Raw genomic sequence first — 115,343 nt, 5'->3', positions numbered from 1 at the left:
AACTGCAAAGCATCAAAGAACGCCTGCACGAAGAGAATGACCGGTAAGAGAACAAGAGGCTGCCACCCCATCGAGGCGCACAGCCTCTTGTTTGTTTTTTTTCCAGCGTAATCCGCTTACCCAACCGCTGAAATTGCGCGGGCAATCGCCCGCTCTTCTTCAGCGGCTTCCGAGAACGTCAGCAGCCCCACCTGCAATTCACAGAAAAAGCTCTCGCCGCCGCCCAGCACGCGCACATTGCCCTTTTTCTCTTCCGCGCGAAAGCCTTCCACCTCGGCTGTGGCTGGCTCGAATCCTAACGCTTCCTGGTCCACCGTGCGGCAGATCCAGCGCACGCCGCGGTTCAGCTGAGCGGGCTTATGCCGCACCACATCCGCGCTGCCGTCCGCGTGGATTTGAAGAGTGCGCGCCCAGCCCTGCTCATCGGCCAGGTAGTCGAAGTAGAAAACCACCTCCGGGTCAAACTTGAGATCGGGCGTCAGCGCCAGGTGCTTCTCCGGGTGCAGCTTCAACTCCGCCAGAAACTCGCGGTAGCCTGCGGGCGTCTGCATAAACGCCGGCACGTCGGCGCGCACGCGCATCGCCTGCGGATTGGGCAGCACGCTCTGCGCCAGACGGGCATTGACTTCCGGCCGGAAGTTGACATGCGCCAGGTACATCAACGGCATGTCACTGTTTTTCAAATTCGTAACGGTCATCGAAACATCGAAAATCGCGCTGTTCGCGTAGAGCTTCACACACGGCCGCGCGGTGTAACTGGCGTTGAAGGCGACGGTGTGGCGGTTCTCGCCGGTCAGCGCGATGTATGTTCCCTTTTCATCCTCACCCAACAGGAGCTGCGCTTTCTGGTAGGGAGCATTGGGCAGCTCGCCGTGCAGGGGGTGTGAATCCTCCGCTGATGGCGACCCCATAGCCAGCACGCCGCAGTGCACCAAAAAGCCTCCAAAATTCGACAGAAAATCGCGCGTGGGGTACGGCTGGTCGAACATGGATTTCATCGCCAGCTCGCGCCCGTGGAACATGGCAGACCAGATTTGCTGCCCCTGGTAAGGAAGCAGAACCAGCTCTCCCAGCACGTTGCTCAGTCGCACCGCCTGCACGCCGCTTTCAAAGCAGAACAGGCTGGCCGCCAATTCACCGGCGGTTACCAGTCGCTGCTCTTTTTCAGAAAACCACTCTTTTCTCAACGAGATTGTTGCGTTCATTGGCCGCTCTCCCAATTATTGAAAGTTTTTCATATATGAAATTATTTTCATTATAATCCAAATATCAATCCGGCACCGTCCTTCTTGGCGGTTTTCCTGTCATCCATCTCAAGAAGATGAAGAAACAACTTAATCAGCAACTCGACGTATATTTATAATGTAACTATCCGTTTTTATGATCAGCTTATGGCAGACACTTGAATGAGGTTTGCATGCCGGGCAAGAACTCACCCACTTCGATCCTATCCATTCTACAGCGTTCAATCTTCATTATCTCGCTTCCATTTTTTCTTCTCAGCCTGATCCTGCCTGTGTACGGCAAAGAGATTGGTGCCAGCGTGGTGGAAATTGGCCTTTTCTATTCGGCTTTTTCATTTGTCACCGTGATTCTGCGCCCGCTGGTTGGGTTGGGGTTGGATCGCGCCGGCCGGCGCACCTTTTTTCTGGCTGGATTGGGCGGGTACGCGCTCACCATGCTCAGTTTCGCTCTAATCAGTCAGGTATGGGGACTGGTTCTGGCTCGTATCATTCAGGGAATAGCGTCATCGCTGATGTGGCTTTCAGCCAGCGCCATTATCTCCGATGTGGCAGGTGAAGATCAGCGCGCCAGATCGTTTGGAAAAATCACCCAATCCAGCAGCCAGGGGTCCATTCTGGGAACTTTTCTCGGCTTTTTCCTTTTAGGCACAGCCTCGAATCTGCTGCCTGATCATTCAACGATGAGCAGTTGGGCGTTGCTTTTCCTGTTCTTTTGCTTAACCAGCCTTCCGGCTTTATTTCTGGCGCTGCGCACATTACCAGAGACCAAGCCGCTCCACGAAACACAACCAAAAGACACCCCAATTCAATGGTCGCGCCCCTGGGTGCTGCTGCTGATGGTCACCTTCGTCACTGGAATGTCCGTTTCAATGATTTCTCCGGTGCTGATTATTTTTTTGCAGGAGAGACTCGGGGTGGGAATCGACACCTTATCCTGGGCCTTCTTGCCGATGGGCCTGGTGTGGGCCTTTTTACCCGCCCAATTTGGAAAATGGGCTGACCGCATTGGGCGTAAACCGATGATGCTGGCTGGGTTGGCAGCAGCCGCGCTTTCGTCTTTCATCGTGCCATATTTGGGGAGTGTTATTGCCTTATCGGTCATCTGGGCGTTTCAAGCCATGTGTTATGCCGCCGGCGACCCAGCCGAGCAGGCGCTGGTAGCCGACCTGACCGGCAGGCAGCAGCGTGGGCGCGCCTATGGTTTTTACCTGATGTGCGCCGATCTTGGCGCAACGATTGGCCCCTTAGGCGGAACCTGGTTGTATCAAACTTATGGAGAAGCAATCCCCTTTTATGTCAACGGCATTATTCTCGCTGTATGCGCTCTCGTCCTGTGGGCATTCTTGCGTATTCCATCTAGCCCAAAATCTGAACAAGAAATGGACCAACCTGTAACAGCTTGAGCGGTTTGGAAAATGAGATTTCACACAAGGAGTTAAAAATGAAAGTATTGGTTATCTATGATTCGGTGTTTGGCAATACCGAAAAAATTGCCCGGGCCATCGGCGAAGCGCTTTCTCCATTAGGGGATGTGCGGGTGATCAAAGTCGCGGACGCCGCCGCGCAGGAGATGCAAGGCCTGGATTACCTCTTTGTCGGTTCCCCTACTCGCGCTTTCAGCCCCACCCCCGCCGCCAAACAGTTTCTCAAGACCATTCCCCGTCACGCGCTGGACGGTGTTAAGGTGGCTGCTTTTGATACCCGCGCCGATTTGCAGGAGGTCAATTCTCGTTTTTTGAATATCATGGTGAAATTCTTTGGCTATGCCGCCGATCCCATTTCCAAACGGCTGGCCCAAAAAGGCGGCCGGGTAATTCACCCCCCGGAAGGTTTCTTTGTGAAAGGCACCGAAGGCCCATTAGCGGATGGCGAGCTGGAACGGGCAGCCGCCTGGGCACAGCAAGTGGTTCAGTCCTGAATCAAAATAAACACAGCCGGATTCAAGTTCGATTGAACCCGGCTGTGTGGTTAAACCTTATTCCAATAGGCCCAGTTCGCGAGCGCGCTGAATGGCCTGCACGCGGTTCTGGACGCCCAGTTTACCGTACAGGTTGTTGATATGCGTCTTGATCGTGCTGGGAGCAACCACCAGCTCGGCGGCGATCTCCGGGTTGGACAGGCCGCGGTTGATCAGCGCCAGCACTTCCAATTCGCGCGTGCTGAGCGGCTCTACCAGGTTGGCAGTGGTCTTCACCCCGCCCGCCATCACGCTGCCGCCCTCCTCCTTCTTTGAGAGGCGCAGCCAATCCGATACGGTTTCCGGCAGGATATCCTCCAACGGCAGCCAGCGCAGCGCCAGCCCGCCCAGCACCAGCAGAATAGGTGCGGATATGCGGATCACCGCCCCGCCGGCAATCGCGCCAAAGACGGCGTAAAACACAAATCCGAATACCACCAGCATCGCCCCGATGAAGAGAATATCCCGGCGCCATTCTCCATACCAACCCGCCAGCGCCAGCCCCCAGCCGCCGCCGGCCAACAGCAGCAGCCAGGCGTACGCCCACGAATTCCAGTCATTGGTGATCACATTCAGCAAAAAGATCACCCCCAGCGCCACCAGGATGGAACCGGGAATGAACAACCCGAACGCCCAGCGCCAGCGTTTCGAGAGGGCAAAGGTCAGAACAAAAACTGCCGCCCCCAGTAGAATAAACACAAACGGCAAGGAGATATTCACCTTGTCTCCCAGAATGATGTTGAGGATCAACAGCAGCACCCCACCACACATTAGCACCAGGCTGATCGCCTGTGATCGATCTGAAGAAAGCTTAATCGACAATCCAAACTCCTTGCAGCGCCGGGGGGTCATTTCTTCCCGTCCAGCCCCGACGTGTGTGATTTAGCATCAATGAATCAAAGGCCGCAGCACATCCCGGGCAATTAAGAATCCGCGATTCACCAGCTCTTCCGTCTTTTCAAAAGCGCGGTCTTCATGTTCAATGCTGATGAACGAATCGTAGCCGTTCTGGTACAGCGCGGCGATGAACTTCGGCCAGTCCATATCGCCCAGGCCCGGCAGGCGCGGAATCTGCCAGCCCATCCCCTGTGACAACGCCCCATGCTGGTAAAGCCCTTCGCGGTCGATCATCAGGTCTTTGGCATGCACATGGAAAATTTTGTCTTTGAACTCACGCACCACCCGGTACGGGTCGATCATCTGCAGAATCAGGTGAGAGGGGTCCAGGTTTAAGCCAAAATTATCATCAGGGATGATTTCCCACATCCGCTTCCAGATAGCCGGTGTGCTGGCCAGATTGTTGCCGCCCGGCCACTCGTCGTAGCTGAACAGCATCGGGCAGTTTTCAATGGCAATCTTCACGCCGTGCTCTTTCGCGAATTTGACAATCGGCGGCCAAATCCGCGCGTAATCGTCAAAATTGGCGTCCACCGTCTTATCTTTATCCTTGCCAATGAACGTGCCAACCACTTCCACCTTCAGCATTTCCGCCGCGAGAATCACCTGCTTGAGATGCCCAATCACCTGCTCGCGGTGGTCCGGGTCTGGGTGCAGGGGATTGGGGTAATATCCCAGAGAGGAAATTTGCAGGTTATGTTTGTCGAGCAAACCCAAAATCTGGCTGGCCTTGGCCGGTGTCAGATCATTCACATCGATATGGGTCACTCCTGCGTAGCGGCGGTTGGCCTTGCCTACCGGCCAGCAGGCAATCTCCAGCGTCTCAAACGCGTTGGCCGACGCCCATTCGGCAACTTCTTCCAATGAATTCTTCGCGAACGCGGCGGTGAAAAGTCCCAGTTTCATGGTTTCCTCCAATCATCTTTTCCGATTGATTCATCAAAATGGGTTGGGGTCAAACACAGCACTTTTATTTTAGCATTTTCCTGATTGAATATTTGAAAAAAAAGATCTGGACCCGGCCTCGCCCCGTATGGCTGGGAACTGGGAAACAATTGCAAATTCGTTAACAAAAGGCACAATCGCCTTGTCCACAACCTGAAAAGCCAAATTCGGAAAAGATCAGTTACTTAACTTACTTTTGCTATTGATTAAAACCTGGTTAAAATAGACTATATTGATGGGCGTTATACCTGGAGCGTATTTTCCAAATTCATCGCGTCAAACCTGCCTGTAACACAAAGGTGAAGGCATTGTCAACATGATCATTTGCATCCAACCCTGAGTGAAAAAATTAGAAGAGGAGAGAAATATGAGAAAGTCAATGCTTGTTTTCCTGATGCTGGCCATCCTTTTGGTCAGCGCGGCGGGCTGCGCCCCCAAGGCTGAAGCCCCGCAAGCCGAGAAGGTCGTGTACCTGATCAACGGCGCGCTGGGAGATAAATCCTTCTACGACTCTGGCAAAGAGGGCATCGACCAGATCGCCGCGGAATACGGCGTGGAAACTCGCACCATCGAATGTAACTTCGACGCCGGGCAGTACGAGCCTTCCCTGCAGGCGGCTGTCAACTATGCCGATGTCATCTTTGTCATCTCGTACGGCTACGAAGATCAGCTCAAAGAATATGCGGATAAATATCCCGATAAGATCTTCGTCAACCTTGATACCGTTGTGCAGAACGAAAAGAACACCATTACGTCAGTCGATTTCATCGAAGAGGAAAGTGCCTACCTGACCGGCGTGGTGGCCGCCCTGACCACCCTCGACACCTCCATCCCCAACGTCAATGCAGACAAAATCATTGGCGCGGTGGGCGGCGATGTTGACCCGGTGATTCAGGCCTTTGTGTTCGCCTATACCAACGGCGCCCAATCGATCGATCCTGACATCAAAGTGGAAACCAAGTATCTCGGCTCGTGGGACGACACAGCCAAAGGCAAGCAGGCTGCCCTGCAGCTCTATGACATGAAAGCAGACGTGGTCTTCCAGATTGCCGCCGCGGCTGGCATTGGTGTGCTGCAGGCGGCCGGCGAGCGCGGTCTGTACGCGATCGGCGTCGATACCAACCAGAATGACATTGTTCCCGGCCATGTGGTTGCTAGCGACATCAAGAACGTTGGCCAGGCAATTATCGACGTTTTCAAAACCATCAAAGACGGCACCTACCAGCCCGGACAGGTATTGGAATACGGTCTGGCCACCGGCGGCGTGGACGTAGACTTTACCGCCCAGCAGCAGGTGCTGCCGCAAGGCACCATCGACCAGGTCAATGCGATCCGCCAGCAAATCATTGACGGCACGCTGGTGGTGGAACGCTACACGGGCGAATAGTCAGCCATTTTGCACGGAAAGGGACTTTGCCGTGGTGGAAAACTTGATTGAAATGCAAAACATTGTCAAAGTGTTCCCGCCCAGTCTGGTGGCGCTGGACAATGTAACGGTGGAATTTCGCAAAGGAGAAATCCATGCCATTGTGGGTGAAAATGGCGCGGGCAAAAGCACGCTGATGAAGATCCTCTATGGCATGGAAGAGCGCGGCGCCGGAGAAATTCTCCACCACGGCAAGCCCATCCATTTCAAACAACCGGGGGACGCCATCGCCAGCGGGATTGGCATGGTGCACCAGGAGATCCTGCTGATCCCCGAATATACCGTCTGGGAGAACGTGGTCTTGGGCGTGGAGCCCCGGAACGTTTGGGGCCGTTTAGACGCGGCCAAAGCCCAGGCACAGGTTGCTCAAAAAATCCAAGAGTTTCAACTCAATTTGAATCCCACCGCGCTGGTGGAAGACATCTCGGTGGCCGCCCGCCAGAAAGTGGAGATTCTGAAACTGCTGTTTCGCAACGTCTCGGTGCTGATTCTGGATGAGCCCACCGCGGTGCTTACCCCGCAGGAGATTCCCCAACTCTTTTCAGAACTGCGCCGGTTGAAAGACAACGGCCACACCATCCTTTTCATCTCTCACCATCTGGATGAAGTCATTGAATTAAGCGACCGCACCACCGTGCTGCGCAAAGGGCAGAAAATAGCCACCGTGGATACCGCCAGCACCTCCAAGCGCGAGCTGGCGCAAATGATGGTGGGCAGAGAGGTGATCTTCTCATCCATTGCCAATCAGGGCCAGCCCGGTGAAGTCGTTTTTTCGGTAGAGAATCTCAATCACGCCCATCATAATGGCCACCAATTTTTGAAAGACATCAACTTTGCGGTGCGCGCCGGGGAGATTGTGGGCGTCGCCGGCGTGGAAGGCAACGGACAGCTGGAGCTGGTCAATGCCATCATGGGTTTGCTCGAGCACACCAGTGGAAAAATTTCTGTCAACGGCAAAGAGATCACCCACCTGCCCATTCTGGAACGGCGCAAACTCATTTCGTTTGTCTCGCAAGACCGCGGCAAAATGGGCGCCAGCATCACTGCCAGCATCCGCGAAAACAGCATGATGACCCATCACCGCCTCAATCCCCGCCTATCGCGTTGGAAAGGCCGTTTACTGGTCGGCGAAGCCACCCGTCAGTTTACCCGCGAGATTGAAAAACAGTTCTCTGTCAGCATGGGCGATATGGATAACGCCTTCCGCTCGCTTTCGGGCGGCAACCAGCAGAAAGTGATTTTGGGGCGCGAACTGCTGCTTAACAGCCCCTTTTTGCTTCTCGACCAGCCCACCCGCGGCCTGGACGTGGGCTCAATTGAGTATGTGCATCAGCAAATTCTCAACATGCGCGACAACCAGCGCGCCATCCTGTTAATTTCAGCCGACCTCGAAGAATTGTTCCGCCTTTCAGACCGCATTCTGGTGCTGCACCGCGGTCGCATTGTCGCCGACCTGGCCGCCGAACAGACCAGCCTGGAAGAAGTTGGCATTCTCATGCTGGAAGGCAAGGAAAAAGACCATGAATAAAAAGGTGATCAGCGGTGTAACCGGTATTTTCGTGGCCATGCTGCTCGGCGCGCTGATTATGCTTTTCCAGAACTACGATCCCCTGGAAACCTACGGCGCATTGTTCAGCTACTCGTTGGGAGATTTCTACTCCCTGGCCACCACCCTGCAAAACTCGGTGCCCCTCATCCTCACCGGTTTGTCGGCCTCGTTAGCCTTCGCCTCCGGGCCGGTTAACCTGGGCCAGCCGGGGCAATTCCTGATGGGCGCGCTGTTGGTGACCATCGGCGGGCTGTACGTGGATTTACCGCCCGTCCTGATGATCCCTTTTCTGATCTTGCTGGCCATGCTCGGCGGAGCGCTATGGTCGGGTGTGGCCGCCCTGCTGCGCCAGTGGTTCGGTATGAGCGAATTCATCACCACCCTGATGCTCAACATGATCGCCGATTTCTTCACCTATTGGGCCATCACTTACCCGTTTTACGATCAATCCGCCTTCTCGCCCATGACACCGCTGATCAACCGCTCGGGCTGGCTGCCGGAGTTTGGCGAATTCAACTCCAGCGTGATCGTGATGCTGCTGGCCTTCGCGGGTGTGTGGTTCATCTTCACCCGCTTCACCGCCGGCTACGAATGGCGCATCACCGGGCAAAACTCCCTGTTTGCCCGCCTGGGCGGCTGCGACATTAATAAGAATTATCTGACCGTTATGCTGGTAACCGGCGCCCTGGCCGGCCTGGCTGGCGGCCTGGTGATTATGGCTGGACCGCACCGTTTTCTGAAAGGCATTGGCGCGAATTACGCCTGGGACGGGGTGATGATCGCCATGGTGGCCAACAACGGTCTGATCGCCACCGTGTTGTACGGCCTGTTCTTTGCCACCCTGCAAACCGGCGCGCTGGGCATGGAATTGATCACCGCTGTACCCAGCGAATTCATTCAGGTGCTGCAAGCCGCGATTGTGCTGATCATCGTGGCCGGCCGCGAATACCTGGACATCTTCATGGATCGGACGGCCGCCCGCCGCAAAGCAAAGGAGCGCAGCGCATGAAGATTCTCGTTGGACTGATTAATGGCATGATCACCGGCGCGACGCCCATTCTGCTGGCTGCCCTGGGCGGCACGCTGACCTACTACGCGGGCATCTTCAACATCGCCATGGAAGGCATGATGCTCGGCGGCGCTTTTTTTGCCGTGCTGGGCTCTTACTACTTCCAATCCTGGGGCATGGGCATTGTCGCCGCTATCCTCGGCTCGCTGCTCATGGCGCTCATCTTTATCCTGTTCTCGGTGGTGCTGAAAACGGACGAGTTTGTGACCGGCATTGGGCTGAACCTGTTCGCTCTGGGCGCGACCACCTACCTGCTGCGCCAAATTTTCCAGGTAAAAGGCGCGTTCTCCGGCCCGGGGATTGTTTCCATACCGAGCGTCGACATTCCTCTCCTGAAAGACATACCATTTCTAGGAGAAATCCTCAGCGGTCAGAACCTGGTGGTGTATCTGGCGCTGCTGGCCACCGTAGTTATTTCTTATTTGGTTTTCAAAACCCCCTTTGGTTTGCGGCTGCGCGCCGCCGGTTACAACGCCGCCTGCCTGGACACCAGCGGCGTGCGCACCTCGCGCATTCGCGTCTGGAGCCTGCTGCTGTGCGGCGTCCTCTGCGGCCTGGCGGGGGCTTACCTTTCGCTTGGCTATGTTACCCTCTTCTCTGAAAACATGTCTGCCGGGCGCGGCTGGATTTCTCTGGCCGCCATCATCCTGGTGAACGGCTCGCCGTGGGGTATAGCCATCATCTCTCTGCTTTTCGGTTTTTCCGACGGCTTCGGCCTGCTGCTGCAGCAGTACATCCCCTCCCAATTCGCCTCGATGGCGCCCTATGTCGCCACCCTGGTTGCCCTGTATGTCTACTCGGTGAGAGAAAAGAAGAAAAAGGCATAGTTATTTACCCAGATAGGCCGCCCTGATCAAGAGCGGCCTTTTTTTCAAATTGGCTGATGCTTTTTACTCATACGCCAGAACCTGCGTCACCGTCAGGCTTACCGCACGCATGGCCGGGAACAGACTGGCCAGGATCGAGATGACTACCACCAGCACCGCCCAGATCGCTATCCCACCCATCGAATACGAAGCCGGCATCGGAAAATCCATAAAGGAAAGACCGATTGCGCGCGCCAGCAGCACGCTGATGGGAATGGAAAAAACAATCGCCAGCACCCAACTCATCGCGCCGATCAGCAGCCCCTCAATGATCACCACCCGAAAAACGGCTTTGCTGGACGCGCCGTAGGCGCGCATCACGCCAATTTCCCGCGTGCGCTCCAGAATGTTCAGGCTCATGGTTCCCATCAATCCCAGGCCGCCAACCGTTGCCAGTACAACGCTCATGAGCATCAACAAAGCCACGATTATGGCAAAGGCAGCGTCAATTTCTTCGCGCTCTTCTGAAATCAGAAAGTTGGAGATGACTTCGATGTTGTTGTGATCGTAGCGTTGTTCCACCGCGCTGCTCACCTCCTGCTGCGCCGTCAGATCGCTGGCTGCAATGGTAAAGATCAGCGCGTTGGCGCGGTTCCACTTGCGGACGTGCTGGCAAAAATCCTCATAATCGATCAAGGTGAAGTAACCGATGGTGCTGTTGCCCATCATATTCATCACACCCACAATGGTGTACGTCTCTTCGCGACCATCGATCTTCACGGACATTTTGCTTCCAATCCCCAGATCGGGTTCATTGGCCAGAAACCCCGGCGAGACCAGGATGGCGTTGGTATCTTCAGGCAGCAGCCCCCGCCCGGAAATAATCGGCGGATTGAGCAATTCGGTGCCCGCAGGCGGCGCCAGCAAATACAGGTTGTCGCTTTCGGTGCCATCCGCGCGCACATAGCGGCCAAGGGTAAAGCCCCAGGCTTCGGCCTGCTCCACACCCTGGACGGACAAGGCGGTGCGGATTAGCCTTTCATTGTGGACATACTCATCCACAACCAGCCAGGCATCGTATTCCCAGAAGCCGAGCATCTGGTTGAGAGTCTCGTTCAGCGATGCGCGCAAGTTGACAATGCCCATAAAAATTGCCCCAGCCAGGGTAAGCGTCAGCAGGGAAAGCAACAGGCGTTTGCGCTTGCGGAAGGGATTGCGAATCGAGAGTAACAGATCGCGGGGAAGGCGGGGGATAAGAGCCAGGAGCCTATCCAGCGTCCCAAACCCACCCCACACCTGATTTATTCCATATTCGCTTAAGACTCTTGCAGGCGAAACGTTGTTGCCACTTAGAATCGCGGGGGCAGCCGCCAAAATCGGCACAATCAGACCGACCCCCAATTGAAGCAGAATTATGGAGGGCTTCATCCCTACCTGCGGCGGATCAAAATTGATCAACTGCGCCACAAACCCGGCCAAAGCCTGCGCTCCCAGCTGGCTGGCGGGGATGGCCAGCATACAGGCTGCCAGACCCAGGAAAATCACCATACTGAAGTACATGCCGATAATCTGCCCAGACCTGCCGCCAATGGCTTTGATGATGCCGATCTGCCGTTCTTGTTGCGCCACCAGCGCCGAGACGATATTGACCACCAGCAAGCCGCTTAAGAAAAGCGACAAACCGGCCAAAAGACCCAACAGAACCAAAATCGTGCTGATGATAAAATTCATCGGGTGTTCGTGACGGTTGGGCAGTGTTTTTTGGTAAACCGGCAGGCCCAAACCTTCGATTCGATCCGCCACTTTTTCACTGATGGCGCGAACGCTGGTTGAGTCCGAGCTGGTGGTAGAAACGTACAATTCGTTATACCCCTCTGGCTGTCCCATCCAGCGCAGGGTGTCCATGCCGACATATCCATAGATCCAGCCCTCAATCACTGGCGGTATGCGGTACAGGTCATGCGCCCGCCCGGTCACCGTGAGGCGGTACTGCTTGCCACCAGCCGTCTTCACTAAAATCTGGTCGCCTGGCTGCGCGCCAATGAACTCCATCGAAGCGCGTTCCATCAGCACCTCGCCCTTGTTCGGCGGCCAGCTTCCGTCTTGCTCGCGCACCAAAAACAAGCGCTGGTTTTCATAATCGGCCAGCGAATAGAGGGTCAGGTCCCGCCAGGTTCTGCCCTCTCCATCCAGCGATATGCGCAGCGGAAGCGCCAGGCGGCCTTCCGCTTCATCCACCCCGCGCATGTGGCGGATGGAAGATACAAAATCATCATCCAGCAGCGGGGCGGTCTTAAGAATGATGTCTGCCGGGCGCATACCGGCATACTGGTTGGCCAACGAAGCGGTCAGCGCCTGGTAGGTAGCCGCGATCATACCTATCGCGAATACCCCAACGGCAATGGAGAAGATCACCAGAATCGTGCGCGATCGGTTATTCCACAAATCTCGAAACACTTTCATCCAACGGATCATCGGTGGCATCCTTCCTGGGCCAAGACCAGGGCAAGCTCTGGCTTCTTCTGATACCCATTCAGGTCATCCACAATGACCCCATCAGCAATGTGAATCTGGCGGCCCGCGCGGCGCGCCAAGTCGGGATCATGGGTAACCATCAGCACCGTTTTACCCAGACCGGTCAGGCGCTCAAACAGCGCAAAAACAGCAGCGGCGGTCTTCGAGTCCAGGTTCCCGGTCGGTTCATCAGCCGCAAGAATGGGGGGATCAGTGGCCAGGGCGCGGGCAATTGCCACACGCTGCTGCTGCCCGCCCGACAGTTTGGAGGGCAGCTTGTTCGCGTGCTGCTCAATCTCCATCAAGCTGAGCAGCTCTACCGCCCGGTCACGGCGCAAGGCAAAAGTAGGGGTGTTGCATAAATCCATCGGCAGCATCACATTTTCCAGTGCGGTCAATGTGGGCAGAAGCTGAAAGAACTGGAACACGACGCCTATTGTGACACCGCGCCAGGCTGCCAACTGGTTTTCACTCAACGTTTCCACGGCCGCCCCGCCCACATGAATCTGACCGCTGGTTGGCCGGTCCAGGCCGGTGATCATGTTAATCAGAGTGGTTTTGCCGCTGCCCGATTTGCCCACAATCGCAACAAACTCACCAGCATCAACATGCAGATTGACACTTTTTAATGCCATAAACGGTCCGGCATCGGTCTGGTAAGTTTTCGTAACGGATTCAAGCGCGATCAAAGGATGGCTGTTCATGCGTGCCTCTTGCCTGCAAGGAAAAAGGGTGATTGTGATCCGAAAAATAAACTCCCCGGCAGGTCTCTTGATATAAAGATACCTAGCGGGGAGCTGCTTGTCGGCACGCAAAAGGAGTAGAAAAGAGGTATTTTTAGTCCAGCCAGCCTCTTTCTCTGGCCAACATGACGGCCTGAGTCCGATTCGACACCCCCAACTTGCCGAGAATATTGGAAACGTGTTTCTTGACTGTGTTCACCGTCAGCACAAATTCACTGGCAATATCTTGATTGCTTTTTCCCTGCGCTAAAAGCGATAGAATATCCAACTCGCGGCGCGTGAGCGGAAGCATTTGGCCTGCCGGTTGCTGAGTTTTTTCGTCAATGGGCCTAGCGGCAGACACCTCCTGGCGAAGCAGGTGGGCGATCCTGTCGGTATAGGAGCGCGGAGCGCGAATCCGTGTTGAATATTTTTCAAACAAGCGCAGCAGCGGCGCGCCTTCATCCACAAACATGCGCACATATCCGCTTTGCGCTCCCAGGGTGAGCGCGCGCGTGAGGTTTTCGCAGACCTGGTCGGGCCGCCCAAGCGCATCCAATGCGTAGGCCAGCAAGATCAACGATTCGATCAAGGACGTCACCCGCTCGCGGCGCTCAGACTCACGCGCCAGCTCCGCCAGCTCTTCGATGACGCCGCTTATTTCAGCGCTATCCTGGGCGGATTCGAGAATCTTCAGGCGGCATGTCAGCAGCCGGCTTACTTCCCAATAAATATAATAATTCTGGTCGCCAGATTTTTCCCATTCAATGGTCTTCAACGCCTGCACAGCGCAGACCGAGTCCCCGCGCAGCAGCGCCAGGCGCGCGCGCTGGCTGGCAACCAGGCGGTCATCCACCAGAGACACACTGGTCTCAGAGACAAGCAAAGCGCGTTCCAGGTATTCGTCCGATTCCTTCCAACGCCCTTGCGCCGCTCGAATACGCGCCATGGCGATCAAACCATCCATGCTGGCAACAGGCTGCCACATCTGGCAGTAAGCGATCCCTTTTTTAGCATACTCCAGCGCTTCATCAAAGCGGTTTTGCTCGCGCAGCAAATCGGCATAACTGATGTAAGGCATGCCCAATAAGAAGGTGTTCTCGCCCAGGGTGTCCCTGGCGTACCGGAACGCCTGCTGGAACGTCCGCTCTGCCAGACCAAATGCCCCACGCACCTGGCGGGTCTCCCCCAGCTGCACATAAGCCACAATCGTTACCAGGGGATTGTTCAAAACCTTGGTCAAGCGGATGGTTTCGTTGAACGAATCGACCGCCTGAGCCGTTTCACCCAGAATAACGCTGCGCAGCCCCATGTTGAAATACAACAAACTGTGCAGAAAATCGTCTTTCTCGGAGAGAAGCACAAACGCCTCCGACAACTCCTGTTCATCCGTTACCTTGCCCGAGAAAATCTCGGTCAGAATGCGCAGCGCTTTGGCTTCTCCCAACAGCGATTCATTCTCTTTTGTGGGCGAACAGATTTGCTGCGCCCGATCAATACACCGGTATGCCTCATTGGAATCGAGGGATATGATCTGGGCCCATCCACGCGCCAGCCACAGGCGCGGATAGCGGTCCAACAACTCGATGGGCAAAGCGGCAATCCATTCCAAAATCGCCAACTGCTCGCCGCGCTGAAGCATATCCTGATAATGGCGTTCCAGCAGTTCCGCAGCACGTTCCCAGTCTTTGGCGTGGACAGCGTAATGGATGGCATCATCCAGGTAACCCGCCTGTTCAAACCAGCGGCTGGCCGCGCGATAGTACGCAGCCGCCCGCTCTGACGGTATGGTTCGGCGCAGAAAATCGGCCAACAGCGCGTGATAACGGTACCAGGTGCGCCGCGGATCCAATGGAATCAGAAAGAGATTGGCGCGCTCTACATAGCGCAGCAAACTGGTGGCCGTCTTTTTCGGTGAGATAGTGTTTCCAGACTTGCCCTTCTGCCCCGCTCCCGCTTCCATATCTGGCAGTTCAGCCGGAGGACCAGCCTCTTTGAGCAAAACCTCCGCTAGCGGCGCGCAGATCCGATCGAACAGGGCGGTAATCTGCATAAACCCCTGGACCTCCAACGGTTCGCGCCGCAGCACTTCTTCGGCCAGGTAATCAAAAATTTGTTCCTGGCCGTCCAATTGCTGCCAGTCCGAGGAGTGGCGCGCCAGCGCCAGCGCAGCCAATTGCAGCCCCACCGCCCACCCTTCGGTCAGGCGCTCAAGCTGTTCCACTTCATGCGGCGGCAGAAGTAACGCCATTCTGTTTTTCAGAAAATCAAGAACTTCCTGCCGGGTAAAGCGCAAGTCGTCCACACCCACCTGCATAACCTGGTCCAATCCGCGCAGCCGGGTCAGGTTAAGATCGGGCATCACCCGCGTTGTAAGAATCAAATGGAAATTTGCCGGGCGGTTCTCCAGCAAATACTGCAGGACCTCTCCCGCTTCCGGGCCATCCACGCAATGATAATCGTCCAAAATCAGGGCGAGGTGGGTGCGAACATCGCACAGATCATTGACCAGCGCCGCCAGCGCGCCCTCACTAAACCCGCCCTGCAAGAGCGCCAGCGTGGTTTGTCCAACCGGTGGAGATACAACTTGCAAAGCCTGGATCAGACTGGCTAAAAACCGCTCCCGCGGGCGGTCGCCGGGCTGCAGCGTCAGCCAGGCAGACGGCATCTCGCCGGTCTGCGCCCAGGTCGCCGCCAGAGTGGTCTTGCCATAGCCAGCCGGCGCAAGGATAAGGGTCAGCGCCCGCTGCGCGCCCTGCGAGACCTGCCGCAGCAGGCGCGCGCGCTGAATCTGCCGGGGGCTGACGGGTGGAATGGTGATCTTCGTGCGCAGAATGGGAAACATAATGGCGGGTAAAAATGAGTGACTTTTAACATATCATACCATCAGATGCAAACACACACGGCATTGATAGCTCTCTTTGCCCGAAAGGGGATGGTGGAAAGCGGCTTATCGTTTTAGGAGAAAGTGGGGCTAACCGGTATTAAACGTCCCCGCCCTCTCCAAAGAAAGGGCGGGGCTTGTTTCAGATTGGAATTACACGGTTATGGCGTCGTCATGATTAATGGATCACCAGACTGCCATTATTGATCGGCTGCAGTCCGCGATTATCAAAGACGATCTGGTCATTGTTCCAAATCAGGACTCGAATGGCCTCCGGCGAGCCGTCTCCAACCCACACCATGTAGTGGTAACCACCCTCATCGTTAAGGGAACCACTGCCTGTGAAGATGGCCAAAGAATGATCACCATTGATGGTCAGCCAGTCAAGCGTGTCACTGCGGAAGTCAAACCTGGCTTTTTGCAGTTTCAGCTTAAAGTTTCCTTGTGGGAGAATATTCTGATAATGGTACTTGACGGTCAAATCAAAGTGTGTTTTCGCAACCAATTCTGGCTGAGCTGTATAGGCGCCTGCTGGCGAGACAAACCATCCTCCACCCGTTACGAAACCGAGATCAGAAAGATCGGGCGCATTCTGTAAGTCAAGTCCCACAATCACCGGATCGTGATCCGAAACGCGGTATTGATCAGGATTGAAGAGGGAAACGATCTGGTCCGGGCTCTTGAAGTCGGTGTTGTAGTCCAGAACACTCGGCTCATCGGCGTTAATGTGATATTCTTCCACCCCGGTTACCTGTGAAAGCAGTGTGTCAGAACCCAAGGCGTGGTCCAGGTAACCCCACTGCCCGTCAAACACATAGGAGTAAGCGGTGTCGCCGCCGTAGGCGTGGATCAGATTCGTATACCCCGCCGATTCCAGCGCCGCGATTGGGTCTTCCTTGCTGTAAGAGTTCAGGTCTCCCAGAATCAAAATGTCGGTTTCACTTGTATTGGTTGGATCACCAGCCAGCCATGCCGCCAGTTCTTCCGCGGCTGCTTTGCGGGTCAGGTTACAGTTCCCCTGTCCATCGCCGAGATCTGGGTCCGGTCCCACCGGGCTGATATTATCATCGCAAGCCGAACCTTTGGACTTAAGGTGATTAACCACCGCCGTAAAGCGCGCGCCGTTTGAATTTTGTTGGAAGGTTTGAGCCAGCGCGGGCCGGTTACGGCTGGTAACACCATCTGTGATGATGTATTCACCAAACGCGCCAGTGTTCAGCACTGCCGTGCTGCCTACGGGGGTCACGCTGAGCGGTTTGTACACCAGTCCGACTTTGATCGCGTCTGTCCCCAGCGCGTTGATTTGCTCGGTGGCAGCATCAACGTCTATAAAGGCATAGGTGCCCGGCGCGCTAGCAGCATTTAATCGATCCACCAAATCCTGGATGGCACTATCCGGTCCATACCCATCATTTTCAACCTCAACGACGCCCAGCACATCCACATTCATGGTCAGAATTGCCTCAATTGTCTTTGCCGCCTGTCGCTCAAATTCATTGGCAGTATCTGCGCCCCGGCAATCGGTCGGTTCGCCTCCCACGCCATTGGCGCAATTGTCTACAGTGTCGGGCAAGCCGTCAAAAGTGTTGAAGTAGTTCAGCAAATTGAGGGCGCTGACTTTGAGCGTACCCCCCGGCTCTGCCGGTGTTTCTGGACGAGGATTTGCCGGCACAAAATTCAGCATACTGGCTTCCACGCTTACCGGACGAACCCGGTAAGCATTGCCGCTGGCAGAATTTCCTGACCAGGTATAGGTCATAACACCGGTGACTCCGGTTACCGTGTCGCCGCCGCGCAGGGTATTATCAGCGGAAAGCGGAAGCCCACCGCGCCCAAAGAGAATTGGATCGGGGTTCTGATTATTTAACACATCATCGAGAATAATCCGGTTGAGATTATTCGCAGCCTGCAGCGCAAGCGCCTCCGCTCCCGGCAGCGCCAGACTGGTCGGCTGCCACAAACGATCGCCAGATGAAAGCACAACCTGTCCAAAACGCCCAAGTTGATAATGCTCGGTAACATAAAGGGTCTGTGGCAACGTTACCAGCATGCCTTCATACTGCTCAAGGAACTCCGCCGTTGGCACAGGCAGAGAAACCTCTACCGGAGCAACGGCGCCCTCTCCACATTTGACAATCGAGGAAACGCTGCTAATCTGGGTCTGGCCCTGGTAATCCGCCGCCGACCCGGAGACGCGCACCACATCACCAAGGCTGACATGATCATTGTTGCCATTGAACACAAAGATGCCGTCTGAGGTAGCCGGATCACCATCACCTTCCAAGTCCTGCAGATAAAAGCCGCGCAGGTTGGGAGATGGCCCTTCATAGTCCGCAATCACAACCCCCATCGTTGTAACCGGGCCCGTCACCGCGGGGGTGGGGCCGGAGCCTTGAATAACGGAGATTTCATCGTAAGGCAGCAGGCAAACATCCACGGGTGAGAAAGTGATTGTAGTATCGCTTTCCATCTGATCGGGCGGATCATCCGTATCCTGATCGGTTACATTGGTTGCAAAAATCGTCAGCGTGCAATCTTCATTGGTGAAATTTACATCCGGGTCGAGGACATAGCTGGCCGGTCCGCCGCTCACCACAGCAGTGTGAGCGCCACTCACCGAGCAAGTTAAGTCGAACCACGCGCCACTTACGTCCACTGCTTCACTGAACACCACCTGCAGGTTGGCGTCAACGGCCACACCAGTGGCGCCGTCAGCCGGGTCAGTCGAAGCCACGATAGGCGCCAGTTCCTCACTGATGACCGAATGGCTGCCCAGCCCATCGAAGGTGTTGTTGTCATAGCCATCCCACTCCACGGACGGATCAAACACATCACTGCCGTTGGGGTCGCCCATTTCTATCGGACCTTTACGGCGCAGGGTGTTGTCTGCGGTGCTGGTCAGGTCGCTGCCCCATTGACTGCCAGGGTCAAAGCCAATTTGACCAATCACATCAATGATATCCGTGCCTTTGCGAAGCACCACCGCGTCGTCCCCATTGAACCAGCCAGATCCATTGGTGAAATCGGCCTGCGCCAGAATTTCAGGGGCGGCGCTGGAATGCGCCAACACAAAAACATCCCCATCCGCGACCACACCATTCAGGTTGAGCGTCAACCCCGCGGACGAATTGCCGTTGAAATACATTTGCACATTGTAGGCCCCGGCTGTGAGGTCAACATCTGCGCCGGTGCCGTTGAAAATCTCCAGCGCCTTGTTATTGCTTGAGCCTTCAATGTACTCAGAAAAAAACAGCTCGCTTGGAGCTGCCTGAACGGACCGCGTCCCAAAATGCAGCGGCAGTAATGCCATCATGATGACAAGGAACAAATGAATTGATTTTGGAAGTCTGGAAGAGGGTTGTCGAAACATCCTATTACTCCTTCTATAACGCATATAGATGGATACGATCATTCCGGCTTTAAGGTGTTGAGGCCGCGTGGTGTGGGCTGGATTAATGAATGCGCACTGGATTGTCCCCTGTTGTTGTTTTGCGCTATCCCCTAGAATTATTATAGCCAGATTAAAAATGTTTTACAGTGGGAATGGATAATTGGTGGTTTGCTATAGCGAACATAATGAGATCTTGGGAAACCTTGGAAACCGGTGCAGAAAATGCTGTTTTGGATTTGCGCGAAATTTGCTAGAATATATATAGTTGTTGCTTGCCTTGCAACACAAGCGCGGTAAGATCAATCATAGATCAGCGCGGTGTGAGCAGGCCCAAAATGTTGTTTTGAATAGTGGGGGCTTAATCGGACACCACCCAATACTAAAATGAATAAGGGGAGTTATGAATCCATCTGTGCGAAAAGCTGGAAGGCTTCATCAAATTGAGGCGATGCTTTTAGCTCATCCAGAAGGGCTGACACAAGCCGAAATTGCCCGGCGTCTCTCGGTCAACCGCTCAACGATCAACCGCTATGTGGCTGATTTGCCCGCTTACATCTATGTTGATGACATGGATGGCGGTAAATGGAAGTTGGATCGTTCGGCTGATTTGATTCACGTTCATCTGAATCTGCACGAAGCCACCGCCGTGCACCTGGCTTCTCGCCTGCTGGCAACCTGTATCGATCGCCAAAACCCACATGCGGCCGCTGCGTTACGCAAGATGGCTGTGGCGCTGGAACGATTGGCACCCCATATCTGCCAGCATCTCGCTCAGTCTGCAGATGCCATCGATGAAGAATCGCGTTGGAACGATCAAGGTTTTCTACGCTCGTTGGAGGTGATCACTTTAGCCTGGGCGGCGGGCAGAAAAGTGAAGCTCTGGTACCGGGCCAGGGTGAATGAACCGGTCAAAGAAACAGTATTCTCTCCTTATTTCATTGAACCTGGAGCAGTGGGGAGATCAACCTATGTAATTGGCTTCAGCGAACATCACAACGCGCTGCGCACATTAAAAATAGAACGCATCGAGCGAGTGGAAGCGCTGAGAGAGGCCTATACCATCCCCGCAGATTTTGACCCGCGCGATTTGTTGAAGTATGCCTGGGGCATTTGGTACACCGACGAAGAGCCGGTCGAGGTGGTGTTGAAGTTTTCTGCCAGGGTTGCTCAGCGGTTAGGGGAGACTCGCTGGCATTGCACAGAGCAGGTGGAGCCGTTAGCGGATGGCAGCCTGCTCTGGCATGCCAAAATCGCTGAACCGCAGGAGATGATGCCCTGGATAAGGGGCTGGGGAGCGGATGTGGAGGTGCTGGAGCCGGAGAGATTAAGAGAAAATTTATCTGATGAGGCGAAAAGATTGATGGATGTTTATAGAAGGAGCAATGAAGAATAATGGAAGATATGATCCGGAATCATTTTTACGCCCATTCAAAAAATGGTGAAGAGAAAAGAAACTGGCAACTCCTTATTGATCACCTAATCAACTCAAGCAGACTGGCTGAGAAATTTGGGCAAGATGCCGGTATTAGCCAGTTAGCCAGCACGGCTGCATTGGTACATGATCTTGGAAAATACTCCCTTGAATTCCAGCAGCGTCTGGAAGGAAGAAAGATTCGCGTTGATCATTCAACCGCGGGCGCAAAGGAGTTATGCAAGATTTTTAAAGGCACACCTTATGAGCCATTAGCCACTATATTGGCCTATTGCATTGTGGGACACCATACAGGATTGCCAGATTATGGCGATTCCTCTGATCTTCCTGGGGATGGAACATTGCTAGCCCGTTTGAAAACTGCTGTTTGTGATTACAGTCATTTTCAAGTTGAATTATCTGCTGCTCAGTTTGAATTGCCATCAAAATTAGCTATTCGGCCCATTAAGGATCATTGGGGATTTTCTTTTGCGTTTATGACGCGCATGATCTTTTCAGCAGTAGTCGATGCTGATTTTCAAGAAACGCAAACTTATATGCAAGGGGAAAAACCACGCGGGGTTTATGAGAGTATAGAAAAACTGCGGGATAGATATAACTCCTTTTTGGGTAAATTTGATGCGCCAGTACGTGAAATTGATATCAAACGAACCCAAACAATGCGTTCCTGCATAGAAAAGGCGTCTCTAAACCCCGGATTCTTCACACTAACTGTCCCAACCGGAGGAGGAAAAACGCTGTCATCCATGGCGTTTGCGCTGAATCACGCTACGCGCCATGGACTTAAGAGAATTATTTACGTAATCCCTTTTACAACTATCATCGAGCAGAACGCGAAAGTATTCAAAGATATTTTGGGTGAAGAGAACATTTTAGAACACCATTCCAATTTCGATTGGGAAGGCAAGCGTGCGGAAAATGGCGAACTTCTTGATAACCAGACCAACAACGTTTTTTCAAAGTTAAAACTCGCGGCAGAAAATTGGGATATTCCAATTGTGGTAACCACCAACGTGCAATTCTTTGAATCGCTATTTGCAAACCGGTCTTCACGCTGTCGAAAACTACATAATATTGCTAAAAGTGTAATCATCTTCGATGAAGCGCAAATGTTTCCGCGTGACTATATGTATCCGGTAATGTACGCAATTCGGGAGCTGGTAACCAATTACGGCGCGAGTGCGGTTTTCTGCACTGCCACACAACCCAATTTAGAGAAATTTCTACCGGAAGAAATCCACCCGATTGAACTGGCGCCTGATCCGCAAGAATTATATAATTTCTATCGAAGGGTGGAAGTAAAGAGCATTGGTAAAATCAGCGATCATGATTTGATTGGTAAGCTTAATTCTGAAGACCAGGTTTTATGTATTGTCAATACCCGTGCCCATGCAAAAGGGCTTTTCGATGGCCTGGATAGCAAAGGCAGCTATCACCTTTCTACGCTGATGTGCCCGGTGCACCGTCTCGAAACTATGATGGATATTCGCGATAGACTTTCAAAACAATTGCCCTGCCGGGTAGTCTCCACCACAGTCATGGAAGCGGGGGTTGATCTGGATTTTCCGGTAGGATACCGCGCATTAACCGGCTTAGATTCAATCAATCAGGCAGCCGGCCGTGTGAACCGGGAGATGAAACGCTCAGATGGAAAAATGTTCTTATTTGAGCCAGATTCGGAGTTTGTGAAAAAGGTTCCCAAATACATTGCGCAATCTGCAGAAATCACCCGTATGGTTCTTCGAGAATTTCCTGATGAACCCATTTCCATACCGGCCATCCAGACATTCTATAACTATCTTTACTCATTGAAAGATAAGCGAGACTTTGATTTTAAGAACATTCTAGGCTGTTTTGATAAAAGTCAGTCATTTATGCTGGATTTTGCTGATGCGGCACAAAAGTTTCGAGTAATCGAAGAAGCAACGCTTTCGGTAATTATTCCGTATAACCAGGAGGCTTTACTACTGATTGATGAATTAAAAAACACCCCATATCCCTTCTCAACCTTGCGAAAATTGCAGCCTTTTTCAGTGAGCATCTATGAACAGGAGTACAATGCCTTAAACCAGAAAGGGGCTATTGAAATAATCGCGGATAAATTCCCCGCATTAGTGAACGAGAAAGATTACTACCACCCAAAAACCGGGTTGATCATTCCCACCAGCGGTGGGGGGGATGCCCTGTTTTATTAATTTGGAAACTGTGAAAGGAGGCGTTTTTATGAGCTATGGAATCACCATTCGCGTAAGCGGACCTTATGCCCTGTTCACCCGGCCAGAAATGAAAGTGGAACGGGTAAGTTACGATGTGATCACGCCCTCAGCAGCGCGCGGAATCATCGAAGCAGTCTATTGGAAACCAGCCATCCGCTGGGTAATTGATAAAATTCATGTTCTTAATCCAATCCAGTTTACCAATATTCGCCGTAATGAGGTCAGTGAAAAGGCTTCCACCAGTATTGCCACGCAGATTATGAATGGCAGCGAGAAGCCGTTCTATATTTCGGCTGTGGATAATCGCCAGCAGCGGGCTTCAATGGTGTTAAGGGATGTAGATTATGTCATTGAAGCGCATTTTGAACTCACCGACAAAGCGGGAGAAGAAGATACGGAAGATAAGCATTATCCCATCGCGATGCGCCGTTTACGAGAAGGGCAGTATTTCCACACGCCTTGTTTGGGTACCCGTGAGTTCGCAGCAAAGGTACAGTTAGTCGAGGATAAACGAGATATCCCGAAAAGCGCATTAGCTGGCTCCAGAAGCCTGGGTTGGATGCTCTATGATCTCGATTTCTCAAATCCCCGCGATATTCGGCCGGTCTTTTTTAAAGCTGAAATGAACGAAGGGATCATTGATCTGACCAATGTGGAGGTGCGCCAATGATTTTAGAAGCGCTTTACCGCTACTATCAAATTTTACAAAAAGACCCGGATGTTGATATTGCCTTGCCAGGGTACAGCGCGGCGAATGTAAGTTTTGCCTTGAACCTTTCCCGCAATGGAGATTTACTGGATATTCTTCCGCTATTTGAAAAAGTTCAACGTGGCAAAAGAGTGGTTGAAGTTCCTCGTCGAATGATAGTTCCCGAACAAGTAAAACGAGCAGGAAAAAATCCATCCCCGAATTTTCTTTGCGATAATTCTGCGTTTGTTTTGGGAATATCAACAAATGATGACAACGACCCTGAATTCAGCAAAAATCGGTTTGAAGCTTTTAAACAACATAACCTTTCCATACTTTCACAAGCAGGATCACCCGAATCAAAGGCTGTAATCTCATTTCTGAAAAATCATGACCCTAATACAGCAAGGTCCCACCCAGCAATTTCTCGAAATATTGAAGGTTTATTGAAAGGTGGAAATCTGATTTTTTTTGTCTCACAAAGATCGATTTTGGATATTCCGGATGTTTGCCGTGTTTGGGAAGAATACCGACTAGGATCATCATCACTAGAAATGCAATGTCTGGTAAGCGGAATAACCGAAGCCGTTGCTCGTTTACACCCCAATATTCAGGGTGTTCGTTTTGCACAATCCTCTGGCGCCTCCTTGGTAAGCTTCAATGAGCGAGCCTATGAATCGTATAACCGAACAAAGGAACAGGGCATAAATTCTCCTGTTAGCCAACGGGTGGCTTCGGGGTATGGCGTGGCGCTGAATTACCTGCTTTCAGATCAGAATCCCAATAGAAAAATCATCCTCGGTGACACCACCATTGTGTATTGGGCTGAAAGTGAGAATAAGGCATACGCCAACGCGTTTGCGGCGTTACTCGATCCGGCAGTTGTAGAAGAACAACCAGACACTGATCAGAAGAACAGAAAAGCGGCTGACGAGAAACTAGGGAAGACAATCGAAAAAGTAACCAGAATTCAACCGCTGGACTTGCACATGTTAACTAAGGATCTGGACTTTGAGACCCGATTTTATGTCTTAGGTCTCGCTCCCAACGCAGCTCGTCTGGCGGTGCGGTTTTTCCTCACTGATTCATTCGGAAAATTCGTTGAACGAATCATGCTCCATTATGAAGACCTGAAAATCATCAAAGAGTTTCCTGATCAGTCAGATTACCTATCTATTTCAAAGATTCTTCGTGAATGTGTATCCCCTAAAGTGACTCGTCGGGAGGAGGAAATTCAAAAGACCTGGTCGCTATTAGGAGGCGCAGTTACGCGCGCGGTTTTGAGCGGCGCACCTTACCCTGAAGCGTTATATACCGCAATGATCAATCGTATTCGCGTGGACGCTGATCAAAACGGCAATAAGAAGATCAATTACACCCGCGCCGCGGTCATCAAAGCGCATCTTATCCGAAAATATCGCCGACAAGGCCAAAATCCCTACCAGGAGGTATTGCAAATGTCTCTAAATCCCCAGTATTCCCATCCAGCCTATGTTTTAGGCCGCTTATTCGCGGTACTGGAAAAAGCTCAACGAGAAGCCATAGGTGAGGTTAACGCCAGCATTAAAGACCGTTATTTTGCTTCTGCTTGCGCTACACCAGCCAGTGTCTTCCCGGTGCTTTTGCGGCTTTCACAGCATTATTTTTCCAAGGCCGAGTATGGTAAAGCCAACGACAATCGGATTCAAGATCTGTTAAATCTGCTCGATGTTGAGAAAAATCCTTTCCCGGCGCGATTAACCTTGGATGAGCAGGGCATCTTTGTGCTGGGTTATTACCATCAACGCGCTGATTTCTTCAACAAAAAACAAATGTCAGAAGAAGCACTTTCAAACCAGAACAACTAACAAATAAGGAGATACTATCATGTCTGAAGCAATCAAAAACCGCTATGAATTTGTACTATTGTACGATGTTGAAAACGGAAACCCTAATGGCGACCCGGATGCCGGCAACATGCCGCGCATTGATCCTGAAACTGGCTATGGAATTGTGACCGATGTGTGCTTAAAACGCAAGATTCGCAATTTTGTTGAGTTGGTCAAAAGCGATGCTACCGGCTACCGAATTTATATTAAAGAAGGTGTTCCGCTCAATCAGAACCATGTCGAAGCTTATGAGGCGGTTGGCTTGAAGTCGGGAGATAAAGCCAAGCCAGACAAGGTAAACGAAGCCCGGCAGTGGATGTGTAAAAACTTCTATGATATTCGCACCTTTGGAGCTGTGTTGATGGTCGGAGACAATTGCGGCCAGGTACGCGGTCCGGTGCAGATCAATTTTTCCCGCAGCCTTGATCCCATTGTGCAGCAAGAGGTTACCATCACCCGCCAGACTGTCACCCGTATCGAGGAAGCTGAGAAGGAACGCACAATGGGTCGCAAACACATTGTCCCTTACGGCTTATATCGTGTGGAAGGTTATATCTCTGCAAAACTGGCAAATGATGCTTCCAAGGGTACTGGATTTTCTGAAGATGACCTCACTCTATTTTGGGACGCCTTAATCAACATGTTTGAACACGACCGGTCTGCCGCGCGCGGCAAGATGGCTGTTCGAAAGCTGATCGTTTTCCAGCACGATTCTGATCTGGGTAATGTTCCTGCGCATAAACTCTTCGATCTGGTCAAAGTGCATCGCAACCCTGAGGTAAACCCTCCCCGGCGATTTGAGGATTATGAAGTCACTATCCACTTTGCCGATGTGCCCCCCAGCGTCAAATTGATTGAAAAAATCTAATGTAACTGGTCAGCCCATGAAACCCGAATACACCCCCGACGAACTCCTGCCCCTCTCCGGCATCCAGCACTTCCTGTTTTGCCGCCGGCAATGGGCGCTCATCCATGTAGAGCGCCAATGGCAGGAAAATGTGCTGACCGTGGAAGGTAAACTGCTGCATAAACGTGTGGATGATCCCTTCTTTACAGAAACGCGCAGCGGAACGATCATCGCGCGCTCCGTGCCGGTGGCTTCGTATATATTGGGGTTCTCGGGGGTGTGTGATGTGGTCGAGTTTACCAAATCTCCACAGGGCGTAAAACTACCGGGGCGGCAGGGCCTATACCTGCCCGTCCCGGTGGAGTACAAACGCGGCAAACCTAAATCCGACCCGGTGGATGAAGCCCAACTTTGCGCGCAAGCCATCTGCCTGGAAGAAATGCTGGCCGTCTCGATTCCACGCGGATACCTGTATTATGGCGAAACTCGTCATCGGGTAGAGGTGGAAATGACCACCGAGCTGAGAACTCTGGTCAAACAAATGGCGGTGGAAATGCATGCCTATTTTCAGCGCGGGTACACCCCGCGGGTTAAAACATCCAGAGCCTGCCAGTCTTGCTCTTTGGCCGATATTTGCCTGCCAGCGCTTCAGGAGAAAACCATGACCGCTTCACAATACATCCGCCAGCAGCTTGAAAAAGATTGAATGATGAAACAATTAGCCAACGTTTTATACATCACTTCCGCTGACGCGTACCTCTCCCTGGATGGGGAGAATATTGTCATTAAGAAAGAAGAGCATGTTTCCACCCGTCTGCCGCTTCACAATTTGGAAAATGTTGTTTGCTTTAATTACCTGGGCGTCAGCCCGGCGCTCATGGGTGCTTGCTCAGAGCGAAATATCGGCCTGTGTTTTCTAACTCCAAATGGTCGCTTCCTTGCGCGTGTATCCGGCAAAGTCAAGGGTAACGTGCTGCTGCGAAAGAAGCAGTATCAGGTTTCTGAGCGTGAAGCTGAAAGCGTGCCCATTGCCGCCTCATTTTTGTTGGGGAAAATCTATAACAGCCGAAAAGTATTGGAGCGTGCCTTGCGCGACCATGCCATGCTGGTGGATGTGGACGCGCTTACAAAGGCGTCAAGCTTTCTCAAGCAAACGCTGGCTGTGATACCTGAATGCAACACCGTCAGCGAACTGATGGCCTTTGAAGGCAGCGCGGCGAAAATCTACTTTGGCGTGTTCGACCACCTAATCCTTCAACAGCACGAAGATTTCTCTTTTCGAGAGCGCTCCCGACGACCGCCACTGGACAATATGAATTCCCTGTTGTCTTTTCTCTATACCTTGCTGACCAATGAAACCGTCTCAGCTTTGGACGCGGTTGGCCTTGATCCGTATGTAGGCTTTTTGCATGCTGATCGCCCAGGGCGGCCTTCACTGGCGCTGGACCTGATGGAAGAAATGCGCCCCCTGTTTGCTGATCGCCTGGCACTAACTTTGGTTAATCGCAAGCAGATCTCCGGCAAGGGGTTCACGCAGAAGGAAAGTGGTGGCATTCTCATGGATGATGATACGCGTAAAGCGGTTTTGGGTGCCTGGCAGGATCGAAAAAAAGAAGAAATTGTTCACCCTTACCTTAAAGAGAGGATTCCATTTGGATTGATTCTGCATGTGCAAGCCATGCTGCTGGCACGCTATCTGCGCGGCGATTTGGATGCTTACCCACCGTTCTTCTGGAGCTAGGAGGGCAAAGTGCTGGTTTTAATCACTTATGATGTCAACACCGAAACAGAGGCGGGTAAAAAACGTCTGCGCAAGGTAGCAAAAGCTTGCCAGAATTATGGGCAGCGCGTGCAAAACTCAGTTTTTGAATGTATTATAGATCCGGCGCGTTTTAAACAATTGCAGTCAAATCTGGAAGTCTTAATCAATAAGGATGTGGATAGTCTGCGATACTATTACCTGGGTGATGAAGAGAACGCGAGAGTAGAACATGTGGGTGCGAAAAAGCCCATGGATCTGAAGGGAACGTTAATTGCGTAAATTGCGAACCTGAAGTGAACAGAATATTTCTGGGGGGTTCGCAAGATATTAGCACCTTAACAACCTCATAATTAACGGTAAAATCAGAAAAATTGGGGAAATATTAAAGAAACAAGAGAAGAAAGAACAATATCTGGTGCTTGTATTTACAAAAGAGCCAGATGTTGCGGTCGCTCTCCACACGGAGAGCGTGGATTGAAACTGGCTGGGAGATGAGTACACGTCTGTTCAGCGCGCGTCGCTCTCCACACGGAGAGCGTGGATTGAAACACGTTGTCGAAGTTTGTTATGACCCATATCAATTAGTCGCTCTCCACACGGAGAGCGTGGATTGAAACAGACTTTCGCCAGTCCTGATACCAACAAAACATGCGTCGCTCTCCACACGGAGAGCGTGGATTGAAACCATCGCTGCGCACAAACGGAGAATAAAACCCGCATGTCGCTCTCCACACGGAGAGCGTGGATTGAAACATCACGATTTGGGTTTGATTTACAAACACCTCTTGTCGCTCTCCACACGGAGAGCGTGGATTGAAACGATTTACGCGCGGGCAGCTTATTCCGCTGCATGACGTCGCTCTCCACACGGAGAGCGTGGATTGAAACCCAGTATCGGCGCTTCGATTTACAAGAGAGTTAAGTCGCTCTCCACACGGAGAGCGTGGATTGAAACGATTATTGGATGCGTACGGCTAAAGCGAGCCGGCCGTCGCTCTCCACACGGAGAGCGTGGATTGAAACAACGTCGAGCTGCCAGAAAAGCCGAGCAGCGACGTCGCTCTCCACACGGAGAGCGTGGATTGAAACACACCTGGCACAACCCCGTCAACGCGGGCAGCAGTCGCTCTCCACACGGAGAGCGTGGATTGAAACTCCATTGAACCAGGGGCAGAACCTGGCCGCCTCAGTCGCTCTCCACACGGAGAGCGTGGATTGAAACTGTGGTGTCAAGCCGACACCCCTACCGTCTCCAGTCGCTCTCCACACGGAGAGCGTGGATTGAAACAGCTTATCGATATCAGGGAGAACAATTGATGAAAGTCGCTCTCCACACGGAGAGCGTGGATTGAAACAACAATCCAAATCGGAGATGGAACTTATATTGTAAGTCGCTCTCCACACGGAGAGCGTGGATTGAAACCACATGTTCCTTTCCAACCTCTACAATATCCCCGTCGCTCTCCACACGGAGAGCGTGGATTGAAACAATGCGCTGTCCAATAGTGATATGCAGGTTTTGGGTCGCTCTCCACACGGAGAGCGTGGATTGAAACACGCGGATATAATCGCCGGTGGTGGTGTTCTTGATGTCGCTCTCCACACGGAGAGCGTGGATTGAAACCGGCACAGAAAACGCGGAAGTACAGCGCATTCTTGTCGCTCTCCACACGGAGAGCGTGGATTGAAACGTTAGACTCACTACCTAAATACCTTGACTTGGAGTCGCTCTCCACACGGAGAGCGTGGATTGAAACGATGCAGCGAACCGTGCAGGTATCGGTGGTTAACCGTCGCTCTCCACACGGAGAGCGTGGATTGAAACCCATACAATATTTGCGACAAAATTTTCTTCACGTCGCTCTCCACACGGAGAGCGTGGATTGAAACCAGTGAGATCCACATCTTCCAACCGATCAGCCCGTCGCTCTCCACACGGAGAGCGTGGATTGAAACACACGCCAACGATATACAATAACAGGCAAACCGTCGCTCTCCACACGGAGAGCGTGGATTGAAACTTTATCCCAACAACTCTTCTAAATACATCCTCGTCGCTCTCCACACGGAGAGCGTGGATTGAAACACAGTCTGGGTAATCACAATCTACGCAGAATTCCTGTCGCTCTCCACACGGAGAGCGTGGATTGAAACATCAACTCTTTTTTGACGGCAAACAGCCTGGACAAAGTCGCTCTCCACACGGAGAGCGTGGATTGAAACTATCTGATTTTTTGTGTGAAAATGTGAGCGTAAGTCGCTCTCCACACGGAGAGCGTGGATTGAAACATTATATCAATTGTAAATATTTGTACATATACATGTCGCTCTCCACACGGAGAGCGTGGATTGAAACTTTGAGCATGATAGCGGCCGCCTGTTCTTTGGTCGCTCTCCACACGGAGAGCGTGGATTGAAACTACGGGTACTATTGATGGAGTACCTCAGAATGTAAGTCGCTCTCCACACGGAGAGCGTGGATTGAAACCTTGACTGCCCGGAAAACTGGCGGCGCAAATATCTGGTCGCTCTCCACACGGAGAGCGTGGATTGAAACCAGAGAACGAAGCTCGGATTCCATCTCTTCAATGGTCGCTCTCCACACGGAGAGCGTGGATTGAAACCTTTCCTATTACGGCTCGCTCATATAGTTCTGTTGTCGCTCTCCACACGGAGAGCGTGGATTGAAACCTTAACTCTGTTTCTTTCCAGCTTCGTTAGGGTGTCGCTCTCCACACGGAGAGCGTGGATTGAAACATCTCTCGCCGCGGTACGGTGAATGGCTACGATTGTCGCTCTCCACACGGAGAGCGTGGATTGAAACATTGCGGCAACATAGATCATATATGGTGGAAAGGTCGCTCTCCACACGGAGAGCGTGGATTGAAACATCAAACAGGCTGCCAACCGATTACCCGTTTCTCGTCGCTCTCCACACGGAGAGCGTGGATTGAAACAGTCACACCCGGTGCGATTTTGCGTTTTTGTCTGGTCGCTCTCCACACGGAGAGCGTGGATTGAAACTCACCCTGCACAACACCAACTTTGGATCCAAAGTGTCGCTCTCCACACGGAGAGCGTGGATTGAAACTACCTATATTGTTAAGCGGTTTGCCGTTGTTAGGTCGCTCTCCACACGGAGAGCGTGGATTGAAACAGTCACGCCCGGCCCGATTTTTCTTTTTTGTCTGTCGCTCTCCACACGGAGAGCGTGGATTGAAACGGCTTTGATATCAATAATGTCACCTTCAGCAGTGTCGCTCTCCACACGGAGAGCGTGGATTGAAACTTCAACGCCTTATATCGAAACCGCACAGATTTCTCGTCGCTCTCCACACGGAGAGCGTGGATTGAAACAAACCCCACCGGGTACGCGACGCGCACCTGCGCGTCGCTCTCCACACGGAGAGCGTGGATTGAAACTTCAATCATTACACCTATGCTAACCGTATGCTGGTCGCTCTCCACACGGAGAGCGTGGATTGAAACCCGTCTCAGGTTCTTGATCGTCTCACGCACCTGGTCGCTCTCCACACGGAGAGCGTGGATTGAAACCCTTGTAGATAGCCAGGGTGTTAAGCTCTGGCTATGTCGCTCTCCACACGGAGAGCGTGGATTGAAACCTCATCATAATTAAATCTTGAAGCGGTACCTTCGTCGCTCTCCACACGGAGAGCGTGGATTGAAACGCGGTAGGGCTTTCGGTAACTTTCTGGATACCGGTGTCGCTCTCCACACGGAGAGCGTGGATTGAAACCGATTGCGCGTGCTTGACTCCCTGTTAGTAGAAAGTCGCTCTCCACACGGAGAGCGTGGATTGAAACTGCGCGTAGGTAACAAAAATTCCCATTTCCTGGAGTCGCTCTCCACACGGAGAGCGTGGATTGAAACTTCAACGCCATATATCGAAACCGCACAGATTTCTCGTCGCTCTCCACACGGAGAGCGTGGATTGAAACTCAACCTGGTCAATTCCCCCACGCGCACACCGGTAGTCGCTCTCCACACGGAGAGCGTGGATTGAAACTGCTGGAAGACGGGCGCGTAGGTGAAGCGATGTCGTCGCTCTCCACACGGAGAGCGTGGATTGAAACGCTCTCGAATCGCGCCTAAACGCTCCATTAAAGCGGTCGCTCTCCACACGGAGAGCGTGGATTGAAACATGGTTTGCCTTTGTGGATGTGGAAAGAGTTAGTCGTCGCTCTCCACACGGAGAGCGTGGATTGAAACTAGCCAGATATTTTCGCCGCCAGTTTTCCGGGCGTCGCTCTCCACACGGAGAGCGTGGATTGAAACACCCTCTCTTGTGTATCCCTTGCGGGTCAGTCGATAGTCGCTCTCCACACGGAGAGCGTGGATTGAAACACCGAGTATAAAGCTGACCTGGCAATAACTATCGTCGTCGCTCTCCACACGGAGAGCGTGGATTGAAACCTGTGACCACGTCTTTGGAGACGGACTGTTTTGGTCGCTCTCCACACGGAGAGCGTGGATTGAAACTCTGCCAGCGCCACTCGTGGCTTTGGCGGCAGGGTCGCTCTCCACACGGAGAGCGTGGATTGAAACTGGATGATGTGCCTGCTGGCGCACGGGTGAAAGTGTCGCTCTCCACACGGAGAGCGTGGATTGAAACAAGGCTCTAGCTTGGTGGAAGGTCAGATGACTGAGTCGCTCTCCACACGGAGAGCGTGGATTGAAACCTCCAGGCTCCAGGGCATGGCGTCATCACCGGTGTCGCTCTCCACACGGAGAGCGTGGATTGAAACACAGCGAGGGTGAATACTGGGTCGCTCTTGGCCGTCGCTCTCCACACGGAGAGCGTGGATTGAAACGATGTATTCGCCAGGCCTGTTATAGTCCCAGTTCGTCGCTCTCCACACGGAGAGCGTGGATTGAAACGTTACTTGAAAACCAGCCTGTAACGGCTAGACTAAGTCGCTCTCCACACGGAGAGCGTGGATTGAAACAGCGAGCAAATCCAGCACGCGGGTCACGAATTTGTCGCTCTCCACACGGAGAGCGTGGATTGAAACATGGTATCTCCCTTGCCGGTATAACGCGACCGGCGGGTCGCTCTCCACACGGAGAGCGTGGATTGAAACGGTGGCTGCACGGCCCTTGTCTGGGTCGCAGGCGTCGCTCTCCACACGGAGAGCGTGGATTGAAACACCATCGGTTATGTAGGCGAGGATGGGGTTGAACGTCGCTCTCCACACGGAGAGCGTGGATTGAAACACCCTCTCTTGTGTATCCCTTGCGGGTCAGTCGATGTCGCTCTCCACACGGAGAGCGTGGATTGAAACCAAGTGTAACTATCCGCCCGTACTAAATGCCACATGTCGCTCTCCACACGGAGAGCGTGGATTGAAACGTCAATGGTCGCGTGATCAACCACGCGGGCCTCGAGTCGCTCTCCACACGGAGAGCGTGGATTGAAACTTGGATAATTTGATTGTGGTCATTTGTTCACCCTCGTCGCTCTCCACACGGAGAGCGTGGATTGAAACCCGCGATACTCTGCGGGTACATCCATGTCTATGTCGCTCTCCACACGGAGAGCGTGGATTGAAACCGGTGATTGGATCCCAGCTGGACGGTGCGCCGGTGTCGCTCTCCACACGGAGAGCGTGGATTGAAACTCGTCTTTGGATAGTTTGTGCCAGTTCGCAAAAATGTCGCTCTCCACACGGAGAGCGTGGATTGAAACGGTTCAACCCCATCCTCGCCTACATAACCGATGGGTCGCTCTCCACACGGAGAGCGTGGATTGAAACTGCGTGCCGCACCGCCTAGCATCCGCGCAAAGAGTCGCTCTCCACACGGAGAGCGTGGATTGAAACATTGGTTCTCCATTCCGGCCTATTGCCCGACCGGGTCGCTCTCCACACGGAGAGCGTGGATTGAAACTGGTTAAAGAATCTACTACTAGGGACTTCGGAATTGTCGCTCTCCACACGGAGAGCGTGGATTGAAACGCGAGAGCGACACGCTCCAATACTCCACGGCGCGAGTCGCTCTCCACACGGAGAGCGTGGATTGAAACCCAGGCTGTATCGGATGAATGAACGATTGCAGTAGTCGCTCTCCACACGGAGAGCGTGGATTGAAACTCGATCTCTCGCTGGCTCGCCTTCCAACAATCAGTCGCTCTCCACACGGAGAGCGTGGATTGAAACATTTTATGGGGTTATGTGGTCGTCAGTACCGATTTGTCGCTCTCCACACGGAGAGCGTGGATTGAAACTTTCGGCGCTGGCCAGCCGTTTTTGATGCGCCAGGTCGCTCTCCACACGGAGAGCGTGGATTGAAACTCGGAGTTGCAAAGGCAAATGTTCATACTCAAAAAATTGTCGCTCTCCACACGGAGAGCGTGGATTGAAACTGTGGATTGACCAGGAAATGTATAGCCTGATAAAGTCGCTCTCCACACGGAGAGCGTGGATTGAAACCACTGGGCTAAGGTCGCTGCGTTGGATGTTGGCCGTCGCTCTCCACACGGAGAGCGTGGATTGAAACTACGGCACAGCGCAGCCATGCTGCGCCGGATGGCCGGGGATGTCGCTCTCCACACGGAGAGCGTGGATTGAAACCTTGGTTATTTGCTCACCGGCCGCCGAAACAGCGTCGCTCTCCACACGGAGAGCGTGGATTGAAACTTTTTTGTCTGCCAACCAGCAGCCCACGGCCGTGGTCGCTCTCCACACGGAGAGCGTGGATTGAAACAACTTCAACCACGATCGGCTGGATCAATCCGTTTGTCGCTCTCCACACGGAGAGCGTGGATTGAAACCACGAGGTAGTTATGACACAGTTTATCCCAAGTCGCTCTCCACACGGAGAGCGTGGATTGAAACTCACGACAGGGGCGCTTGATCGCCGATTAAATCAGTCGCTCTCCACACGGAGAGCGTGGATTGAAACGACAAAGGTTGTAATGGGGAGTACATCTCTCTCGGTCGCTCTCCACACGGAGAGCGTGGATTGAAACCATCCTTGCGCTCAAACACGTTGATCTCCGGGCACGTCGCTCTCCACACGGAGAGCGTGGATTGAAACCTTTTGGCTTGCGACCCAGAGCAAGGGCGATCATGTCGCTCTCCACACGGAGAGCGTGGATTGAAACGGGAGCAAAAACGCGCCCAAAACGACGTAATTGGTCGCTCTCCACACGGAGAGCGTGGATTGAAACGGGGATAGATCGAAAAGATGCGGGAAATGTCGTATGTCGCTCTCCACACGGAGAGCGTGGATTGAAACAGAATGACAAAATGCGCGGGTTCGTGAACGCTTTTGTCGCTCTCCACACGGAGAGCGTGGATTGAAACGCCGCCGTCTGGCGCCAGGTCAAGCACTTTGAGTCGCTCTCCACACGGAGAGCGTGGATTGAAACTTACTTAAAGAAAGCATGTTTTATCAGCATCACCGTCGCTCTCCACACGGAGAGCGTGGATTGAAACTTTGTCATCATGTTTGTGAAGGAGGGAAAATGAGTCGCTCTCCACACGGAGAGCGTGGATTGAAACAAGCTGAATAATGACGCTGGCGCATATTCGCCCGGTCGCTCTCCACACGGAGAGCGTGGATTGAAACGCACTCACGATCTTATGGTCATCACCCAGCTTATGTCGCTCTCCACACGGAGAGCGTGGATTGAAACAAGCAGATGGAAGATAGCTTTGATGCCTTATCGGGTCGCTCTCCACACGGAGAGCGTGGATTGAAACATGCCGGTGAACCACACAAACACGCCGGACACAGTCGCTCTCCACACGGAGAGCGTGGATTGAAACTATGTCGGATGGGTGAAATCGCAAGAACAATTTATGTCGCTCTCCACACGGAGAGCGTGGATTGAAACACAGATCGGCAGGCAATCAGTCATCTGACATTTGTCGCTCTCCACACGGAGAGCGTGGATTGAAACAGCATTGAGGCTGTTTCGCTGGACACCAATGAAAACGTCGCTCTCCACACGGAGAGCGTGGATTGAAACTGCCGCGCGGCAGACAGACCGCGCAGGGCGGTCAAGTCGCTCTCCACACGGAGAGCGTGGATTGAAACTGGAGCCAATAACCGCAGGGGTGCGCATCAATCCGTCGCTCTCCACACGGAGAGCGTGGATTGAAACAGCCAACAACGATCTTGCGGGATGGTCTGTGCTGGTCGCTCTCCACACGGAGAGCGTGGATTGAAACGCCCTCGATCCACCCGGCCGCGATCAGATTCTCAGTCGCTCTCCACACGGAGAGCGTGGATTGAAACGTGAACGCTTTTTGCCAGACCATCGCCGACAATGAGTCGCTCTCCACACGGAGAGCGTGGATTGAAACTCTCCAACATGGGGATGAGCGCCGAGCAAACCGCGTCGCTCTCCACACGGAGAGCGTGGATTGAAACAACGGCGACGCGGCCGCGTTTAGGTCCATGTTTGTCGCTCTCCACACGGAGAGCGTGGATTGAAACCGGTATGTTGACTCCGACAACTACTGGAGAATATGTCGCTCTCCACACGGAGAGCGTGGATTGAAACACCCTTCATCATGACTACAGGCCGGGCGTGTGAAAGTCGCTCTCCACACGGAGAGCGTGGATTGAAACTACCAGGCCGGGCGGGCGATCATGGCTGGGCTGATGTCGCTCTCCACACGGAGAGCGTGGATTGAAACCTGTTCAGCGTCGGGATCAGGGATAACCCATACGTCGCTCTCCACACGGAGAGCGTGGATTGAAACAAGTGAGAGCCACCAACAGTCATACGCCAACCACGTCGCTCTCCACACGGAGAGCGTGGATTGAAACAAGTTGGAAGCGCGCCTCGTCTCGGTTCTGCCGCGTCGCTCTCCACACGGAGAGCGTGGATTGAAACGACATTGAGCTGTATGACCAGGCGCTGATCAGCGGTCGCTCTCCACACGGAGAGCGTGGATTGAAACTATATCGGCGCGACATCAGAAATCGCCTGGGCAGGTCGCTCTCCACACGGAGAGCGTGGATTGAAACAGTTCAGACTGGTAGCAGTCGTCTTTGTGCTGGTGTCGCTCTCCACACGGAGAGCGTGGATTGAAACTCTTTCGTGGCATCAAAGATTTCAACGGGGGTCATGTCGCTCTCCACACGGAGAGCGTGGATTGAAACCGCTGTGATTATGTTGCTTGGGGCTGGATCTTTCGTCGCTCTCCACACGGAGAGCGTGGATTGAAACCCCTGTCCGGCCTGACCGCCGCGACAGTCTATAAGTCGCTCTCCACACGGAGAGCGTGGATTGAAACGATTTGCAGGAACAATCGCGTCATTAGTGCCTTCGTCGCTCTCCACACGGAGAGCGTGGATTGAAACTTGAACTCGCGCTACAAGGCGCTGGTGACGCGGCGTCGCTCTCCACACGGAGAGCGTGGATTGAAACTGCCATCATTCTGGCGAGTTGGAAGGCCAGGGCGTCGCTCTCCACACGGAGAGCGTGGATTGAAACAACCACACTGGATTCGTACTGGTCGCGTTCTTCGGTCGCTCTCCACACGGAGAGCGTGGATTGAAACGATTTTTTCGAGGATGCGGCGGCTGATGGTGATAGTCGCTCTCCACACGGAGAGCGTGGATTGAAACATACAATTTTACCCACACTGCAAATGACCGCCTTGTCGCTCTCCACACGGAGAGCGTGGATTGAAACAGGCTTTCGCCGGTGCGTATGCCAACGAAACAGGCTGTCGCTCTCCACACGGAGAGCGTGGATTGAAACCTACGGAATGGATGCCAAACTGATTGACTTTGGGTCGCTCTCCACACGGAGAGCGTGGATTGAAACTCTTGTACTAAATACTCATCATTTTCAGTCATGTCGCTCTCCACACGGAGAGCGTGGATTGAAACTCGTTTTTCTGTGCTGAGGATAATGTTGGCTTCTCGTCGCTCTCCACACGGAGAGCGTGGATTGAAACCGGCGTCATTGCCGGCTCGCTCCAATGGCGCAGCGTCGCTCTCCACACGGAGAGCGTGGATTGAAACACCGCCAAGATTGTCGACCTGAACGAACTGCAGGCGTCGCTCTCCACACGGAGAGCGTGGATTGAAACACACCCCCGAATCGCGCCAGTACATTGACCAGGTCGCTCTCCACACGGAGAGCGTGGATTGAAACCATCGCGGCTTCCGATAATTTGACTTCCCGTTCCACGTCGCTCTCCACACGGAGAGCGTGGATTGAAACGGGGTCTTTGCCGACCCGCCTGATCAAAGTAATTGTCGCTCTCCACACGGAGAGCGTGGATTGAAACTAGAAGAAGCAGGCATACCTTACGAGAAATATAGTCGCTCTCCACACGGAGAGCGTGGATTGAAACGAGTGAAACCAGGTTATCCGCCGTCCAGTTCAGTGTCGCTCTCCACACGGAGAGCGTGGATTGAAACCAGCAACCCGAATGGCAATAACTAGCATGGTCGTGTCGCTCTCCACACGGAGAGCGTGGATTGAAACAGTCGTTCATGTGCTCGTTCATGTACTCACTCCTGTCGCTCTCCACACGGAGAGCGTGGATTGAAACCAGTCGCCAGACCTCATTAATAAAACTGGAAAGGCGTCGCTCTCCACACGGAGAGCGTGGATTGAAACACGCGCCTATTGGGCGCAATATGAATTGTGGCTTGCGTCGCTCTCCACACGGAGAGCGTGGATTGAAACCGTACAACGATAAAAGCAAACCGTATGGCGTGGTTGTCGCTCTCCACACGGAGAGCGTGGATTGAAACTCCTCTCTGGTTGTTGTCCTCCCTGCTTGTGTCCGTCGCTCTCCACACGGAGAGCGTGGATTGAAACGATGTGGATTTGCAGCGCAATGGTCATCATGTCGTCGCTCTCCACACGGAGAGCGTGGATTGAAACTGGGGCTGCTGTGTTGTGGGTGAGCGAGGTGCAGGTCGCTCTCCACACGGAGAGCGTGGATTGAAACCGCCGGGCATCTGTCAGTCAAATTCGACGGCGAGCGTCGCTCTCCACACGGAGAGCGTGGATTGAAACCTGGGGCGCGCTTACCGCCGCTGGCATCCCGGCGCGTCGCTCTCCACACGGAGAGCGTGGATTGAAACAAATATGCCGTCATTGTTTGCAACGGTCGCATATGTCGCTCTCCACACGGAGAGCGTGGATTGAAACTCCTGGGGGCCGCTGATGATGTAACCGTTTGGTCGCTCTCCACACGGAGAGCGTGGATTGAAACCAAAAGTCAACCACCAATTTATCGACCCGATGCAATGTCGCTCTCCACACGGAGAGCGTGGATTGAAACAATGAGATTGAAAGGGTTTGGGACGCCTGGTGTGAGTCGCTCTCCACACGGAGAGCGTGGATTGAAACCATGACCCTGGATATTAAAGTCCAGATCAACACCGTCGCTCTCCACACGGAGAGCGTGGATTGAAACTATCTGGGGCGTGGAACGCAGCCCGCAATCCACCGGTCGCTCTCCACACGGAGAGCGTGGATTGAAACACGATGCAATGGATATCCTTACCGAGAAGTACGAGTCGCTCTCCACACGGAGAGCGTGGATTGAAACGACACTCTGCTCAGCTACTTCGACCCGCGCAGCGTCGCTCTCTACACGGAGAGCGTGGATTGAAACTCGTTGGTGTGATGGATATGATATTTCAGCATGTCGCTCTCCACACGGAGAGCGTGGATTGAAACCGATGTTAATCAAAAGCGTGATGGCACCGGCTACGGTCGCTCTCCACACGGAGAGCGTGGATTGAAACATTTCACCCCTCACAATCCCAGCGCAGCTGCAACGTCGCTCTCCACACGGAGAGCGTGGATTGAAACAGCGCGGCTTGCTCCAAAAGTTCTGTTAAGCGTTGTCGCTCTCCACACGGAGAGCGTGGATTGAAACTGCGATCATTTTTGCGGCGATCTCGTAAGCCTCTTGTCGCTCTCCACACGGAGAGCGTGGATTGAAACCGGTTACGATCCACACAATAGGGATCACGTCATGTCGCTCTCCACACGGAGAGCGTGGATTGAAACCTGGTAGTTTGCTGCATCGTGATCGGTGCGCTTTTGTAATGGTTCTATAATGATTTCGAAAACTGTTAGGTGGCTACGTTATATTTTAGAATCTTCAATAGCTGGTATTCTATCTCTTCCCATGGCGCCGCCAGATCAACTGTTTCAATCCTTATAGTCAGATTCTGTAAACCAATCTCCTCAGAAATATTAGTTTGGTTGATGGTTGGATAAAGTAGAATACCGGTGGCATTTTGATTCTGTTCGGAAAGATGTTCCTGTGTTTTAAGGTATGTAAAGAGCTGGTAAAGGTGCGAGGAATCGAAACCAACCTTTCCCCATTGATTCTCAATCAAACTCTTTGCAGTAAATTTTGTATCCAGAATAATGATTCTTCTGGATTTTTTTTCCTGCAGGAGTAAATCAGGCTGCATTACAGGAAGATACTTGCTTGTGTTCGATTCAAACCATTTCAATCGACTTTGCGGGGTTACTTTCCATCCATCCAGATGGTATTGATAGAAACAGGCGATAAACCGTTCATAAACGCGATGCATAACTTGCGCATCTTTATTAATGGAAGGTAGACGTATGTCACCGCCTGTTTCTGATGGCATGTGGCGCTGGAGAATCAACTCGCATACAAATAGCATAACCTGGTAATCACGATCATTACGGCCTAAGTTTTGTCTATGGATGAAGTCTTGCTTCAGTTCAATCAAATCAATCCCATCCATCTGCCGCGTCAACCATCGAATTTGATGACGCAATTCATTAGCCATTTTAATATCTGGCCCGAAATCACCAATCTGGACAAGCTTATCTAAAGTGCTTCGAAGAATTTGATTTTTTGGAACATTCAGGCTGAATTGATGGGTGTCGCAATAAACCTGCCCACGTTCGAAGGTTTGGTGTTTCAAACTATCAATGAAGTTGATTCGCCCACGTATCCCCTCTGCCAGGAGCTTTTCGTCAAAATAGCTGCGGCCAAGACCAATTCGCATTCTTTGTTGAATTAATTTCACCAGTATGGAAGCCAAAAGCGCGTCCAGAGAAGGGGCATTCTCCACATCATCTAACTCACCAAATCGATTCAACAATGCTTCTCCCCAAGCATACATCAGCATATACCAGACGTTCCGGATCGGTATACCAAACTCTGTTTTGTAAATATTTGTTGGATTATCTACCATTGCGGGACCATACATCAGCTTAGCAGAATCCTTTCCCCGTTTTCTGCTTTCTTGGGGTTATCGAACCAATATTCTTTTATCAAAGGAACGATCTCGGTCTTAACTATACTGACATACCAACTCACATCCAATTCCGAAAAATCATCACCCTTCGGGCAAAAATAACTGTGCCCGATCTGATAATTCTCTCCTAAGAGCGGGTCCGCCCTGATCTCATTGTTTATCGCAGAAATTCGGCTGACAATATGTTTTATTAACTCAGTTGCCATCGATCTGGCACTTAGCCAGTTTTCAAATTGCTTGGATTCAAACCGAGGGGATAATGTAATAAAAGCGAATCTACGACGTAAGGCATAGTCTACCATCGCCAGAGAACGATCTGCCAGGTTCATTAGCCCAATAATAAAAACATTTGATGGAATGTAGAACCTTGGCTCACCCTCTTGTGTATAAACAAGTGGAACGGAAAAATCTGCCCCGCGTTTATCATGCTCAATTAACATGAGCAACTCGCCAAATATCTGGCTTAAATTACCACGGTTGATTTCATCAATAATGAATACATACTCGCGGTCGGGGTCTCCAATCGCTTTCTGACAAAATCTTATAAAGATACCATCCTTAATTCCAAACGCACCTGCTTTATCGGGCAAGGGTCGATAACCCCGCACAAAATCATCATAAGAATAAGATTGGTGAAATTGGACGAATTCTAGCCTGTTGTTATCAATCTCGCTCATCAAGGCATAAGCCAGCTTACGGGCGATAAAAGTTTTGCCCACACCAGGAGGGCCTTGAATAATTATTGCTTTCTTCTCTTTTAACCTGCTAAGTATCTGATTGATCTCAGTGATTTCCAGGAAAACACCAGATGCAATGATATCTTCCACCGAGTATGGCGTTTTTCCGAATATTATGTCTGATGTCCCATTAATCTCTTCCGTCTTGTCAGATGATTCAATATCCAACCAGTTCTTAATAAACCAATCGTAATCCTGATCTTTTCCATACCAAATAAAGTCGATCAATTTTTCTACTGTTTGTAACTTATCATTCTTTTGAGTTCTTTTCAAATGCCATACTGTGTTCCAAACAGTATAGAAATACCAGTTCTTTTCTTTAAAATCTGTATCCCACTCCACCTCAACGGTTCTGCCATCATTACGGTTGGCTACAACCGTTCCCACCGCCTTGATTATCATCAGAGAAACGGTTTTATTGCGACTATCGAATGGCAAACCTGATCTTTGAGTTGTTGTGGCTTTAATGGCAATCTTGTCCCCAACTTTCATTGATTTCACATCATCAAGATATTTATTTTCATGGCCATTCTTCCATATTCCTTCAGCAATAAATCGCTCAGTTTGATCCTTAGGATTACTGTCTGACCAATACGCTCCGACTAGCCAATAATTAATATTTTCGCGTTCAATTTCCTTAGCTAACGTCTTAATATCCGTATTTTTTTGAGTTGTTTTCCATGCATCGTTTGATAACTCAAAAAATGGTTTTCCAAGCTTGGTTATTTCCTTGAGCGTCTCAATATAGAATTTTGAAGTAAGGCCGCTAGAGGGCAATTTCACATTTAAGTATTCACGGTTTACGCTGTCCAAATTCAAGAAAACCGTTGGTCGTATCCAAAACAGACCCACTGTCAGGTTAATATTTGTTTGTGCAACTTTTAGGGCTTCATCAAATGCGAGCGAAAACTTGGGGTTATTAAGAGGATCATTTTCTAAGGCTAATTCAAAAACCCGCCATAATTTAGGCACATCCTCAATATCCCGATTTGCACTATATCCAATAAACCATGATTTAATATTGTTCAGAATCGGGATTCCATCAAAGCTCTCGGGCAATATACTTTGCAAATTAAAGAACTTCTTTATTTCCGCAAGAATGGCGATGCGTTGTTCATTTCGAATACGACGATTGAACACTCCAAAGAATGTAAATGGATCAATTTCTCTTAACAAGAAACTTGCTCCATCCTCATCTCTATCATTGAAAGGAGTAATTACGAGACCCCTGGATCTTAATTCTTCGAGAAATGAGATTAAATCAATCTGACGATCTCGCCATTTTACAAGTTCATATGCCAATTCTTGGTATAAATCAATCCAAGTAAACTGGGCTGTCATAATTCACCTCTCTTTTTTGACTTCCCAATAAACAACTTCAAGTAATCCTTTTTTTGAAGTAAACAATCCTACTCAAAAATTGTATCTTAAATCTAGCCTCCTGACAGTTTCTCTCGTCAGTGGTAACGACAAACTAGAGAACGGATCGGCGAGCCTTTGGTCAAGCATCACTTAATGTAACGGAGACCAATTTAAGAAATGGACAATCTTAGCGGTCCTTATGACCTACCCAATGGCGTAAATCATCATGAATAACGTGGGGGGCCAGTTGAAACTGGCCAAACATACAGCAAGATAACCTCTAAGAGAAGCCGGGATAAACGCATAAAATGATGCAACAATGTGCTTTCGAGATCAAAATCATGTCGCCTCAAATCGCCAAACATCTCCTTGATCCACATTTTGCCTTTTTAATTTCGCAAGGTCATCCTGCGATCTGGCAAGTTGGTGGCCAAACACCAAGGCTTCTTTTCGCAGGACTTCCAGTAGGCCAACAAATGGACCGGACAAATATCCGCTTAGGTCAGACCCCCCTGTCCCAGCTAAACGCTTTGACCGCTCTTTTGAACGAAGCCGCCGAAATCTAGCCAGCCTGGTTGTTCACTGAACCACACGTGTGTACTGGTCTTATGGCGCAACACATAGAACCAGCGACATTCATCCAACTGTCGAAAGACTTTGACCGACCCAAACGCTGTATCTCCTGCCAAAAAGACACTCGCCCCGTTTGGCAACAAGCTCTGCCCATACTTCAGCAGCACCAATTGCTTGCTAGCCATGCTGTGACCACGCACATGTCGCACCTCTCGCTCGCATTAAGAGAAACTACGCTTCCAGCTACTCCCGAGCGATGAGCCCATACCATTCCCGGACGCAAATCTTGGAATTGTTCAGCAGGCGGCTCAAGCGGCGTGTGGACCTCAGCAGTTTGGTTAGCCCCGGGAACTTCCCAGCAATTTTTGTTCCAGTTCGCCGAGCGGCTTTGAAATATCCTGATCATCAGCCAGACAAAGTTTCGCACTTGATTGATCCGTTGCCCTGGGCGAAGTTCATAAATTCGCTGAAACCAAGTATGACAAAGCATGTTGATCGGCATGTGGCCCCTCCGAAGTATGGATTCTGCGGTAAGAACCAATTTGTTCGAAGTGGCACTGCCGATCAACTATTTTTTTCATAAAGTATCAGGTGGCTGGGTTTTTAATTAGAGACTTTTTCGAATAACTAATTCGGTCTTGAAATGAACAAATTGAGCTTTGTCGAGCAAGGAATCACGGCTTTTCAGTAATAAATCCCCCGCAACTCGTCCCTTCTCGTAATGATCCTGATAAATACTGGTCAAGGGGGGATGGAAGTAAGAAGCACCGGGAATATCATCGAAACCAGTCACTGCCAGGTCTTGGGGAACGCGCAACCCCATTTGTAATGCCTCGCTGATCACTCCCATCGCAATCACATCCGACATAGTAACAATCGCCGTTGGCCTTTCATGATCCTGCCATAATTCACGAAAGAGTAATCCCGCGTCTTTCTGAGTACATTTACAACTGCGAACTCTCATGGAAATCGGATCCTGGTGAGCACCCAGAGCGCGTTCAAACCCCATCATCCGGCGATGCACAGTGCCCCGATATGAGATCTCTTCTACTGCTTCAAGCGGCTCCAATGCGATTATGACAATATTTTTATGGCCCTTTTCCAGTACCAGCTTCATCATTTGCTCAGCGCTGCTGATGTCATCCGCCAACACCCCAGAGATGTCTTGAATTGGGTCCGTATCCACAGTCACAAAAGGGATGCGGCGCGCCTGCAATATTTGGGCTACGGCCCTGGATTCTTTAAGATCATAGGCGACAAACGCGTCTACGGATGCGTTGGCAACCGCGCGAGTCAGGCTGCCCTCCAGCGGAGGCACCAGCATCAGCGAAGCCTTGTCTTCTTTTAATGCTTCTCCCAAGCCTTCCAATACAATCGTAAACCCTGGGTTGGCCAGCATCTCTGGTAAGGGGTGTGGCACCAGCACTCCAATAATCCCGATGATGCCAGTAGACATGCTGCGCGCAATCGGATCGGGGATAAAATCCAATTCTTCAGCAATTTTTAAGATTTTTTGTAACGTTTCTTTTGAGATCCTATCCGGATAATTAAACGCGTAAGAGACCGCTGTCTTGGAGACACCGGCAATTTCTGCGATCTCTTGCATGGTGATTTTCGCCATCATCTACTACACCTTGAACACAAGCAAACTGCGTTCTTCAATCCAATCGAGTTTCAGGTTTCCATCGATATTATAGTGTTTCTCCGAAATTAATTCTACGAGGCTGTTGGCAACAACTCCATCCAGCACAATGGTCTGGTCGCGAACCGCTCCGCGGGAATTGGCGATCACCAGCATACGCTCCGCGCCTGACTGCAACCACAAAGCCAGATACCCATTCAACACTTTTTCAACCTTCACCTCAGCGTGAGAAAGCCAAGTATGCTGCCTGCGGATCTGAATCATCTTCTTATAATGAGCATAAAGCTCCTGATCCCACGTTTCCGGCTCCCAGGGCATGCAGCGCCGACAGTCCGGGTCATTGGCACCACGCAGGCCCACCTCATCGCCGTAATAAACCATGGGCACACCGGGCAGTAACATTTGCAAACCAGAAATCAATTTTATTTTTCGCCGATCTCCAGCCGCTAACTCCAAAACACGGGCTGTATCGTGGCTTCCAATCAAATTCAACTGACCGCCGCGATTTTCACCAAGATCATCCAAAAGTCGTGTCAGGAAATATGTAAAATCTTCAGCGTCCATGTGATCGTGCACGCAGTAATCCAGCAAATACTCGCGCAGCGGATAATTCATGGTGCCGTCGCAAGTTGTGCCATCCAACCAGGTTAGCGAATCTCGCCAAATTTCACCAACGATATATGCATCCGGTCGGACTTGTTTTACCCGCGTTCGAAAGCGCTTCCAGAAATCAAAATCAGCTTTCCAGGGCACATCCAGCCGCCAGCCATCGATATTGAATTCCCTGATCCAGTATTCAGCCACATCCAGAAAAAAATCTTGAACCACTTGGTTGGCTGTATTGAGCTTGGGCAAATACTCCGCCCCCCCACAAGTCTGGTAAGACAATGGGCTGGTTGTCACCGGGAACCGGTCAACAAAGAACCAATCCCGATAAGGTGATGCGTCGCCTTTCTCTACAAGATCAAGAAATGGCGAGAACCCCAATCCGCAGTGATTGAAAACACCATCCAGTATGATACGAATACCTCTGTGATGAGATTCCTCCACCAATTGCTTGAAATCAGATTTTGTGCCCAAAACAGGATCAATTTCATAATAGTCGAAGGTATCATAGCGATGGTTGGTACCAGCTTTGAAGATCGGATTGAGATATAACGCATTGATCCCTAATTCTTGCAGATAGTCCAAATTCTGGATGATGCCCCGCAAATCTCCACCCCAAAAATGTTCACGGTCGGGCTGTGATCCCCATGGAAATACCCCTTGAGGATCATTCGATAAATCTCCGTTTGCGAAGCGGTCAGGAAAAATCTGATAAAAAACCGCATTGTTCAGCCATTGTGGTTTATTGATAATCGTCATTGAATTTCTATCCTTTAATGCCGGATTTCATAATGCCTGAGATAAACTGCTTTTGCGCGAGGAAGAAGAGCAGAATGGGCAGAATGGTGGCCATCACCGTTCCGGCCATCATATACGTCCACTCTACCTGGTACCGCCCGGAAAAAGCCTGCAAGCCCACCTGAATGACGCGCATCTTCTCCGCGTTGGCCACCAGCAGCGGCCAGAGAAAATCGTTCCAAATAAAGAGAAATGTGAATAATGACATGGTCAACACCGTCGGTGTAGCCAGTGGAAACACAATTTTCCATAGAGTCTGCCAATCATTGCATCCGTCCATTTTTGCTGCATCCAGGTAGTCCTTCGGGATAGAGATAAAATTCTGGCGCAGCAGAAATATGGAAAAGGCGTCCACCATTCTGGGAACAATCAACACCTGGTAGGTATTGAACCAGTTGAAATCTCTGGCCAATTGGTAGGAAGGGATGATGATGGATTGAAACGGAATCATCATTGTGCCGAGAAAGAGGAGAAAAATCAGATCACGGCCTTTGAATTTCATGATCGCGAAGCTGTATGCCGCCAGGCTGGCCAGCACAATCCGGCTGGCAATCACTGCTACCGCCACAATTAACGTATTGATGTAGTAGCGCAAAAAAGGCGCCGCCTTCCACGCGATCTGATAGTTCTCAAAGCGGAAATAGGTTGGAAACAGGTATGGCGGTTCGCCCATCATGTTTCTGGGCTTTAAAGAAGTGGTGATCATCCACAGGTACGGCGCCAGCATAATGAAGGCAAAGAGCAAGATGACCGCGAAGTTCAAAACCTGGGAAAAAGTGATCTTTTTCATCGCTGTTCCTCGCTACTCTTCCGCTGTTCCAAAACCGACAAAACGCCATTGAAAAACGGTAAAAATCATGATGATGAGAAACATCACCACAGAGATTGCCGATCCGTATCCTAGCTTCGCCAGGCGAAACGCGGTGGTGTACATGAACTGGCCAATCACCTCAGTGCTGCCACCCGGCCCGCCGCCAGTCAAGATCAGAATTTGGTCGATTACCATGAATGAATCGATCACCCCCAGGATCAACAGCATGATCGTAGTTGGCTTGACCATGGGCAGCGTGATGTATAAGAATTTTTCGAATCCGTTGGCACCGTCAATTTCTGCGCTTTCATAGAGCGACTCGGAAACATTTTGCAGGGCGGCCAGGTAATTCAAAAAGTTAAATCCCATACGCCGCCAAATCCCCAACAGCATAACGCAAAACAACGCCCAGCGCATATCGGCCAGCCAGTTCAACCCCTCCAATCCCAATTTTCTCAGCGCGATATTCACGATGCCAAACCCAGGATTAAAAATCAGCATCCAGACCATGGCAATAGCCACCGTTGGAGTAACACTGGGCAGAAAGTAAATGCTGCGCCACACCGACCGGCCGGGAATGTGTTTCTTTTGATTCAGCAGCACCGCCAGGATAAGTCCCAAGAATAAACTGACCGCTGTTACGCCTACTGTATATTTAGCGGTAACCCATAAAGAGTTCCAAAAGCGATCATCGCCAAACAAGCGCACAAATTGATCGAACCCTACAAACTCCATCTTGGGAGAAATAAACTCCCACTTGAATAAGCTTAATCGGAACACAGAAAAAGCAGGATAATAGGCAAACAATCCCAGAATCACCAAGGAAGGGAGCAAATAGAAAAAGGGTTTGATCGTTCGGAAAAAGCGCGTCATTTCAAATCCTGAAATCCGTTACGGTTTGCGGTTAGAACCAGTCCGTTCTGAAAACAATTTTTGATGAAACAGGCGGCGAGGTAGCCTGCCGCCTGTTTCAGATCACAAATCCAAGCGGTCTATTGACTCAACACTTCGTTCACCGCTGCTTCGGCAGCCGCCAGGGCATCCGCCGGTGACTTTTCTCCTAATAAGCTTAACTGAATTTCGCGGGAAAAAGCATCTGAAACCTCAAAGTAGTAGGGAGTTGCGGGCCGGGTGTGGGCGTAAGGCATGCCTTCAACAAAGGGCAGCATGCGCGGCTCGGTGTCGTTTACCCACTGCAAATATTCTGGATTCTCACCTACTGCTTTACGTACGGGCAGAAAACCAGTAGCCATGTCCCATTTCAATTGGGTCTCCGCCGAAGTCATGAATTTGATAAACTTCCAGGCGGCTTCTTTATCCTTGGCATTGTTGAACATAAAGATATGTTCGCCACCCACATTGCTGGCCGTCTGTCCGCCTTCGGGAGCTGGCACCGGGGCGATTCCCCACTCAAACGGCGCGTCTGCCCGGTACCCAAACAGCCAGGAGCCGTCCAACTGCATGCAGGCTTTTTGTTCGCCGAACAAACCCCACGGCCCCGGCTGAGAGCCATTGCCAGCCAGCATGTCCGAAACAAAGGTTAAGGCGCCCAGCCCCTCGGGTGTATTGAAAGCCGCGGCGGTATTGTCCGCGTTCAGGAATTCACCCCCGTTAGCCCACAGCCACACCTGGAACTGCCAGGTAATGCCTTCGCCGGTTGGCTGGGTGTAATATTCAAATCCCACAATACCCTGCTCTTTGTTCTGGCATTGTTCCGCCATGGCCTTCATTTCATCCCAGGTGGCCGGCGGCACTTCGGGATCGAGACCAGCCGCCGCGAATAAATCTTTATTCCAGATCAGCTGCATATTGTTGGTGCTCATCGGAATGGCATAACGCGCGCCGTCCATCACGTCATATTCAGCCAGCAGCGGATAAAAATCATTGATGTCGAATTCTGCATCTGCCGCAATATAGCCGTCCAGCGGCTCGACTGCACCGGTTGCCACCAGTTGCGGGATCAAGATCAAGTCCAGCGCGACCAGATCAGGATTGGTTCCAGACACCACCGATGTTTGCAGCAGTGTGGTCATTTCGCCGTAAGGCTGGAATACATTCTCAACCACGATATCCGGGTTTTGAGCATTGAACTCGTCTACGAGAGCCTGGATCGTCTCCCCGTTCTTGGAATCCCAGTTATTCCAGAAGGTCAACTTGACCGGCTCTTTTGTCTCCGCTGCCGGCTCCGAGACACTCGCTGTGGTAGCGGTCGCTTCGACCACAGGTTCTGCCGCTGGCGCTTCAACCTCAGGAGTGGCTGCTGTCTCTCCACCGCAAGCAGTCAGCCCCATCAGCAAAACCACCAGCACAATGATCGACTTGAAAATTTTGCTATTCATCTTCGTTTTCCTTCTCCAAATTTTGATTGATGCATTTTTTATCCAACCTTTGTACTTAACCGGTTAAGTGAACCGGTTAAGTAACATTATAGATATTCTCATCCGCTTGTCAATAACCAATTTGGGTTGAAAATCCTCTTTCCTTACTTTCAAACCTATCTTTAGTTAGGCGGCTAGCTCCGCTTAAGCATTTATACTGATGTCGAAAATGAGATTTAGCATTGATGGGCATTTATCGGACCTTAGCAATTATTTGTGATCAAACTGGAGGATTCTATGATCAATTCGCCTGGGAATAAAGAAACACTTCGAATTATCCCTGTTTCCAGCAATACCCTGCGCTGGAAATTCGCGCAAGCTCACCCAACCCTTACCTTCTTACTGCTTTGCTTTGCCTGGAGCTGGACTATTTGGCTGGCCGCCATCCCGCTCGCTAATGATGATGCGCTGCTGCGCTACGCGCTCACCCTGGTCGGCGGATTTGGCCCGGCGGTTGGCGGCATTCTCGCGTCGGGTCTCAAGCAGGGACTGCGATTCGACTTTTCTGCTCGGCGGCTGGTCATCGGGGGAATCACCTCCGTCCTGATCTTCGCGCTCATGGCCGCGCGGTACGCGCTGGGGAACTTTCCCGGCTTTGAGACCCTACCCGGCACGCTGCGTCTCACTCCCGCCATTCTGCTTTGCGCTGTGGCCGCCAGCCTGATCGGGGGTTGGGTCGTCTCCAACGCCCGCTCCACCAACCCAGATATTCGCGCCAGGCTGGCCTCCCTCCTGCCTCGCGGCACAAACCCGGGCTGGCTGCTCTTCGCTCTGCTCTTTTACCCGGCGCTGATCCTGCTGAGTTGGGCGGCTGCGTCTGCGGTTGGGCTGCCGGTGGAATATCCCGGCTTATGGGGACGGCCGGCCGCTGAAGTCATACCCCTGTTTCTGCTCTCGTTCTCCCTCACCGCGTTGGCCCGCGGCGGCAACGAAGAGCCCGGCTGGCGCGGAGTGATGCAGCCCGAGTTGCAAAAGAAAATCAGCCCGCTGGTCGCTTCACTCATCATTGCATTCTTCTGGTCGCTCTGGCATCTGCCCCTGTTTCTCAACGGCTTCTACGCCGGAGACGTGGTGAGCGGCATGCTTGGCGGCGGCGTCTACCGCATTTTCCTCTCAATCTTCCTCACCTGGGTATACAACCGCTCGCGGGGCAACGTTTTGCTCATGGTTCTGCTGCACGCTTCCTTTAATGTCGCGGTAGATTACCTGCCCCTGTCCGACACACTGCTGGCCGTTTTTTGGCTGGTCATCTCGGTGGGTCTGGTGATCAAAGGCAAAATGGCTCAAAAACTTCCCGCCACTGCCTGATCGGGAAAAGAACCGACTTCTCACCTTTCGTTCAAAATCCTACAAGGCCCCAGGGTATCATCCTGGCGGCCTTGTACCAATTTTGAACCAGATCCAACTTGCCACTCAATTTTCTTTACTTTCTGCCGAAAAGTTAATGTAAGGTCGTTACATCCACGGCCAATCTTCTGCTATCTTTCGAATGCCAGGTGAGCAGCAAAACATGGACGCCTCTTTCACGCAACAATGGACCAGCGAAATGCGCCGTTGGACAGAATCTCTCTTTCCCAACTGCGAGCTATCCTTCCCTGTGCCCAATCTGGGCAACCCCTACTCGGGCACTCTTTCGCTCACCGCATTTTGGTACCGCGTATCGCCTGGGCCAGGCCCTCAATTGCTCTACATTGGCGTTCCAGACGGTCGGATAACCGCGCTATACCCCGAGCCGCAAACCATTCGGGTTGGCTTCGCGCCCTGGGTCACCATTGACCGGGCGGCCTTGCTCCAAAAGATCGCCGGCTGCCAAATTCAGGTTGATCCCTTCTTCGATGATCGTTTCTTTCGATCACTTCCCGAATCGGGCCGACTGGGGATTATGGCCAGCCAACCCAAGTCTCAAAACCCATCCCGGGCGCTGAGTCAATTGTTTCATCTTTATGATCAATGCCTCAGCCAGTACCTGGGCGGCGCTCCCGCCCATCCCAAGACCAGGCCCGCGTTCTACCAGTCGTTCGTTCAATTAACTCCGCCAGGGCTGTTTCTCTACTACCGCCGCATCAATATGGCCTTCTGGGACTGGGTGGAAGCGGGCATCGCACCTACATCTTCCGCCAAGCAGGAAGAGGTCGTTGGCCTCGCATGATTCCCTCATTAGATCCAAATCCATAGAAAACTACCCGCGTAGACCAGCCGCGCGCCTACAAGCATGGCTATAATTAGGGTTAAGTCCTTCCTCTTCTCAACGGAGCATGATGATGTGGACAAAAGGCGGGTTTCTGAAATCCCTGGGCAAACCCTTTTTATGCTGGTTCCATTTCCGCGCGCAAAATGCTGAAGTTCACATACACGCCCAGGCCAACGCCCTGATCCTCCTCTGGCTGCCTGCTCTCCTCTGGTACGCGCTGACCCTAAACGCGGTCCCGGCTGTATGTTTCTGGTCACTGACCTTCTCTATTCTTTTCTCCTATTATTGGGTGCGCCAGAACGCCTTGTTCCTGAACGGGAGACGCGAACTCAAATACGCCGCCTTCCAGGTGGGCGATCTGTTGGAAGAAGAAGTGCGCCTGGAGAATTCCTCCTGGGTGCCGGTCATCTGGGCGCGCTTCAAAGACCAATCTTCCATCCCCGGCTACACCATCCGCAGCGTGCGAACCGTGAGCGGCCAGGAGACCAGCCAGTTCACTTCCACCACCCTTTGCGAGCAGCGCGGTGTGTATTCGCTGGGTCCCTGGACGATCCAAATGGCCGATCCACTGGGGCTGTTTCTGGCATCCCAAACGTACACCGACGTGAAAGAAATTGTGGTCTACCCTCCCCTGGCCGTCTTGCCCGGGCACCTGCTCGCCCATCACCAGACGCGCGGAGATCTGCGGCGCATGCGCCAGGCCCTGGAGGCGGAAACCATCAATGCTTCAACCGTCCGCGCTTATCATCCAGGCGACCCCTTGAAGCGCGTCCATTGGCCATCCAGCGCCCGGCGCCAGCAGTTGTATATCAAAACCTTTGAGCCTGAAACCAGCTCGCGCGTCTGGCTCATCCCCGACCTGGATGCCGCCACACAGATCGGAAACGGCAAAGACTCCACCCTTGAAGCCGCCGCCATTCTCCTGGCCTCCCTGGCGAACCAATTGCTGCGCGATCGCCTGGCTGTTGGGCTTTTTGCCCGCGATGAACAGCCGAGGGTTGTTCTTCCCGAGCGCGGCCAGGCTCACCTGTGGACGCTTTTACGGGCCATCGCTCCCCTGAAAGCGGTAAAGGGACAGACCTTGCGAAAAACCATCCGCGAATCAAAAGCCCTGATCTCAGAAAATGATCTAATGGTGATCATCACGCCTTCGATTGAGACAAAATGGACTGAAGAAATCGCGGTATCTGCCCGGCTGCGCGGGGTTGACGTCTTGCTGCTGGATGCGCAATCCTTTGGCGCGGAGTTCAGCGCCCGCGGCGCTTTGCAATCCTTGGTTCACCGGGGAATCGCCTGCCAGTTGGTGCAGAAATCCGATATTCGCCCCCTGCCGGCCAGTTACGGCGCTCTGCGCCGTTGGGAATTCAAAACCCTCGGCACCGGCAGGGTCATCGTACAACAATCGCCGCGCTCAGCCGGTCCGCGCATCACCCGTTCCAATCCTTTGGACTAATCGACCATGCAAGCCATTTTCTCAACACCCTGGCAGGATGTACTGAAAAAGAAGTGGGACAAACTGATCCTGCTCGGACTGGTCTTGCTGATTGCCCTGACCGTTGTGCAGCGGTCTCACCTGACGCGCGGCATCACCCCGGTAACCACCTGCGCCCTGCTTGGGTTTGTGTTGGGCTGCCTGCTGTCCGCCACCCGATTTTCAAATGGATTCGCCATCCTCTACACCTTGATTCTGGCACATTTCACAGCCCTTCAAGCGACCTTCCGCTTTCTGCCCCGCTTGCCGGCAGGGTTCTCTTTTTGGCAGTGGCTTGATCTGTTAAATCTTCATTTTTTCACCGCGCTGCAAACGGTGTTTTCTGCGCTGGGAGACCACTTCACAGCCGGCCATCCACTGCCCGACCGCGTCATTCAACTGTTGATCGGTCTCTTCGCCGGGCTGGCCTGTTCCTGGTTGGGCTGGCAAACCTTCAAACAGAAACGCTCTTTCGCGGGTGTCCTTCCGCTGGGGATCGGAACCGTGATTCTGATGCAGATCACCGGGCAAAACGTCAATTTACTGTTCTTGTTGATTATCTTTGTTGTCATCTTAACCTGCAGCACCTCCGCGGAGCGCATCAAAGCCCAGTGGGATCAAGAATCCCTGCCCTACCCCTGGGACTTTGGTTTGGATTGGGTCTCCAGCATGTTTGTACTGGCCTTGCTGGTAGGCGGCTTTTCGTTTTTCTTTTACCTGGCGGCGTCCAGAGAAGGCTGGCAAAAGATTGACGACTTTATCGACCGCTTGCGCCCCCAACCGGCTCAGGTGATCTCAACCCAAGACGATGATTCATCAGATCGTATCCAGCACAACGACGTGGACGCGTCTACCGCCGATTTGCTGGTGCGTTTTACGCCCCCGCCCACCCTCACCACCTCTGTTCTCAGCGTCAAGCTCAGCGATCCCCCGCCCTTGCCGCCTGAAGTGAGCAGAGAAACCGGACCAACCTACTACCTGCGGGGAGAGATCTATGGCGAGTATACCGGTAACAGCTGGCTTCCCGCGCCGGTGGAAGACAGCGTTCCTCCGCAAGTGGATTCCCAAGCGCCCACCCCCGGCCGCTATGTGCTGGAGCAGGAATACACCATTCTCGCCAGCCAATGGGGCTTTTTATATGCTATCAACCAGCCCGTGGCAGGCAGCGATTCTTTGACCTTTCTCCAGGTTGGTGATGAGCCATCCTTCCTGCTCCAATCCGAATCCGACCAGTACCGGGTCGTCTCATGGGCTGCTCGTTTATCAGCAGACCAGCTCGCCGCCGCTGGGACCGAGTATCCGTCTGAGGTGCTTTCGGCCTACACCCAACTGCCCGAAACATTGCCCAAGAGGATTAAAGCGCTGGCACAGACGATCACCGAGGGCAGCGAGAGCAGCTTCGAGCAATCCCTGCTCATTCAAAATTACCTTCGTTCCAATTATTCATACAGCCTGGAGATCACCCCGCCCCCTGCCGGTCAGGATGTGGTAGAGTATTTCCTCTTTGAAGAAAAACAGGGCTTTTGCAGTTACTACGCCTCATCCATGGTGGTCATGCTGCGCTCGCTGGGCGTTCCCGCCCGGGTGGCGGCAGGCTATGTGACCGGGGGATACAATTACTACGAAAATGCCTACATCATACCGGCTTCCAACGCGCACGCCTGGGTGGAAGTCTACTTCCCTGGTTTCGGCTGGGTGGAATTTGAGCCGACCACTGCCCGCGCCGCCCCCAATTACGGCCCGCTGGTTGGTGAATCGACTGCGCTGGAAGAATCGCCAGCCAGAACAGGCCCAACCGCACTGTTCTCATGGAAAAATGGCCTGCCAGGCCTCTTACTGGGTTTGGCTCTGGTGTCAGTGATTTGTCTATACGCAATCTATCGCCATAAAACATCACTCCAGGCGACCTCCGCGACGCGGCAGTACGCGCGCGTCCGCTCTTTTTTAAGCCGGCTGGGCTTCAGCGCGCCTGCCTCGCTCACCCCCCTGGAATATGCCGACATGGTCACCCCCCGCCTCGCTGATTGGCCCTGGCTGCAAGACCTGCTCCGCGCTTCCACCCGCCTGTACGTTTTTGAAGTGTACAGCCCAACACCACCAGACGCCGCGCAGCAGGTAGAGCTGCGCAGAAAGTGGCAGGATTCCGGCCCGCAAAGACTGAAACTGCGCGCCAGCCATTTCCTCCACCGCGCTTTCCAATCTGAACGCGAGGATTGAGCGTCTCATTCTCCAACCACAGACCCGCTCTCTTGACCCCTCACCCGGCCCAACTCGCGCTTGGTTTGTTAATGAATTGTTATTAAATCAAACCAGGATTGACAATCTCCGAATAATCATGAATAATCACAACAATCCTTTATCACCAATTTTAACGAAACGAATCATGCAATCTCAATCTGCCGCCCGAAAAATTCTAACTAATAACTCCATGATGATGGCTATGGTCATGTGCGGGCAAATCCAGGCGGCAGCGTTCGTGGATCGGCCATAGACTGGCTGATCATCGAAAGAGAAAGGTTTCTCGGGGCTGCCGCCAACGGCAGCCCTTTTTGTTTTTATTTCAACTTTTTTGAAAGGAACACATCATGCCGATTAAAATCCCCGATCAACTGCCCGCCAAACAGGTATTGAAGAATGAAAATATCTTCGTCATGGACGAAGACCGCGCCCTGCATCAAGACATTCGCCCGATCAAGATCGTCATTCTCAATCTGATGCCCACTAAAATCACCACCGAAACGCAGCTCCTGCGCCTGATCGGCAATACCTCCCTTCAAGTGGAGGTCACGTTACTGCGCACCGGTTCTCACCAAAGCAAAAACACTTCCGAAGAGCATCTGCTGGCCTTTTACCAGACGCTTGACCAGGTTCGCGACCAGAAATTTGACGGCCTGATCGTTACCGGCGCGCCAGTCGAGCACCTGCCGTTTGAGCAGGTGGATTATTGGGACGAGTTGAAAGAGATCATGGACTGGGGCTACAACAATGTGTTCGCCCACTTCTACATTTGCTGGGGCGCGCAGGCCGCGCTGTATCACCGCTACGGCGTTCCCAAATACCCCTTGCCGCGCAAGCAGTTCGGCGTTTTTGCCCACCAGGTGATTGAGCGCGACACCATGCTGCTGCGCGGGTTTGACGATGTGTTCTACGCCCCGCACTCGCGCCACACCGAAGTCCGCCGCGCTGATATCGAAAAAGTCAGCAGCCTGAGACTTCTGAGCGAATCAGAAGAGGCGGGCGTTTATATCGTTGCCAGCCAGGACAACCGCGAAGTCTTCGTTACCGGCCACTCCGAGTACGATCCATTCACCCTCAAGGCCGAATATGACCGCGACGTGAACGCCGGGCAGCCGATTCACGTTCCCGCCAACTATTATCCCGCGGACGACCCCACCCGATCCCCGGTGGTCCGCTGGAGATCGCATGCCAATCTGCTCTATGCCAACTGGATTAATTATCACGTCTACCAGGAAACCCCCTACGACCTAACCCAATTAACCACCTTCAACCCAACACGGGTTGACCAGCCGGTTACTAATACCCTTGAATCATCCGGTTCCCCTATCCACCAGGAGTGACCATGCTTACCAACCAACAACCTCGCCCGTTTGGGTTTACCACCCGCCAACTGCATGCCGGGCAGCAGCCCGATCCCGCCACCAACTCGCTGGCCGTGCCCATCTACCAGACCACCTCATACGTATTCAATAGCACCGAGCACGCCGCCAATCTCTTTTCCTTGAAAGAATCCGGCAATATTTATACCCGCATCATGAATCCCACCAATGACGTCCTCGAGCAGCGCATCGCCGATCTGGAAGGCGGCGCGGGGGCGTTGGCAGTTAGTTCCGGGCACGCCGCGCAGGCACACGCCATCTTTACCCTGGCGGGCGCGGGCGATCATATCGTCTCTTCGTCCACACTCTACGGCGGAACACACACCCAATTCGCGCACAGCTTTAAGCGCCTGGGCATCGAAGTTACCTTCGTCAACCCCCGCGACCCCGAAAGCTTCCGCCGCGCCATTCGCGACAACACCAAACTGATCTACGGCGAAACGCTCGGCAACCCGCAGATCAATGTCTTCCCCTTTGAAGAAGTGGCCAGCATCGCCTGCCAATCCGGCATTCCGCTGATGATCGACAACACCTTTGCCACCCCTTACCTGGCGCGCCCGTTTGAGTATGGCGCCAACATTGTCGTTCACTCGGCTACCAAATTCATTGGCGGGCACGGCACCTCTCTCGGCGGGCTGATTGTGGACGGCGGCAATTTTGAGTGGAAGGGCAATCCGCGCTTCCCCAATTTCAACACGCCCGATGAAAGTTATCATGGCCTGGTCTTTGCCGACCTGGCCGAAAGCGGCACGCCGCCCTACATCACCAAAGCCCGCGTGCAGGTGTTGCGCGACTTCGGCTCCAGCCTCGCGCCTTTCAACGCTTTTCTCTTCCTGCAAGGCCTGGAGACCCTCAGCCTGCGCATGGAACGCCATGTGTCCAACGCCCAAAAAGCGGCTGAATTTCTGGAAGCGCACCCCAAAGTCGCCTGGGTTGCCTACCCCGGCCTCAAAACCAGCCCCGACTACGCCGCCGCCCAAAAATATCTTCCCAAAGGGCCGGGAGCCATTCTCGGCTTTGGAATCAAAGGCGGCGCGCCAGCCGGCATGAAATTTATTGAAAGCCTGAAGCTGTTCAGTCACCTGGCCAATATCGGAGATGCAAAAAGCCTGGCCATTCACCCGGCGACCACTACCCACAGCCAGCTCACCGAAGAACAACAGATCAGCGCCGGCGTTTCGCCAGATTTCATTCGCCTCAGCATTGGCCTGGAAGACATTGAAGACATCCTCTGGGATCTAGACCAGGCGCTGCAAGCGGCCTAGCCAATCAAAGGAAACCGGTTCTTCTGAAAAATTGAATGGAGAGCCGGTTTTTCGCTTCCTGCTGGCAGGCGGAAAAACACTGTTCCTCATCAGCCAGAAAAAAACATGCCAGCCGCCCGGATTCATGCTATTCTTATAACAATATGCGCCCAGATATCCTTTCCACCAAGCTTTTCATCCCGGCGTACCCGGCAAACCACGTGCTCCGGCCGCGGCTGACGGATCTTTTGCGGCAGTTAAACCAGCCCGATGGCAGGGTTGTTGTGGTTTCTGCCCCGGCTGGGTATGGAAAAACAAGCCTGATCGCCAGTTGGATTCATGCTCAAAAATGCAATACCGCCTGGATCTCATTGGATGAACGAGACAATCAGATCGTTCAATTCTTTGCCTATCTTATTGCCGCGCTGGAAAGGATTGGCATCTCCATCGATCAAGCCACCCGTGAATTGCTTGAACTGCCAAACATACCGGTTAATGAACTGGCGTTGGATGTCCTTAAGGATTGTGGATGCTTCGCCCAGCCTTTTATACTGGTGTTGGATGATTATCACCTCATTCATGAGAAATCGATTCACGAGGTGTTGCGGCATTGGATCCAATCGTTCCCGGCCAATGCGCGCATCGTAATCATCAGCCGCCAGGATCCGCCCTTCCCGTTAGCCCGCTTGCGCGCCAGTGGCCAGTTGATCGAAATTCGCCAGGCGGATTTGCAATTTAGCACTCAGGAAATTGTGGATTTCTTCAACCAGGTCATGAGCTTATCGCTTTCTACCAAAGAGCTAACCATCCTGGAAAAAAGAACGGAAGGTTGGATCGCCGGTTTGCAAATGGCTGCCCTGGCACTGCAAACCAGCCGTGACCGCGAGCAATTCTTCCGCGACTTTTCGGGCACGCACCGCTTCATCCTGGATTATCTGATAGAAGAAGTGCTGGCGAAACAAAGCGAGTCCACTCAAAAATTTCTCTCCCACACCTCCGTCCTGCGCCAATTCAACGCAGACCTTTGCGCCGCCCTCTTACAAGAAGAGCAGTTCTCTGCCGCCGGCTGCCAGGCGATGTTGGAGAAGATTGAAAGAACCAACCTGTTCATCATCCCCCTGGATGAAACCCGGCAGTGGTACCGCTATCATCACCTTTTTTCGGATTTACTGGTCGCAAGGCTCAAATTTCAAGCACCGCAAGTCTGGACAGAATTGAACCGGCGTGCTTCAGCCTGGTACGATGATCACCAAGAATCGAAGTTGGCCCTCGACCACGCCCTGGCCGCCCACGATTTTGAATACGCCGCCGACCTGATTGAGAAATATGTGGTCACGCATTGGCGCGTAACTGACTTGACCTTTTTCATGGCTGTTAAACAGCTGCCCGATGAATTGCTGTCGCGCCGCCCCGGTCTGTGCTTGCAAAATGCCTGGATTGGTGTCATCACCGGCCAGCTTGACCTCACCCGGCGCATGCTTGACATGACAGATGCCTCGCTTGCTTCCCTCCAACAGAAAGAATCCGCCCGGCTGGCGCCTGAGGAAAGAGGAATGCTGGCCTTTTCCCGCGTCTTGTGGGCCTACCTGGACGACATGGACAACCAGCACGTCCAAGTGGACCCAACCTTCAAAAACGCGATCCTCTCCGTGCCGGAAGAAAACGTGGGCATGCGCAACAGCATCGCGGTGGTAATTGGCAGCATTTTCTTCATGGAAGGCGAATTCAAGCAGGCCGTGGACTTCTTTCGAGATGCCATCGACAGAGATATCGCCAACAACGGCACCAACGCCATTCCCATCGCCGCCTCGCGCTGGGCGCGCGTCTGGGTGGTGGAGGGGAAACTGCGCGCCGCTCACGACCTTTGCGCTCAATACGAAGCGTATGTCCGCGAGCGCGATATTCGCCGTTATTACGTGGCGGGTAATTTGCTCATCTTGCGAGCTGGGATTCTGCGCAGTTGGGGCCAGTATGATCTGGCAGAAAAACTGGTTAACGAAGGCCTGGCGCTGCACCGCAACTGGCCGGTTCCCCAGGGCGTGTTTATCGGGCTGGTAACCCTGGCGCATATCCATTTGAACCGCTCCAATTGGGAGGAATGCGCAGCCTGCCTGGAGCAGGCCAAACAGATGACTCTCACCATCCAAATTCACCCGGAATTTATGGCTTATTACCAATCCGTTCTGGTGAGATTATGGTGCGCACAAGGCAACACCCCTGCCCTCCAACAGTATCTCAACCAATGTGAAGAAGGGGACGATTCCTTTCGCTTTGAAAGCCGGCGGCTATCCCAAGTCAGAGCCTTAATCGCCCTGGAACGTAAAAAGGAAGCCGTTGAGATTCTCACCAGGGTCGCGGCGCACGCACAGGCCGCTGGTCGCAGCGGTCACCGAATCGAAGCCCTTACGTTGCTAACCGCCTGCCAGCCCGAAGACCAGGCGCTGGCCTCGCTGGAAGCTGCCCTGCAGCTGGCGCAGCCCGAAGGATATGTCGTGTTATTTGCGGAAGCCGGTGAGGCAGTCGCCAATCGCCTGGTCGAGCTTCAGCACCGCCTGCGTCAACAAACCGAAAGTCACTCTTTAGCCGCCTATGCGCGCAGCCTGTTGGAATTCATTCAAAGCGGTCAACCCGCCTCTCCAGCGCCCCCCACAAAAATTGAAACCAGCCTAACCGCTTCCCTGGTCGAACCGCTCACCCCCCGTGAGATCGAAGTGTTGCGCCTGACCGCTGAAGGGCTTTCCAACCAGGAAATCGCCAATCAGCTCTTCATTTCCATTCGCACGGTCAAAAAGCATCTGCAAAACGCTTATTCCAAGCTGGATGCCAAAGGCCGCGTGCAGGCCATCAACCGCGCCCGCGAACTCCAACTCTTCTAATCCCACCAAAAAAAATACGCCCCTCAATACGCCTTGCGGACACTGACTCACAACCCGCCCAAGGGGTATATTCATGCTGTGATACCGAACGCTTTGAATAAAAGAAAGTGAGTCTAACAAATGAAAACCTCTGTTCAAGCCCCCCTCTTTAACGGTTTGATCCTGCCCATCATTCTTGGTCTGCTGATCGCCGTCATCGCTTATGCTAATCTCAACAACCGCAGCCTGCCGCTGATTAACTCTCCACGCGCCGCGCTGATCGCCATCCTGATCATTGGAATGACGATGTGCGCTCTGGGCGGGATTGGCCAGGTGGGTGCCAGCGGCAAATGGGCTTCGCCCTTCGCGATTGCCGGCTACCTGCTTGGCGCCGGGTTGCTGGTTGTCTTGATTGGTGGCCTGGCAGGCTGGCATCTGCCTCTCATCGCCACTCAAAAGGATGCCGTCTCGGCTGCTTCGCTGCTGATTTTGGTCAAATTCATCATCGGCACCCTGAGTTACTTCTTCCACTTTCTGTAGGCTTTGAGGAAACCATGGCACAACAACCAGTTTTGGTCATCATCGGCGCTGGCATCGGCGGACTGGCGGCAGGCGTGTACGCCCAGATGAGCGGTTTTGAAACCCACATTTTTGAGCAGCATACCATCCCCGGCGGATTCTGTACCTCGTGGAAACGCAAGGGATATCTTTTCGACGGCTGTATTCACGACCTGGCTGGGGCCGGTAGCAACTCGCCCTTGAATCACCTCTGGCAGGAATTATGCCCGGACCGGCTTGAGAACATTCATTATCACGATGTCATAACCCAGGTGGAAGACTCTCATGGGCACCACCTGACCGTCTATGCCAACATTGACCGCTTTGAAGCCCATCTCAAATCCATCGCGCCGGAAGACGCGGGGGTGATTAAAGAATACTGCGCAGCCGCGCGATACTTTCTGGCCCACGACTTTTACGCTCTGCAAGAAGCCACCCCAGCCGATTTCCTCCAGTGGTTTCCACACCTGCCATTTTTATTCCGCTGGGGCAGGCAAAGCCTGGAACAGGTAGCCCGCAAATTCAAGAATCCCTTCTTGCGCGAGGCCTTTCCGAAAATTCAATACAACTTTGCGGGCTGCCCCGCCCTTGTCCAGATGGGATTTCTGGCCGCCCAGCATAAAAAAGAAATGGGCTGGCCGGCAGGCGGTTCGCTGGCCTTCGCGCAGAGCATTGCCCGGCGCTTCACCCGGTTGGGCGGGCAGCTGCATTACCATTCCCGCGTTCGCAAGGTCCTGGTGGAAAATGATCAGGCCTGCGGCGTGGAGCTGGAAGACGGGCAGCAGCAGCGCGCTGATTGGGTCATCTCCGCCGGAGATGGGCACACAACCATTTTCAAGCTGCTGGAAGGCAAGTACACGAACAAGTTTCTGCGGCACTACTACACCTGCGCGCCAGACGAAAATTCCATGAACTTGCAAGTCAGCCTGGGGATCAACCGGAACCTATCCGGCCTTCCGCGCGCGATCTTTTATCACCTCGAGCAGCCGGTATCCATCGCCGGGCATGAGGTCAAAGACCTGGAAATTGAAATTTATAATTACGACCCGTCCATTGCCCCCCAGGGAAAATCCGTCATCCGGCTGCTTTCAACCTCGCCCTATTCATATTGGAATGCGCTGGGATACGGCAGTGAAGCCTATCAGCAGGAAAAACAGAAAGTGGCAGACGCCTTCATTGATCTGCTGTTACAGCGCTTCCCGGATATTCGCCAGGATATTGAGGTAGTTGATGTTGCCACGCCGATTACCTCTGAACGGTATACGGCCAGCTATCACGGTCTGCAAGCCTGGTATCCGGAGGGACAATTTGGCCGTATTCTGATGAAGGGCATTTCGCCCAACCTGCCAGGGCTTAAACGCTTTTCCATGACCGGGCAGTGGTCCAACGGCATGATGGGAATCAATTCAGTTGCCATCACATCCCGGAATCTGATTCGATCCCTTTGCAAAAAATTCAAAATGCGCTTTGAAACAACCGGGTAAAACAATGAATACGGTTAACCCAAAGTATTATGAGATTGAAATCCTGGAACCGATTGACCCATGCTGGGCGGAATGGTTCTCCGGCCTGGAGATTGCTACACAGGCGGAAAACAACATCAAAAAAACGCTGCTGCGGGGCACCTTGCCAGACCAGGCATCTCTTTATGGCGTTCTGGGCAGGATTCAAAGCCTGAACCTGACCTTGTTGTCCGTTCGATGGATAGTCAACCCAGAAGACCGTTAACTTGTTTTTTCAAATGGTCTGCTCTTCTCTTCACGGAGAGACTTCATAATCTGTGCTTTCTACCAAAGGATGAAAAAGCGCTGAAAGGCAGGGTTGTAAACAAGAAGAGAAGGTGATTGGAATTGGATGCCAGAGCCTCATGGATAGATAATAGCAGACCTTCACAATTGTTGCTCACAAACGGCTAATCGGATGGTCAAACGGCTGGAGCAATTAGGATTCCATTTCTCACTTCAGGACTCCCTTGCTCCAGCCGCTGTAAAAATACTATTCAGGCCAGCTTTATTGATTGGAAATTGTTGCTACCTAATTGTTCTTCTTTTCGTTAATTTTGTCCATGAATACCGCGATAATGATCACTGCTCCAATGATGATTTGTTGGAAGAAAGAAGAAACATTGAGAATCGTTAACCCGTTCCTGAGAATACCCAACATGAGCGCTCCAACCAGGGTTCCAATGATCTTTCCTTGCCCGCCAGAGAGCGCGGTTCCACCAATCACTACAGCAGCGATTGTATCCAACTCGTATCCAGTACCCGCTACGGGCGTGGCGTAATTTAAGCGCGCCGTGAGTAAGACTGCGCCAAGGCCAGAAAACAAACCCGAGAACAGGTAAACGATCATTTCAACAACTTTCACCTTCACACCCGAAAGTCGAGCCGCGTCTCTGTTTCCGCCAATGGCGTAAATGTGCCGCCCAAATTTCGTCCGTTCCAGGATAAAGAACATAATCACATAGATGATCAGTGTGTAAAACACAAAGCTTGGAATGCCGGCGACGCTTGTGGAGGCGATTTTCTCAAAACTTTGGGGCAATCCCGCGACGGGTTTACCTTCATTCAACGCCAGACCGAACCCGCGCGCAATTCCCATCATACCGAGTGTCGTGATGAATGCGGGTACCCGTCCATAGCTGATGATGACGCCATTGATCAGGCCAAAAACGATACCCATAATCACACCCAACACAACAGCCACAGGGATGGAAACACCCGCAACCATCAGGAGGCCGATTCCAATCCCTACCGCGCCGACAATGGAACCAACACTCAGATCAATGCCCGAAGTAAGGATAACCATCGTCTGACCAACGGCAATGATCGCGATAATCGCGGATTGAACGATAATATTTAGAACATTATTGATGCTGAGGAAGTTTTCATTCAATAATGAAAAAGCAATGAAGATGATCAAGAACGCCAGGTAAAGACTATACGACTTGAGCACTTCAAAGATATTCTGTGTTGATTTGGATGGATTCATTTGCATTGTCTCCCAATAGCGTAATTCAAGATTGTTTCCTGGCAAAGATTAACATCGTTTTCAAGAATCCCCCCAACTTTTCCCTGGTGCATAACAATCACCCGATCCGACATCTTGATAATTTCGACCAGGTCTGAACTGATCATGATGATCGAAGCACCCGCTCTAGCAAGGTCTTCCATAATTGAATAAATTTCCTGTCGAGCGCCAACATCAATCCCACGTGTTGGCTCATCAAAAATGTAGATATCCGCGCCCGAGTTCACCCATTTCGCGATCACAACCTTTTGTTGGTTTCCACCGCTAAGGTGCTTAATCAACATTTTGATGCCATTGGTTTTGATATTGAATTGCTTTACCAGGTCATTTGCGCAATCTTCCTCTTTCTCAGTATTGATCAACCCTCCCTTAATGAGTTTATCCAGGCCGGCAAGCGTGGCGTTTGTTTTGACATCATGTTTTACAATCAGGCCTTCATTCTTCCTGTCTTCGCTAAGATAAACGATTCCATGACTGATCGCATCACAAGGCTCTTTGATTTTGACCTGTTTCCCCTTGATCGTGATAGTTCCCCTCGTGGGTTTATACTCTCCAATGATGCACTTCGCCATCTCAGTTCGCCCTGAGCCCACCAGGCCGGCAACACCGAGGATTTCCCCTTTCTTGAGCGTGAAGGAAATACCCTCTATCAAATTTCGACAACTTAAATCTTCAACTGAGAGCACATCCTCATTCTTATCAATAAACGATTCCGTTCTCTTCTCAAATTCAACCGTTCGTCCAACCATCATCCGAACCAAGTCACAATCCTCAACTTCGGAAAGCTTAACGGTAGCGATGTAGTTCCCATCTCTCAGCACTGTGCAACGGTCGCCAATTTGTTTCAATTCCTTCATACGATGAGAGATATAGATGATACCTACCCCATTGGTACGCAATTCACAAATGATTTGAAAGAGTTTTTCAATCTCTCTCTCCGTTAGGGTAGCTGTCGGTTCGTCAAAAACCAGAATTTGGACCTGAGACATGATCGCTTTGGCAATTTCGACCAACTGCATTTGCGCAACAGAGAGGTCTTTTACCAGCGTCCTGGGGGAGACATCTAATCCCACTCGTTCGAGTGCACGCTTGGCTTCTTTTATGCAGCGATTTTTATCAATGACTCCAAGCGCATTGGTGTATTCTTTGCCAAGAAAAAGGTTCTCATAAATGGACATAAATGGATTCAGGTTGAATTCCTGGTAAATCACACCGATCTTGTAACCAAATGCATCGGAAGGATTTTTTATGTCAACTTTTTCTCCATTAATCAGAATCTCTCCGCTCGTTTTCGTGTATGCGCCTGATAAGATTTTGATTAAGGTCGATTTGCCCGCTCCATTTTCGCCAAGCAAAACATGAACTTCTCCTTTGTTTAATGACAAGTTCACATCTTGAAGAACCCATACACCAGAAAACTCTTTGGATATATTTCGCATCTCTAACAAGCAATCGGTCATATAACTTCTCCAATAATCAGTTTTTGTGTAATGTAAGAGGAAAAACTGGTGGTGAGGTCAGCTCAAACCTGTAATTTATTTTCGTAAAAATCCTTGTATCGGGCGTCAATCAAGTGACTGTCTCGATCAGGATCAGGATAAAAAGACGAGATTGACTCAGAATTTCTGACCATTTCACGAATTTCGGCTAATCCAAAACCAGGAATGTGCGAAACCAATTGAACACCAATATTGCCTAACGAGGTAGCCTCTTTGGGGCCAGAAAAAACTTTCTTTCCGGTCAGGTCAGCGGTCAATTGGTTCAAATAGGCGTTCTGTGATCCACCGCCAACGATATAAATGGAAGAATAGTCCTTGCCCGTGACTTCCTGGATTTGTTCAATCGTTCTCCGGTAAGTGTAGGCAAGCGAGGCGTAGGTGGATGAAAGCACTTTTTCAATTGGAGCGTTATCGTCTTTCATTAACTCGCGAATGGCAGCGATCATATTTTTCGGGTTAAAAAGCTCATAAGAGTTCGGATCAAACAGGCCTGGCTCTCCTTGATAACTTCGCGCCAATCCTACGATCTCATCCCAGGTATATTTCTCGCCCCCCGATTCAAGATCTCTGCGAATACACTGCAAAATATGCATTCCCGCCGAATTTTTCAGGAGCGTGATGGTGTTGAATACGCCGCCTTCATTGGCAAAATCACGTTCGTACACTTCCTGTGTGATCTCCGGCGCTTGCAGTTCGGTGCCAATCAATGACCAGGTTCCTGAGCTGATGAAGAGAAAATCTTCTTCCTGCGCAGGAACAGCCGCCACCGCGCAAGCGGTATCATGTGAGGGCACGCAGATCACCGGGCAAACCGGAATACGCAACTCGTCCGCAATGGACTGCTTCAGCATCCCGATCACCTCTCCATGTTGTTTGAGGGGTTTGCACATCTTCTTTGGAATACCAAAACGATCTAGTACGTCCTCAGCATACTGCTTATTTCTCATATCGAATAACTGCGTTGTGCTCGCGATGGAAAACTCTGTGAATTTTTCACCCGTAAAGAAGTAGCTGAGCAGGTCTGGAACCATCAACAAATGCCTGGCAATGCCAAAAAGGTCAGGCATGATCCGCTTGATTCCGGTCAACTGGTATAGAGAATTGATCCGGTTATTCTGAATGCCGGTTTGATCAAATACCCAACGCTTTTCTTCTGCGGAAAGACCCGAAAGCTGTTCCTCGCCAATGGAATTCCGGTAACACAGCGGATTCGCAAGCAGATACCCATTTTCATCCAGAAATCCGAAATCAACCCCCCAGGTACAAATTCCAATGGAATCAATATGCCCTGCTCTGACAAAGGCTTCTTTCAGTCCTTGCTTCAATCCTTCATAAACATGCAGAATATCCCAGTAGTACAGACCATTGATCTCGATCGTGTTATGAGGGACCTGCAAAATCACTTCCATATTCGTGCGGACACCATCAAAGGTACCCAGAACAGTACGAAAGGAAGAATTACCGCAATCAAAAGCTACGCAATTAATGGGTTTTGGCAAAGATGTCATTATGAATCCTCTATTTGAGATCTAATGCGCGCCTATCCGAACGTCAACACCAATTTGTGCGCCCAGGTCTTTTAGATAAGTAAGGGATTGTTTTGAAACGGGTTTTACATCAGCCAAAGGATACATTCTTCCCAGGCCGCGGTATTTTGTCATGCCAAGCCGGTGATATGGAAGGACCTCGATCCACTTTAGGTTCCTTAGCCTGGAAGCCCATTGATAGATCTGCTTCTGTGTCTCATCATCGTCATTGACGCCAGGGATAAAAGGAATGCGAATGATGAACTGCTTTCCAAGGTTATCAATCATCTCAATGTTATTGATGATCAGTTCGTTTCGCACACCGGTAAACTCCGCGTGCTTGTAAGGATCAAAGTGCTTTACATCAACAAATACCAGATCGATGTATTCTAAGGCCCTTTTCACAATTTCTTTATCAGCAAAAAGGGTAGTTTCGATCGCTGTGTGAATTCCGCGCTCTTTGCACTCGCGTGTTAACTCGCGTACAAAAGCAGTCTGCAGCAATGGCTCACCACCAGACAGAGTAACTCCACCCTGGGTAGCATCATAGAACATTTTGTCTCGTTCTATAATATTCATCACGTCGCAGACTTCCATCTCTTCTCCGCTTAATTCTCGGGCGCCGTAATAACAGGCATCCACACACAAACCACACAGCATGCACCTGTCTGGATCCGTGATCAATCCAAACTCATCATCAACTTTGATGGCACCTTGTGGGCAATTGGCAATGCAGCGCCCACAAGATGCGCACCTGTTTTGAAAGTAAAGGATTTCTGGTGCGCAACTCTGCGATTCCGGGTTTGCGCACCATTGGCAATTCAAAGGGCAACCTTTTAAGAAAACCAGTGTCCTGATACCGGGGCCGTCCTGAAGCGCATAACGCTCAATACTAAAGACAACTCCGGTCATACATCCAGTTCCATTCGTTCAATCAGGTCATCCTGGCAGCGGGGATCTAATGGAGTGAACAAGCAGCTGTACCCAGAGACCCGGACAAGGAGATCACGATAGTTTTCCGGATGAGCTTTCGCGTCAATCAACACTTCATTGTCCACAACATTAAACTGGACCTGCTCTCCGTATTTCTCGAACAAGACCTTGATTAATCCGTTCACTCTGGCACGGCCTTCCGCGGATGTAAGGATGCCATTGCCAAGACGCATGTTGAGAATGGCGCCTTTCTGGAACCAGATGCTGGGCATTTTGCCAACCGAGTTGATAGCCGCGGTCGCGCCTGTTTTTTCTGCGCCATTGCAAGGCGACATGCCATTATTCACGGGTTTTCCAGCTTTTCGGCCATTGGGGGTTGCGCCCACTGCCGCTCCGAAGGCAACATTTCCAGTAACCGGGCTCTGACTGTAAGAATAGCAGCACGGTACCGGTCCTTTTCCATACCTCGAGTTTTTGAAATCATTCCGATAAGACGAGCCAATGAAATCAGCAACTTTCATCGACCATTTGTCCGCTTTGTCATCATCATTACCGAATTTTGGTGTTTTGTTGAGTAACAATTGGCGGATCTCTTCACCGGTTGGCGTCGTGGTCTGGTCTTCGAAATTGGTTCGCAAAGCATGTAATAACTGTTCACCGGTGATGATTTTCTTCTCAAACACCGCGTATTCAATCGCCGCCAGAGAATCCCCGGCAGTAATTGTGCCGCAAGTCGGGCCTCCGTCAGCAGAATAGACCGAACCGCCTTCAATCAACGACAGACCTCGCTCGATGCAATCATGCACCAAAGAAGAAGTGAATGCGTTGATATCAATCACTTTATGCATTTCGTCATTGATATGCTCTGTGATCACTTGCAATTCCATGAAGTAATGCAACTGTTTCTTGAAGGCTTTGAAAATTTCATCAGCAGACTTGAAAGTGGTAAGGTCGCCATCTCCGGGTAGAAGAGTAATACCCGTCGCAGGATCTTTGCCATTGTTCAGGGTAATCTCAAGAACTTTCGCTACGCTCAACCAAGATCCTTTTGCGGCAAAATCCCACTTGCCAGGAATGGATGCTTCGATGCAGCCGACAGGCGCCCAATTCCAGGCATCTTTCTTGTCCACGCCCATTTCCAGGAGCGTTCGAATGAACGCCTTGTCATTGTAAAAAGCGGGCATACCGCCTTTGTGCACCTGGACGACCTCAAGCGCTTTTTCCATGAACTTGTCGTCCGTTCCCTCAAACCATTTCACAGAAATCGAGGGAGTGAACAATTTCACATCGCCGCATGCTTCCAAAACAAGGTACGAAAGATCATTAACGGCGTCCTTGCCATCCTCGGTCTGCCCACCAATTGCCAGGTTGATAGCCATGTGATAACCGAGGAACATGGAGGTATCAGGCCAGGAGCGAAGCTTATTTAATTCATTACACTTAATAATGAAGGCTTCGATGAGTTCTAGCGCACCATCACGGGTTAATGCGTTATTCTTGATATCAGCTTCATAAAGACCATATAAGAACTGGTCGAACCGCCCAATCGAGTTGGCATGTCCATTCGATTCGATATGTATCAGCAGCAATGTGAACCAAACAGATTGAACCCCTTCCCAAAATGATCTGGCAGGGTTAGCCGGTACGTTCAGAGTCACTTCGGCAAGTTTTTCCAACTCCGCTTTTCTTACCGGGTCTTTCTGCATTTCTGCCAGGCGCTTACACTCTTTCGAAAATCGCTGTGAGAAGCGGATCGCTGCTTCGTTGGCGATGATGACCGACTGCAGGAACCAGTGCTTCTTAATCGCATCCGGCTGGGTCAAATCAAGCTTCGCAAGGTGATTCTTGGCATGCTCGATCACTCCCGTGAGTCCTACCTTTAAGACCCACTCAAAATCCACCAGGTGGTTGCCAAGAGCGGCTGAAGAGACCCAGGTATCATCAATAACTGCCATATCCCAGGCTTGCTTGCATTCCGTGGGAAGGTTCTTTCGCAGGTTTTCGAAGACGGTTTTCCCTCTCCAATAATCCAATAATCCCAGGATTTCCGCCTTGGTCTCATCGGTGCAAATGAAATTATCGCCCGGGCGGGCATCAAGTGGGTAAGGGTTTCCCGCAAATTCGTTAACAATCCAATCAATCGAGTATTCAGGATAAACAGGAGCAGAGCGCGGTTTACTAGCCAGGTTGCCAACAATGAGTTCATCATCTGCGACAAAGATCGTCATATGGTCAAGAACATTGGCAAAAGCTTTTGCCCGTCTTAACGCAATATGCTCACCCTCTGTTTCCTTCATCGATTGGGTAAAATACCTCGCTCTTTCTGGACATACTTCGGGGGTAGTGTCGAAATAACGTTCTCGAAGAGTATTAATACGCTTATTCATTTAATTACCTCCTGGCTTGAGATCCGCACGGTTAATATATCAAATATATTGTAACAAAGAAAACATTATTTTGTTTCTTAGACCTGGAATTTTCATTCCAGGTCTAAGATTGGAGAGAAATTTGCTGAACCAGATTTGAATGCTTGCTACAAGTTCAGCTCAATATGTCTATTTGAACTGATTTAAGTAGGTCATGAAGTCGTCAACGTTTTCCGCCGTGATCGGGCGGGTTTCGGTGTAGGTGTAATCCGGCATGCTTCCGCCATCCAGCAAGGTCATCGCAGCCTGGACACCCTGGATACCCATCTCGGCCGGGAATTGAGCAATTGTCGCTGCCATTTCGCCAGCTTTGACCGAGTTCAATGCTTCACCAATCGCATCATAACCAATCACTTTGATGTCTTTGCCAGCTTCTTTCGCGGCGCGGATCGCGCCCAGTGCCATGTTGTCATTGCTCGCGAAGATCAGCACCAGATCGGGATTGGCCTGGATCATGTTCTGGGCAGCATTGTAACCCTTCTCAACTTCCCAGTCCGCCGAGGCTTCCGCTACAACTTCCAGCTTGCCGTTCACTACATCATAGAAACCATTGCGGCGGTCAGCGGCGTTCTGCTGTCCAGCGATACCGGTCAGAATGGCTACCTTGCCAGTGCCGCCGGTGATCTCAAGCGCATATTCACCCGCCAGTTTCGCACCGTCGTAGTTGTTCGTTCCAATGAACGGAACCGGTTTCAGACCATTGCTCTTCACCAGTTCAGCATCCAGCGCCGTATCCAGGTTGATCACGGGAATGCCCGCTTCTTCGGCTTTCTTAAGAGCGGTCATCAAACCCACCGAGCTGCTCGGAACGATGCAGATGGCGTCAACTTTGTTCGTGATCATGGTCTCCACGATCTGCAGCTGTTCTTCCGCGCTACCGTGCGAAGTCCCAGCCTGAACCTGCAGCTTGACACCCAGTTTATCCGCTTCCTGCTGCGCGGCATTCACCATCGTGATGAAGTACTCGTTGTCCAGCGTCATCGGAATGAAGCCAATCGTAACGTCTTTTGCAGGCGCGGCTTCAGCAGCGGGTTCTTCCACAGCCTCTGCGGTCTTGAACTTGGCAAGGTAGGTCATGAAATCGTCAACGTTTTCCGACGTGATCGGGCGAGTCTCGGTGTAGGTGTAATCCGGCATGCTTCCGCCACCCAGCAAGGTCATCGCAGCCTGGACACCCTGGATACCCATCTCGGCCGGGAATTGAGCAATTGTCGCTGCCATTTCGCCAGCTTTGACCGAGTTCAATGCTTCACCAATCGCATCATAACCAATCACTTTGATGTCTTTGCCAGCTTCTTTCGCGGCGCGGATCGCGCCCAGTGCCATGTTGTCATTGCTCGCGAAGATCAGCACCAGATCGGGATTGGCCTGGATCATGTTCTGGGCAGCATTGTAACCCTTCTCAACTTCCCAGTCCGCCGAGGCTTCCGCTACAACTTCCAGCTTGCCGTTCACTACATCATAGAAACCATTGCGGCGGTCAGCGGCGTTCTGCTGTCCAGCGATACCGGTCAGAATGGCTACCTTGCCAGTGCCGCCGGTGATCTCAAGCGCATATTCACCCGCCAGTTTCGCACCGTCGTAGTTGTTCGTTCCAATGAACGGAACCGGTTTCAGACCATTGCTCTTCACCAGTTCAGCATCCAGCGCCGTATCCAGGTTGATCACGGGAATGCCCGCTTCTTCGGCTTTCTTAAGAGCGGTCATCAAACCCACCGAGCTGCTCGGAACGATGCAGATGGCGTCAACTTTGTTCGTGATCATGGTCTCCACGATCTGCAGCTGTTCTTCCGCGCTACCGTGCGAAGTCCCAGCCTGAACCTGCAGCTTGACACCCAGTTTATCCGCTTCCTGCTGCGCAGCATTCACCATCGTGATGAAGTACTCGTTGTCCAGCGTCATCGGAATGAAACCAATCGTAACGTCTTTTGCAGGCGCGGCTTCGGCAGCGGGCGCTTCAGCAGCGGGCGCTTCGCCAGCAGCGGGCGCTTCGCCAGCAGCGGGCGCTTCAGTAGTAGCGACGGGCGAACATCCGGACATCACAACCAATAGTGTGATTAACAAAACAAAGATAATCGACTTTTTCATTTGAATCCTCCACTCCTACTCAACATTGTGTATTAATCGCTTAATTCTTTTCTTACAGATACTCCGATTGATAAGCGTTTCACCTCACTTTCTAAGGCACATTTATGTATGTCCCTTTTCTGAAGAGCGGGGATATAACCAATGGCTTATTGCTCTTGAGGAAAGTACAGGTCAACCATGGAAACATTCACACCCGGCATACCGATCATGGGCAGGTTTCTCGTTTTCATGGTATTTTCAAGATTCTGAACATCCTCTCTGGACAGCTCTTTAAGCCCGCCGACCGCCAACGCTTGCAATATTGAGATAGAACTGACTTCCAGAATATCCACCAATTGCAATGTCCTAACGATGTCGGCTGAGCTTAGAATGGTCAAGCCGTGATTTTCCATGAGAAAAGCGTTGTACTTCTTTACAAAGGGAGCGAAGTTGTCTGCCAACTTCTGGGTCAGAGGTTCGCCATAAGGTACAAGCGGAACTGGACCCACTTCTGCCACTGTCTCAGGATAGATAGGTCTCATCAACCAGTTGGGGCCTTTGAGAATGGTGAAGGTGTTGGTGTAAGGTGGGTGACAATGAATCACCGACTTGATATCCGGACGGTCCCGGTAGAAGTTGATGTACATCGGCACTTCGCCGGTGGGTTTGCGCGTTCCCTCTACGATATGACCTTCCAGATCGATAAAGACAAGGTCCTTTTCAGTAACGTCGCATTTGGTTACGCAGGTGGGGGTGATAATAAGCAGGTTTTCTTCCAACTTATAAGAGAGGTTACCACCCTGGCTGGTAACATACATCCGGTCAGCCAGACTCTTGCAGACTTTAAGGAAGTCATGGACCTCGTTCGAATATTTCTGTAAGTAGCTCATGAGGTTCGCTTATCTCCCGTCATTCTTGATCGTCTGGTACAGATCGTAGGCTTTCTCCGGTGTTTCATTTCCATGCACGATCGCCTTAACCGCCTTCATCATCCCAATCGGCGAATCGGATTGGAAGATATTGCGTCCCATATCCACACCGGCAGCTCCCTGACTGATGGCGTTATAGGCCATCTTCAGCGCGTCCAGTTCAGGCCGCTTCTTTCCACCCGCGATCACAATCGGCACCGGGCAGGACGCGGTCACGGTCTCAAAATCTTCTTCCACATAATAGGTCTTCACATATTGGGCACCCAGCTCGGCACAAATACGGGTGGCCAGGCGGAAGTACTTGGCGTTCCGTTCCAGGTCCTTACCGACCGCGGTAACGGCCAGAGTGGGAATACCGTAACGCAAGCCCGCGTCTACCAGACGGGTCATGTTCACGACAGAGCGGGATTCAAATTCGCCGCCAATGAACACCTGGATAGCCGTGGCGCATACACCCAGGCGGATGCAGTCTTCCATATCCATGGCAATCTGTTCATCTGATAACTCTTTGAGAATACTCGGCCCACCAGATGCCCGAATCACTACCGGTATGGTAAAAGACGGGGGCACAACTGTCCGCAAGATTCCCCGGGTGCACATCAACACGTCGGCTTCTGGCATCAAGGGCAAAATATTCACGTCGACCCGTTCCAACCCAGAGGTAGGGCCTTGGAAGTAGCCGTGATCGATGGCCAGCATTACAGTGCGTCCATCATTGGGATTAAAGATCCGCGCCAGGCGATTCTTCATTCCCCAATCCAACTCAGAAGAACCTTTCAAGAAAAACAGCTTTCCCTGCTGAGGAATATCCTCGTAATAGTTCTTACCTTCATGATCTGCTTCAGGCATTGACTCTTTACTCCTATAAATAAAGCTCGTCGGATTTTTCTACTTGTTGCTTTCGGGCCGCCTATTATTTCTTGGTGTCAATCAAATATTGAAAATCTTCCAGGGTCAGCCCTTGCGCTTCAATTTCATCCAGGATCAATTCAGCAGCCCAGCGGGCTCCATCACCGACCGCCGCGCAGCAGCCATCTTCGCGTTCATGGGCGCCGGCATCTCTAAACGCCTGTTTGTCTTCATCATTGCGCAGATTAAAAGCACGGCCATAGATTTTCTTATGGATCTCACCACAGATAACCGTTCCATATTTCTCCATGTATTTGTCATGCAAAGCAGCTGCCATGCGGAATGAAACATATTTATCTGCCCGGCCCTTTTTGCTGGCTTCTTCTTCCCGGGTTCGACCGAAGAACATGCTCATGGCAATGATCCCACCGGAAACGCCACCGCAGTTCCCGTCAATACACTCTCCAGCCCCACCGGCCAGGCCGCTAGCCGATTTGTAAACAATGTCATTTTGAATGCCCAGCGCGTCTTGAACGGCAGCAATCGTACATTGGGCACACCCTCGGACGTCATGCTCTCCCTGAAATCCCAACCGATATGCTTTTTCCAAAATTTCTACTTTGTTCATTTTCTTTTCTCCTTACTAATATGTTTAGACATGCTCGTAATCGTTGAGCTAATCTTTAGCTGACCTATTTATAGGTAGATCCACCATCAACAATGATGTTCTGTCCGCTGATAAAACCGGCATACTCAGACGCGAGGAACAGCACCATATACGCCACGTCTTCAGGTGTGCCAAACCGCCCAATCGGAATTCGCTGAATATATTTGTTGCGTTTCTCTACATCCGGCTCCTTATCCCTTAACAGGTCAGTTTCAATCAGCGCCGGCAGTACCGCATTGACGTTGATGCCTTTGGGCGCAAGCTCCTTTGAAAGAGCCCTGACCATACCATTGATACCGGCTTTGGCAGCAGAGTAAGCAACCGACCCTCCACCACCGGTAATCGAGCCTGCCGATCCGATAAAGATGATCTTGCCCGAACCTTGCGAGATCATATGTCGGCTGGCGGCCTGTGTAATGTAAAAGGCACCGCTCAAGTTCACTTCGATACCGCTCTTCCATAAGTCCGGGGTCATACTTTCCACGGTCGCTGGTCTGGTGAACCCGGCACTGTTCACAAGAATATCCAGGCCGCCGAAGCGCTCCAGCGTTTTCGCAACCAATTGATCCATTTCTTCCGGTGAAGCGACATCACCGCCAAAGGAATCGACCACACCGCCGATATTATGAACTTCCTGCTCTAACTGCTTCAGTCCTTCAATGTCTTTTTCAACCGGCAAATAGTCAACCATCACATTTGCACCATTAGCGGCAAACATATAACTAATCGCCGCACCAATGCCACGGCTGCCACCAGTAACAATCACAGTTTTCCCTTTGAAATCCAGATTCATGAATATTGCTCCTATGAGGTGTATTGGTTATTGTCTTGATTGGCAATAATGAGCTCGATACCGCGATCTACGAGAATCTCGCGATACTCCTTGGAAATACCATCGTCGGTAATGATCGTGTCAACATCATCAAGCTCGGCAAAATGGGTAACACTGATTTTTCCAAACTTTGTCGAGTCAGCAACAAGAATGATATGCCTGGCGGATCGGATCATCTCCCGCTTGATGGCCGCCTCGTAGTCAAAAAATGTTGTTAAACCCATTTCAGGATCGAAGCCGCCCGTAGAAATAAAAGCCTTGTCTGCACGGGTATTGCGGATGAGCCCATAGTTTTCAACGCTGTGGAAAATATTCGAATCCCTATGGAACAAACCTCCCAAAAGGATCAGGTTGGTATTGGCCCGTGGATAGAGCTCCATGGCGTTTGTGAAGGTATAACAAAGCGCGGTAATTGGAAGATCAGGGTTCAGATTTTTAGCCACGAATGGGGTTGTGGTACCTGAATCCAGAAAGATTGTCTCGTGAGGCCGGACCAGTGAAGCCGCTTTGATCCCGATTAAGTTTTTTTCGCGGGTATTCTTGGTGATCTGCTCCCCAAGAATATATGGATACCGTACGCTTGTATTTGGATCCAGCAGCACAGCACCGCCATGAGTTCTATTGACAACGCCCTGTTCCTCAAGCGTATCCAGGTCTCTACGGATGGTCATTTCTGAGACATGCATCATTTCAGAGATTTCTTTGACCGAAATCTCGTTTTTCTGTTGCAGAAGATGGGTAATGGCACTAATTCGTTTTTTTCTCTCGAAAGACATAAATCACCCGAATTTATCCCAAAAATCTAACAAATAACCATAAAATTGTTCGTTTTTTGTGAGTTATACAAAAATAATAACATACTTCAAACATGAAGTCAATCATTAATATTCAGTTAACATTTTGGTTCGCTTTTTTTAATTTCGATGTTGGAGTGAACATGAGGGCAACCAAGCCTGTGCCCACAGCGTTTTGTAGATTTGATTAATATGTAACTTATCTTTTCCTCCCCAATTCCCCCAGTTTTTGTACTGAATAGATGTGTTTCCCGATTTCGTTTTCCAAATATTGGGTGTAAAGTAGTTGTATATCATAACCAATCATCAGCCCGCTGCTCTCAATGACAACCGTGATGCTGTCAAGAAATGAATTTTTCAATGGAGGGTTTCATGGGAAAACCAAACTTCCTTTTCAAGACAATGCTTGGCGTTCTGCTATTCACGTCGTTGGGATGCGGTTTTTTCTCATTATCCAACTCACAAATGGTTAATGAGCAAACAGATCCGGTATTGCCGCAAGAGCTGCCAACGGACATTCAGCCGACGGAGGCACAACCACCTGAAAGTCAAAGTGAAATTGAAATCTCCTATGTCTATACCGATGGTCTGGTTACTTCCCTCTATCACTTGTACGGCACGGTTTTAGACAACTTTGTGGATGTTACCCTGACCAATCACGGCAATGCCAACGGAACGGTCATTGTGGAAACCTATATCGAAGGGTACACAACCAAGGCTTTGGATACGGTTGTCGTGGGTGCGGGTGAATCCATCGAAATTCACCAGAATCCCCGGCTGATGGCAGAAGCAGTAGATAAATTGAATTCCGAAAAACCAGGGACTTTCCATATCAAAATCACCCAGATCGATTCCGATAAAGAATTGACCCTGATTGAAGATAGCCAACAGGTCCTCCTTTACTCCAGGCGTGATTTTGTCTGGATCGATGGCTTTGAAACCGCTGAAGAATATGAGCTTTGGGCCGCCTGGGTTACACCTACTGACCCAAAAGTGGAAGCCTTAATTCGTGCCGCGGCCGATTACACATCCTCTGGTACGATGTGGAGTGGTTACGGTGGTCACGAAAATGATGACAATGGGGGAGTGTGGGAACGGTTGGAGGCGATCTGGAAAGCGGAGGAGGATTATCGGCTGACGTATATCAGTACCATGGTCGCCTACGGACCCAATACGGTGCAGCGCATGCGCCTGCCAGCAGAGGTCATCGAACAGGCCAGCGGTAACTGTGTGGAACTGGCCATCTTATTCGCCTCGGCTGCCGAAGCGCTTGGACTGGAAACAGCCATTATCCGCATTCCTGGGCACGCGTACGTTGCCGTGCGTATGGACCAGGTCAACGCCAATTATTACTTTATTGAAACCACCCTGATTGGACGCGCCAGTTTCAATGATGCGATTAATTTGGGACTGGAAGAATGGAATGACACTATTCCACACCTCGAGGCTCAAGAAGAAGGTTATGCCTGGGTCACCATTCAAGACGCGCGCCAGAAGGGAATACTACCCATTCCGTGGAATTAAAAAGAAGGCATCACCGGGAATTCTTGATTGACTCCCGGTGATGATTTTTCATTTGAATCGCAAATCTTGGGGATTATGTAGATGGCATTGTTTTTCCCCATATCTCCATCGCTTCAATAGCCACCTTTGCGCCCCCATAGGATTTTATTTTCTCTCCCAACTCCAGCGCTTTGATTGCCATTCGGTCTCTCTGCGGAAACAGATCCTGGATCCAGCTGGGTGTGAATTGATTGACTTCACCCATCACCCCCGCACCCAGACGATGGATTTGTTGAGCATTATAGCGTCTCTCAAAGATTGGGCCTGGAAATACAATGAGGGGCACGCCATGAATCAGGGATTCAATGATTGTATTTTGTCCGCCGTGACAGAGAGTCCAATCACAGAAAGGCAATAATGCTTGCGCTGAAACATAAGGCCTCAGCTCCACAGCGCCGAGTCGCTCAACTTCCGTCACACTTTGCGCGCCTACGATAGCTCGCAGCGGTCCATCTTCGGGCAAACAGCGTGATAGCGCATCACGGACCCGATCTACAGATACTGATCCGGTTCCCATGTAAACAAAAATATAGCGTTTGCCCGCCTCCGGAATAAACTCTCTTGCTTCTTTGGGATGAATGGCTGCTAATAATTGCCCCACAAAGCGCACGTCCGGCCGGTTCACGTCTTCATCTTCCAATTCCGGTATGGATGGGATAATTTTTAAGCAGTGTTTGCCAAAAAATAATTCCTCAACTCTTTGCTCCGAAAACCCCTTGGCCGTGAGCACCTGGTTAACAGCGACATTCATGCGCTTCCATGCAAGAGTATTGATCCCGTGCTTCATCGGAGATTGGTAAGCAGAAGCGATCGGCAAACCGGTCAGTTTGGCCAATAGATAAGCGCCAGGGTCAAGATCAGTGAAAAGAAAATCCGGCTTAAATTGGTCTGCCGCCTTTTGTTCAGCCTCAACGACACGAAGCAAAAATTTTCCATGCGCCATACCAGAAATCATCAGTACCAACCAGATGCTGCCAATTGACCTGCCCGGGGGCACCGGCAAAGTGACTGACTGTGAACGCTTCTCTATGCGCCGTGAGATTGGTGCCGGTAGCCCCAAAAGCGTGGGGATGGGCGTTGAGAAAACGGCAAACCCGCGCCCGCGGAGAGTTTGTTCCAAATAACCTGAAGCGCAAAAGGCAACTTCATGCCCGCCAGCTTTTGCCGCCTCTGCTATCGCCATAACGCGAGTCAATCCACCCCAGGTGCCGGTTGCGGGAGAGAAAAGGGGAATAAGCATTTTCATGGAAATCTCTCTTGAAAGCCAAACGTTCTGTGGTCATCAAGCCCAATCAACGATTGTGATGATTCAATCATTATACTCCGCGCATGGCTGAACGCCCAACAACAGCACAAAAAAAGGAAAGACCCATAAGTCGATCCACATTGCGGCCACCGAGTTGCCCTTTATGCAATCTTTGCTGCACACAGAACCGCTGTCTATTCAATATTGGCTAACGTTCACCGCGCTGGGCGCCATCATCCTGATCGTGTTGGAGACGCACAAGTGGCTGTCTACCCGTCGCAGCGCGTAGACAGGCAAAACCAACCTTGCAGGACGCATGAATGGAATCGTAAAGTGCTAACCTGTAGTTAAAAATAAAACCGAGCGGCTGGCTAGAATGCTTTACCGCTCGATTTTCTTTATACGCTGCGGAACAGAGGTCCGCGCAACCAGATTTATGGACAGCCGAAGCTTCCCTCAGCCAGCTTGAAGCAGAAAGCCTGTCCGTCTTGGTTTTCCATGCGCACCAGCTCCGGTGTTGCTTCCGTGATATGCAGAGATCCGCTCGCTTCAGCGGCAGGGTAAAAATCGGTCGTGGAGTTCACCAGGTCGGCCTGGGTAACCACCACAATCACCAGCCCTTGTTGCGGATTTTCCCCGCTGGCGCCGGCGAAAACCTGAACATACTCTTCTCCCACTTTTTCCTGCCAATAATTTTCAATCAGCGCCTGAGATGGTTTGAACAAACCCTCGTCGCCGGGGAAAATGCCGCTGTTAAAGGGAATCTCTTCTCCCTCTCCCCCGACTGCATCCAACGCCTGCACCTGAGCTCCCGGCACGGGTGTGGCCGCTTGCAGTGTAGCGATACGAATGGCCATGTCCAGTTTTTCTTGCAGGCTTGCGCGGGTTTGCTCATCCAGCTCCGGGTTGCTGAGCTGCTCCTCCAAAAAGGCGATCTCCCCCGCGTCGGCATTGCCGCCGTTACCGCCATTTTCGGACGCGGACACCGTATCAGGGGTGGCGGTCAGGCGAATGTCGCAAGCCGCCAGGAGCACGCTCAGACTAACAATAATGGTGACCAACAAAGAAATTTTCAGGCTTTTCATTCCAATATTCCTTGGTATGTTTATCAGACTCTCTCCTTTGATTATAACGAATTTCATCCAGCGGTGAGAACGAACCTGATCTCCAGCGTGTTGTGTTTTGCAGAAGCAAATGAAGGTTCACCCTTGTCAAGTCAAAAAGAACGTAGTATATTATGTGAACATTGTTTACTTATCTTACGGAGTTCATTAAATGGAACGAAAACCCAGGCAAAGACGGCAATCCCGCACCCGGCAGGAAATTCTGGACGCAGCCCGTGCCATTCTGTTTGAACATGGCGTTGAAGGTCTTTCCATTCGCGCTGTTGCCGACCGGGCAGATTATTCTCCTTCCGCTTTATACCGCTACTTCGCCAGTAAAGAAGAAATCCTTTCCGCCCTGCGCGAAGAGGGTCGCCAGCTTAACGCAGAGGTTCAAAGCAAGCATATTCGCTCAAACCAGACCACTCGCGAGTTGTTCATTAGTCTGGGTGCCAGCTATTTGGAATTCGCGCGCCAGTATCCTGCGCATTATCAGCTCATCATGAACCCATCCGATGATGTGCCGGCGAATTTTGAATCACTCACGCAAGATCCACAGTTCGCAGGACTGCTGCAGTTTGCCGAAGCCATGGTGACGGGTGGAAAAATTACCCTACCAGCCGGTTCCGGGCCCATTCATCTTGCCTTTCTGATGTGGTTTGTAGCGCATGGGGCCTCGATGGCGCAGATCACCATGCTGCGCAACTGCCCGGATGAGTTTACAGAAATTAGCGCGCAAGTTTTTGCAATGCTTTGTGATCTATTCCACCTGGATTAACCAGGATTAACCACTCGATTTGGAGATTCAGTAATGAAAAACTCAAAAGCACTGTTTATCTTACCCCTCATGATTGCCGCACTGGCACTGGTTGCCGCTGCTTTAGGCGTATTCTGGCAGGGCAGCGGAGAACCCATCGAGTTCACCTCGGTTTTCGGCGAAACCTATACTTTACAAGGGCGCGGCGTTTACCAGCACGACACGATCAATTATGCGGCTCAAGCCAAATCGCAGGACATCATCACCCTCTTCTTGGGCATTCCCCTGCTGATAACCGGCGTAATCCTTAACAAGAAAGGGACGCTGCGCGGCCGGCTGATCCTGACCGGCGCGTTGGGATACTTCCTATACACTTACACCTCATTGGTCTTTCTCGCGGCTTATAATTCTTTCTTTCTTATTTATGTGGCACTTTTCTCGATGAGCCTGTTTACCTTCATCCTCGCTATGATGGGGCTGAAACCTGACCAGATTGCCGAGCGGGTAACCCGCAGGTTTCCCCGCCGTTGGGTCATCACCTTCCTGGTCATTCTGAGCCTGTTCTTATTGATGGCCTGGCTGGGTCTGATCGTCCCCTCCCTCACCAACGGAGGTGCGCCTTCTGGCCTGGAAACCTACACCACCCTGGTCATCCAGGCGCTGGACCTGGGCATCATCGTCCCGGTCAGTCTGCTGAGCGCCTATTTGCTGTGGAAAAAACAGGCATGGGGATACGCCCTTTCTTTTGTCGTGATGCTCAAAGGGTCACTGATGGGCGCCGCAATCATCGCCATGATCGTTGGGCAAGCCCTTGCCGGCGTGCCCTTTGACCCGGTGATGGCTGCCATCTTCGCGCTGATCTGCTTGTGTGGCATTGGCCTGGCCGCTGTCATGCTCAAGAACATCCGCTAAAACACTTACCCAAAACACCTTCACATCCCCGGTTGCCCGGGGATACTTTTTTTACAACCAGGAGCATCACTCTGTTGGTTGGCCTTCAAGACCGAACAAAGTCATCGTTTTCATCAGGATGGATGATCCGGCCAGCTCGATTCTATGTTATCCTTACCCATTAATTCACCCCAAAAGGCATTTTTCGCCATCATTCCCAGGCTTGAGGTTTCCATGAGCGACACGCAAGAACAATTTATCATTTCCATTATGTCCCGCGACCGGGTCGGCATCGTCTATGAAATATCCAACGCCGTCAGCCAATTGAATGGTAACCTGGCCGATGTGCGCCAGACCCTGATGTGTGGCTATTTCACCATGATTCTACTGGCCAGCTTTCCCCCCGAAGTAACCCAGCGCACCATCGAACGCAAATTAGCCGAGGTAGACGCGCGCAGCGAGACACCCATTGTTGCCGCTGTAAAAAGGTTGGACGCCACCGACCTGCGCCCCACCGCCGACTTTCCGGAGAATTCCTATGTTCTCACCGCCCGCGGACCTGACCGGATTGGTTTTGTTGCCACCGTTTCGAATTTTTGCCAGCAACACAATATCAACATTCTCGACCTTTCCACCACCGCTTCAGACCAGGAATACCTGATGATCCTGATCATCGATCTCAGCCAGGCCGCGTCTATCACCCAGGTGCGCCAGGATTTGAAGCAATTCACCCAAGAGACAGGCCTGCAAATGGTGCTGCAGCACCGCGATATCTTCCGCGCCGTGAATGAGATCAACCTGCCCGCCCGCGTAGGCGGTAACATAAGCCTGATCCAATTCGATTCCCATATAGGAGGCTAAGCCCATGATCCGCCCCGAAGAAATCATCCATACCATTGATATGATCCAGAAAGAAAATCTGGATGTGCGCGCGGTGACCATGGGCATCAGCCTGCTCGACTGCCACCGCGTAGACGTTCACCGCACCTGCGAAGCCATCAAGGAGAAGATCAAGCGCTGCGCTGGCAGCCTGGTCTCCACCTGCGACGCCATCAGCGCCGAGTACGCCATCCCCGTCGTCAATAAACGCATTGCGGTTACCCCCATCGCGCATGTGGGCGCCGGCTTTGACGCGGAAGGGTTCGTAGAAATCGCCAGAGCATTGGACGAAGCCGCCAGCGCCGTGGGGGTTGACTTTTTGGGTGGTTTCTCCGCGGACGTGGCCAATGGGGTTACGATTGGCGACCGCGCCCTGATCGACGCCATTCCGCAGGCGCTCACCTGCACCAAAAAAGTCTGCGCGTCCGTCAACGTAGGCGCCACCCGCTACGGCATCAATATGGATGCGATTGTATTACTGGGACAAACCGTGAAAGAATTAGCCGAGCGCAGCGCCGATAGCGGTGGATTCGCGGCGGCCAAGTTTGTGGTATTCACCAACCAACCCGGCGACAATCCCTTCATGGCCGGGGCCATTCACGGTCTTGGTCAGCATGAGGTTGTTATTAATGTCGGTGTCAGCGGACCGGGGGTGATCGCTCGCGCTTTGGAGCGAAAAATTGCTCAGGTGGGCAGCGAAAACCTGGGGCTTCACGACCTGGCCGAAGAAATCAAACGCACCGCTTTCCGCGTTACCCGCAGCGGCGAGTTGATTGGCCGCCAGGTAGCCCAAGCGCTGAACGTGCCCTTTGGCGTGGTGGATCTCTCGCTGGCTCCCACCCCCAATGTAGGCGACAGCGTGGGTGAGATCATGCAAATTCTGGGGGTAGATGCCATCGGAGCGCCGGGCTCCACGGCCATCATCGCCCTGCTCAACGACGCGGTCAAAAAAGGCGGCACCTTTGCCAGCCAGAGTGTAGGCGGGCTGAGCGGTGCCTTCATCCCGGTGTGCGAAGACCAGGCCCTGGCCAATGCCGTGCGCGATGAAAGCCTCGTGCTGGAGAAGCTGGAAGCCATGACCAGTGTCTGCTCAGTTGGCCTGGATATGATCGCCATCCCCGGTTCGGTCGATGCGGCCACCATCTCAGCCATCATCGCGGACGAAATGGCCATCGGCATGATTAACGGCAAAACCACCGCCGTGCGTCTGATCCCTGTGCCCGGCAAAGAAGCTGGTGAATTTGTTTCGTTTGGCGGCCTGTTCGGTGAGAGCGCCATCGCTCCCGTGCGTAACGCGGGCAAGTCCGCGCGCTTTGTGAAGTTTGGCGGCAAAATCCCCGCCCCCATTCACAGCCTGAGGAATTAGCCGGCTGCGAAAGGCACGCCAAACAGAGCACTGCACACTCACACCTTGAAAACTAGGCAGCCGGGAAAAAAGTGTCCATCCAGGATGGGCAGCTCGCTGCCTATTGGCGCAACAGCTCTACATGATGCCATAATGGCGATTCTCTTGAGGATGCAAAAAAAATCGTGCAGCCTTAGATGCCTGACTTGCAATCCAAGCAGAAGCAATCTAAACTAGGGTCAGACCAGGTGGTCTGGCCCTTTTATCCTCCCGCCGAGAAAGATCGGGTAATCACAGCAGGATCGATGCGGGCTGACTGCTAAAATAATCATTTTTCTTCGTAAGAAACCCTCAGAACAGGGTCTAGAAAGGGTGTGTGCCACTCACCTTTTGCAATGGTTAATCACTGCACAAAGGAAATCGATAAAACCTCATGACTACATCTCAAATTCTCATTTTAATAGTCGTGGCAGTACCCCTGATTGGGGTCATCATCGGGCGGCTCCGCATGGATACCGCAGCCTTAACGATAACAGGGTTACTGGCCATTCTCCAATTCGTTGGGTTCAGCGTTTTTGGCCCTGCCGGTCAGCCTGAGTTGGCGGTACAGTCGCTGGCGGGGTTCAGCCAAGATGCTGTGATTATTTTGATCAGCGTCTTTATTCTCACCACCGCGCTGGAAAAAAGCGGCTTCGCGCGCTGGATCAGCAAACAAATTCTCAAAGTTGGCGGCAACTCACTTCGGCGACTGACCTTCTTGTTTGCCAGCACAGCCGCGTTCTTATCGCTTTTCATGAATGATGTAGCCGCGGGCGCGCTGCTCATTCCCAGCGTGCTGGATGTTTGCCGGCGAACCGGGATTAATCCCGGAAAACTCCTCATACCCGTATCGTATGGCAGTCTGCTGGGTGGCATGGCCACCTACTTCGCCACAGCCAACATTCTCGCCAGTTCCCTCCTGCAGAGTGCTTCCCCGCCACAAGAGCCCCTTTCGGTGCTGGCCTTTGTGCCGACCGGCGGACTCATTGCGGTCATTGGCATCCTTTTCCTCACCTTCTTTGGCCCCCGCTTTCTGCCCGAACGCAAACAAGCCTCCGCCTATCAAGATTCCAGGCCTACCGGCAGCGAGCTCGAACAGGCTTATGGGCTCTCAGAACGCACCTGGAAGGTTACCGTCAAAAAAGATTCAATCCTCTGCGGCAAGAAACTGAGCGAAATTGGCCTGGGGCAGAACTACGGCATTACCCTGGCGGCGCTGCAGAACGGGAACGGCATGCTCCTTTCACCCGGCCCTGAATACACCATCAAAGCCGGCAATCAATGGCTGATCATTGGCCGCGAGGAGCGCGTCCGGGAATTAGAGGCGAATGAACCCGGTCTGAGCGTTGAAGCCGTAGATGAACAAACCAGCTTGAGCAAACGAGGGCTGGATATTTTTGAAATGCTCGTCCTCCCGCGTTCCAGCGTGATTGGTAAAACCCTGAAAGAAGTTGATTTCCGCAACCATTATGGCTGGTCGGTGATCGCTCTTCAAAGAGGAAACAGTTCTTACCGGACCGATGTGGGCAATTTCCGTCTGGCGTCAGGCGATTCGCTCCTGGTGGTCGGAGAACTTGCCCGCAAAGAGATTGTCTCAACTGACCAGGATTTTATTCTTCTCGAGCCAAGCGCGTCTGACCATCCGCCAAAATTGCGAGAAACCGTCATTGCTCTCGGTCTGCTGCTTGGCGCTGTTGTGGTCGCTTTACTGGGTGTACCCGTTTATATTGCCGTCCTGATTGCCGCGCTCCTCGCCATCGCTACTCGAATAATCTCGATGCAGGAAGCCTATAAAGCCATCGAGTGGCAGGTGATCATTGCCGTTGGCGGGATGTACAGCTTCACAATCGCGCTGGTGGAAAGCGGTCTCGCGGACAGCGCGGGGGCGGTCATGGCGCGTCTCGCGGACCATTTTGGCCCGCTTGGTTTGGCTGGCGGGTCCTTTCTAATTGCTTCGGCACTTTCGCAGATCATGGGCGGCCAATTTGAGATGCTGATGACCGGCCCGGTTGCCATCAGCGCCGCAATCCAGTACGGAATCAACCCCCAAGCCATCGCCCTGGCGGTTGCCATTGGATGCTCCAACTCATTTCTCACGCCAATGGCCCACCCTGTCAATCTCATCATGATGAGCCCGGGCGGCTACAAGTTCAGCGACTTTTTGAAAATTGGTTGGAAGATGGCTCTTTTGGCTTTTCTGGGACTGCTGGCTGGCATGGTTCTGTTCTGGGGATTGTACTAGCCGTTGTGGTCGCGCCTGGGCCGATTTAGCGGATACGATCAAACCTATCCTGCAGCCGGCATCTCGATTTGAAAGCGAGTGCCCGAGCCTACCTGGCTGTTGACCGTGATCTTCCCTCCATGTGCTTCGATCAATTGCCGGGTAATCGCCAGACCCAGTCCGCTGCCCACCCCTTTCGACTGCGTGCGTGCCGCGTCGCCTTTCCAGAAACGGTCAAAGATAAAGGGAAGATCAGCCGCGTCTATCCCCGCGCCGTCGTCCTCTACCTCAATATACACGCGCTTCGAAGCGCCGGAATAGGCGCGCAAAATAATCTGCCCGCCCGGCGCGGTATAACGCAGCGCGTTGGCAATCAGGTTGTGAATGGCTTGTTGAAAGCGATCTATGTCTATGCGCAATATCAGAGAGCCAGGCGCTGTGTCATCCGGTCTCAGGCGCGTAAACTCATTTTGCTCCTCGGTCTTCACCCATAAAGACAGATTCACCCCTGCCTGCTCTGCCTGGCCGGAGAAGTTGATCACAATATCGGCCAGCAGTTCAAACAGGTCAACCGGCTCCAACACCAGCGGCAGCCGGCCGCTCTCTGCCAGCGTCAGTGTTCGCAGGTCTTCCACCAGGCGGTTCAAAAGCCGGGTTTCATCCAGCAAACCCTCCATGTGTTCCCGGTCAATCTCAATCACCCCGTCCAGCATCCCCTCCAGGTTGCCCTGCAGAATGTGAATCGGGTTGCGCAGCTCATGAGCAATATCGGCGCTCAGATTTTTGCGCTGCTGGTCAGCCACCTCCAACTGCTCGGCCATCTTGTTGAACGCGCTGACCAGGTTTTTTAACTCCCCTGCCGCGGGCGTTTCCACGCGCGCGGAGAAATTTCCGCTGGCTACCTCGCGCGAAGCCTCCACCAAGTCCGAAAGCGGAGAGGCCAGGCTGCGGTAGGCGCGCTTCCCCACGAAACCCAGAACAGTAATCACCCCCATCAGCAGCAGCAATCCGCCCAACCAGGTCAGAGCGTCCAGTGCGGTTCCCCGCTCTAAAAACGCCGATACCAAAAAGGTAAGGATGGAAAAGCCAAAGATCCCCAAGAACACCAGAAAGCCAAAGGAAAACAGCATGCGCACAAAGAAATGTCCGCGGCGGTTACGTTGCCAATCGGACTTCCAGGTTTTGCGCGCGTACCGGCGGAATTCTCTACGATCCCACTTGTTCCACATCAGGCGCTCTCACATCGCAAATTCATCATTAAACTTATACCCAATGCCGTACACTGTTAGAATGTACACTGGCTCGAGAGGATTGGGTTCGATCTTCTTGCGCAAGTTCTTAATATGCGCGTCAATGCTGCGGTCAAAGCCTGAAACCACCACCCCGTGCAAATGATCCATCAACTGCTCGCGCGTCATCGTTTGGCCGGGGTGCTGCGCCAGAACTGCCAGCAGCTTAAATTCATTGGGGGAAAGGTGCAATGCGGCCCCCGCTTTTTTTACCGTATGTCCTTCCAGATCAATCTCAAGGTCATGAACGCGCACCTGGTTCAACTGCCGGATTTCTCCTTTTGCCCGCCGCAGCAAGGCCCGCACCCGCGCCACCAACTCACGCGGCGAAAAGGGCTTGGTAATATAGTCGTCCGCGCCCAATTCCAGGCCAATCAGGCGGTCGGTTTCTTCCACTCGGGCAGTCAGCATGATGACCGGCACATCCGACTCACGGCGCAGCCGTCGGCATACATCCAGACCATCCATCACCGGCAAATTCAAGTCCAGCACCACCAGATCGGGTTTAATGGTGCGCATCAAAACCAATGCTGTTTGGCCGTCTCCGGCGGCCTGCACCCGGTAACCACCGTTCTCCAGGTAGCTCCTGGCCAAATCCACAATTTTCGGTTCGTCATCCACAATCAGAATGGTTTCATTCATCCGTTAGCTCATCCACACGCGGGTATGCAAAATATATAACGGTTTTTGCGTCAATAAACTCTGCATTCCAACCAGCACACTTCTCTAAGTATTCTACCAAAAGCTGATCTTCAGGAATGCTGATTAGAATGGTATTGACCTGCATTTCGAGAATTTCCCTTATCCAGGGATATTTCTGTCTGGATAAGGGATCATCTTGATGAATACGATCAGGCTTCTGATTCTGGTTTAGGTTCATCTTTTACCTCTCCCCAGGCATAGGGGCAACCGTAGTGGAAACGATGGAAGTGGTGGTGCATCGGTCCATATCCATAAAACTTCGCCTGACGGAATTTCGCGAACATTTCCGGGCCGCCCATCTTCTTCCAGAAATAATACCGGGCCAGCGCGCCGGTAATCGAGAGCACCAGCGCCACCCCGGCAATGATCAATACCGTCGGGATCCAGTTCTGCAGATCGATAACAACCGGCGCGGGCGCGATCATCTCACCCTGCCCGGCAGCATACCCCTGCGCCCATGCGCCGCGGAAAAGCAAGTTGCCGCCCGCAAAGACCAGCAACAGCAGCAGAATCAGACTAATGAGACGCCCAAAAAATCGATGGAAAAACATTTCAACCTCCTGTTGAATATTTGATTGCCGTTATCATAAGAAAAGATTGTGAAAGAATTGTGAGCGTTTGCGGCAAACACTGTGGAGGTTATCTCCCGATGTCCACAAAAAAGCAGCCCGGCCGGGCTGTTTTCATCGAGAAGCTTTTGATGGTTATGCGTAGATCGCTGCCTGTTGGAGGATCAAAATTTCGCGAATCCCCTGCTCTGCCAGGTCCAGCATCGCATTCAAACTGCGCCGGTCGTAAGGTTCCTTCTCAGCGGTTCCCTGCACCTCAATAAATTTTCCATCCGCGGTCATCACCACGTTCAGGTCCACTTCAGCGGACGAGTCCTCGCCGTAATTCAAGTCCAGGCAGGCATAGCCGTTGACCATTCCCACGCTCACGGCCGCCACCGGCGGCAGCAAAGCGGAAGCCGGCAGCAGCCCCTGGGCGGTTAATTTGTTCACCGCGATGGCCAACGCCACATAACTGCCATTGATTGAAGCCGTGCGCGTGCCCCCATCGGCTTGAATCACGTCGCAGTCAATCAGCAAGGTACGCTCACCGATCTGACTTAAGTCCACCGCCGCGCGCAGCGAGCGCCCAATCAACCGGCGAATCTCCTGCGTGCGGCCTTTTAGCCCGTTTGTCTCACGCGGATTGCGCTTCTGGGTCGATTGCGGCAGCATGGAGTACTCCGCCGTCAACCAGCCCACTCCGCGCCCCGCCATCCAATCGGGCACTTTCTCTTCCACACACACATTGCACAGCACGCGCGTTTTGCCCATTTCCACCAGCACCGACCCATGCGGGTAATCCACATAATCGGTCGTAAAGCACAGCGGGCGAAGCTCATCCGGTCTGCGGCCGTCCAGGCGTACTTTTTGTTCTGGCATCTCAACTCCATTCTGGTTAGTCTTTTCGATAGTTTAACATCTTGAATTCAAGTAAGGTCTTATGCTAGTTCAAACTGATTATCGAAAGGTCCTCCGATAGGGAAGAAATGGGTCATTACAACACAATCATGGCAAACGAAGGGCACTATGATGATAACGAACTTTAAGGATTTTTGCACCAGAATATTTGTTGTCAAAGTGGTCTGTATTCAAAAGGATTTAAAGTATTCCTTTCGCCTAAAAACCAATTTAGTTGTGGCTGCTTTGCGAAATTCTTCTGCCAGTTGCAAAGCTTCTTCTTTTCAATTACGACCTTCCTGATTGTATACAAACCTTTCCATGCGACGAAGAAGCAATTCTGATCTGCGCGCTAAATGGACGCCCGACTCTAAATTGGGTATTGCCTTCTAAATTATTTCTTGTATAATGGAAATATGTACATTAAATGTACATATGTAAACTAATAAATCCTCAAGGCAAAACCATGTTCAATCAAATTGATCAAGCCGAATACCGTTTATGCGTTCGAGTTGCCAGATTGTATTACGACAGTGGATTCACACAAAACGAGATCGGCGAAAAGTTGGGTTATTCGCGTGTAACCATCCACCGTATCTTAAACAGAGCTATTGAATTAGGTATTGTTGAGATCAAAATCAATGCTCCACAAAACCAAAACTTCGATTTGGAACAAGATCTGATTGTGAAATTCAATCTTCGTGATGCGGTTGTAGTTGGTGATCCCGAAGGAGATGACTCAATCTATTTTGCTTTAGCCAGAGGTGCGGCAGATTGGCTCAAACGGTCTCTAAAGAGTGGCATGCGGGTTGGTTTGGGTTTGGGACGCACCATCTCGCATCTACCAATTATGTTTTCCACTGACAATTCCATCGATTGTACTTTTATCGAAATTGTGGGCGGGGCGTCGGATCATTCAGGTGGTTTTGCCAAATACAACATCACCTCAAAAATGGCGGAAATCGCTGGTGGGAAGGCAGAATTTCTGTACGCTCCGAATCTTGTTTCAAACGCAGAAATTCAAAAGGCTCTTGTCAATGAGCCATCCATATCAGCAGCACTTGATCGAGCCAGACATTCGGACATTGTTATCCAAAGTATAGGTACTGTCGATAATTCTGCAATTCTATATGTCGAAAAGAAGATCACCCTGGAAGAGCTGAAAAGCTTACAAATTGCTGGGGCGGTTGGAGACGCATTGGGGCATTATTTTAATCAAAATGGAGAGATTGTTTCCACCTTTCTCGATAATCGAATTATCGGCATTAGCCTGGATGATTTAAAGAAAATTCCCTGGAGTGTTTTAGTAGCCGGTGGTGAAGAGAAGAAAACAGTTATTCAAGCTGCCATGAAAGGCAACTTCTTTAATGTCCTTGTCACAAACGCCGATACGGCCAAATACCTATTATCCCAAAGTGAGTAAACAGTATGTTATCCAAATATCTTTCTCCGCAAGCGATTCTTTTGCAAGTGCCCGTCAAAGATTGGAAAGAAGCTGTTGAAATGGGGGGCGCTTTATTGGTAGATACCGGTAAATGCGAACCTCGTTACGTTGATGCGATGGTTCGAGCGGTTCAAGATTTGGGTCCCTATATGGTATTGGCTCCCGGCCTTTCGTTGGCCCATGCCCGTCCGGAGGATGGAGCCTTGCAGGTTGGAATGAGCATTGTCTCCCTATCAACACCGGTCGATTTTGGGTCCGAAGCGAACGACCCCGTTCAGCTGGTCATTTCCTTTTGCGGCATAGATCATTCCAGCCATATTGAAATGCTGAAATCGCTGGCTGAATTTCTGGTAGTGGAAGAGAACCAGAATTTGCTCAAGTCCTCCAATTCAATTGAGGAAATTTTAAAAGCGTTTCAATAACCATTTTGTTAGGAGAGTAAGATGAAAAAGCTTCGAATCATGACGGTTTGTGGATTTGGTTTGGGGTCCAGCATGATATTGAAAATCACCCTGGATGGAATTCTCAAAGAAAACAATATTCAAGCTGAGACTTTTTGCGCAGATTCGACCACCGCGGTGGGCGAATCATTTGATGTGGTATTTACTTCGAGAGATATGTCCCAATTATTCAAAAACGTCAACAAACCGGTGGTCGTGATTGATAACTTCTTAAGTAAAGATGAAATCAGATCTAAAGGTCTCGAGGTTGTGCAAAAGGCCGCTGCCGAGTCTTAAAGATGATCGAACAACAGACCTTTCACTACGGAGCCTCTTACTCACCGCTCATCTTTGATGAAGCGGAATGGGAAAAAGACCTGGTTTTGATGCATAAATCAGGGATGAACCTGATTCGCTTGGGGGATGTGCATGCCTCGTGGGATCGCATTGAACCCAGGGAAGGCTTTTTTGAATTCGAGAAGCTTGGCCGCTTCTATTCAAAAGCGAACGATTTTGGAATCAAAATCATCATCAGCACCGGGGCATCTTCTCCTCCACTCTGGCTTGCAAAAAAACATCCCGATTTACCCTTACTTTCCAATACGGGACAACGGTATCCGCTTGGGGCTTCCTATCATTGGGCTTGTATTCATCATCCTGGTTATCAAATCGCTCTTGAAAGGTATATTTGCGCGCTGCTCGAATTTACCGCTCAACAGCCCAATCATTTTGGCTGGCAAATCACAAACGAAATTGGTTTTCCGTTCTTGCCCGCCCGCGAAGAATCCATTTTGGGGCTTTACTGCTACTGCGACCACTGCGGTGCGAAATTCCGCGAGTGGATAAAAGAAAAATACCAATCTCTGGAAGCTGTAACGCAGGCCTGGTCTTGGGGTACTACCAATTATGTCTATAACGATTGGGCGGATATTTTTCCCCCAGAAAGTATGCCCGCCGCCTGGGCGGGTGTGACCAAGTGGATTGATTGGCGCCTTTTTTGGCAGCAAGCCTTTGCGGAATACGCTGGATGGCAGCACCAACTTATTCGTCAGCGAGATCATGATCACCCAACTTCTGTAAACACCTTTAACTTCAAGGGGTATGACCGCTTTGGCACCTTCATGGGGCTTGATCAATGGCAAATCGCTAAAAAAGTTGACCATATCGGCTACGATCTTTATCCTGGCAGCGGAAACAAAATGGCGTCCCGTCCCGAACACATTTCCATCTTTCTTGACCACGGGCGCAGTGTTGCCCAGTCAGTTGGCCGGGATTTTTGGCTGCATGAAATTGAAAGTGGACCAATTGGCGGCTGGGTAATGGGCCCCGATTTCAACACCCGCCCCCAAGATGTGACGAATTATGTGATGGATTCATTGGGACATGATGTCAAATTAATCCTATTTATGCCCTGGCGCGAGTGGGATTACCAGCCATTGCATTGGGGCGCATTGGTCGATCTGGATGGAAAACCGACCAAGCGATATCAATCCGCGCTGGAATTAGGCAATTTTATTAGGGATCATAATGAATTTTTAATGCAAGCGCATGCCCCCCGTGGAGAAGTTGCCATTCTGGAATCCAAACCTAATGCCATTTTCTTCAGAGGGATTGACGAGGAAGAACAGCTTTTTACAGCCCAACGCGGAGCATACCGTGCCTTTTGGGAGGCCGGGTATTCAGTGGACTTCATCACTCCCGAACAGGTGTTTTCTGGGTCCGCAAACCCATATCGGGTAATCGTGATGCCGATGATGGGCTTGCTGGATGTAGATTTATCCGAAATGCTAGCCGAGTATGTAAATAATGGCGGCACCTTAGTGGGCTTCTCCCGGTGTGGCACACTCGATTCCCGCGGATGGTACCAACATAACTTACCTATCTCTGGATTACGCAAGGCGTTTGGTATCGAACGGGTTGAACCCGATCGATTGGATGGAGTTCAAATCGATTTTAATGGCGAATTATTTGATGGTTGGTGGAATCGCGACATGGTAATCCCTGAAAAAGAAACAAAAGTATTAGCCACCTTCCTCGACCAATACCCCGCGGTGACCTTGTCTTCCTATGGTTCAGGGAACGCAATTTATCTGGCCTCGCAGTGCGACTCAGGACACCTAAAGAATGGCCAATCAATTCTTGCGCAAATAATCAAACAAGTATTGCCTCAACTGGGTATTCACCCTCGTTTCAAACTGGAATACACCCAGAAAAAACATCGTGAAATTGATCCGCACTTGCTGATCGGTGCTGATCGGGTTTGGGTTTTGATTAGCAATTACTTAAGGACTGCTTCGCAAACGCGTCTGTCAATCGACTTGCGCGATCAAAAAGCGATTGAAGTGAAACGGATCTGGCCAAAAGAAGGTGTGATTGATTGGAGTCAGAAATCAGAAGAATTATTAATGTCATTTAGTCTAGATTCTGAGGAGGTGTCTGTAATTGAAATAATTCTAGAGAATTAACCAATTCTTGTAACTCATTTTTACTACCAAATAAAAAAGGAGCATGGAAAAATGAACGTAGGTCTGATTTTTAGTATTGTCCCTCGATTGCTGCCGACATTTATGCTGGGGCTTGTCGCATTATTAGGTTTGCTGATGATGCGCAAAACCTTCAGTGAAGTCATTACCGGCACCATCAAAACTATGGCAGGTGTCATTATTCTCTTCTCTGCTGTGGATTTGCTTAGCGGAGTCATTTCACCGATCTCGACCATGTTCAGCAAAGTGTATGCTTTCCAAGGGGAAGCCGTCGCGGTAGACTGGACGGCGTTCTTGAGCCAATATGGCGTACCCGTCATTCTGGTGATGGTGTTCGGTTTCCTGGTGAACCTGGTTCTAGCGCGTGTAACAAAGTTAAAATATGTGTTCCTTACCGGTCACATCATGTTCTGGAACGCCTTTATGGTTGTCGCCGCTCTGGCAGATGCTGGAAAAATCACTGGTGTTCCGTTGGTTGTGATCGGCAGTTTGATTCACGGCGCTCTCTCCACAATTTTGCCTGCGTTAATTGCGCCATTTGTTTTCAAACTGACTGGCAACAAAGACTTCACTATCGGCCACACCACCACCAGCATTGCTTTGGTGGGTGCGTGGATTGGTAAACTGGTTGGCGATCCCTCAAAATCCACTGAAGACATGAAGATCTCAGACAGCTTGAGTTTCCTCAAGTCGATGACCATTTCCACTTCAATCATTATGTTCCTGCTCTACTTGGTCATGGGCTTTATTGCAGGTCCTGCTTGGGCTGCAGAGACTTTCTCAGGTGGTTCCCAACCAATTTGGTACTTGTGGATTATTTACCAGGGTATTCTCTTTGGCGCCAGCCTCACAATCCTGCTCACGGGCGTTCGCCTAATGCTGGGCGAGATTGTGCCAGCTTTCCACGGTTTTGCTAAGAAAGTGGTTCCCGATGCCATTCCCGCCCTCGACTGCCCAATGGTATTCCCCTACGGGCAAAACGCGTTGGCAATCGGCTTCCCGATCGCGATGATTGCTTCCTTGGTTACATTGGTCGTTTTTGGCGCATTTGGTTATCCCTACGTTCTGCTCCCACTGGTTGTGGCAGCTTTCTTTGATGTTGGCCCTGCCGCGGTATTAGCTAACGCAACCGGCGGACGCCGTGGCGCGATTGTGGCTTCCATTGTAGGTGGTGTACTGCTGATCGTGTTGCAGGCCTTGTCGTTGCCCTTTGTGGCGAATACTGCTGCTGGCTTCATTAACGCTTTCGGTGGTAACGATTTCTCCTTGATTGCGATTGTAGTTGGTGGTATTGCCAGGTTATTAGGCTTCTGATCCTTTTGGTTCTTTCCTCCCTCCTCCCTCAAGGATTTGAGGGAGGAGCCCCTCATTCTATTCAAGGTGAAATATGCTTCCGATTGGTATCCATCTATCCTATTGGCAGGTATCCTGGTCTGATGATTTAGAGCCTCTGATCTTCAAAGCAAAAAAGGCGGGATTTGATGTCGCAGAATTTCCTCTCTTGAATCCCTTGGATTTAGATTATGAACGGCTGAGAAATGCTTTGGTTGCAGAAGGCATGCTTGCCAGTTGTGGAACAGGTCTTGGGCCAACCACCGATATCTCAAGCCCTGATCCCAAAATACGCCAGGCGGGATTAGATCATCTGCAAGCATGCTTTGAAGGCGCAGAAAAATTAGGCAGCCCTATTTTGGGGGGAGTAACCTACGCGGCTTGGGGTATGTTCCCCGATCAGGGTTTTCGGCAAAGGCGGGATTTTTGTATTCAATCTCTCCGATTAGCTGGAAAAATGGCGGCAGACCATGGTGTTACTTTATGCTTGGAAGTTTTAAATCGATTTGAAGGTTACATCATCAACACAGCCGAACAGGGAATTCAGTTGCTGAATGAAATAGGCCATCCAAATATCAAACTCCATTTAGACACTTTTCACATGAATATCGAAGAGGACAACATCTTCGAAGCAATCATGAAAGCCGGTAATTATTTAGGTCATTTTCATTGCGTAGAAAACAATCGCAAAATCCCAGGGGAGGGGCATATACCCTGGTTAGAAGTTCAAAAAGCGTTAAAACTGATCCGATATCAGGGATATTTAGTTACAGAATCATTCGTTAACCCCGCTGGCGAAGTAGGTCGAGGTCTATCCATCTGGCGACCACTTGCGGATGATTTAGATCAGGCAGCACACCGCGCAGCGGAGTTTCTTAAGCATGAGGTTGCCAATGTTTGATCTGAAAAAGTTCAGAACTTTGTTTACTTTGTTATCGGTAAAATTTCAAGAAGAATGCCAGGCATTAAATAACCTGGATGCCGCCGTAGGGGATGGCGATCATGGATTTACCATATCCAGAGCTTTTACATCCGCTGACCATGTCCTTCAAGCGGAATACTCTGAATTAGGAAGTATGTTAGATACCGCCGCAGAAGCGCTGGCAGAAAATGCTGGGGGAGCAATAGGCCCTTTACTGGCAGCTTTCTTTGCTGAGGGAGGGATCGTCCTTCGGGGAAAACAAATTTGCTCAAATGAAGATTTGGCCAGTTTTTTTGAAGGGGGATTGAAGGCCGTAATGCAAGTTGGCGGAGCTGAACCAGGTCAAAAAACCCTGGTAGATGCGATCTTCCCGGCAGTGCAGGTATTGCGAGATAAAAAATACCAAACCCTAACAGATGCTCTAGATGCCGCAGAAAACGCTGCCAAGAAGGGTGCTCTCTCCACAAAAGAAATGGTCGCTGCCCATGGACGAGCTCACTTTTTAGGCGATCGTTCGAAAGGATATCAAGACGCTGGGGCCACCTCATTCGCAATGATTGTCAGTTGTTTTAAGGACGCCGAGGCGGGGAGAAGTGTTGGGATTCATCCTCAGGAATTCTCACCAATGAAGTTTCAACCTTCTGGAAAGTTTATCAATCATCCAGAAACGATGATCTCTGAAGAGAATGAAGGATTAGCGTTAGCGTATCCGGAAATCCTTACCTACCTTCCACAAGGTTTCCTGGTACGCGCATATAAGAAAGAAGCAGGAAAAGTCGGCCTTGCGATAGGTCACGGTGGAGGGCATACACCTTCTATGGGAGGATTGGTAGGCAAGGGATTGTTGGATAGTGATGTTTACGGGCCAATATTTACCTGTGCATCCGGTGTAAAAATAGCACATGCAATTGAACTGGCAGACCAGAGCGCTGGCGTCGCACTTTTAATATCCAACCACGCAGGCGATGTTCTCAATGCTCGGTTGGGAATGCGACGGGCTGAGCAGCTTGGCATTCAGGTGGAACCGGTTTATCTTGGAGATGATATTGCTACTGCCCCGCGTGCAGAGTTTGAAAAGCGTCGCGGATTAGGCGGTTTGTTGTTTGCCTTAAAAATTGGCGGGGCGGCGGCAGAAAATGGGAAATCTCTGGCAGAAGTAGCCGGGCTAATGCGCAAAACCAACCAGCGAACAGCCACGTTAGCAGTTGCCGTTCGCCCACCCACCCATCCCGCCACTGGTATTCCATTATTTGAAATGCCAATCGGACAGGTGGAAATTGGCACCGGGGTTCATGGTGAAGTGGGTGTTTACCGTGGAGACTTGCTGCCCGCGGATGAAATCATTGATTTGATTCTTCCAAAACTGGTAGACGATCTTTCTGACTTCCATGAGAAACAGTTTTTGATCTTTTTGAATGGTTCTGGCGGCACATCAAGAATGGAACTCAATATTCTTTATCGCCGCGTGCATCATTCACTGCAAAACCAGGGATTTGAGATTGCTGGCAGTTTGGTTGATTCACTTTTCACCACGCAAGAAATGGGTGGTTTCTCCCTTTCGCTTTGTGCAGTGGATAAAGAATTATTAGAGTTATGGAACGAGAATGCATCGGCGGCCTGCTTCCGTTGGCCGATGTTTTAATCATCATTGCACATTTCATCATTGATGAATTATGAATATGAGGCAAATATGAAGAATATGAGAAAATTAAGAATCGGCCTGGCCGGGGTAATGACTACACCATTTCGAGGCGATAAAGAAGGCAACTTCCAAGAAGACTGGCAAGCTCTTTCTAAACTGGCAAATTCACTTGGCTTCGAACTAAAGACAATCAAAGAAGGAATTTACAATCAAGACCAAGCGAATAACGCTGCCAGAGAATTGCAAAATTGGGGCGCAGATTTTATCTTGCTGCAAAATAGTTCTTTCGCTGCAGGTCAATTCATTTACCCGTTTGCAGACACCAAAATTCGTCTAGGATTATGGGCTGTAACAGAGGGAAAACCAACATCAGAGGGTGGCTTACCGCTAAATAGTTTTACCGGTCTCAATTTATACAACAGTCTGCTTAAAACCTTTCGAACTGATTATAACTTGCCAGTGAAATGGTTCTTTGGGCGACCCGGCCAACCTCTATTTGATCAACGATTAAGAGTTACCGTGCAGGCTTTACATGCTGTAATAAATCTTCAAAACTCGCGAATTGGCCTGATTGGTGGGGTTGCCTCTGGTTTTGATAATCTGATTGTTGATCCTCGCAATCTTAAGAGAAAAATTGGCGCTGAAGTAATTATTCTAGATTTTGACACCCTCCTCAAAGAAGCGCAAGCAATCAAGGATCAAACCGCGATTCAAACAACGGCTGAGGGTTTTATTCGAGTAAATACTCAATTCGACAAACGGATGGTTCCACAGCTTGAGAAATTAAGCCGCCTGGAGATCGCTTATCAACACGCCGCTGACAATTTTGGATTGGACGCAGTTGCAGTCAGTTGCTGGCCTCGGTATCAATCAGATTATGGGGTTGCCGTATGCAGTTTAATGGGGCAATTGAATTCCACTGGGTTGATCGCCGCTTGCGAGGGAGACGTGCCAAGCGCGGCTGGAATGCTCGCCTTACATTATATGAGTAGCGGGGATGTGGTCACGTTAATGGATTTGGTCACTGTAGATGAAAACGATGACAGTGTGTTGCTCTGGCATTGTGGACCCACCTCACCTATACTGGCAGACAACAAGGGCACCCGGATGCAGTCGTTATGGCTATTTGACCAAGACCAAAAGCCCCCTACGGGACTGCACAATGATCTGGTCTTAAAGCCTGGCGAGGCAACTGTCATGGGGTTCACACCCGATTTTGAGCAATTGTTGGTGTTGGATGGAGAAATAGATAATCAGAAACCTTCTTACGTAGGCAGTCGCGGATGGTATCGCAATCTTCGGGTTGGCGCTGAACCCGCCAGTGTGCCAGATGTTGTGCAAACACTCATGAATAGCGGCTACCAACATCATTATCCTTTAGCATACGGGAATCTCATGCCTGCCGCAATGGAAATGGCTGGCTGGTTAGGCATTAAGCCAATTAAAAAACAAACTTACACTGATTACCTCATACAATAGGTGCCTTATGCTGGTAACTTTAGCAGAAATACTAAAAGACGCAGATTTGCACGGTTACGCGGTTATCGCTCCCGATTTCCCTACAATTCAAGTGGCGAATTCGATTTTAAAACATGCTGAGGAACTTCAAGCTCCGCTCGCATTAAGTTTTTCTCCATCGCTGAAACCTGCGACAGGCGTCTCTGACTACGCTCATTTTATTCGGATCATTCGCGAGTTCGCTTCCCAGGCAAAAATTCCAGTCGCTTTGCATTTAGACCACGCTTACGAGATTGATGATATCCGCGAAGCAGTCGATTTGGGATTCACTTCGGTGATGATTGACGCCAGTTCTGAACCATGGGAAGTTAACGTTAGCCGCACACAAGAAGTTGTTCGTCTGGCACATGCGGTTGGTGTCTCTGTTGAATCGGAGTTAGGTCATGTTGGTACCGGTGGTAAATATTTATCCAAAGACAAGAACCGGGCACTTCTTACCGATCCGGATCAGGCAGCCGAATTCGTTCGACTTACCGGCATTGACGCGCTGGCTGTGGCAATCGGCACAATTCATGGAGAGTACCAGGGCGAACCTAACCTGGACTTTGAACGACTTCAAAAACTCGATTCTGTGGTCAATGTGCCACTAGTGCTTCACGGATCTTCTGGGACGGGGGAACACAACCTGCGCCGGACTATCGCCACTGGGATCAGAAAAATCAATGTCTATTCAGATTTAATGAAAGCGCTTCACGCAAGTTTATTTGATGTTTTACAGAATCCATCGTCTACGCCTATAGAGATTACCGCATCTCAAGATGCGGCAGTAAAAAAAATAATGGACGAATACCTGAATCTTTCAGGGAGTATTGGCGCAGGCAGACATTGGAATTTAGCCACACAAGAGCGAGTGAAGCTGCTTTTCGAACAAGGGTATACCTGTGCAGAGGCGGTGTTTATGGCCTTTGCGGAAAAAGAAGGGTTTGCTTCTGACCTTACTCAATTATTCGGAACCATGCTTGGCGGTGGAATATGCAAGCAGGGTAAAACATGCGGCGCATTATTCGGTGGACTGGCAGTGATCGCCGCCCGCCAATCGAGTATGTTGCCGCTAAAAAAAGAGCAGCGAAAACAATCCCGGCAAGCGGGTATCGAATTAATGCAGCACTTCAAAACCATACACCCTAGCACAGAATGTGTTGATCTCACAGGTCTCATTCTGAATGAAGCTGAGAGTGCTGCGGTATATCAGCAAAACCACACTGCAGATCATGTCTGTTTACCAGCGCTGTTTAGTGTCGCTGATTGGTTGGAAAATCATCATCACTAGGAAATTCTTCATGAATTTTGAAAAACTTAAAAAAATTCGCTGCTATCTATTGGATATGGATGGCACCATATTTTTAGGCGGCAAGTTATTACCCGGCGCCGCCGATTTTTTGGAGTTGCTTCGTCAGCGTGGAATCCCCTTTTATTTTTTGACGAATAACTCATCCCGATCAAAAATCGAGTACGCCAATAAGCTGTCGCATCTCGGGATTCAGGCGCCTGAAAACCAGATATTTACCTCAGGCGAGGCGACGGCTATCTTCATTAATAAACAAAAGCCAGGGGCCAGAATTTTTGTTGTCGGCACCCAACCATTAGAAGCAGAAATGCGGAATCATGGCTTCCATCTGGTAGAGGAGCAACCAGATTTCGTTGTATTGGGCTTTGACACAACTCTCACTTACAACAAGCTTTGGAAGCTTTGTGATTTCGTTCGCGCTGGCGTTCCCTACATCGCCACACACCCGGATTATAACTGCCCCACAGAAACAGGATTCATGCCTGACATCGGCGCAATGATCGCTTTTGTTGAGGCTTCCACCGGCAAGTGTCCCGACTACATTATTGGGAAACCCAATTTGCCGGTCGTGGAAGCCATGGTGGAAAAAACCGGATATGATGTGAAAGAATTAGGAATGATTGGCGACCGCTTATATACCGATATCGCCTTAGGAAGAGCGGGGTTGACCACCGTGCTTGTCCTTTCTGGAGAAACCAAATCACAAGACTTGCTCTCATCCGAGTTTACGCCCGACTATGTGATGGAAAATTTGGCCGAACTGGTTGAAGTTTATAAGTCGTTATGATTCAAAACTTTTTAAAATTAAAAGATCCATCCTGTTGACGGAAAGATTGTCTCCTTTTACAACCCACTTTTATTCTATATCTTAGGGTCATTTATATTCAAATATCCATAAAAACATAATGACTTGCCAGCATAAAAATGTTTACCAATATGCCACTCCTCGCTACTCTCCATGACCAAGGCGGAGATCAACTTTAGAACATGAACCTCATTTGTAGAAACACCAAGCCCTCTCGTCTATCTCCGGATATCTTTGTTGATCCTCCCCAAGCTATTCATCGGAGATACAAACGGAAATTGAAAAACATCCTCCTCAGAAAGGTTTTCCTCAAGACAGGCTGATTTTCGTCGAGCAGAAATGGCATACTTCTATGACGCGGCGATTTGGAGATCATCTGCTGTCTTCAGATCAGGGGTATCCAACTTGGATTAAAATATTTACTGGCATCGATTGCGGCAGCATGGAATACTCCGCCGTCAGCCAGCCCACTCCGCGCCCCGCCATCCAATCGGGCACCTTCTCTTCAACACACACATTGCACAGCACGCGCGTTTTGCCCATATCCACCAGCACCGACCCATGCGGGTAATCCACATAATCGGTCGTAAAGCACAGCGGGCGAAGTTCATCCGGTCTGCGGCCGTCCTGGCGCATTTTTTGTTCTGGCATCTCAGCTCCATTCTGGGTTGGCTTTCCGTTAGTTTAACACGAAATTGACAAACGATTAAAAAATTGTAAATTTCCTAATTGACAACCTGGATATGAATCACTATTATATTAACTGGATGGGTCAACCCATATACCTGTCAACGGGGTGATTATGAAGAAGATTGTTCGCTCAAGTTATTTGCCAATGTATATCCAGATCAGCGATATCATTCGCGAAGCCATTCAAAATGGCGAACTTTGTGAGAATGACCGCGTATGGTCTGAACGAGAAATCATGGACAGGTTTGACGTCAGCCGCAACACCGCCCAAAGCGCGATTGATGAGCTGGTGAAAAATGGTTTACTCACTCGCATTCAAGGCAAAGGCACATTCGTCAGTAACTGGCGGGTCAACATCGGTTTACAAAGCCTGGTCAGCTTTAGCGAGGCCACTCGCATTAAAGGGAAAACCCCCAGTTCAAAAATAATCTCCTTCACTACCGAAGAGCCCAGCAAATCCGTTGCCCAAAAACTGGAAATAGAGCCAAACGCTGCTGTGTACAAGTTGGAACGCTTGCGCCTGGCAGATGATTTGCCCATGATGCATGAAGTTTCTTATTTACCGGTGTCCCTCTTTCCCGACCTGACTCGTTTCGATTTTTCGCAAGAATCGCTCTTTGCTGTCCTGGAAAAAGAATACCAGGCACAAATCGGCTGGCAAAAGCAGATAATCCACCCTCTCATCTCAACCGCCTACGAAGCGGAGCTGCTATCCGTCAGCGCGGGTGTGCCCCTGATCGAAACAGAAGGGATCACCTATTTAGAAGACAATACGCCCATCGAAGTCAATCGCCTGATTTATCGCAGCGATTTATACGAACTCTCAGTCATCTCAAAACGCAAATAAAACCAGGAGAGAAACAATGAATATCGGTTTAATCGGTAGCGGCGGACGCGAGCATGCCATTGCGGCTGCCCTGACCAGAAATCCCCAACGCGATCATCTTATCGTTTACGGCAACAGCAATAATGTTGGCATCGAACGTCTTGCGCAGGTTTACCATAACGGTTCGCTCACCGATATTCAAGCCATCGTTTCCTTCTTCACAAAAAACCCGGTTGATTATGTGGTGATTGGCCCTGAACTCCCCCTCACCCATGGGGCCGCTGACGCCATCAGAGCAGCCCATATTCCGGCAGTGGGGCCCAACCAGTTCCAGGCCCAGCTGGAAGGCAGCAAAACCTTCATGCGTGACTTGATGCAGAAACACATTGGTTGGGGCAGCCTGCGCTGGCACAAAGCCCACACTTGTGAAGAAGCGCGCCTTTTCATCGAAGAAGTCGGTCAGGCTGTGATCAAACCCATTGGCCTAACGGGGGGGAAAGGGGTTCAGGTGATGGGAGAGCACCTGCATTCCACCGAAGAAGCCCTTGTTCTGGTCGATCAGATTTTGAAAACTGATGGGGTTGTGCTGTTGGAAGAGCGGTTGGTTGGAGAAGAATTCTCACGCATTGCCCTGGTTTCAGATGGCAATATTGTTCCCATGCCCATTGCCCAGGATTTTAAGTATGCCTACGAAGGCGATAAGGGTGGCATGACTGGCGGTATGGGTTCTTATACCATGATCGACGGCCGCATGCCGTTCCTGGCTGACTCAGACATTCAACAAGCCGATCGCTTGATGGCCGAGGTGGTGACAGCCCTGGAAAAGGTGAGCGGCGCTCCTTATCGCGGTTTTCTCTATGGCCAATTTATGGCGACCCGCGATGGGGTCACGATCATCGAATTTAACGTCAGGCTCGGTGACCCCGAAGCTATTAATGTGATGGCTTTATGGGATTGCGACACTGCTGAAATCTTACATAATGCTGCCCTGGGAACACTCAGGCCAGAAGAATTAACTTTTGAAAAACAAGCCTCCTTGTGCAAATACCTGGTGCCCGCTGGTTACCCGGAAAAAACACAAAAAGACCTGGTATTCAACCTGGATGAAACCAAAATTTTCAACGCTGGGTTCGATATCCGCTATGCCTCTGTTGAAAAAGCGGGTTCGGAATTTCGCACTCTGGGATCCCGCACGCTGGCCATCATTGGCAAAGGAGAAAATCTCGCCGCTTTATCCGAAGAGATGGAGCATCTCCTTCAAGCCATCGAACCGCCGGTTCTTCGCCATCGCAAGGATATTGGCACGCAAGACACCCTGAATCGGAAAACAGCCCATCTGCAGCAATTGAGGTCAAAAACAGACCATGCCTGAATTCTCTGTTGATCTGGCGTTATTACAAACACTAACCGCCATTCCGGGCGTATCCGGCAGGGAGCAGCCGGTCGCGGAATTTATCCAAAAAAACTTGCCGCGCGAATTTGACTGTGCTATCGACGGCCTTGGCAACCTGACAGCTCACCTGCCAGGCAGCGGACCCAAGCTGGTGCTGCTCACCCACATGGATGAGGTCGGGCTGATCGTACAGCAAATCAAACCCAATGGTTTTCTGTCCGTTGAACGCATCGGAGGAATCAGCATTCGCGCTTTGCCAGGATCACGCATGGATTTATGGACAGAAACCGGGAAGTTACCTGCACAAATTGGGCTTCTACCTGGGCATTTGGATAAAGGCGATCCTCCAAAGCTCGAATCGCTCTATGTAGATATTGGCGCCCGTTCTGCGCAGCAGGCCGCTGAAATGGGTGTGCAAATTGGTGATGTTCTAACCTGGCCACATCAATTCCAGCAAACCAGTCCCAACAGGGTTAGCTGCAAAGCCCTCGATGACCGCCTGGGATGCTTTGCCCTGATGCTCCTGGCACAAAGGGTTTCCAATTTGCAGCTAAACGTTGACTTAACGCTGGCCTTCAGTGTGCAGGAAGAGAATATGCTCAGCGGCAGCCTGCCAATCATGCGGCGGATTGAACCAGACATTGTGATCGGCATTGATGGAACCCTGGTGTTTGATACGCCAGACCTGGACCACCAGCAGAGCGGCATCCAATTAGGATGCGGACCCGTCCTCAAATGGATGGATGCCATCCGCGGCAAGCTGGCCGCCTACCTGCCCGATCTTCGGTTGAGCCGCCAAATCCGCCGTCTGGCCATCAACCACAACCTGCCTTTGCAACAAGAAGTGATGACCGGCCTCACCACTGCTATTACCCCGGTTCCTTATCAGGCGAATGGCATAAGAACCGCGGCCCTTTCTCTGCCTATTCGCTACCATCACACTCCCATTGAAAGCGCCGATCTTGACGACCTGGCGGTGCTCATTGATCTCGTTCAGCTGGTGATTTTGGAAAACAGTTTATAAGGAATTCAATCTTTTACCTTGGAGCAGCCATGCAAGAACCAAAAATATATCCAAAGATTAAGGTCGACCATCTGGGTGTTACCTACGAAATGGGTGGCCGGCAAAAGGTCAATGTATTACAGGACATTGATTTTGAAGCCAATGAAGGCAGCTTTGTGTGTATCCTCGGCCCCAGCGGATGTGGCAAAAGCACCCTTTTTAATGTTATTGCCGGGCTCATCTCGCCTACCAGAGGCAACATCTACCTGGACGGCCAATCCATTAACGGTAAAACCGGATTGGTTGGCTATATGTTTCAAAAAGACTTACTGCTGCCTTGGCGCTCAATCATCGAAAATATTTACCTTGGGGCGGAAATCCAAAAAAGAAATATGCCCGAAAGCGCCGCCAAAGCCCAAATGCTGGTTGAAAAGTATGGTTTATCTGGATTTGAAGATTATTATCCCAAATTCCTTTCTGGTGGCATGCGCCAGCGAGCCGCATTTTTACGCACCATGATGCTGGACAATAAAGTAATGCTTCTCGATGAGCCTTTTGGTGCGCTCGACGCTCAGACTCGCTTATCCATGCAAGAATGGCTGCACGAAGTCTGGAGAGACAGCAAAAAAACCATCATTTTCATTACTCACGATGTCGACGAAGCAATTTTCCTTGCCGAAAAAGTATTGGTTTTGAGTCACCGCCCTAGCACGATTCTGGAATATGTGGATATCCCACTTCCTGAAAACCGCAATTATGAAATGATGGGCGAACCTGAAATCATCAAACTACGTTCAGAAATGTTCAAAATCATCCGCCAGGAAAGCCAAAAATCACTGGGCGGCAAAGACGCCGGGGTAGAGTCCGACCCTGTTATTTTGTAAGGAAAACCACATCATGGAACAAAAGAAGAATAAGTTCAAAGAAAATTTGCCACCCATCTTACTGATATTGGGTATCGTCGCCCTGTGGGAAGCGGCCTCCCTTTGGTTCAAAATTCCAGATTATCTGCTGCCAAGACCATCTCAAATAATCTCCATCAGTTTTCTAAAACGCGCATCCCTATACGCGCACCTGATGGTCACCCTGGAAGAAGTTCTGCTGGGTTTTTTGGTCGGGTTTGTTGTGGGCTACATTCTTGCATTACTGATGTTCTTCTCAGAAACGCTGCGGAAAGCCCTTAACCCAATTGTTGTGATCTCTCAAACCATTCCAGTCATTGCCCTCGGCCCCATTCTGGTGATCTGGCTAGGCTACAACATCTGGCCCAAAATTATTGTCGTCGCCCTGATCGTTTTCTTCCCGGTTACTGTCAATACCTTCGACGGCTTGGTTTCCTGCGACCCCGACCTTATCACCTTGCTGAAATCCATGGGCGCCAGCAAATGGCAAATTTTCACCAAAGTTCAATTGATGAATGCACTACCCTTCATCACCTCAGCAACCAAGGTGGCCATAACGTATTCGGTTATTGGCGCAGTGGTTGCGGAATGGATTGGTTCGGATAAAGGCCTCGGAGCCTATATTCTGCAATCCAACGCCCAGATTCGGACCCCACAGATGTTTGCCGCCATTTTAATCACTTCACTGATGGGTATCCTTATGTTCTTTGTCGCCCAACTCGCAGAAAACCTGCTCATCCCCTGGCAAAAAGGAGGCAAAACCAAAAAGAAGAAATATATCGCTTGAGGTTGCAAAAATTGTCTTGAAATTAGCGTGTCGTGTTCATAGAAGATAAAGGAAGAGGTAAAAATGAAGAAAAGTGTCTACACCATTTTTTCAATTCTGATCCTGGCATCGATCTTATTAACAGGCTGCCAGGCTGCGCCTGTCGCGGAATCACAAGAAGCCGCACCGGCGGAACTGGAAAAAGTCACTATTGTCGCAGATTGGCCTACCCCGTGGGTCGGTTTTATTCCCTGGCTGGTTGCTCAAGAAAAAGGTTTTTATGCTGAAGAAGGCCTGACGGTAGAGACCATCCTACCCGCCACCGTTGCCGATCCGCCAAAGTACGTTGCGCTGGGTAAAGCTGACTTTGCATACACCACCCAATTAGACGTGATCCTTGGCCGCGCGGCGGGTATTCCCATCGTGAGCACCGCTGCTGTCTTCCGCTACAACAACTGGGGCATCATTTACCCCAAAGATGGGAATGTCAAAGAGCTCAAAGACATCAAAACCTTGAGTCTTTATGAGAACACCTGGGATCATGCCTGCTTCAATGCCATGATGGCGCATGAAGGCCTGGATGTATCCACCGTGAATATCCTGCCCTCCACTTCCGACACGGTTCCGCTCTTCCTGGCTGGTAAAGTAGACGCAGTTGGCGGCATCACCAATGCCGAACAAACCGAAGTTCTCATTACCGGTGGTGAAGAAACAAACATTTTCATGGGCCGCGATTACGGCGTGCCGGATGTTTATGTGTATGTATTTGCCTCGTCCAATCAGTTCCTCACCGAGCATCCAGAAACCGCTGAAAAGTTCATGCGCGCCACTTTAAAGGGCTTGCAATATTCGGTCGACAATCCGGAAGAAGCGCTGGACATCTTCATGAAAATCTATCCGGAAGCGTTGAGCGAAGAGTACGCGAAAGCTTCCTGGGAAGCCACTGTGCCCGTCTTCAAGACCGACAAATACGGTTATCAAGTCCCTGCGCTGTGGACAGAAGTTCAAGACTTCATGCTGGAGATTGGGCTGATCGAAGAAACCGCCCCCGTTGAAGAGTTATTCACCAACCAATTTATTGCTGAATAATTATTGGTATAGAAGACAACCCCATAAAGGTAAAGAAATTTACCTTTATGGGGGCTCTACTAGAAAGAGTGGAGAGAATGGAAAACGCTGATATTTTAGTCGTTGGGGATTTAAACATTGACTATCTGGGTAAGATTCCCTTCTTTCCCGCGCCAGACGAGGAAGTCGCTATCGATCCATTAGATGGGTATTTGGGCGGTTCTGGCGCGAATTTTTCTGTTATTGCTGCCCGTTTGGGTCTGAAAGTTGCGTTTTACTCTGCTGTGGGAAATGACCCGCTTGGATCGATCTTGATCCAGATGGTAGAAGAAGAGGGTGTCTCCATTGAACATATCAAACGTGTAGATGGTGTTGCCTCCGGGCTGGTTTTCGGCGCGATTGATCCTGATGGTGTCCGCCGCTTATTTTGCTATCGCGGAGCCAATTTGTACTTATTCCCGGCCGATATTCCCACCCAGGCCATCGCATCGGTTCAATGGCTGCACCTGAATGGCCCTGAATTTACTCTTGCGAGCGACTTGCTCAAGCGATCTCGCGAGTTGAAGATCCGCACCAGCATGGACCCCGGATCCATTCTGATCGAGGAACACATTATTGATGATCTTTTACCCCTAACCGATGTTCTATTCTTAAATGAAGTTGAATTCGAGAAGCTGACAACTGGCCGCAATTACATTGAAAGAGCGGAATCCCTGCACCGCAAGGGGGCAAACTGGATCGCGCTGAAACACCAGGCCGAAGGTTGTGTTTTATTCCGCAAAGATCACACCCCCATTATCCAGAACGCGTTTTCAATCACGGCTGTGGATTCAACAGGTGCGGGCGATGCCTTCAACGCCGGGTTGGTTTATGGAATCCTCAATGAGTTTGAGATTAACAAAAGCCTGAAACTGGCTAACGCCGTAGGCGCATTAACAGCCATGTCTACGGGCGCCACATCAGGTGTTCCAAAAACTTACCGAGAAGTTGAAGATTTCATCCAGCATGCAAGTTTCAATTCAACTGCTTTAACGTTGCAATAATTCATAAACAAAGAGGTTAATATCCATGATAAATCCGAAAGATTATGGGATTACTGAAAAAGAATACGCCGTCATTCAGAAAGATTTACAGCGAGACCCCAATCACGTTGAGATGGGTATCTACTCAGCTATGTGGTCAGAACACTGCAGCTACAAACACACAAAACCCCTGCTTAAACAGCTTCCCACTCGCTCCAGCTTCGTTGTCCAGGGCCCTGGTGAAAATGCGGGGGTCGTAGCCATCGACCAGGATTGGAATCTGGTCTTTAAGATCGAATCCCATAATCACCCCAGTTATGTGGCGCCCTATGATGGCGCTGCAACCGGTGTGGGCGGATTATTGCGAGACATCATGGCAATGGGTGCCCGACCTGTGGGCGTAAAAGCCTTGCTGCGTTTTGGAGACATTAACCAACCGAACATCGCCCGTTTGGTTAGCGAAGTGCGCCGGGGAGCTGCCTATTATGCGGCAGGCTGTGACGTAGCCTCTCTCGGTGAAGAGCTGTTCCTCCATTCTTCTTTTGCGACCAATCCCCTCGTTAACGTCATCGTATTGGGGCTGGCCAGATCTAACGCCATTATGCAAAGCAGTGCGGGTGGGGTTGGGAACCAATTTATCTACTTTGGACGCCCAACCGGCACTGATGGTGTCAACGGCGCATCGTTCGCTTCTCAAGGAATCGATGAAAATACCAAAGCCCAACCCCCTGCCGGTGAAGCAGCCACTGGTAACGACCTGATGATCGCCACGCTCAAATTAATCGAAGCCGGGCTGGTGGAGGGTTTGCAAGATATGGGAGCCGCTGGCCTCACTTCTTCCTCGTTTGAAATGGCGCACAAAGCCGGATGCGGCTTTACAATGAACCTTGATCTCCTTCCAAAAACCAGTGAACAAATCAGTGGATATGAGCTGCTGCTTTCAGAGACACAAGAACGCATGCTTGCTGCGGTGCGCCCAGAGCATGTCAACTCTGTAATGAAAATGCTTGCAGAGTTTCCCAGTTTATCGGCGAGTGTGATTGGAGAAATCACTGCAGACAAACAAGCCATGATCTCCTACCGTGGCGAAGTGATTGCCAATATGCCCGTACAATCGGTTGCAGACGGTTTTGTTCGTTACTCAATTTCGGGAGAAAACACCAAGTCAACTGGTTCTTCGCCGATGGAGCCTCTAAAGCAGGAAGTAAACTCGGTTTGCCGTGTCAGGGTTGAAACAAACAAAGAAAACTCCTCATTGAAAGCCAGTCAGTTGAGCCCTCTGTCTGCGCAACAAACAGAAGGACTCTGCTCGGCCATTGAACTGCCCGAAATAAACAAAAAAATCTTGCTAAGAACTCTTTCCAACGGTGCCGAGATCGTGAAAGATCCTTATCGCAGTGTTTACCAGGTAATCGCACAGGCACATAATGACCTCAAGTCTCTGGGGGCACAACCGATTGCGTTAAGTGATTGCTTGAATTGCGGTGATCCAGATAATCCTCAAACCGCTAACCAGATTATTGAAGGCATCCGAGGCATGGCAGACGCCTGCCGCGACCTGGAAATACCGGTTATTGGCGGCAACGTATCGCTGTATAATGCCACCAATGATAAATCGATCTTGAGCCAATTCATCATCGGCATGGTCGGGATCATGGACCTGGAGAATTAAACATGGCTGCTCTGTCCGAAATTTTTCCCAAAAAGAAATTCATCATTGGCATGATTCATCTGCCAGCCCTGCCCGGCACACCGAATGGGAAGAATGCCCGTTTTTCTGAGTTAAGCAAGTATGCCCTGCAAGAATTGGATGCGCTGCAATCGGGTGGCGTGGACGGGGTAATTGTTGAAAATTTCTGGGACCTTCCCTACTATCCCGAACGGGTCGACACGGTTACCATTGCGGCTGAGGCGGCATTGGCCGGCCTTATTGTGGAACACGCCAGTATACCCGTGGGTATTAACGTCTTATACAATGATTTCCACGCAGAGCTGGCTATCGCGCGCGCCGTCAACGCCAGCTTTATCCGCGCAGAAGTGTTTATCGACCCAGCTATTTCCGAAACCGGCCTGATCCCTGCCAGCAGCGCCTTTATGATCCGCGAACGATCAGCTCTCAATGCCGACCAGGTTGCGATTTTCGCTGATGTTCATGGAAAAAATACGCAAGTCATCTGGCAGCGGGAAATCACAGAATCGGCTGTTGATGCGGAAACTCGCGGACTGGCTGATGCCATTATTGTTACTGGGGCGGGTACCGGCAAATCGGCCTCATTGGAGGATTTGCGCAGTGTGAAGGAAAAAATCCACATACCTCTGCTGGCGGGCAGTGGCGTCAAACCATCTACTCTTTTAGATATCTTCTCTGTATGCGATGGCGTTATTGTTGGCTCCTATTTTAAAGAAGCCGGCAACATTCACGCCAAAACAGATGTGGAACGTGTCAGAGAATTAACTCGCTTGAACACATTCTAGCCCTCATAGACTCCCCTGATATGAGGGTGATTGAGAAAAGAACCAGGCCCCATATACCTGGTTCTTTTCATCTCACTGAATCCACACTCAAATGCCCGCTTCCGCCAAAACCCGACGGTTTCCAAAAAAAGCCTTATAGCCAGTTAAATGCTAAAATAAGGCTGTATGTTTACTCGAATCCCGGAAAGGTCTGCACAGATGAAGCATCGTTGGATTCTCGTTACCGCCCTTTTCTTATCCGCCTGCGCACAGCCCACTCAGACTCAAAACAATCCAGTTGCCAGTAAGCCTGCCGCACCCATGCCTACGTGTACCCCACCCATCTTACCAACCAGCACCGTTACCCCCCTGCCCCAACCTACCAGCACGCCCGAACCGCTTCCGCCTGCCCCCATTTCGCCGAAAAATCTGGCAGACTTAACCCAGGTCTACAACATTTCTCTGGCCGACATCCGCAGAGTTCATTTCTCGCAAGATGGAAGCCAGATCGCGGCAGCCACGGGTAACCAGGAAAATTTTGGCGCGTTTACTTTCGCCAGCCCAAGCGGCGAACCACTGTACACTTACCAGCCTTATGATGGAATCGTGTGGGACCTGGATATTTCCAAGGATGACCTCTGGATGGCCACCGCAGCAAACAGCGCTGACGGCCAAGGGATCGCCGTCTGGAACCTGGTCAACCAAACCCTGGATCAAAAGATCGGGCAGCCGGCCCAGCCGGATTGTGTGGCATTCTCGCCCGATGGCAGCGTGCTTGCCGCCGGGGGGCTTACCACCTGGCCGGATGGTGAAATCTGGTTGTATGAAGCTGCTACCTGGACGCCCCTTCTCAATATGGAGGCACCCGGCCAAAACATCCTGGCGCTGGAATACTCCCCCGACGGCAGTATGCTCGTCTCGGCGGGCACAGACGGTATCATCCGCATCTGGAGATCGCGGGATGGCTCGCTCTTGCACACGCTGGATTATGCGCCACAGGCAAGCCGAATCACCTTTTCTCCCGGCGGGGAACTGCTGGCCTCCACTTTTTGTACCGATTTCGACAGCGGCGGCTGCACCACTGGTGGGGTTGTGGTGTGGCGAACGGCAGACTGGAGCATTCTTCAGGTCTTTGAAGACCTGGCGCAAGACGTTATCTTTTCTCCCGACGGTCAATTAATGATCACCGCCTCTGGTTATCATGACCCGTTAATCCGCTTTCGCAGAACCATCGATTGGTCGGAAATCTACACAATTTCAGATAACGCCCAGGCTCTGGCGATGAACCGCCTGGGCAACCAGCTGGTCGTAGCCAACCAGAGCGGCATCCAAGTCTGGATGGTAAAGCCACAACCCGTTCAGTAACCAAGAAAAGGTGGGGTGAACATGCGCGATTTCCTGTCCAACGTGCCCGCTTCAGAGGTTCCCGCTCCGGTGAGACATAACCTGAACCGCATCCTCTCCGCGGCTCTGCAGGCCGTGTCTCCAGAAGAATGCACCGCCAGCGCCTTGACAATCGAAGGACAAAACCTCCGCGCCGGTTCCTCCACCTTCGAGATCCGGCACATTCGCTCGGTACGCCTGCTGGCGATTGGCAAAGCCGCCCAACGCATGGCTGCCGGCGCGGCGATAGTGCTGCGCTGTCTGCCTGTGCCATTAACAGGGCTGGTTATTAGCAAGCACATCGACCCTGCCATACAGCTCCCGAAGGATGTCGAGGTCCTCAGCGGCGGTCATCCCGTTCCAGATCAATCCAGCTTGCAGGCCGGACGCCGCGCGTCCGAATTTGCGCAAGCCTCGCAAGAAGGCGATCTTTTGCTCTGCCTCATCTCTGGAGGCGGTTCCGCGCTGGTCAGCCTGCCGGTGACAGGGGTAACCCTTGGCGACCTGCAGGAGTTGACCCGCCAATTATTGGCCTGCGGCGCTGAAATTCAGGAGATTAACGCTCTTCGCAAACATCTTGATCAGGTGAAAGGCGGTGGTATCGCGCGCCTGG

87 protein-coding genes and 1 CRISPR repeat array (2 of these 88 running past the window's edge) are annotated in these 115,343 nt (G+C 51.1%); of the genes, 54 read left to right on the top strand and 33 right to left on the bottom strand.

What is annotated here, in order from left to right:
* Nucleotides 1–47: the end of a DUF5320 domain-containing protein gene (locus ADN00_RS19975; RefSeq protein ID WP_075062106.1), read on the top strand. The gene continues 193 nt to the left of window position 1, outside the view; the window shows 47 of its 240 coding nt (coding positions 194–240); the start codon falls outside the window, past its left edge; it ends in the stop codon at nucleotides 45–47.
* A gap of 69 nt (nucleotides 48–116) precedes the next feature.
* Here the strand turns inward: ADN00_RS19975 and ADN00_RS06300 are convergent, their stop codons facing one another.
* Nucleotides 117–1,205, bottom strand: coding sequence for a DUF4432 family protein (locus ADN00_RS06300; RefSeq protein WP_075062105.1), 1,089 nt, complete (start codon nucleotides 1,203–1,205; stop codon nucleotides 117–119).
* 212 nt (nucleotides 1,206–1,417) lie between these two features.
* On the opposite strand from ADN00_RS06300, the gene ADN00_RS06295 reads away from it, so the two are divergent.
* Nucleotides 1,418–2,647, top strand: a complete 1,230-nt coding sequence (locus ADN00_RS06295; protein ID WP_075062104.1) for an MFS transporter — start codon at nucleotides 1,418–1,420, stop codon at nucleotides 2,645–2,647.
* Between the two features lie 38 nt (nucleotides 2,648–2,685).
* Nucleotides 2,686–3,162 (top strand): flavodoxin family protein, encoded by a 477-nt coding sequence (locus tag ADN00_RS06290; RefSeq protein ID WP_075062103.1) that lies wholly within the window; start codon nucleotides 2,686–2,688, stop codon nucleotides 3,160–3,162.
* A gap of 57 nt (nucleotides 3,163–3,219) precedes the next feature.
* Here ADN00_RS06290 and ADN00_RS06285 read toward each other — a convergent pair whose 3' ends face one another.
* Nucleotides 3,220–4,023, bottom strand: coding sequence for a helix-turn-helix transcriptional regulator (locus ADN00_RS06285; protein WP_075062102.1), 804 nt, complete (start codon nucleotides 4,021–4,023; stop codon nucleotides 3,220–3,222).
* Between the two features lie 66 nt (nucleotides 4,024–4,089).
* Nucleotides 4,090–5,004: a sugar phosphate isomerase/epimerase family protein gene (locus ADN00_RS06280; protein WP_075062101.1), complete on the bottom strand. Its 915-nt coding sequence runs from the start codon at nucleotides 5,002–5,004 to the stop codon at nucleotides 4,090–4,092.
* A gap of 406 nt (nucleotides 5,005–5,410) precedes the next feature.
* Here ADN00_RS06280 and ADN00_RS06275 point away from each other — a divergent pair, with 406 nt between their 5' ends.
* The 4 genes from ADN00_RS06275 to ADN00_RS06260 are packed head-to-tail and all read left to right on the top strand — an operon-like array spanning nucleotide 5,411 to nucleotide 9,914.
* Nucleotides 5,411–6,430 carry a BMP family ABC transporter substrate-binding protein gene (locus ADN00_RS06275; RefSeq protein WP_082389938.1) on the top strand — a complete coding sequence of 340 codons (1,020 nt, stop codon included), beginning with the start codon at nucleotides 5,411–5,413 and terminating at the stop codon, nucleotides 6,428–6,430.
* A gap of 52 nt (nucleotides 6,431–6,482) precedes the next feature.
* On the top strand, nucleotides 6,483–7,997 hold the full coding sequence (locus tag ADN00_RS06270; RefSeq protein WP_075062177.1) for an ABC transporter ATP-binding protein: 1,515 nt from the start codon (nucleotides 6,483–6,485) through the stop codon (nucleotides 7,995–7,997).
* Nucleotides 7,990–9,027 (top strand): ABC transporter permease, encoded by a 1,038-nt coding sequence (locus tag ADN00_RS06265; protein WP_075062099.1) that lies wholly within the window; start codon nucleotides 7,990–7,992, stop codon nucleotides 9,025–9,027. The genes ADN00_RS06270 and ADN00_RS06265 overlap by 8 nt, the downstream gene beginning before the upstream one ends.
* The gene (locus tag ADN00_RS06260) at nucleotides 9,024–9,914 is read left to right on the top strand and encodes an ABC transporter permease (protein ID WP_075062098.1); all 891 of its coding nucleotides are present in this window, start codon (nucleotides 9,024–9,026) and stop codon (nucleotides 9,912–9,914) included. Before ADN00_RS06265 ends, ADN00_RS06260 begins: the two co-directional genes overlap by 4 nt.
* 63 nt (nucleotides 9,915–9,977) lie before the next feature.
* On the opposite strand, the gene ADN00_RS06255 is transcribed toward ADN00_RS06260, so the two are convergent.
* The 4 genes from ADN00_RS06255 to ADN00_RS06240 form a co-directional block, all read right to left on the bottom strand.
* On the bottom strand, nucleotides 9,978–12,368 hold the full coding sequence (locus tag ADN00_RS06255; RefSeq protein ID WP_075062097.1) for an ABC transporter permease: 2,391 nt from the start codon (nucleotides 12,366–12,368) through the stop codon (nucleotides 9,978–9,980).
* Nucleotides 12,365–13,111 (bottom strand): ABC transporter ATP-binding protein, encoded by a 747-nt coding sequence (locus ADN00_RS06250; RefSeq protein ID WP_075062096.1) that lies wholly within the window; start codon nucleotides 13,109–13,111, stop codon nucleotides 12,365–12,367. Before ADN00_RS06250 ends, ADN00_RS06255 begins: the two co-directional genes overlap by 4 nt.
* Before the next feature lie 133 nt (nucleotides 13,112–13,244).
* Complete coding sequence (locus ADN00_RS20485) at nucleotides 13,245–15,974, bottom strand: LuxR C-terminal-related transcriptional regulator (protein WP_075062095.1); 2,730 nt, start codon at nucleotides 15,972–15,974, stop codon at nucleotides 13,245–13,247.
* A gap of 217 nt (nucleotides 15,975–16,191) precedes the next feature.
* Nucleotides 16,192–19,383 (bottom strand): ExeM/NucH family extracellular endonuclease, encoded by a 3,192-nt coding sequence (locus ADN00_RS06240; protein ID WP_075062094.1) that lies wholly within the window; start codon nucleotides 19,381–19,383, stop codon nucleotides 16,192–16,194.
* A gap of 421 nt (nucleotides 19,384–19,804) precedes the next feature.
* Between ADN00_RS06240 and ADN00_RS06235 the strand changes: the two genes are divergently transcribed.
* The 8 genes from ADN00_RS06235 to cas2 are packed head-to-tail and all read left to right on the top strand — an operon-like array spanning nucleotide 19,805 to nucleotide 28,496.
* Entirely contained in the window at nucleotides 19,805–20,797 is a 993-nt protein-coding gene (locus ADN00_RS06235; protein WP_082389934.1) for a helix-turn-helix transcriptional regulator, read from the top strand.
* Entirely contained in the window at nucleotides 20,797–23,031 is a 2,235-nt protein-coding gene (locus ADN00_RS06230) for a CRISPR-associated helicase/endonuclease Cas3 (RefSeq protein WP_082389933.1), read from the top strand. The genes ADN00_RS06235 and ADN00_RS06230 overlap by 1 nt, the downstream gene beginning before the upstream one ends.
* A 28-nt stretch (nucleotides 23,032–23,059) precedes the next feature.
* Entirely contained in the window at nucleotides 23,060–23,722 is a 663-nt protein-coding gene (gene cas5c / locus ADN00_RS06225) for a type I-C CRISPR-associated protein Cas5c (RefSeq protein WP_075062092.1), read from the top strand.
* Nucleotides 23,719–25,587: a type I-C CRISPR-associated protein Cas8c/Csd1 gene (cas8c, locus tag ADN00_RS06220; RefSeq protein WP_075062091.1), complete on the top strand. Its 1,869-nt coding sequence runs from the start codon at nucleotides 23,719–23,721 to the stop codon at nucleotides 25,585–25,587. The genes cas5c and cas8c overlap by 4 nt, the downstream gene beginning before the upstream one ends.
* 19 nt (nucleotides 25,588–25,606) lie before the next feature.
* On the top strand, nucleotides 25,607–26,476 hold the full coding sequence (cas7c, locus tag ADN00_RS06215; protein WP_075062090.1) for a type I-C CRISPR-associated protein Cas7/Csd2: 870 nt from the start codon (nucleotides 25,607–25,609) through the stop codon (nucleotides 26,474–26,476).
* Nucleotides 26,477–26,492: 16 nt separating this feature from the next.
* The gene (gene cas4 / locus ADN00_RS06210) at nucleotides 26,493–27,161 is read left to right on the top strand and encodes a CRISPR-associated protein Cas4 (protein WP_075062089.1); all 669 of its coding nucleotides are present in this window, start codon (nucleotides 26,493–26,495) and stop codon (nucleotides 27,159–27,161) included.
* Nucleotides 27,162–27,164: 3 nt separating this feature from the next.
* A complete protein-coding gene (gene cas1c / locus ADN00_RS06205) occupies nucleotides 27,165–28,196 on the top strand; it encodes a type I-C CRISPR-associated endonuclease Cas1c (RefSeq protein ID WP_075062175.1) in 1,032 nt (343 codons plus the stop codon).
* Between the two features lie 9 nt (nucleotides 28,197–28,205).
* Nucleotides 28,206–28,496, top strand: a complete 291-nt coding sequence (gene cas2, locus ADN00_RS06200; RefSeq protein WP_075062088.1) for a CRISPR-associated endonuclease Cas2 — start codon at nucleotides 28,206–28,208, stop codon at nucleotides 28,494–28,496.
* Nucleotides 28,497–28,665: 169 nt separating this feature from the next.
* A CRISPR array of direct repeats spans nucleotides 28,666–40,236; the repeat unit is 33 nt; unit sequence GTCGCTCTCCACACGGAGAGCGTGGATTGAAAC.
* 65 nt (nucleotides 40,237–40,301) lie between these two features.
* On the opposite strand, the gene ADN00_RS06195 is transcribed toward cas2, so the two are convergent.
* A complete protein-coding gene (locus ADN00_RS06195; RefSeq protein WP_075062087.1) occupies nucleotides 40,302–41,423 on the bottom strand; it encodes a 5-methylcytosine restriction system specificity protein McrC in 1,122 nt (373 codons plus the stop codon).
* The gene (locus tag ADN00_RS06190) at nucleotides 41,423–43,549 is read right to left on the bottom strand and encodes an AAA family ATPase (RefSeq protein WP_082389932.1); all 2,127 of its coding nucleotides are present in this window, start codon (nucleotides 43,547–43,549) and stop codon (nucleotides 41,423–41,425) included. Before ADN00_RS06190 ends, ADN00_RS06195 begins: the two co-directional genes overlap by 1 nt.
* A gap of 329 nt (nucleotides 43,550–43,878) precedes the next feature.
* Here ADN00_RS06190 and ADN00_RS06185 point away from each other — a divergent pair, with 329 nt between their 5' ends.
* On the top strand, nucleotides 43,879–44,136 hold the full coding sequence (locus ADN00_RS06185; RefSeq protein WP_075062086.1) for a hypothetical protein: 258 nt from the start codon (nucleotides 43,879–43,881) through the stop codon (nucleotides 44,134–44,136).
* 614 nt (nucleotides 44,137–44,750) lie between these two features.
* On the opposite strand, the gene ADN00_RS06180 is transcribed toward ADN00_RS06185, so the two are convergent.
* The 5 genes from ADN00_RS06180 to ADN00_RS06160 form a co-directional block, all read right to left on the bottom strand.
* Entirely contained in the window at nucleotides 44,751–45,767 is a 1,017-nt protein-coding gene (locus ADN00_RS06180) for a LacI family DNA-binding transcriptional regulator (RefSeq protein ID WP_075062085.1), read from the bottom strand.
* Between the two features lie 3 nt (nucleotides 45,768–45,770).
* A complete protein-coding gene (locus ADN00_RS06175; protein WP_075062084.1) occupies nucleotides 45,771–47,150 on the bottom strand; it encodes a glycoside hydrolase family 13 protein in 1,380 nt (459 codons plus the stop codon).
* Nucleotides 47,151–47,157: 7 nt separating this feature from the next.
* Complete coding sequence (locus ADN00_RS06170; protein WP_075062083.1) at nucleotides 47,158–47,979, bottom strand: carbohydrate ABC transporter permease; 822 nt, start codon at nucleotides 47,977–47,979, stop codon at nucleotides 47,158–47,160.
* 12 nt (nucleotides 47,980–47,991) lie between these two features.
* The gene (locus ADN00_RS06165; protein ID WP_082389931.1) at nucleotides 47,992–48,873 is read right to left on the bottom strand and encodes a carbohydrate ABC transporter permease; all 882 of its coding nucleotides are present in this window, start codon (nucleotides 48,871–48,873) and stop codon (nucleotides 47,992–47,994) included.
* A gap of 119 nt (nucleotides 48,874–48,992) precedes the next feature.
* Nucleotides 48,993–50,339, bottom strand: coding sequence for an ABC transporter substrate-binding protein (locus ADN00_RS06160; RefSeq protein ID WP_082389930.1), 1,347 nt, complete (start codon nucleotides 50,337–50,339; stop codon nucleotides 48,993–48,995).
* Nucleotides 50,340–50,615: 276 nt separating this feature from the next.
* On the opposite strand from ADN00_RS06160, the gene ADN00_RS06155 reads away from it, so the two are divergent.
* The 10 genes from ADN00_RS06155 to ADN00_RS06110 all read left to right on the top strand — a co-directional run bounded on the left by ADN00_RS06155 (nucleotide 50,616) and on the right by ADN00_RS06110 (nucleotide 64,042).
* The gene (locus ADN00_RS06155; RefSeq protein ID WP_075062082.1) at nucleotides 50,616–51,686 is read left to right on the top strand and encodes a CPBP family intramembrane glutamic endopeptidase; all 1,071 of its coding nucleotides are present in this window, start codon (nucleotides 50,616–50,618) and stop codon (nucleotides 51,684–51,686) included.
* Nucleotides 51,687–51,888: 202 nt separating this feature from the next.
* The gene (locus tag ADN00_RS06150; RefSeq protein WP_075062081.1) at nucleotides 51,889–52,527 is read left to right on the top strand and encodes a hypothetical protein; all 639 of its coding nucleotides are present in this window, start codon (nucleotides 51,889–51,891) and stop codon (nucleotides 52,525–52,527) included.
* 109 nt (nucleotides 52,528–52,636) lie between these two features.
* Nucleotides 52,637–54,022: a DUF58 domain-containing protein gene (locus ADN00_RS06145; RefSeq protein ID WP_160317476.1), complete on the top strand. Its 1,386-nt coding sequence runs from the start codon at nucleotides 52,637–52,639 to the stop codon at nucleotides 54,020–54,022.
* Between the two features lie 6 nt (nucleotides 54,023–54,028).
* Entirely contained in the window at nucleotides 54,029–56,257 is a 2,229-nt protein-coding gene (locus ADN00_RS06140) for a transglutaminase TgpA family protein (protein WP_075062079.1), read from the top strand.
* 368 nt (nucleotides 56,258–56,625) lie between these two features.
* Nucleotides 56,626–57,618: a homoserine O-acetyltransferase MetA gene (gene metA, locus ADN00_RS06135; RefSeq protein ID WP_075062078.1), complete on the top strand. Its 993-nt coding sequence runs from the start codon at nucleotides 56,626–56,628 to the stop codon at nucleotides 57,616–57,618.
* A gap of 2 nt (nucleotides 57,619–57,620) precedes the next feature.
* On the top strand, nucleotides 57,621–58,922 hold the full coding sequence (locus ADN00_RS06130; protein ID WP_075062077.1) for an O-acetylhomoserine aminocarboxypropyltransferase/cysteine synthase family protein: 1,302 nt from the start codon (nucleotides 57,621–57,623) through the stop codon (nucleotides 58,920–58,922).
* Nucleotides 58,923–59,065: 143 nt separating this feature from the next.
* Nucleotides 59,066–61,777 (top strand): LuxR C-terminal-related transcriptional regulator, encoded by a 2,712-nt coding sequence (locus tag ADN00_RS20410; protein WP_160317475.1) that lies wholly within the window; start codon nucleotides 59,066–59,068, stop codon nucleotides 61,775–61,777.
* A gap of 120 nt (nucleotides 61,778–61,897) precedes the next feature.
* Nucleotides 61,898–62,296 (top strand): hypothetical protein, encoded by a 399-nt coding sequence (locus tag ADN00_RS19970; RefSeq protein WP_075062075.1) that lies wholly within the window; start codon nucleotides 61,898–61,900, stop codon nucleotides 62,294–62,296.
* Nucleotides 62,297–62,310: 14 nt separating this feature from the next.
* Nucleotides 62,311–63,798, top strand: a complete 1,488-nt coding sequence (locus ADN00_RS06115) for a phytoene desaturase family protein (RefSeq protein ID WP_075062074.1) — start codon at nucleotides 62,311–62,313, stop codon at nucleotides 63,796–63,798.
* A gap of 4 nt (nucleotides 63,799–63,802) precedes the next feature.
* On the top strand, nucleotides 63,803–64,042 hold the full coding sequence (locus ADN00_RS06110; protein WP_075062073.1) for a hypothetical protein: 240 nt from the start codon (nucleotides 63,803–63,805) through the stop codon (nucleotides 64,040–64,042).
* Nucleotides 64,043–64,348: 306 nt separating this feature from the next.
* Here ADN00_RS06110 and ADN00_RS06105 read toward each other — a convergent pair whose 3' ends face one another.
* The 11 genes from ADN00_RS06105 to ADN00_RS06055 all read right to left on the bottom strand — a co-directional run bounded on the left by ADN00_RS06105 (nucleotide 64,349) and on the right by ADN00_RS06055 (nucleotide 77,848).
* Nucleotides 64,349–65,305 (bottom strand): ABC transporter permease, encoded by a 957-nt coding sequence (locus tag ADN00_RS06105; protein WP_075062072.1) that lies wholly within the window; start codon nucleotides 65,303–65,305, stop codon nucleotides 64,349–64,351.
* A complete protein-coding gene (locus ADN00_RS06100) occupies nucleotides 65,302–66,804 on the bottom strand; it encodes a sugar ABC transporter ATP-binding protein (protein WP_075062071.1) in 1,503 nt (500 codons plus the stop codon). Before ADN00_RS06100 ends, ADN00_RS06105 begins: the two co-directional genes overlap by 4 nt.
* Nucleotides 66,805–66,866: 62 nt before the next feature.
* A complete protein-coding gene (locus ADN00_RS06095; RefSeq protein ID WP_075062070.1) occupies nucleotides 66,867–68,351 on the bottom strand; it encodes a rhamnulokinase in 1,485 nt (494 codons plus the stop codon).
* A gap of 21 nt (nucleotides 68,352–68,372) precedes the next feature.
* Nucleotides 68,373–69,281, bottom strand: a complete 909-nt coding sequence (locus ADN00_RS06090; protein WP_075062069.1) for a glycyl-radical enzyme activating protein — start codon at nucleotides 69,279–69,281, stop codon at nucleotides 68,373–68,375.
* The gene (locus tag ADN00_RS06085; protein ID WP_075062068.1) at nucleotides 69,278–71,689 is read right to left on the bottom strand and encodes a glycyl radical protein; all 2,412 of its coding nucleotides are present in this window, start codon (nucleotides 71,687–71,689) and stop codon (nucleotides 69,278–69,280) included. The genes ADN00_RS06090 and ADN00_RS06085 overlap by 4 nt, the downstream gene beginning before the upstream one ends.
* Nucleotides 71,690–71,857: 168 nt before the next feature.
* Nucleotides 71,858–73,816: a substrate-binding domain-containing protein gene (locus tag ADN00_RS06080; protein WP_075062067.1), complete on the bottom strand. Its 1,959-nt coding sequence runs from the start codon at nucleotides 73,814–73,816 to the stop codon at nucleotides 71,858–71,860.
* 146 nt (nucleotides 73,817–73,962) lie between these two features.
* Complete coding sequence (locus ADN00_RS06075; RefSeq protein WP_075062066.1) at nucleotides 73,963–74,685, bottom strand: class II aldolase/adducin family protein; 723 nt, start codon at nucleotides 74,683–74,685, stop codon at nucleotides 73,963–73,965.
* Nucleotides 74,686–74,694: 9 nt separating this feature from the next.
* Entirely contained in the window at nucleotides 74,695–75,573 is an 879-nt protein-coding gene (gene lsrF / locus ADN00_RS06070) for a 3-hydroxy-5-phosphonooxypentane-2,4-dione thiolase (RefSeq protein WP_075062065.1), read from the bottom strand.
* Between the two features lie 64 nt (nucleotides 75,574–75,637).
* Nucleotides 75,638–76,201 (bottom strand): C-GCAxxG-C-C family protein, encoded by a 564-nt coding sequence (locus tag ADN00_RS06065; protein ID WP_075062064.1) that lies wholly within the window; start codon nucleotides 76,199–76,201, stop codon nucleotides 75,638–75,640.
* Nucleotides 76,202–76,265: 64 nt separating this feature from the next.
* Nucleotides 76,266–77,033, bottom strand: a complete 768-nt coding sequence (locus ADN00_RS06060; protein ID WP_082389926.1) for an SDR family NAD(P)-dependent oxidoreductase — start codon at nucleotides 77,031–77,033, stop codon at nucleotides 76,266–76,268.
* 11 nt (nucleotides 77,034–77,044) lie between these two features.
* Entirely contained in the window at nucleotides 77,045–77,848 is an 804-nt protein-coding gene (locus ADN00_RS06055; RefSeq protein WP_075062063.1) for a DeoR/GlpR family DNA-binding transcription regulator, read from the bottom strand.
* Nucleotides 77,849–78,238: 390 nt separating this feature from the next.
* On the opposite strand from ADN00_RS06055, the gene ADN00_RS06050 reads away from it, so the two are divergent.
* Nucleotides 78,239–79,390, top strand: coding sequence for a hypothetical protein (locus ADN00_RS06050; RefSeq protein WP_152966271.1), 1,152 nt, complete (start codon nucleotides 78,239–78,241; stop codon nucleotides 79,388–79,390).
* A 73-nt stretch (nucleotides 79,391–79,463) separates the two neighbouring features.
* Here the strand turns inward: ADN00_RS06050 and ADN00_RS06045 are convergent, their stop codons facing one another.
* Nucleotides 79,464–80,675, bottom strand: coding sequence for a glycosyltransferase (locus tag ADN00_RS06045; RefSeq protein WP_075062061.1), 1,212 nt, complete (start codon nucleotides 80,673–80,675; stop codon nucleotides 79,464–79,466).
* A gap of 133 nt (nucleotides 80,676–80,808) precedes the next feature.
* On the opposite strand from ADN00_RS06045, the gene ADN00_RS20530 reads away from it, so the two are divergent.
* Nucleotides 80,809–80,964, top strand: coding sequence for a cation transporting ATPase C-terminal domain-containing protein (locus ADN00_RS20530; RefSeq protein WP_407944715.1), 156 nt, complete (start codon nucleotides 80,809–80,811; stop codon nucleotides 80,962–80,964).
* Nucleotides 80,965–81,109: 145 nt separating this feature from the next.
* Here ADN00_RS20530 and ADN00_RS06035 read toward each other — a convergent pair whose 3' ends face one another.
* Nucleotides 81,110–81,760, bottom strand: a complete 651-nt coding sequence (locus tag ADN00_RS06035) for a hypothetical protein (RefSeq protein WP_075062060.1) — start codon at nucleotides 81,758–81,760, stop codon at nucleotides 81,110–81,112.
* 190 nt (nucleotides 81,761–81,950) lie between these two features.
* On the opposite strand from ADN00_RS06035, the gene ADN00_RS06030 reads away from it, so the two are divergent.
* The 5 genes from ADN00_RS06030 (at nucleotide 81,951) to ADN00_RS06010 (ending at nucleotide 87,931) form a co-directional block, all read left to right on the top strand.
* A complete protein-coding gene (locus tag ADN00_RS06030; protein ID WP_075062059.1) occupies nucleotides 81,951–82,556 on the top strand; it encodes a TetR/AcrR family transcriptional regulator in 606 nt (201 codons plus the stop codon).
* Nucleotides 82,557–82,589: 33 nt separating this feature from the next.
* Nucleotides 82,590–83,447: a hypothetical protein gene (locus tag ADN00_RS06025; RefSeq protein WP_075062058.1), complete on the top strand. Its 858-nt coding sequence runs from the start codon at nucleotides 82,590–82,592 to the stop codon at nucleotides 83,445–83,447.
* A 213-nt stretch (nucleotides 83,448–83,660) separates the two neighbouring features.
* Nucleotides 83,661–84,287: a glycine cleavage system protein R gene (locus tag ADN00_RS06020; protein ID WP_075062057.1), complete on the top strand. Its 627-nt coding sequence runs from the start codon at nucleotides 83,661–83,663 to the stop codon at nucleotides 84,285–84,287.
* Nucleotides 84,288–84,291: 4 nt separating this feature from the next.
* Nucleotides 84,292–85,671, top strand: a complete 1,380-nt coding sequence (locus ADN00_RS06015) for a PFL family protein (protein WP_075062056.1) — start codon at nucleotides 84,292–84,294, stop codon at nucleotides 85,669–85,671.
* A 412-nt stretch (nucleotides 85,672–86,083) separates the two neighbouring features.
* Entirely contained in the window at nucleotides 86,084–87,931 is a 1,848-nt protein-coding gene (locus ADN00_RS06010) for an SLC13 family permease (RefSeq protein WP_075062055.1), read from the top strand.
* Nucleotides 87,932–87,975: 44 nt separating this feature from the next.
* Here the strand turns inward: ADN00_RS06010 and ADN00_RS06005 are convergent, their stop codons facing one another.
* The 5 genes from ADN00_RS06005 to rph all read right to left on the bottom strand — a co-directional run bounded on the left by ADN00_RS06005 (nucleotide 87,976) and on the right by rph (nucleotide 91,331).
* Nucleotides 87,976–89,139, bottom strand: a complete 1,164-nt coding sequence (locus ADN00_RS06005; protein WP_075062054.1) for a sensor histidine kinase — start codon at nucleotides 89,137–89,139, stop codon at nucleotides 87,976–87,978.
* Nucleotides 89,140–89,148: 9 nt separating this feature from the next.
* Entirely contained in the window at nucleotides 89,149–89,841 is a 693-nt protein-coding gene (locus tag ADN00_RS06000; protein ID WP_075062053.1) for a response regulator transcription factor, read from the bottom strand.
* Nucleotides 89,834–90,079 (bottom strand): hypothetical protein, encoded by a 246-nt coding sequence (locus tag ADN00_RS05995; protein ID WP_075062052.1) that lies wholly within the window; start codon nucleotides 90,077–90,079, stop codon nucleotides 89,834–89,836. Before ADN00_RS05995 ends, ADN00_RS06000 begins: the two co-directional genes overlap by 8 nt.
* A complete protein-coding gene (locus ADN00_RS05990) occupies nucleotides 90,051–90,452 on the bottom strand; it encodes a hypothetical protein (RefSeq protein ID WP_075062051.1) in 402 nt (133 codons plus the stop codon). The genes ADN00_RS05995 and ADN00_RS05990 overlap by 29 nt, the downstream gene beginning before the upstream one ends.
* A gap of 153 nt (nucleotides 90,453–90,605) precedes the next feature.
* A complete protein-coding gene (gene rph, locus ADN00_RS05985) occupies nucleotides 90,606–91,331 on the bottom strand; it encodes a ribonuclease PH (RefSeq protein WP_075062050.1) in 726 nt (241 codons plus the stop codon).
* A 484-nt stretch (nucleotides 91,332–91,815) separates the two neighbouring features.
* Here rph and ADN00_RS05980 point away from each other — a divergent pair, with 484 nt between their 5' ends.
* The 10 genes from ADN00_RS05980 (at nucleotide 91,816) to ADN00_RS05930 (ending at nucleotide 103,205) form a co-directional block, all read left to right on the top strand.
* The gene (locus ADN00_RS05980; RefSeq protein ID WP_160317474.1) at nucleotides 91,816–92,772 is read left to right on the top strand and encodes a sugar-binding transcriptional regulator; all 957 of its coding nucleotides are present in this window, start codon (nucleotides 91,816–91,818) and stop codon (nucleotides 92,770–92,772) included.
* A 5-nt stretch (nucleotides 92,773–92,777) separates the two neighbouring features.
* Entirely contained in the window at nucleotides 92,778–93,215 is a 438-nt protein-coding gene (locus tag ADN00_RS05975) for a PTS sugar transporter subunit IIA (protein WP_075062048.1), read from the top strand.
* 21 nt (nucleotides 93,216–93,236) lie between these two features.
* Nucleotides 93,237–93,530 carry a PTS sugar transporter subunit IIB gene (locus tag ADN00_RS05970; RefSeq protein ID WP_075062047.1) on the top strand — a complete coding sequence of 98 codons (294 nt, stop codon included), beginning with the start codon at nucleotides 93,237–93,239 and terminating at the stop codon, nucleotides 93,528–93,530.
* 2 nt (nucleotides 93,531–93,532) lie between these two features.
* The gene (locus tag ADN00_RS05965) at nucleotides 93,533–95,698 is read left to right on the top strand and encodes a beta-galactosidase (RefSeq protein ID WP_075062046.1); all 2,166 of its coding nucleotides are present in this window, start codon (nucleotides 93,533–93,535) and stop codon (nucleotides 95,696–95,698) included.
* 51 nt (nucleotides 95,699–95,749) lie between these two features.
* Nucleotides 95,750–97,030 (top strand): PTS ascorbate transporter subunit IIC, encoded by a 1,281-nt coding sequence (locus tag ADN00_RS05960; protein WP_075062045.1) that lies wholly within the window; start codon nucleotides 95,750–95,752, stop codon nucleotides 97,028–97,030.
* 73 nt (nucleotides 97,031–97,103) lie between these two features.
* Entirely contained in the window at nucleotides 97,104–97,949 is an 846-nt protein-coding gene (locus tag ADN00_RS05955; RefSeq protein WP_075062044.1) for a sugar phosphate isomerase/epimerase family protein, read from the top strand.
* On the top strand, nucleotides 97,942–99,612 hold the full coding sequence (gene dhaL / locus ADN00_RS19495; protein ID WP_160317473.1) for a dihydroxyacetone kinase subunit DhaL: 1,671 nt from the start codon (nucleotides 97,942–97,944) through the stop codon (nucleotides 99,610–99,612). The genes ADN00_RS05955 and dhaL overlap by 8 nt, the downstream gene beginning before the upstream one ends.
* A gap of 48 nt (nucleotides 99,613–99,660) precedes the next feature.
* A complete protein-coding gene (locus ADN00_RS05940; RefSeq protein WP_075062043.1) occupies nucleotides 99,661–101,091 on the top strand; it encodes a hypothetical protein in 1,431 nt (476 codons plus the stop codon).
* Between the two features lie 7 nt (nucleotides 101,092–101,098).
* Complete coding sequence (locus ADN00_RS05935) at nucleotides 101,099–102,400, top strand: ketose-bisphosphate aldolase (RefSeq protein ID WP_075062042.1); 1,302 nt, start codon at nucleotides 101,099–101,101, stop codon at nucleotides 102,398–102,400.
* 10 nt (nucleotides 102,401–102,410) lie between these two features.
* On the top strand, nucleotides 102,411–103,205 hold the full coding sequence (locus ADN00_RS05930) for an HAD-IIA family hydrolase (RefSeq protein ID WP_075062041.1): 795 nt from the start codon (nucleotides 102,411–102,413) through the stop codon (nucleotides 103,203–103,205).
* Between the two features lie 408 nt (nucleotides 103,206–103,613).
* Here ADN00_RS05930 and ADN00_RS05925 read toward each other — a convergent pair whose 3' ends face one another.
* The gene (locus ADN00_RS05925) at nucleotides 103,614–103,874 is read right to left on the bottom strand and encodes a hypothetical protein (protein ID WP_075062040.1); all 261 of its coding nucleotides are present in this window, start codon (nucleotides 103,872–103,874) and stop codon (nucleotides 103,614–103,616) included.
* A gap of 151 nt (nucleotides 103,875–104,025) precedes the next feature.
* Between ADN00_RS05925 and ADN00_RS05920 the strand changes: the two genes are divergently transcribed.
* The 11 genes from ADN00_RS05920 to ADN00_RS05870 form a co-directional block, all read left to right on the top strand.
* Nucleotides 104,026–104,760, top strand: coding sequence for a GntR family transcriptional regulator (locus ADN00_RS05920; protein ID WP_075062039.1), 735 nt, complete (start codon nucleotides 104,026–104,028; stop codon nucleotides 104,758–104,760).
* 16 nt (nucleotides 104,761–104,776) lie between these two features.
* The gene (gene purD / locus ADN00_RS05915) at nucleotides 104,777–106,111 is read left to right on the top strand and encodes a phosphoribosylamine--glycine ligase (RefSeq protein ID WP_075062038.1); all 1,335 of its coding nucleotides are present in this window, start codon (nucleotides 104,777–104,779) and stop codon (nucleotides 106,109–106,111) included.
* Nucleotides 106,104–107,156 carry a M42 family metallopeptidase gene (locus tag ADN00_RS05910; RefSeq protein WP_075062037.1) on the top strand — a complete coding sequence of 351 codons (1,053 nt, stop codon included), beginning with the start codon at nucleotides 106,104–106,106 and terminating at the stop codon, nucleotides 107,154–107,156. Before purD ends, ADN00_RS05910 begins: the two co-directional genes overlap by 8 nt.
* Before the next feature lie 29 nt (nucleotides 107,157–107,185).
* Nucleotides 107,186–108,019: an ABC transporter ATP-binding protein gene (locus ADN00_RS05905; protein ID WP_201781149.1), complete on the top strand. Its 834-nt coding sequence runs from the start codon at nucleotides 107,186–107,188 to the stop codon at nucleotides 108,017–108,019.
* Between the two features lie 13 nt (nucleotides 108,020–108,032).
* On the top strand, nucleotides 108,033–108,824 hold the full coding sequence (locus ADN00_RS05900; protein ID WP_075062036.1) for an ABC transporter permease: 792 nt from the start codon (nucleotides 108,033–108,035) through the stop codon (nucleotides 108,822–108,824).
* Nucleotides 108,825–108,887: 63 nt separating this feature from the next.
* The gene (locus ADN00_RS05895; protein WP_075062035.1) at nucleotides 108,888–109,892 is read left to right on the top strand and encodes an ABC transporter substrate-binding protein; all 1,005 of its coding nucleotides are present in this window, start codon (nucleotides 108,888–108,890) and stop codon (nucleotides 109,890–109,892) included.
* A gap of 77 nt (nucleotides 109,893–109,969) precedes the next feature.
* Nucleotides 109,970–110,914 carry a carbohydrate kinase family protein gene (locus ADN00_RS05890; RefSeq protein ID WP_075062034.1) on the top strand — a complete coding sequence of 315 codons (945 nt, stop codon included), beginning with the start codon at nucleotides 109,970–109,972 and terminating at the stop codon, nucleotides 110,912–110,914.
* A gap of 25 nt (nucleotides 110,915–110,939) precedes the next feature.
* Nucleotides 110,940–112,565 carry an AIR synthase related protein gene (locus tag ADN00_RS05885; RefSeq protein ID WP_075062033.1) on the top strand — a complete coding sequence of 542 codons (1,626 nt, stop codon included), beginning with the start codon at nucleotides 110,940–110,942 and terminating at the stop codon, nucleotides 112,563–112,565.
* 2 nt (nucleotides 112,566–112,567) lie between these two features.
* Nucleotides 112,568–113,368 carry a BtpA/SgcQ family protein gene (locus ADN00_RS05880; RefSeq protein ID WP_075062032.1) on the top strand — a complete coding sequence of 267 codons (801 nt, stop codon included), beginning with the start codon at nucleotides 112,568–112,570 and terminating at the stop codon, nucleotides 113,366–113,368.
* Between the two features lie 300 nt (nucleotides 113,369–113,668).
* Entirely contained in the window at nucleotides 113,669–114,712 is a 1,044-nt protein-coding gene (locus ADN00_RS05875; RefSeq protein WP_160317472.1) for a WD40 repeat domain-containing protein, read from the top strand.
* Nucleotides 114,713–114,733: 21 nt separating this feature from the next.
* A protein-coding gene (locus tag ADN00_RS05870; protein WP_075062030.1) for a glycerate kinase type-2 family protein crosses the window boundary here: on the top strand, nucleotides 114,734–115,343 show its beginning. Its footprint extends 767 nt past the window's final position; only the first 610 of its 1,377 coding nucleotides appear in the window; its start codon is at nucleotides 114,734–114,736; its stop codon lies beyond the right edge, outside the window.

Source organism: Ornatilinea apprima (assembly GCF_001306115.1).
Taxonomy (GTDB): domain Bacteria; phylum Chloroflexota; class Anaerolineae; order Anaerolineales; family Anaerolineaceae; genus Ornatilinea; species Ornatilinea apprima.
This window is presented reverse-complemented; position numbering and strand designations above follow the sequence as displayed.

Excerpts from the sequence above, each read along its gene's own strand:
- ADN00_RS06025 (WP_075062058.1), top strand. The coding sequence starts at position 82,590 with ATGAAAAACTCAAAAGCACTGTTTATCTTACCCCTCATGATTGCCGCA.
- ADN00_RS06115 (WP_075062074.1), top strand. The coding sequence starts at position 62,311 with ATGGCACAACAACCAGTTTTGGTCATCATCGGCGCTGGCATCGGCGGA.
- ADN00_RS05995 (WP_075062052.1), bottom strand. The coding sequence starts at position 90,079 with ATGAACCTAAACCAGAATCAGAAGCCTGATCGTATTCATCAAGATGAT.
- ADN00_RS06035 (WP_075062060.1), bottom strand. The coding sequence starts at position 81,760 with ATGAAAAGCCTGAAAATTTCTTTGTTGGTCACCATTATTGTTAGTCTG.
- ADN00_RS06110 (WP_075062073.1), top strand. The coding sequence starts at position 63,803 with ATGAATACGGTTAACCCAAAGTATTATGAGATTGAAATCCTGGAACCG.
- ADN00_RS06145 (WP_160317476.1), top strand. The coding sequence starts at position 52,637 with ATGATGTGGACAAAAGGCGGGTTTCTGAAATCCCTGGGCAAACCCTTT.
- ADN00_RS06240 (WP_075062094.1), bottom strand. The coding sequence starts at position 19,383 with ATGTTTCGACAACCCTCTTCCAGACTTCCAAAATCAATTCATTTGTTC.
- ADN00_RS06250 (WP_075062096.1), bottom strand. The coding sequence starts at position 13,111 with ATGAACAGCCATCCTTTGATCGCGCTTGAATCCGTTACGAAAACTTAC.
- ADN00_RS06180 (WP_075062085.1), bottom strand. The coding sequence starts at position 45,767 with ATGATGGCGAAAATCACCATGCAAGAGATCGCAGAAATTGCCGGTGTC.
- ADN00_RS05975 (WP_075062048.1), top strand. The coding sequence starts at position 92,778 with ATGTTATCCAAATATCTTTCTCCGCAAGCGATTCTTTTGCAAGTGCCC.
- ADN00_RS06100 (WP_075062071.1), bottom strand. The coding sequence starts at position 66,804 with ATGACCGATTGCTTGTTAGAGATGCGAAATATATCCAAAGAGTTTTCT.
- ADN00_RS06275 (WP_082389938.1), top strand. The coding sequence starts at position 5,411 with ATGAGAAAGTCAATGCTTGTTTTCCTGATGCTGGCCATCCTTTTGGTC.
- ADN00_RS05890 (WP_075062034.1), top strand. The coding sequence starts at position 109,970 with ATGGAAAACGCTGATATTTTAGTCGTTGGGGATTTAAACATTGACTAT.
- ADN00_RS06000 (WP_075062053.1), bottom strand. The coding sequence starts at position 89,841 with ATGAATGAAACCATTCTGATTGTGGATGACGAACCGAAAATTGTGGAT.
- cas8c (WP_075062091.1), top strand. The coding sequence starts at position 23,719 with ATGATTTTAGAAGCGCTTTACCGCTACTATCAAATTTTACAAAAAGAC.
- cas4 (WP_075062089.1), top strand. The coding sequence starts at position 26,493 with ATGAAACCCGAATACACCCCCGACGAACTCCTGCCCCTCTCCGGCATC.
- purD (WP_075062038.1), top strand. The coding sequence starts at position 104,777 with ATGAATATCGGTTTAATCGGTAGCGGCGGACGCGAGCATGCCATTGCG.
- dhaL (WP_160317473.1), top strand. The coding sequence starts at position 97,942 with ATGTTTGATCTGAAAAAGTTCAGAACTTTGTTTACTTTGTTATCGGTA.
- ADN00_RS05900 (WP_075062036.1), top strand. The coding sequence starts at position 108,033 with ATGGAACAAAAGAAGAATAAGTTCAAAGAAAATTTGCCACCCATCTTA.
- cas1c (WP_075062175.1), top strand. The coding sequence starts at position 27,165 with ATGAAACAATTAGCCAACGTTTTATACATCACTTCCGCTGACGCGTAC.
- ADN00_RS06270 (WP_075062177.1), top strand. The coding sequence starts at position 6,483 with ATGCAAAACATTGTCAAAGTGTTCCCGCCCAGTCTGGTGGCGCTGGAC.
- ADN00_RS05970 (WP_075062047.1), top strand. The coding sequence starts at position 93,237 with ATGAAAAAGCTTCGAATCATGACGGTTTGTGGATTTGGTTTGGGGTCC.
- ADN00_RS06290 (WP_075062103.1), top strand. The coding sequence starts at position 2,686 with ATGAAAGTATTGGTTATCTATGATTCGGTGTTTGGCAATACCGAAAAA.
- ADN00_RS06060 (WP_082389926.1), bottom strand. The coding sequence starts at position 77,033 with ATGAATCTGGATTTCAAAGGGAAAACTGTGATTGTTACTGGTGGCAGC.
- ADN00_RS05955 (WP_075062044.1), top strand. The coding sequence starts at position 97,104 with ATGCTTCCGATTGGTATCCATCTATCCTATTGGCAGGTATCCTGGTCT.
- ADN00_RS06160 (WP_082389930.1), bottom strand. The coding sequence starts at position 50,339 with ATGAATAGCAAAATTTTCAAGTCGATCATTGTGCTGGTGGTTTTGCTG.
- ADN00_RS06165 (WP_082389931.1), bottom strand. The coding sequence starts at position 48,873 with ATGACGCGCTTTTTCCGAACGATCAAACCCTTTTTCTATTTGCTCCCT.
- lsrF (WP_075062065.1), bottom strand. The coding sequence starts at position 75,573 with ATGCCTGAAGCAGATCATGAAGGTAAGAACTATTACGAGGATATTCCT.
- ADN00_RS06140 (WP_075062079.1), top strand. The coding sequence starts at position 54,029 with ATGCAAGCCATTTTCTCAACACCCTGGCAGGATGTACTGAAAAAGAAG.
- metA (WP_075062078.1), top strand. The coding sequence starts at position 56,626 with ATGCCGATTAAAATCCCCGATCAACTGCCCGCCAAACAGGTATTGAAG.
- ADN00_RS19970 (WP_075062075.1), top strand. The coding sequence starts at position 61,898 with ATGAAAACCTCTGTTCAAGCCCCCCTCTTTAACGGTTTGATCCTGCCC.
- ADN00_RS05940 (WP_075062043.1), top strand. The coding sequence starts at position 99,661 with ATGAAGAATATGAGAAAATTAAGAATCGGCCTGGCCGGGGTAATGACT.
- ADN00_RS06010 (WP_075062055.1), top strand. The coding sequence starts at position 86,084 with ATGACTACATCTCAAATTCTCATTTTAATAGTCGTGGCAGTACCCCTG.
- ADN00_RS05910 (WP_075062037.1), top strand. The coding sequence starts at position 106,104 with ATGCCTGAATTCTCTGTTGATCTGGCGTTATTACAAACACTAACCGCC.
- ADN00_RS06170 (WP_075062083.1), bottom strand. The coding sequence starts at position 47,979 with ATGAAAAAGATCACTTTTTCCCAGGTTTTGAACTTCGCGGTCATCTTG.
- ADN00_RS06260 (WP_075062098.1), top strand. The coding sequence starts at position 9,024 with ATGAAGATTCTCGTTGGACTGATTAATGGCATGATCACCGGCGCGACG.
- ADN00_RS05905 (WP_201781149.1), top strand. The coding sequence starts at position 107,186 with ATGCAAGAACCAAAAATATATCCAAAGATTAAGGTCGACCATCTGGGT.
- ADN00_RS06055 (WP_075062063.1), bottom strand. The coding sequence starts at position 77,848 with ATGTCTTTCGAGAGAAAAAAACGAATTAGTGCCATTACCCATCTTCTG.
- ADN00_RS05925 (WP_075062040.1), bottom strand. The coding sequence starts at position 103,874 with ATGCCAGAACAAAAAATGCGCCAGGACGGCCGCAGACCGGATGAACTT.
- cas5c (WP_075062092.1), top strand. The coding sequence starts at position 23,060 with ATGAGCTATGGAATCACCATTCGCGTAAGCGGACCTTATGCCCTGTTC.
- ADN00_RS06080 (WP_075062067.1), bottom strand. The coding sequence starts at position 73,816 with ATGAAAAAGTCGATTATCTTTGTTTTGTTAATCACACTATTGGTTGTG.
- ADN00_RS06045 (WP_075062061.1), bottom strand. The coding sequence starts at position 80,675 with ATGAAAATGCTTATTCCCCTTTTCTCTCCCGCAACCGGCACCTGGGGT.
- ADN00_RS05880 (WP_075062032.1), top strand. The coding sequence starts at position 112,568 with ATGGCTGCTCTGTCCGAAATTTTTCCCAAAAAGAAATTCATCATTGGC.
- ADN00_RS05960 (WP_075062045.1), top strand. The coding sequence starts at position 95,750 with ATGAACGTAGGTCTGATTTTTAGTATTGTCCCTCGATTGCTGCCGACA.
- cas7c (WP_075062090.1), top strand. The coding sequence starts at position 25,607 with ATGTCTGAAGCAATCAAAAACCGCTATGAATTTGTACTATTGTACGAT.
- ADN00_RS05885 (WP_075062033.1), top strand. The coding sequence starts at position 110,940 with ATGATAAATCCGAAAGATTATGGGATTACTGAAAAAGAATACGCCGTC.
- ADN00_RS06075 (WP_075062066.1), bottom strand. The coding sequence starts at position 74,685 with ATGAGCTACTTACAGAAATATTCGAACGAGGTCCATGACTTCCTTAAA.
- ADN00_RS06235 (WP_082389934.1), top strand. The coding sequence starts at position 19,805 with ATGAATCCATCTGTGCGAAAAGCTGGAAGGCTTCATCAAATTGAGGCG.
- ADN00_RS06230 (WP_082389933.1), top strand. The coding sequence starts at position 20,797 with ATGGAAGATATGATCCGGAATCATTTTTACGCCCATTCAAAAAATGGT.
- ADN00_RS06095 (WP_075062070.1), bottom strand. The coding sequence starts at position 68,351 with ATGACATCTTTGCCAAAACCCATTAATTGCGTAGCTTTTGATTGCGGT.
- ADN00_RS06020 (WP_075062057.1), top strand. The coding sequence starts at position 83,661 with ATGAGCGACACGCAAGAACAATTTATCATTTCCATTATGTCCCGCGAC.
- ADN00_RS06005 (WP_075062054.1), bottom strand. The coding sequence starts at position 89,139 with ATGTGGAACAAGTGGGATCGTAGAGAATTCCGCCGGTACGCGCGCAAA.
- ADN00_RS05980 (WP_160317474.1), top strand. The coding sequence starts at position 91,816 with ATGTTCAATCAAATTGATCAAGCCGAATACCGTTTATGCGTTCGAGTT.
- ADN00_RS06175 (WP_075062084.1), bottom strand. The coding sequence starts at position 47,150 with ATGACGATTATCAATAAACCACAATGGCTGAACAATGCGGTTTTTTAT.
- ADN00_RS06050 (WP_152966271.1), top strand. The coding sequence starts at position 78,239 with ATGGGAAAACCAAACTTCCTTTTCAAGACAATGCTTGGCGTTCTGCTA.
- ADN00_RS06255 (WP_075062097.1), bottom strand. The coding sequence starts at position 12,368 with ATGATCCGTTGGATGAAAGTGTTTCGAGATTTGTGGAATAACCGATCG.
- ADN00_RS06065 (WP_075062064.1), bottom strand. The coding sequence starts at position 76,201 with ATGAACAAAGTAGAAATTTTGGAAAAAGCATATCGGTTGGGATTTCAG.
- ADN00_RS05930 (WP_075062041.1), top strand. The coding sequence starts at position 102,411 with ATGAATTTTGAAAAACTTAAAAAAATTCGCTGCTATCTATTGGATATG.
- ADN00_RS06280 (WP_075062101.1), bottom strand. The coding sequence starts at position 5,004 with ATGAAACTGGGACTTTTCACCGCCGCGTTCGCGAAGAATTCATTGGAA.
- ADN00_RS06295 (WP_075062104.1), top strand. The coding sequence starts at position 1,418 with ATGCCGGGCAAGAACTCACCCACTTCGATCCTATCCATTCTACAGCGT.
- ADN00_RS06105 (WP_075062072.1), bottom strand. The coding sequence starts at position 65,305 with ATGAATCCATCCAAATCAACACAGAATATCTTTGAAGTGCTCAAGTCG.
- ADN00_RS20485 (WP_075062095.1), bottom strand. The coding sequence starts at position 15,974 with ATGTTTCCCATTCTGCGCACGAAGATCACCATTCCACCCGTCAGCCCC.
- ADN00_RS06015 (WP_075062056.1), top strand. The coding sequence starts at position 84,292 with ATGATCCGCCCCGAAGAAATCATCCATACCATTGATATGATCCAGAAA.
- ADN00_RS05990 (WP_075062051.1), bottom strand. The coding sequence starts at position 90,452 with ATGTTTTTCCATCGATTTTTTGGGCGTCTCATTAGTCTGATTCTGCTG.
- ADN00_RS05875 (WP_160317472.1), top strand. The coding sequence starts at position 113,669 with ATGCCTACGTGTACCCCACCCATCTTACCAACCAGCACCGTTACCCCC.
- ADN00_RS06030 (WP_075062059.1), top strand. The coding sequence starts at position 81,951 with ATGGAACGAAAACCCAGGCAAAGACGGCAATCCCGCACCCGGCAGGAA.
- ADN00_RS20410 (WP_160317475.1), top strand. The coding sequence starts at position 59,066 with ATGCGCCCAGATATCCTTTCCACCAAGCTTTTCATCCCGGCGTACCCG.
- ADN00_RS06090 (WP_075062069.1), bottom strand. The coding sequence starts at position 69,281 with ATGACCGGAGTTGTCTTTAGTATTGAGCGTTATGCGCTTCAGGACGGC.
- ADN00_RS06130 (WP_075062077.1), top strand. The coding sequence starts at position 57,621 with ATGCTTACCAACCAACAACCTCGCCCGTTTGGGTTTACCACCCGCCAA.
- ADN00_RS06185 (WP_075062086.1), top strand. The coding sequence starts at position 43,879 with ATGATGCAACAATGTGCTTTCGAGATCAAAATCATGTCGCCTCAAATC.
- ADN00_RS06195 (WP_075062087.1), bottom strand. The coding sequence starts at position 41,423 with ATGTATGGTCCCGCAATGGTAGATAATCCAACAAATATTTACAAAACA.
- ADN00_RS06190 (WP_082389932.1), bottom strand. The coding sequence starts at position 43,549 with ATGACAGCCCAGTTTACTTGGATTGATTTATACCAAGAATTGGCATAT.
- ADN00_RS06155 (WP_075062082.1), top strand. The coding sequence starts at position 50,616 with ATGATCAATTCGCCTGGGAATAAAGAAACACTTCGAATTATCCCTGTT.
- ADN00_RS06085 (WP_075062068.1), bottom strand. The coding sequence starts at position 71,689 with ATGAATAAGCGTATTAATACTCTTCGAGAACGTTATTTCGACACTACC.
- ADN00_RS05895 (WP_075062035.1), top strand. The coding sequence starts at position 108,888 with ATGAAGAAAAGTGTCTACACCATTTTTTCAATTCTGATCCTGGCATCG.
- ADN00_RS06265 (WP_075062099.1), top strand. The coding sequence starts at position 7,990 with ATGAATAAAAAGGTGATCAGCGGTGTAACCGGTATTTTCGTGGCCATG.
- rph (WP_075062050.1), bottom strand. The coding sequence starts at position 91,331 with ATGCCAGAACAAAAAGTACGCCTGGACGGCCGCAGACCGGATGAGCTT.
- ADN00_RS06150 (WP_075062081.1), top strand. The coding sequence starts at position 51,889 with ATGGACGCCTCTTTCACGCAACAATGGACCAGCGAAATGCGCCGTTGG.
- ADN00_RS05965 (WP_075062046.1), top strand. The coding sequence starts at position 93,533 with ATGATCGAACAACAGACCTTTCACTACGGAGCCTCTTACTCACCGCTC.
- ADN00_RS06300 (WP_075062105.1), bottom strand. The coding sequence starts at position 1,205 with ATGAACGCAACAATCTCGTTGAGAAAAGAGTGGTTTTCTGAAAAAGAG.
- ADN00_RS05935 (WP_075062042.1), top strand. The coding sequence starts at position 101,099 with ATGCTGGTAACTTTAGCAGAAATACTAAAAGACGCAGATTTGCACGGT.
- ADN00_RS05920 (WP_075062039.1), top strand. The coding sequence starts at position 104,026 with ATGAAGAAGATTGTTCGCTCAAGTTATTTGCCAATGTATATCCAGATC.